Annotated in this window: 103 protein-coding genes and 2 pseudogenes (2 of these 105 running past the window's edge); 50 read left to right on the plus strand and 55 right to left on the minus strand. The window is 67.2% G+C overall.

The annotated features are described in order from the left end of the window. Both AC0QTQ_RS02980 and AC0QTQ_RS02985 read left to right on the plus strand, forming a co-directional pair. On the plus strand, positions 1–674 hold the 3' portion of the coding sequence (locus tag AC0QTQ_RS02980) for a TolC family outer membrane protein (protein ID WP_480258188.1). Its footprint begins 730 nt before the window's first position; the window shows 674 of its 1,404 coding nt (coding positions 731–1,404); its start codon lies beyond the left edge, outside the window; its stop codon occupies positions 672–674. 129 nt (positions 675–803) lie between these two features. Next, entirely contained in the window at positions 804–1,916 is a 1,113-nt protein-coding gene (locus tag AC0QTQ_RS02985; RefSeq protein WP_480258189.1) for a hypothetical protein, read from the plus strand. A gap of 83 nt (positions 1,917–1,999) precedes the next feature. On the opposite strand, the gene AC0QTQ_RS02990 is transcribed toward AC0QTQ_RS02985, so the two are convergent. The 3 genes from AC0QTQ_RS02990 to AC0QTQ_RS03000 form a co-directional block, all read right to left on the minus strand. Beyond that, positions 2,000–2,320 carry a DUF6280 family protein gene (locus AC0QTQ_RS02990; protein WP_113900578.1) on the minus strand — a complete coding sequence of 107 codons (321 nt, stop codon included), beginning with the start codon at positions 2,318–2,320 and terminating at the stop codon, positions 2,000–2,002. A 331-nt stretch (positions 2,321–2,651) separates the two neighbouring features. Next, positions 2,652–3,395, minus strand: coding sequence for a CAF17-like 4Fe-4S cluster assembly/insertion protein YgfZ (ygfZ, locus tag AC0QTQ_RS02995; RefSeq protein WP_480258190.1), 744 nt, complete (start codon positions 3,393–3,395; stop codon positions 2,652–2,654). A gap of 12 nt (positions 3,396–3,407) precedes the next feature. Continuing rightward, positions 3,408–5,108, minus strand: a complete 1,701-nt coding sequence (locus AC0QTQ_RS03000) for an ABC transporter ATP-binding protein (RefSeq protein ID WP_480259187.1) — start codon at positions 5,106–5,108, stop codon at positions 3,408–3,410. Positions 5,109–5,320: 212 nt separating this feature from the next. Between AC0QTQ_RS03000 and AC0QTQ_RS03005 the strand changes: the two genes are divergently transcribed. Continuing rightward, entirely contained in the window at positions 5,321–6,520 is a 1,200-nt protein-coding gene (locus tag AC0QTQ_RS03005) for a pyridoxal-phosphate-dependent aminotransferase family protein (protein ID WP_480258191.1), read from the plus strand. Positions 6,521–6,619: 99 nt separating this feature from the next. Here the strand turns inward: AC0QTQ_RS03005 and copM are convergent, their stop codons facing one another. Next, on the minus strand, positions 6,620–7,024 hold the full coding sequence (gene copM, locus AC0QTQ_RS03010) for a CopM family metallochaperone (RefSeq protein ID WP_245965204.1): 405 nt from the start codon (positions 7,022–7,024) through the stop codon (positions 6,620–6,622). 94 nt (positions 7,025–7,118) lie between these two features. Next, positions 7,119–8,231: a pyridoxal phosphate-dependent aminotransferase gene (locus tag AC0QTQ_RS03015; RefSeq protein WP_480258192.1), complete on the minus strand. Its 1,113-nt coding sequence runs from the start codon at positions 8,229–8,231 to the stop codon at positions 7,119–7,121. A 132-nt stretch (positions 8,232–8,363) separates the two neighbouring features. Between AC0QTQ_RS03015 and AC0QTQ_RS03020 the strand changes: the two genes are divergently transcribed. Further along, positions 8,364–9,146: a crotonase/enoyl-CoA hydratase family protein gene (locus AC0QTQ_RS03020; protein WP_480258193.1), complete on the plus strand. Its 783-nt coding sequence runs from the start codon at positions 8,364–8,366 to the stop codon at positions 9,144–9,146. A gap of 102 nt (positions 9,147–9,248) precedes the next feature. On the opposite strand, the gene AC0QTQ_RS03025 is transcribed toward AC0QTQ_RS03020, so the two are convergent. From AC0QTQ_RS03025 to AC0QTQ_RS03035, 3 genes are all read right to left on the minus strand, one after another. Beyond that, positions 9,249–9,584: a DnaJ family domain-containing protein gene (locus AC0QTQ_RS03025; RefSeq protein WP_480258194.1), complete on the minus strand. Its 336-nt coding sequence runs from the start codon at positions 9,582–9,584 to the stop codon at positions 9,249–9,251. Positions 9,585–9,587: 3 nt separating this feature from the next. Further along, entirely contained in the window at positions 9,588–12,698 is a 3,111-nt protein-coding gene (locus AC0QTQ_RS03030; RefSeq protein ID WP_480258195.1) for a valine--tRNA ligase, read from the minus strand. A gap of 195 nt (positions 12,699–12,893) precedes the next feature. Beyond that, positions 12,894–13,325, minus strand: coding sequence for an Lrp/AsnC family transcriptional regulator (locus tag AC0QTQ_RS03035; RefSeq protein WP_121531715.1), 432 nt, complete (start codon positions 13,323–13,325; stop codon positions 12,894–12,896). Between the two features lie 226 nt (positions 13,326–13,551). On the opposite strand from AC0QTQ_RS03035, the gene AC0QTQ_RS03040 reads away from it, so the two are divergent. Further along, complete coding sequence (locus tag AC0QTQ_RS03040; RefSeq protein WP_480258196.1) at positions 13,552–14,697, plus strand: type III PLP-dependent enzyme; 1,146 nt, start codon at positions 13,552–13,554, stop codon at positions 14,695–14,697. Between the two features lie 151 nt (positions 14,698–14,848). Then, positions 14,849–16,045: a DUF2235 domain-containing protein gene (locus tag AC0QTQ_RS03045; RefSeq protein WP_480258197.1), complete on the plus strand. Its 1,197-nt coding sequence runs from the start codon at positions 14,849–14,851 to the stop codon at positions 16,043–16,045. Here the strand turns inward: AC0QTQ_RS03045 and AC0QTQ_RS03050 are convergent. Both AC0QTQ_RS03050 and metF read right to left on the minus strand, forming a co-directional pair. Beyond that, complete coding sequence (locus tag AC0QTQ_RS03050; protein ID WP_121531720.1) at positions 15,947–16,438, minus strand: PaaI family thioesterase; 492 nt, start codon at positions 16,436–16,438, stop codon at positions 15,947–15,949. The two genes, AC0QTQ_RS03045 and AC0QTQ_RS03050, sit on opposite strands and share 99 nt — an antisense overlap. A 104-nt stretch (positions 16,439–16,542) precedes the next feature. Then, positions 16,543–17,400: a methylenetetrahydrofolate reductase [NAD(P)H] gene (gene metF / locus AC0QTQ_RS03055; protein WP_480258198.1), complete on the minus strand. Its 858-nt coding sequence runs from the start codon at positions 17,398–17,400 to the stop codon at positions 16,543–16,545. Positions 17,401–17,493: 93 nt separating this feature from the next. Here metF and AC0QTQ_RS03060 point away from each other — a divergent pair, with 93 nt between their 5' ends. The 4 genes from AC0QTQ_RS03060 (at position 17,494) to AC0QTQ_RS03075 (ending at position 21,260) form a co-directional block, all read left to right on the plus strand. Next, positions 17,494–18,399 (plus strand): LysR family transcriptional regulator, encoded by a 906-nt coding sequence (locus tag AC0QTQ_RS03060; protein WP_121531724.1) that lies wholly within the window; start codon positions 17,494–17,496, stop codon positions 18,397–18,399. Between the two features lie 78 nt (positions 18,400–18,477). After that, positions 18,478–19,680, plus strand: coding sequence for an MFS transporter (locus AC0QTQ_RS03065; RefSeq protein WP_480258199.1), 1,203 nt, complete (start codon positions 18,478–18,480; stop codon positions 19,678–19,680). Between the two features lie 83 nt (positions 19,681–19,763). Beyond that, a complete protein-coding gene (locus AC0QTQ_RS03070) occupies positions 19,764–20,552 on the plus strand; it encodes an inositol monophosphatase family protein (RefSeq protein WP_121531728.1) in 789 nt (262 codons plus the stop codon). Positions 20,553–20,636: 84 nt separating this feature from the next. After that, positions 20,637–21,260, plus strand: coding sequence for a hypothetical protein (locus AC0QTQ_RS03075; protein WP_480258200.1), 624 nt, complete (start codon positions 20,637–20,639; stop codon positions 21,258–21,260). Positions 21,261–21,263: 3 nt separating this feature from the next. Here AC0QTQ_RS03075 and AC0QTQ_RS03080 read toward each other — a convergent pair whose 3' ends face one another. Then, the gene (locus AC0QTQ_RS03080; RefSeq protein WP_480258201.1) at positions 21,264–21,959 is read right to left on the minus strand and encodes a glutathione binding-like protein; all 696 of its coding nucleotides are present in this window, start codon (positions 21,957–21,959) and stop codon (positions 21,264–21,266) included. Between the two features lie 123 nt (positions 21,960–22,082). Between AC0QTQ_RS03080 and mscL the strand changes: the two genes are divergently transcribed. Continuing rightward, complete coding sequence (gene mscL, locus AC0QTQ_RS03085; protein ID WP_480258202.1) at positions 22,083–22,502, plus strand: large conductance mechanosensitive channel protein MscL; 420 nt, start codon at positions 22,083–22,085, stop codon at positions 22,500–22,502. 54 nt (positions 22,503–22,556) lie between these two features. Here mscL and ald read toward each other — a convergent pair whose 3' ends face one another. Then, a complete protein-coding gene (ald, locus tag AC0QTQ_RS03090; protein ID WP_480258203.1) occupies positions 22,557–23,675 on the minus strand; it encodes an alanine dehydrogenase in 1,119 nt (372 codons plus the stop codon). 147 nt (positions 23,676–23,822) lie between these two features. Here ald and AC0QTQ_RS03095 point away from each other — a divergent pair, with 147 nt between their 5' ends. Beyond that, positions 23,823–24,281 (plus strand): Lrp/AsnC family transcriptional regulator, encoded by a 459-nt coding sequence (locus tag AC0QTQ_RS03095; protein ID WP_113900560.1) that lies wholly within the window; start codon positions 23,823–23,825, stop codon positions 24,279–24,281. Here the strand turns inward: AC0QTQ_RS03095 and AC0QTQ_RS03100 are convergent. Next, positions 24,278–25,726 carry a TrkH family potassium uptake protein gene (locus tag AC0QTQ_RS03100; RefSeq protein WP_480258204.1) on the minus strand — a complete coding sequence of 483 codons (1,449 nt, stop codon included), beginning with the start codon at positions 25,724–25,726 and terminating at the stop codon, positions 24,278–24,280. The two genes, AC0QTQ_RS03095 and AC0QTQ_RS03100, sit on opposite strands and share 4 nt — an antisense overlap. A gap of 173 nt (positions 25,727–25,899) precedes the next feature. Further along, positions 25,900–26,106 carry a 30S ribosomal protein S21 gene (gene rpsU, locus AC0QTQ_RS03105; RefSeq protein WP_011748553.1) on the minus strand — a complete coding sequence of 69 codons (207 nt, stop codon included), beginning with the start codon at positions 26,104–26,106 and terminating at the stop codon, positions 25,900–25,902. A gap of 115 nt (positions 26,107–26,221) precedes the next feature. On the opposite strand from rpsU, the gene AC0QTQ_RS03110 reads away from it, so the two are divergent. The 3 genes from AC0QTQ_RS03110 to AC0QTQ_RS03120 are packed head-to-tail and all read left to right on the plus strand — an operon-like array spanning position 26,222 to position 28,355. Further along, entirely contained in the window at positions 26,222–26,893 is a 672-nt protein-coding gene (locus AC0QTQ_RS03110) for a COQ9 family protein (protein ID WP_480258205.1), read from the plus strand. After that, the gene (locus AC0QTQ_RS03115; RefSeq protein ID WP_480258206.1) at positions 26,890–27,876 is read left to right on the plus strand and encodes an NAD(P)H-quinone oxidoreductase; all 987 of its coding nucleotides are present in this window, start codon (positions 26,890–26,892) and stop codon (positions 27,874–27,876) included. Before AC0QTQ_RS03110 ends, AC0QTQ_RS03115 begins: the two co-directional genes overlap by 4 nt. A gap of 20 nt (positions 27,877–27,896) precedes the next feature. Further along, positions 27,897–28,355 carry a SpoIIAA family protein gene (locus AC0QTQ_RS03120; protein WP_480258207.1) on the plus strand — a complete coding sequence of 153 codons (459 nt, stop codon included), beginning with the start codon at positions 27,897–27,899 and terminating at the stop codon, positions 28,353–28,355. Between the two features lie 84 nt (positions 28,356–28,439). Here the strand turns inward: AC0QTQ_RS03120 and AC0QTQ_RS03125 are convergent, their stop codons facing one another. Then, positions 28,440–29,075 carry a ribonuclease T2 family protein gene (locus AC0QTQ_RS03125; protein ID WP_480258208.1) on the minus strand — a complete coding sequence of 212 codons (636 nt, stop codon included), beginning with the start codon at positions 29,073–29,075 and terminating at the stop codon, positions 28,440–28,442. A 133-nt stretch (positions 29,076–29,208) separates the two neighbouring features. On the opposite strand from AC0QTQ_RS03125, the gene AC0QTQ_RS03130 reads away from it, so the two are divergent. Next, positions 29,209–29,979, plus strand: coding sequence for a DUF1013 domain-containing protein (locus AC0QTQ_RS03130; RefSeq protein WP_480258209.1), 771 nt, complete (start codon positions 29,209–29,211; stop codon positions 29,977–29,979). A gap of 72 nt (positions 29,980–30,051) precedes the next feature. Here the strand turns inward: AC0QTQ_RS03130 and AC0QTQ_RS03135 are convergent, their stop codons facing one another. From AC0QTQ_RS03135 to tldD, 7 genes are all read right to left on the minus strand, one after another. Beyond that, the gene (locus tag AC0QTQ_RS03135) at positions 30,052–30,240 is read right to left on the minus strand and encodes a hypothetical protein (RefSeq protein ID WP_480258211.1); all 189 of its coding nucleotides are present in this window, start codon (positions 30,238–30,240) and stop codon (positions 30,052–30,054) included. A 158-nt stretch (positions 30,241–30,398) separates the two neighbouring features. Next, a complete protein-coding gene (locus tag AC0QTQ_RS03140) occupies positions 30,399–31,877 on the minus strand; it encodes an NAD-dependent succinate-semialdehyde dehydrogenase (protein WP_480258212.1) in 1,479 nt (492 codons plus the stop codon). 149 nt (positions 31,878–32,026) lie between these two features. After that, complete coding sequence (locus AC0QTQ_RS03145) at positions 32,027–33,016, minus strand: P1 family peptidase (RefSeq protein ID WP_480258213.1); 990 nt, start codon at positions 33,014–33,016, stop codon at positions 32,027–32,029. Between the two features lie 26 nt (positions 33,017–33,042). Further along, positions 33,043–34,698 (minus strand): ABC transporter ATP-binding protein, encoded by a 1,656-nt coding sequence (locus AC0QTQ_RS03150; protein WP_480258215.1) that lies wholly within the window; start codon positions 34,696–34,698, stop codon positions 33,043–33,045. Beyond that, a complete protein-coding gene (locus tag AC0QTQ_RS03155; RefSeq protein ID WP_480258216.1) occupies positions 34,695–35,510 on the minus strand; it encodes an ABC transporter permease in 816 nt (271 codons plus the stop codon). The genes AC0QTQ_RS03150 and AC0QTQ_RS03155 overlap by 4 nt, the downstream gene beginning before the upstream one ends. Further along, on the minus strand, positions 35,507–36,451 hold the full coding sequence (locus AC0QTQ_RS03160; RefSeq protein ID WP_480258218.1) for an ABC transporter permease: 945 nt from the start codon (positions 36,449–36,451) through the stop codon (positions 35,507–35,509). The genes AC0QTQ_RS03155 and AC0QTQ_RS03160 overlap by 4 nt, the downstream gene beginning before the upstream one ends. 41 nt (positions 36,452–36,492) lie before the next feature. Next, positions 36,493–37,914, minus strand: coding sequence for a metalloprotease TldD (gene tldD, locus AC0QTQ_RS03165; RefSeq protein WP_480258219.1), 1,422 nt, complete (start codon positions 37,912–37,914; stop codon positions 36,493–36,495). Between the two features lie 159 nt (positions 37,915–38,073). Here tldD and coxB point away from each other — a divergent pair, with 159 nt between their 5' ends. The 10 genes from coxB to AC0QTQ_RS03215 all read left to right on the plus strand — a co-directional run bounded on the left by coxB (position 38,074) and on the right by AC0QTQ_RS03215 (position 46,912). Then, on the plus strand, positions 38,074–38,961 hold the full coding sequence (gene coxB / locus AC0QTQ_RS03170) for a cytochrome c oxidase subunit II (RefSeq protein WP_480258220.1): 888 nt from the start codon (positions 38,074–38,076) through the stop codon (positions 38,959–38,961). 10 nt (positions 38,962–38,971) lie between these two features. Continuing rightward, complete coding sequence (gene cyoE, locus AC0QTQ_RS03175) at positions 38,972–39,910, plus strand: heme o synthase (RefSeq protein WP_480258221.1); 939 nt, start codon at positions 38,972–38,974, stop codon at positions 39,908–39,910. Continuing rightward, positions 39,907–40,095, plus strand: a complete 189-nt coding sequence (locus AC0QTQ_RS03180; RefSeq protein WP_480258222.1) for a hypothetical protein — start codon at positions 39,907–39,909, stop codon at positions 40,093–40,095. Before cyoE ends, AC0QTQ_RS03180 begins: the two co-directional genes overlap by 4 nt. After that, on the plus strand, positions 40,092–40,664 hold the full coding sequence (locus AC0QTQ_RS03185) for a cytochrome c oxidase assembly protein (RefSeq protein ID WP_480258223.1): 573 nt from the start codon (positions 40,092–40,094) through the stop codon (positions 40,662–40,664). The genes AC0QTQ_RS03180 and AC0QTQ_RS03185 overlap by 4 nt, the downstream gene beginning before the upstream one ends. A gap of 13 nt (positions 40,665–40,677) precedes the next feature. Then, on the plus strand, positions 40,678–41,484 hold the full coding sequence (locus AC0QTQ_RS03190) for a cytochrome c oxidase subunit 3 (RefSeq protein ID WP_480258224.1): 807 nt from the start codon (positions 40,678–40,680) through the stop codon (positions 41,482–41,484). A 66-nt stretch (positions 41,485–41,550) separates the two neighbouring features. Beyond that, positions 41,551–42,228 (plus strand): SURF1 family protein, encoded by a 678-nt coding sequence (locus AC0QTQ_RS03195; RefSeq protein ID WP_480258225.1) that lies wholly within the window; start codon positions 41,551–41,553, stop codon positions 42,226–42,228. 10 nt (positions 42,229–42,238) lie between these two features. Then, complete coding sequence (gene thrC, locus AC0QTQ_RS03200) at positions 42,239–43,636, plus strand: threonine synthase (protein ID WP_480258226.1); 1,398 nt, start codon at positions 42,239–42,241, stop codon at positions 43,634–43,636. Beyond that, positions 43,633–44,892 carry a M16 family metallopeptidase gene (locus AC0QTQ_RS03205; RefSeq protein WP_480258227.1) on the plus strand — a complete coding sequence of 420 codons (1,260 nt, stop codon included), beginning with the start codon at positions 43,633–43,635 and terminating at the stop codon, positions 44,890–44,892. The genes thrC and AC0QTQ_RS03205 overlap by 4 nt, the downstream gene beginning before the upstream one ends. Continuing rightward, complete coding sequence (locus AC0QTQ_RS03210; protein WP_121531771.1) at positions 44,892–45,476, plus strand: GNAT family N-acetyltransferase; 585 nt, start codon at positions 44,892–44,894, stop codon at positions 45,474–45,476. The genes AC0QTQ_RS03205 and AC0QTQ_RS03210 overlap by 1 nt, the downstream gene beginning before the upstream one ends. A gap of 38 nt (positions 45,477–45,514) precedes the next feature. After that, a complete protein-coding gene (locus AC0QTQ_RS03215) occupies positions 45,515–46,912 on the plus strand; it encodes an FAD-binding oxidoreductase (RefSeq protein WP_480258229.1) in 1,398 nt (465 codons plus the stop codon). A gap of 4 nt (positions 46,913–46,916) precedes the next feature. On the opposite strand, the gene AC0QTQ_RS03220 is transcribed toward AC0QTQ_RS03215, so the two are convergent. The 3 genes from AC0QTQ_RS03220 to AC0QTQ_RS03230 form a co-directional block, all read right to left on the minus strand. After that, positions 46,917–47,447, minus strand: a complete 531-nt coding sequence (locus AC0QTQ_RS03220) for an adenine phosphoribosyltransferase (RefSeq protein ID WP_121531774.1) — start codon at positions 47,445–47,447, stop codon at positions 46,917–46,919. Next, the gene (locus tag AC0QTQ_RS03225; protein ID WP_480258231.1) at positions 47,444–48,322 is read right to left on the minus strand and encodes an S-methyl-5'-thioadenosine phosphorylase; all 879 of its coding nucleotides are present in this window, start codon (positions 48,320–48,322) and stop codon (positions 47,444–47,446) included. Before AC0QTQ_RS03225 ends, AC0QTQ_RS03220 begins: the two co-directional genes overlap by 4 nt. A gap of 167 nt (positions 48,323–48,489) precedes the next feature. Continuing rightward, positions 48,490–49,089, minus strand: coding sequence for a flavin reductase family protein (locus AC0QTQ_RS03230; protein WP_480258233.1), 600 nt, complete (start codon positions 49,087–49,089; stop codon positions 48,490–48,492). A 76-nt stretch (positions 49,090–49,165) separates the two neighbouring features. Between AC0QTQ_RS03230 and AC0QTQ_RS03235 the strand changes: the two genes are divergently transcribed. Together AC0QTQ_RS03235 and AC0QTQ_RS03240 are read left to right on the plus strand one after the other, a co-directional pair. Further along, a complete protein-coding gene (locus AC0QTQ_RS03235; protein ID WP_480258234.1) occupies positions 49,166–49,651 on the plus strand; it encodes a GNAT family N-acetyltransferase in 486 nt (161 codons plus the stop codon). 48 nt (positions 49,652–49,699) lie between these two features. Then, positions 49,700–50,461, plus strand: a complete 762-nt coding sequence (locus tag AC0QTQ_RS03240; RefSeq protein WP_480258235.1) for an EcsC family protein — start codon at positions 49,700–49,702, stop codon at positions 50,459–50,461. Positions 50,462–50,580: 119 nt separating this feature from the next. Here AC0QTQ_RS03240 and ptsP read toward each other — a convergent pair whose 3' ends face one another. Both ptsP and AC0QTQ_RS03250 read right to left on the minus strand, forming a co-directional pair. Continuing rightward, positions 50,581–52,821: a phosphoenolpyruvate--protein phosphotransferase gene (gene ptsP / locus AC0QTQ_RS03245; RefSeq protein ID WP_480258236.1), complete on the minus strand. Its 2,241-nt coding sequence runs from the start codon at positions 52,819–52,821 to the stop codon at positions 50,581–50,583. Positions 52,822–52,870: 49 nt separating this feature from the next. After that, on the minus strand, positions 52,871–54,133 hold the full coding sequence (locus AC0QTQ_RS03250; protein WP_121531784.1) for an aspartate kinase: 1,263 nt from the start codon (positions 54,131–54,133) through the stop codon (positions 52,871–52,873). A 178-nt stretch (positions 54,134–54,311) separates the two neighbouring features. On the opposite strand from AC0QTQ_RS03250, the gene AC0QTQ_RS03255 reads away from it, so the two are divergent. Further along, a complete protein-coding gene (locus AC0QTQ_RS03255; RefSeq protein WP_480258237.1) occupies positions 54,312–55,856 on the plus strand; it encodes a pyruvate kinase in 1,545 nt (514 codons plus the stop codon). Between the two features lie 175 nt (positions 55,857–56,031). Here AC0QTQ_RS03255 and AC0QTQ_RS03260 read toward each other — a convergent pair whose 3' ends face one another. The 6 genes from AC0QTQ_RS03260 to AC0QTQ_RS03285 form a co-directional block, all read right to left on the minus strand. Beyond that, on the minus strand, positions 56,032–56,676 hold the full coding sequence (locus tag AC0QTQ_RS03260; protein WP_480258238.1) for an SDR family NAD(P)-dependent oxidoreductase: 645 nt from the start codon (positions 56,674–56,676) through the stop codon (positions 56,032–56,034). A 61-nt stretch (positions 56,677–56,737) separates the two neighbouring features. After that, positions 56,738–57,172: a DUF1178 family protein gene (locus AC0QTQ_RS03265; protein ID WP_480258239.1), complete on the minus strand. Its 435-nt coding sequence runs from the start codon at positions 57,170–57,172 to the stop codon at positions 56,738–56,740. A gap of 70 nt (positions 57,173–57,242) precedes the next feature. After that, positions 57,243–57,695 carry an NUDIX hydrolase gene (locus AC0QTQ_RS03270; RefSeq protein ID WP_480258240.1) on the minus strand — a complete coding sequence of 151 codons (453 nt, stop codon included), beginning with the start codon at positions 57,693–57,695 and terminating at the stop codon, positions 57,243–57,245. A 138-nt stretch (positions 57,696–57,833) separates the two neighbouring features. Next, complete coding sequence (locus AC0QTQ_RS03275) at positions 57,834–59,075, minus strand: 3-deoxy-D-manno-octulosonic acid transferase (protein WP_480258241.1); 1,242 nt, start codon at positions 59,073–59,075, stop codon at positions 57,834–57,836. 122 nt (positions 59,076–59,197) lie between these two features. Further along, positions 59,198–62,266 carry an efflux RND transporter permease subunit gene (locus tag AC0QTQ_RS03280; RefSeq protein WP_121531796.1) on the minus strand — a complete coding sequence of 1,023 codons (3,069 nt, stop codon included), beginning with the start codon at positions 62,264–62,266 and terminating at the stop codon, positions 59,198–59,200. 10 nt (positions 62,267–62,276) lie between these two features. Then, positions 62,277–63,392, minus strand: coding sequence for an efflux RND transporter periplasmic adaptor subunit (locus tag AC0QTQ_RS03285; RefSeq protein ID WP_121531798.1), 1,116 nt, complete (start codon positions 63,390–63,392; stop codon positions 62,277–62,279). Positions 63,393–63,712: 320 nt separating this feature from the next. Here AC0QTQ_RS03285 and AC0QTQ_RS03290 point away from each other — a divergent pair, with 320 nt between their 5' ends. The 4 genes from AC0QTQ_RS03290 (at position 63,713) to AC0QTQ_RS03305 (ending at position 65,383) form a co-directional block, all read left to right on the plus strand. After that, on the plus strand, positions 63,713–64,033 hold the full coding sequence (locus AC0QTQ_RS03290) for an antifreeze protein (protein WP_121531800.1): 321 nt from the start codon (positions 63,713–63,715) through the stop codon (positions 64,031–64,033). A 96-nt stretch (positions 64,034–64,129) separates the two neighbouring features. Further along, complete coding sequence (locus AC0QTQ_RS03295) at positions 64,130–64,453, plus strand: hypothetical protein (RefSeq protein ID WP_480258242.1); 324 nt, start codon at positions 64,130–64,132, stop codon at positions 64,451–64,453. A 136-nt stretch (positions 64,454–64,589) separates the two neighbouring features. Then, complete coding sequence (locus AC0QTQ_RS03300) at positions 64,590–64,775, plus strand: hypothetical protein (RefSeq protein WP_121531804.1); 186 nt, start codon at positions 64,590–64,592, stop codon at positions 64,773–64,775. A 116-nt stretch (positions 64,776–64,891) separates the two neighbouring features. Continuing rightward, the gene (locus AC0QTQ_RS03305) at positions 64,892–65,383 is read left to right on the plus strand and encodes a cytochrome b (protein ID WP_183077463.1); all 492 of its coding nucleotides are present in this window, start codon (positions 64,892–64,894) and stop codon (positions 65,381–65,383) included. Positions 65,384–65,453: 70 nt separating this feature from the next. Here the strand turns inward: AC0QTQ_RS03305 and AC0QTQ_RS03310 are convergent, their stop codons facing one another. Further along, on the minus strand, positions 65,454–66,236 hold the full coding sequence (locus tag AC0QTQ_RS03310; protein ID WP_121531808.1) for an alpha/beta fold hydrolase: 783 nt from the start codon (positions 66,234–66,236) through the stop codon (positions 65,454–65,456). A 106-nt stretch (positions 66,237–66,342) separates the two neighbouring features. Between AC0QTQ_RS03310 and AC0QTQ_RS03315 the strand changes: the two genes are divergently transcribed. Further along, complete coding sequence (locus AC0QTQ_RS03315) at positions 66,343–66,714, plus strand: hypothetical protein (protein WP_121531810.1); 372 nt, start codon at positions 66,343–66,345, stop codon at positions 66,712–66,714. Positions 66,715–66,777: 63 nt separating this feature from the next. On the opposite strand, the gene glyA is transcribed toward AC0QTQ_RS03315, so the two are convergent. Next, complete coding sequence (gene glyA, locus AC0QTQ_RS03320; protein ID WP_121531812.1) at positions 66,778–68,070, minus strand: serine hydroxymethyltransferase; 1,293 nt, start codon at positions 68,068–68,070, stop codon at positions 66,778–66,780. A gap of 168 nt (positions 68,071–68,238) precedes the next feature. Between glyA and AC0QTQ_RS03325 the strand changes: the two genes are divergently transcribed. Beyond that, positions 68,239–69,000: an NAD kinase gene (locus AC0QTQ_RS03325; protein WP_480258243.1), complete on the plus strand. Its 762-nt coding sequence runs from the start codon at positions 68,239–68,241 to the stop codon at positions 68,998–69,000. Here AC0QTQ_RS03325 and AC0QTQ_RS03330 read toward each other — a convergent pair. From AC0QTQ_RS03330 to AC0QTQ_RS03345, 4 genes are all read right to left on the minus strand, one after another. Then, complete coding sequence (locus tag AC0QTQ_RS03330) at positions 68,997–70,373, minus strand: sigma-54-dependent transcriptional regulator (protein WP_480258244.1); 1,377 nt, start codon at positions 70,371–70,373, stop codon at positions 68,997–68,999. The two genes, AC0QTQ_RS03325 and AC0QTQ_RS03330, sit on opposite strands and share 4 nt — an antisense overlap. Next, the gene (locus tag AC0QTQ_RS03335; protein WP_480258245.1) at positions 70,370–71,920 is read right to left on the minus strand and encodes an ATP-binding response regulator; all 1,551 of its coding nucleotides are present in this window, start codon (positions 71,918–71,920) and stop codon (positions 70,370–70,372) included. Before AC0QTQ_RS03335 ends, AC0QTQ_RS03330 begins: the two co-directional genes overlap by 4 nt. 140 nt (positions 71,921–72,060) lie before the next feature. Next, entirely contained in the window at positions 72,061–73,953 is a 1,893-nt protein-coding gene (locus tag AC0QTQ_RS03340) for a propionyl-CoA synthetase (protein WP_480258246.1), read from the minus strand. Positions 73,954–74,189: 236 nt separating this feature from the next. Continuing rightward, entirely contained in the window at positions 74,190–76,469 is a 2,280-nt protein-coding gene (locus AC0QTQ_RS03345; protein WP_480258247.1) for an NADP-dependent malic enzyme, read from the minus strand. Between the two features lie 181 nt (positions 76,470–76,650). Here AC0QTQ_RS03345 and AC0QTQ_RS03350 point away from each other — a divergent pair, with 181 nt between their 5' ends. From AC0QTQ_RS03350 to AC0QTQ_RS03370, 5 genes are all read left to right on the plus strand, one after another. After that, entirely contained in the window at positions 76,651–77,043 is a 393-nt protein-coding gene (locus tag AC0QTQ_RS03350; protein ID WP_121531824.1) for a cytidine deaminase, read from the plus strand. Next, entirely contained in the window at positions 77,043–78,362 is a 1,320-nt protein-coding gene (locus AC0QTQ_RS03355; RefSeq protein ID WP_480258248.1) for a thymidine phosphorylase, read from the plus strand. Before AC0QTQ_RS03350 ends, AC0QTQ_RS03355 begins: the two co-directional genes overlap by 1 nt. A 1-nt stretch (position 78,363) precedes the next feature. Then, positions 78,364–79,587 (plus strand): phosphopentomutase, encoded by a 1,224-nt coding sequence (locus AC0QTQ_RS03360; RefSeq protein WP_121531827.1) that lies wholly within the window; start codon positions 78,364–78,366, stop codon positions 79,585–79,587. 8 nt (positions 79,588–79,595) lie between these two features. After that, complete coding sequence (gene upp, locus AC0QTQ_RS03365; RefSeq protein WP_121531829.1) at positions 79,596–80,228, plus strand: uracil phosphoribosyltransferase; 633 nt, start codon at positions 79,596–79,598, stop codon at positions 80,226–80,228. Positions 80,229–80,291: 63 nt separating this feature from the next. Further along, entirely contained in the window at positions 80,292–81,857 is a 1,566-nt protein-coding gene (locus tag AC0QTQ_RS03370) for an SPOR domain-containing protein (RefSeq protein WP_480258249.1), read from the plus strand. A 51-nt stretch (positions 81,858–81,908) separates the two neighbouring features. On the opposite strand, the gene AC0QTQ_RS03375 is transcribed toward AC0QTQ_RS03370, so the two are convergent. Both AC0QTQ_RS03375 and AC0QTQ_RS03380 read right to left on the minus strand, forming a co-directional pair. Continuing rightward, positions 81,909–82,925, minus strand: a complete 1,017-nt coding sequence (locus AC0QTQ_RS03375; RefSeq protein ID WP_480258250.1) for a hypothetical protein — start codon at positions 82,923–82,925, stop codon at positions 81,909–81,911. A gap of 121 nt (positions 82,926–83,046) precedes the next feature. Further along, positions 83,047–84,672, minus strand: a complete 1,626-nt coding sequence (locus tag AC0QTQ_RS03380; RefSeq protein ID WP_480258251.1) for an AMP-binding protein — start codon at positions 84,670–84,672, stop codon at positions 83,047–83,049. Between the two features lie 200 nt (positions 84,673–84,872). On the opposite strand from AC0QTQ_RS03380, the gene AC0QTQ_RS03385 reads away from it, so the two are divergent. Continuing rightward, positions 84,873–85,520 (plus strand): sulfotransferase family 2 domain-containing protein, encoded by a 648-nt coding sequence (locus AC0QTQ_RS03385; protein WP_480258252.1) that lies wholly within the window; start codon positions 84,873–84,875, stop codon positions 85,518–85,520. A gap of 61 nt (positions 85,521–85,581) precedes the next feature. Here AC0QTQ_RS03385 and AC0QTQ_RS03390 read toward each other — a convergent pair whose 3' ends face one another. The 6 genes from AC0QTQ_RS03390 to AC0QTQ_RS03415 form a co-directional block, all read right to left on the minus strand. Then, positions 85,582–87,771 carry a 3-hydroxyacyl-CoA dehydrogenase NAD-binding domain-containing protein gene (locus AC0QTQ_RS03390; protein ID WP_480258253.1) on the minus strand — a complete coding sequence of 730 codons (2,190 nt, stop codon included), beginning with the start codon at positions 87,769–87,771 and terminating at the stop codon, positions 85,582–85,584. Beyond that, complete coding sequence (locus AC0QTQ_RS03395; protein ID WP_121531841.1) at positions 87,764–88,264, minus strand: cupin domain-containing protein; 501 nt, start codon at positions 88,262–88,264, stop codon at positions 87,764–87,766. Before AC0QTQ_RS03395 ends, AC0QTQ_RS03390 begins: the two co-directional genes overlap by 8 nt. Further along, positions 88,264–89,475, minus strand: a complete 1,212-nt coding sequence (locus AC0QTQ_RS03400; RefSeq protein ID WP_480258254.1) for an acetyl-CoA C-acetyltransferase — start codon at positions 89,473–89,475, stop codon at positions 88,264–88,266. The genes AC0QTQ_RS03395 and AC0QTQ_RS03400 overlap by 1 nt, the downstream gene beginning before the upstream one ends. Positions 89,476–89,484: 9 nt before the next feature. Then, a complete protein-coding gene (locus AC0QTQ_RS03405; RefSeq protein WP_480258255.1) occupies positions 89,485–90,111 on the minus strand; it encodes a glutathione S-transferase family protein in 627 nt (208 codons plus the stop codon). Positions 90,112–90,462: 351 nt separating this feature from the next. Next, positions 90,463–90,675, minus strand: a complete 213-nt coding sequence (locus AC0QTQ_RS03410) for a hypothetical protein (protein ID WP_113899791.1) — start codon at positions 90,673–90,675, stop codon at positions 90,463–90,465. After that, positions 90,675–91,121: a GFA family protein gene (locus AC0QTQ_RS03415; RefSeq protein ID WP_480258256.1), complete on the minus strand. Its 447-nt coding sequence runs from the start codon at positions 91,119–91,121 to the stop codon at positions 90,675–90,677. Before AC0QTQ_RS03415 ends, AC0QTQ_RS03410 begins: the two co-directional genes overlap by 1 nt. A 127-nt stretch (positions 91,122–91,248) precedes the next feature. On the opposite strand from AC0QTQ_RS03415, the gene AC0QTQ_RS03420 reads away from it, so the two are divergent. Further along, positions 91,249–91,617: a hypothetical protein gene (locus AC0QTQ_RS03420; RefSeq protein WP_480258257.1), complete on the plus strand. Its 369-nt coding sequence runs from the start codon at positions 91,249–91,251 to the stop codon at positions 91,615–91,617. 508 nt (positions 91,618–92,125) lie between these two features. Here the strand turns inward: AC0QTQ_RS03420 and AC0QTQ_RS03425 are convergent. After that, positions 92,126–92,851, minus strand: a pseudogene (locus tag AC0QTQ_RS03425) (IS3 family transposase); the annotation flags it as partial. A gap of 80 nt (positions 92,852–92,931) precedes the next feature. Between AC0QTQ_RS03425 and AC0QTQ_RS03430 the strand changes: the two are divergent. From AC0QTQ_RS03430 to AC0QTQ_RS03445, 4 genes are all read left to right on the plus strand, one after another. Beyond that, the gene (locus AC0QTQ_RS03430) at positions 92,932–93,336 is read left to right on the plus strand and encodes a transposase (protein WP_480258258.1); all 405 of its coding nucleotides are present in this window, start codon (positions 92,932–92,934) and stop codon (positions 93,334–93,336) included. A 62-nt stretch (positions 93,337–93,398) separates the two neighbouring features. Beyond that, positions 93,399–93,707: an IS66 family insertion sequence element accessory protein TnpB gene (tnpB, locus tag AC0QTQ_RS03435; RefSeq protein WP_480259188.1), complete on the plus strand. Its 309-nt coding sequence runs from the start codon at positions 93,399–93,401 to the stop codon at positions 93,705–93,707. A 1-nt stretch (position 93,708) separates the two neighbouring features. Next, complete coding sequence (locus AC0QTQ_RS03440; protein ID WP_480258259.1) at positions 93,709–94,797, plus strand: AAA family ATPase; 1,089 nt, start codon at positions 93,709–93,711, stop codon at positions 94,795–94,797. Between the two features lie 39 nt (positions 94,798–94,836). Then, positions 94,837–95,094 (plus strand): hypothetical protein, encoded by a 258-nt coding sequence (locus tag AC0QTQ_RS03445; protein WP_480258260.1) that lies wholly within the window; start codon positions 94,837–94,839, stop codon positions 95,092–95,094. Here the strand turns inward: AC0QTQ_RS03445 and AC0QTQ_RS03450 are convergent. Genes AC0QTQ_RS03450 through AC0QTQ_RS03465 form a run of 4 tightly spaced genes read right to left on the minus strand, consistent with a single transcriptional unit; the run spans position 95,042 to position 102,420 of the window. Beyond that, the gene (locus AC0QTQ_RS03450) at positions 95,042–95,782 is read right to left on the minus strand and encodes a M48 family metallopeptidase (RefSeq protein WP_480258261.1); all 741 of its coding nucleotides are present in this window, start codon (positions 95,780–95,782) and stop codon (positions 95,042–95,044) included. The two genes, AC0QTQ_RS03445 and AC0QTQ_RS03450, sit on opposite strands and share 53 nt — an antisense overlap. After that, complete coding sequence (locus AC0QTQ_RS03455) at positions 95,769–98,837, minus strand: type I restriction endonuclease subunit R (protein ID WP_480258262.1); 3,069 nt, start codon at positions 98,835–98,837, stop codon at positions 95,769–95,771. Before AC0QTQ_RS03455 ends, AC0QTQ_RS03450 begins: the two co-directional genes overlap by 14 nt. A gap of 32 nt (positions 98,838–98,869) precedes the next feature. Next, complete coding sequence (locus AC0QTQ_RS03460) at positions 98,870–99,985, minus strand: restriction endonuclease subunit S (protein ID WP_480258263.1); 1,116 nt, start codon at positions 99,983–99,985, stop codon at positions 98,870–98,872. Continuing rightward, a complete protein-coding gene (locus AC0QTQ_RS03465) occupies positions 99,982–102,420 on the minus strand; it encodes a type I restriction-modification system subunit M (protein ID WP_480258264.1) in 2,439 nt (812 codons plus the stop codon). The genes AC0QTQ_RS03460 and AC0QTQ_RS03465 overlap by 4 nt, the downstream gene beginning before the upstream one ends. Positions 102,421–102,866: 446 nt before the next feature. Here AC0QTQ_RS03465 and AC0QTQ_RS03470 point away from each other — a divergent pair, with 446 nt between their 5' ends. The 4 genes from AC0QTQ_RS03470 to AC0QTQ_RS03485 all read left to right on the plus strand — a co-directional run bounded on the left by AC0QTQ_RS03470 (position 102,867) and on the right by AC0QTQ_RS03485 (position 106,084). Further along, positions 102,867–103,121 carry a helix-turn-helix domain-containing protein gene (locus tag AC0QTQ_RS03470; RefSeq protein ID WP_337248720.1) on the plus strand — a complete coding sequence of 85 codons (255 nt, stop codon included), beginning with the start codon at positions 102,867–102,869 and terminating at the stop codon, positions 103,119–103,121. A 192-nt stretch (positions 103,122–103,313) separates the two neighbouring features. Continuing rightward, positions 103,314–104,996, plus strand: coding sequence for an IS66 family transposase (tnpC, locus tag AC0QTQ_RS03475; RefSeq protein ID WP_480258265.1), 1,683 nt, complete (start codon positions 103,314–103,316; stop codon positions 104,994–104,996). Positions 104,997–105,228: 232 nt separating this feature from the next. Next, on the plus strand, positions 105,229–105,750 hold the full coding sequence (locus AC0QTQ_RS03480; protein ID WP_480258266.1) for a hypothetical protein: 522 nt from the start codon (positions 105,229–105,231) through the stop codon (positions 105,748–105,750). A gap of 1 nt (position 105,751) precedes the next feature. Continuing rightward, positions 105,752–106,084, plus strand: a complete 333-nt coding sequence (locus tag AC0QTQ_RS03485) for a hypothetical protein (protein WP_480258267.1) — start codon at positions 105,752–105,754, stop codon at positions 106,082–106,084. 1,310 nt (positions 106,085–107,394) lie between these two features. On the opposite strand, the pseudogene AC0QTQ_RS03490 reads toward AC0QTQ_RS03485, so the two are convergent. From AC0QTQ_RS03490 to AC0QTQ_RS03500, 3 genes and pseudogenes are all read right to left on the minus strand, one after another. Continuing rightward, a pseudogene (locus tag AC0QTQ_RS03490) lies at positions 107,395–107,840 on the minus strand (transposase); the annotation flags it as partial. A gap of 242 nt (positions 107,841–108,082) precedes the next feature. After that, on the minus strand, positions 108,083–109,858 hold the full coding sequence (locus AC0QTQ_RS03495; protein WP_480258268.1) for an acyl-CoA dehydrogenase C-terminal domain-containing protein: 1,776 nt from the start codon (positions 109,856–109,858) through the stop codon (positions 108,083–108,085). A gap of 20 nt (positions 109,859–109,878) precedes the next feature. Further along, positions 109,879–110,184, minus strand: partial view of a MerR family transcriptional regulator gene (locus AC0QTQ_RS03500; protein ID WP_480258269.1) — the 3' portion only. Its footprint extends 99 nt past the window's final position; only the last 306 of its 405 coding nucleotides appear in the window; its start codon lies beyond the right edge, outside the window — the gene reads right to left on this strand; the stop codon is at positions 109,879–109,881.

The following is a 110,184-nucleotide window of genomic DNA, read 5'->3' on the forward strand; positions in this document are numbered from 1 at the left end:
CCGCGCGCGAGACCGCGCTGCGCAATCACCCCTCGATCAAGCAGGCGCAGCACAGCGTCAGCATGGCCGAGCTGGGCGTTTCGGCCGCGGCGGCCGAGCGGCTGCCGACGATCGACGGGTCGGCCGGCTTCACCAAATACGAGGGCAGCAACAAGGGCACGACTGTCGGTGTCGGCCTGACGCAGACGCTCTATGCCGGTGGCAAGCTGTCCTCGGTGCATCGCCAGGCGATCGCGAGCCGCGATCAGGCGAAGGCGGCGCTGAGCGAGGCGGGGGTGGAGATCGCCGATGCGGTGGCCCAGGCCTGGGCGCAGATCGACGTCTATCGCGCGCAGATCACCGCCTATGACGAACAGATCTCGGCGGCGCAGATCGCCTATCAGGGTGTGAAGGAAGAGGCGACGCTGGGCGCGCGCACCACGCTTGACGTGCTTGACGCCGAACAGACGCTGCTCGATGCCCGTGCCTCGCGGATCACTGCCGAGGCCGACCTGCAGGTCGCCTATTATCAGCTTCTGTCGGCCATGGGCCTGCTGACGGTCGACGACCTGAAGCTCGGCATCCCGACCTATGATCCGGCGGCCTATTACAATGCGGTCGAGAGGGCACCTGTCACCAGCGTGCAGGGCAAGAGCCTTGACCGCGTGCTGCAGGCGATTGGCAAGAAGCCCTGATCGACCCCGAAGAAGCGGCCGGGCCGGTGCTGGCCCGGTCATGATCTGCCCCGACCGTCGCGGTCGGGGCTTTCTGTCCTTGTGCGGGGCTGGACAGCGGCCCCGCCCCGTCGCAGGATGGCCAGCGTGATGAATGAGCCCGGAACCCATATCGAGATCGAGGACGTTCTGACGTCGATCCGCCGCCTTGTGTCGCAAGACGCGAGCAGCGTGCGCGGCGCCGTCATGCCGCGTCATGTCGCGGCGCCGGTGGTCGAGAAACCGGCCGTGCCCGTGGCAGAGGAGACCGCCGAAGAGACCGAGGAGGCGCCTTGCCTGGTGCTGACGCCTGCGCTGCGCGTCGAGCCGGGCGAGGGGGCCCCGGAGGGGCCCGTCGCGGCAGAGGAGGTCGAGGCGCCCGTCGTCGCGCTTTCCGACGCGGACATCGTCGCGGAGCTGAGCCGGCTTGAAAGCAGCATTGCCGAGATGGAAGCGGCGGTGGTCGGGCATGATGTCGATTTCGACGCGGGTTTCGGCGGGGAGGACCTGCCCGAGACCGTCGCGCCGGCCGACTCGGAGCCTGAGGCGGTCGTGCCGCCGGCCGAGGCCGTGTCTGCCGAGCCGCTGCCTGCCGAGCCGCGCAACGACACCGAGGAGATCGAGGCCCCCTTCGCAGAAGATGTTTCGCCCGAGGATCTTGATGCGCTGCTGCACGACATGGCCGGAGAGGCCGGTCCGGAATACGAGGACGAGGCCGCGGATCTGATCGACGAGGTCATTGCGGCCGATTTCGTCGAGGCGATCGAACCGCCCGCGGAGGAAGCCGGGCTCGAGGCCGGGGATCCGGTCGGGGACGGGAGCGATCCGGACCTGCACGACGACGCCTGGACCGAAGATCAGGGCGCGATGGACTGGACCGAGGCGGCGATGAGCCTTGCCGCGACGGCGGGGCAGGGGCCGCGGCGGCTCCATCTTTCGGATGCGCTCGAGGAAGACCGCAAACCCGAGATCCTGCGCTCGAGCTATCAGTCGCTCCGTGACGAATATGAGCGCGACGAGGATTTGCCCGGGATCGAGGCGGCGCTCGATGACGAGCCGGTGATGGATGCCGGTCTGATCGACGAGGAGGCGCTGCGCGACCTCGTGGCGCAGCTGATCCGCGAGGAGCTGCGCGGCGTGCTGGGCGAGCGCATCACCCGCAACGTGCGCAAGCTGGTGCGGCGCGAGATCCAGCGCGCGCTGATGGGCGAGGATTTCGAGTGATCCGTCCCGCTTGCGGGCGGCGCCCCTGAAAATGCAAACGGCGCGCCACTGGCGCGCCGTCTGATCCGGAGATCCGCCCGAGCTCAGGCGGCCTCAGCCTCTTCCGCCGCCATGCGACGTTCGCTTTCCTCGCGCGACAGTGCGACCGAGGTGCGCACGCCCTTCGCGACGAATTCCATCAGGCCCTTCACAACGCGCTCGTTCGGGTCGATCCCGGCGCAGGACAGCACTTCGCGACCATCGCGCGAGCGCGCCCAGCGGGCGATCTGTTCCGGGCCATTGCCATATTTCTTGTCATCGGCGATCGCATCGTCGAGAGCAGCGAGAACGACGGCGGCGAACAGCTTGCGCGCCCTCTGTCCCTGCTCATAGTTGAATGCGGAGCCGTCAACGAAATCGCGCATTATTCCGTCCTTTTTTATTGCTCTTGCGTTTGCTGGCGTGCGGGCCATCTAGGGCGCATGAGGGGCGATTCGATATGGCCCGCGAGGAATGCCTGCCATGCACCATGCGCATATGACGCCCTGTCCAACCCTTGGAACTGACCCCTGTTCCATGGCCAGTCGCGCATATATAGGCCCGCTTTGCCACCGATCAAGGCATTTATTGCCGGATTTCAGGCAAACTGCGAAGAAACCGCGGCTTTTCGGCGCGGCGTGACATGGCAGCGCAGGGGGACGGGCCATGATCGGGGAACATGGCTCGCGAAAACGTGAAAACGGCCGCAGCCGAAAGCTAGTCCGCGCTCTCTTCAAGCTGCAACCGGGCGTCGCCGGCGGTCATCGGTGCGCCCGTCCGGTCGAAGCGCAGATGGGCGATTGCCCGGCCGCCGGACTGGGTGAAGAGCGTGCCGACGGCGCGTCCCTCGGTCTCGATCGGGGTGCCGACGGGCGCCGCCCCCGTGATCGCCAGCCGCACGAGGCCCTTGCGCAGCTCGGTCTTGTGCTTCATCCGCGCGGTCACTTCCTGCCCGACGTAACAGCCCTTGCGGAAGTCGACGCCGTGCAGCCGCTCGAACCCCGCCTCGAGGATATAGGTCTCGGGCGTCAGCTCGATGCCGGTTTCGGGGATCAGATGCGCGACCCGGATCGCGTCCCAGTCGCTGCCGTCGTCACCCTCGGTCTCGCCGTAAAGCCGCCAGCCAAGCGCCGGGTCACGCGGGTCGGCGACGGCGCCGGCGGGGGCGGGGCCGGTGCCGCGAAAGACCTTCAGCGCCGAGGGCACGATCGTCACGTCGGCGCGCAGCTTGTACATCGACAGCCGCTTCACCGTCGCCTCGGCGATGCTGCCGTCGATGTCGAGAAGAATGGTCTCGCCCTGCGGCACCAGCAGGAAATCGGCCAGATACTTGCCCTGCGGCGTCAGCAGCGCGGCATAGACCGGCCCGTCCTTCAGGTGGCGCACGTCATTGCTGACGAGGCCCTGCAGGAAATGCTCGCGGTCCGCGCCGGTGATCTCGTAGATCCGTCTGTCGCCCATCGTCCGATCTCCTCACTCGACCAGCTGCATCCGGCACAGCCCGGCATAGGCGCCGCCCATGGCCAGCAGCTCGTCATGCGTGCCCTGTTCCACCACCTGTCCCTCGGCGATCACCACGATCCGGTCGGCGTCGCGCACGGTCGAGAGGCGGTGCGCGATGACCAGCGTCGTGCGCCCCTCGGAGAGGTGCGAGAGCGCCTGTGCCACCTTCGCCTCGGAGGCGGTGTCGAGCGCCGAGGTCGCCTCGTCCAGCAGCAGGATCGGCGCGTCGCGCAAGACCGCGCGGGCGATCGCCACGCGCTGCCGCTGGCCGCCCGAGAGCGCCGAGCCGCGCGGGCCGGCCGGCGTGTCGAGTCCCAGCGGCATCGCGGCGGTGAACTCGGTCACATGCGCGACCTCGAGCGCGCGGGCAAGCGTCGCCTCGCTGACATCGGTGCGGCCCAGAAGCACGTTCTCGCGGATCGTCTCGTCGAAGAGCGCCGCATCCTGCGCCACCATCGAGAACATGTCGCGCAGCGTGCCGAGGTCGAGCGCCGCGACCGGCACGCCGCCGACGCTGACCGTGCCGCTGGTCGGATCGGCCAGACGGGTGAGCAGGTTGAAGACCGTGGTCTTGCCCGCGCCCGAGGGGCCGACGAGGGCGGTGGTCTTGCCCGCCTCGGCGACAAAGCTGAGGCCGCGCAGCACCGGCTTGCCGCCATAGCTCAGATGCACGTTGTCAAGCCGCACCTCGGTCGTTGCCGGGCGCGGGGCGGGCAGGGCGGGCGAGGTGATCGTCGGGGCGATGTCGAAGACGCGGTAGAGCCGTTCGAGGCTTGCCGCTGCCGTCTGCCAGGTGCCGGCAAGCCCGCCCAGCCGGCGCAGCGGCTGGAAGGCCAGCGCCATCGCGGTGAAGAAGGACATGAACTCGCCCACCGTGCGCTCGCCCTCGACGATCTCGGGGCCGCCCAGGACCAGCACGGCGAAGAAGCCGAGCCCGGTCACCACGTCGATGAGCGCGGGGATCATCGATTGCGACACCGCCATCTTCACCATGGCGCGGCGGATGAAGGCCACCAGCGTCTCGAAGCGGCGCATCTGATAGGGTTCCATCCGGTTCAGCTTGACCGCCGAGATCCCGTGGAACACCTCGTCAAGGCGGGTGGCGCGGGCGCTCGCTTGATTGCGCATCTGCCGCGTCTTCTTGCGGATGTAGCGCTGCGCCATGGTGGTGGGCAGCACCAGCAGCGGCGCCCCGATCAGCGCGGCCAGCGTCCAGCGCGGGTCGATCGACAGCGCCACGCCGAACAGCGAGACAAGCGCGATCGCATCGCGGCCGGCGCCGGTGATGAAGGTGGTCCAGACGCCCTGCACCGCAAGGGTATCGCCCTGCACCCGCTCGATCAGCGCGCCGGGCGGGTTTTCCTGGAAGAACGACTGGTCGAGCGTCAGGATGTGCCGCACGAGGTCGACCTGCATGTCCGACGACGAGCGTTGCGACACGTCCGACAGCAGCGCGCGCGAGCCGACCGAGGTGACGGCGCGGATCAGGAACAGGCCGAAGATCGCGCCGCCCACCCACCAGATCATCCCCGACTGGCCCTGCACGAAGACCTTGTCGAAGAGCGGCTCGAGCATCGCGCTGAGCGCGCCGAGGGTCGAGCCCTCGATCACCATCAGCGCCATCGCCACCAGCATCTTGGGCCAGTGCCGGCGCAGATAGCGGTTCCACATCCGGGAAAAGAGCGTGCGGGAACTGTAGGGGGTGTCGGGCCTTGCCACGGAAACCTCGCTGAGGGCGCCGGCGGGCGCGGGGTGAGCCCGATCTAGCGCGAAACCTGCCGCCCGGCAAGTTTGCGGCCGTCGGGGGGCAGGATGGGGGCCGCGGGCGTTGACCCCGTGGGGGCGGTTCAGTACCGAGGAAGGATCAGTTTCAGGAGACACCGATGAGCCTTGCGCAGGGCCGCACCTATCTTGCCATTCCCGGGCCCTCGGCCATGCCCGACCGGGTCCTTGCCGCGATGCACCGCGCCGCGCCGAACATCTACGAGGGCGACATCGTCACGATGACCCGCGGCATCATCGCCGATCTGCGCCGCGTCGCGCTGTCGAGCAGCCATGTGGCGATCTACATCTCGAACGGCCATGGCGTGTGGGAGGCGGCGATCGCCAACCTGTTCTCGCGCGGGGATCGGGCGCTGTCGCTCGCCACCGGGCGGTTCGGCATCAACTGGGCGCTGCATGCGGCCGCCATGGGGGTCGCGGTCGAGACGCTCGATTTCGGCCTGAAGGCGCCGGTCGATCCGGCCCGGGTCGAGGCGGCGCTGCGCGCGGATACGGCGCAAAAGATCAAGGTGGTGCTGCTGACCCATGTCGACACCGCGACCTCGGTGCGCAATGACGTCGCCGCGGTACGCGCGGCGATCGACGCGGCCGGGCATCCGGCGCTTCTGGCCGTCGACTGCATCGCCTCGCTCGGCTGCGACGCGTTCCGCTTTGACGACTGGGGCGTCGATGTGATGGTCGCGGCCAGCCAGAAGGGGCTGATGGTGCCGCCCGGGCTGGGCTTCGTCTGGGTGTCCGACAAGGCGCTTGAGGCGAGCCGGACGAGCGATCTGAAGACCCCCTACTGGGACTGGGCGCCGCGCCTCAACCCCGAGCATTACTATGAGTATTTCGCCGGCACCGCGCCGACGCACCACCTGTTCGGTCTGGTCGAGTCGCTGAAGATGCTGCTCGACGAGGAGGGGCTGGCCCATGTCTGGGCGCGGCACGCGACGCTTGCGCGCGCGGTCTGGGCGGCCTTCGATGCCTGGGGCGAGGGCGGCGAGATCACGATGAACATCGCCGACCCGGCGCAGCGCGGCCATTCGGTGACGGCGGCACGGATCGGCGGCGGCGGCGCGGCGCGGCTGCGCAGCTGGTGCGAGGAAGAGGCGGGGCTCACCCTCGGCATCGGGCTGGGCATGGCCGAGCCCGGCACGCCCGAGGTGGCGAATTACCTGCGCATCGCCCACATGGGCCATGTCAACGCGCATATGACGCTCGGTGCGCTTGGCGTGATGGAGGCGGGGATGATCGCCCTTGGCATTCCGCACGGGGCGGGCGGCGTGGCCGCCGCTGCGGCCGTCTGCGCGCAGGGCTGAGCGCGGGACTAAGGGCAGGCGGCGAGGGGAGGGAACACCCTCGCCGCCTGCGACACGACGCCGGGTCAGGGGAGACCCCGGCGCCGCAAGGCGGAAGGCTCAGGGATTGCCGTGCTTCTCGAGCCACTGCACCATCCAGTCGACCTCGGCCTGCTGGCTGGTGATGATGCCCTCGGCAAGCTTGCGCACGTCGGGATCGTCGCCATAGTCGCGCGCGATCCGCGCCATCTCGATCGCCCCTTCGTGATGCGGGATCATCGCGCGGACGAAGTCGATATCGGCATCGCCGGTATAGGAAACCTCCATCGCCGTGTGCATCTTGCGGTTCGCGGCCAGGAACGCCTCGGTCGAGGGGGCTGCATCGGCGGTCGCGTTGGCGCTGCTCATCTTGTGGCTGTCATGCCCCTCGGCGTCGCCGCTTTCCTGCGCATAGGCGCCAAAGGCGATGGCGAAGGCGATGGGGCTGAGCATCGCGATCCGGCGGGTGCGGTTGATTCTGCTCATCTTCAACTCCTGTTCCCTTGGACAGGAGCCTGCGCCCACGGCGCGCCTGCGGCAAATCACCACTGAGCGAGGGAAACGTGAGTCCCCGTGGCCCTCAACGCGCCGCGCGGGCGCGGGCAAGCGCACCGGGAAGCGCCGCGGCAAAGGCCTCGACCTCGGCCTCGGGGCCGCAGGAGACGCGGATGCAGCGATCAAGCGGCGCCACGCCCGGCATCCGCACGAAGATGCCCGCAGAGGTCAGTTCCGCCAGCACGGCACGGGCGAAGGCGCCGTCGCGGCCGCAGTCGATGGCGACGAAATTCGTGGCCGAGGGCAGGGGCTCGAGCCCGTTTTCCCGCGCGATGGCGCCGATCCGGTCGCGCGAGGCGCCGATCAGCCGGCGCATGTAGGCCAGCCAGGTGGTGTCGGTCAGCGCGGCCAGCGCGCCGGCCTGGCTGATCCGGCTCATGCCGAAGTGATTGCGGATCTTGTCGAAGGCCGCGATCAGCGGCGCCGCGCCGATGGCATAGCCCACCCGCGCGCCGGCCAGCCCATGCGCCTTCGAGAAGGTGCGCATCCGGATCACCCGCGGATCATCGGCGTCGATCGGCGCTTCGGTGCCCTCGGGGGCGAGTTCCACATAGGCCTCGTCGACAATGAGCAGGCTTCCCTCGGGCACGCGCGGCACCATCGCGGCGATCGTCGCGCCGGGGTGGTGCGAGCCCATCGGGTTGTCGGGGTTGGCGATGTAGATCAGCTTCGGCACGATCTGAGCGGCCAGGGCCAGCAGCGCCTCGGGGTCCTCGGCATCGCCTGCATAGGGCACCTTGTGCAGCACGCCGCCAAAGCCCGAGACGTGGAAGTTGAAGGTCGGATAGCCGCCTTCCGAGGTGACGACGGCATCGCCCGGCGCGATCACCAGCCGGCACAGATAGCCGAGCAGACCGTCGATGCCCTCGCCGACCACGATGTTCTCGGGCCGGCAGCCGTGGCGCGCGGCAAGTGCCGCCTTCAGCTCGTAATTCTCCGGGTCGCCGTATTTCCACGCTTCGCCCGCCGCCGCCGCCATCGCGGCGATCGCGCGCGGCGAGGGGCCGAAGCCGTTCTCGTTCGCGCCCAGCCGGGCGGCGAAGGGATGGCCCATGCGGCGCTCCTGCGTTTCCGGCCCGACGAAGGGCACGGTCGAGGGCAGGGTGTCGATCAGCGGGGTGTAGCGAGGTCCGGTCATGATGCGAAATCCCTAGGAGCAAAGCCCGCGTCGGGCAAGGGGGCAGATTTCGTCGCGTCACCCGGACGCGGACCCGCTGCCATGGGCCAAGTCCCGGCATATATTGGCGAAAGGGCAGATCGGGAGGAAAAGATGGCTCGGCTCACCACGGAAATTCTGGGCGGGATCGCCTATGTCACGCTCGCGCGGCCCGAGAAGATGAACGCCGTCGATTTCGAGATGATCGATGCGGTGATCGAGGCGGGCGAGGCGCTCTCGACGCAGCCGGGGTTGCGCGCGGTGGTGCTGGCGGGCGAGGGGCGGGCCTTCTGTGCCGGGCTCGACGTCGCGAATTTCGCCCGCCTCGCGCAGGGCGGGGCCGAGGATCTGATCCTGCCGCGCAGCCATGGCGCGGCGAACCGGTTCCAGCAATTCTCGCTGGTGTGGCGGACGCTGCCGGTGCCGGTGATCGCGGCGCTGCATGGCGTGGCCTTCGGCGCGGGCTTCCAGCTTGCGCTTGGCGCCGACATCCGGGTGGCCGCGCCCGGCACGCGGCTGTCGATCATGGAAATGAAATGGGGCCTTGTCCCCGACATGGGCGGCATGGTGACCTTGCCCGAGCTGACCCGCGCCGATGTGGTGCGGCGCCTGACCTATACCGCCGAGGAGATCGGGGCCGAGCAGGCGCGCGACTGGGGCCTGGTCACCGAGATCGCCGAGGATCCCTTCGCCCGCGCCACCGAACTGGCCGAGACGATCGCGATGCGCAGCCCCTCGGCGATCCGGGCGGCGAAGCGGCTGATCGCCACCGCCTGGGCGGCGCCTGCCGAAACCGTGCTGATGGCCGAAAGCCGCGAGCAGGTGGAACTGATCGGCAAGCCCGACCAGCGCGAGGTGATCGCCGCCAACCTGCAACACCGCGCGCCGGTTTTCTGAACCGCCGGTTTTTCTAGGCACAAAGACTCCCGCCGGAGGCGCCTGCGTTGCGGACGGCGCCTCCGGCGGAAGTCTTTGAACAAGGAAAAGCCGGACGGGAGCTCAGCCCTTCAGGAACTTGCGCCGCGATTCCTCGGCGATCGCCTGTTTCATCATCAGCTCGGAGAGGCGCGCCATCAGGGCGCGGCGCGCCGTCTCGTCGGTCTCTGCGGCCAGCTCGGCGCGAACCGCCTCGACCTGCTTCTTCAGCACGATCTCGTCGGGCAGCACACCCGCCGCCGCCATCATCCGGAAGCCGACCGCCTCGCCGGCGTCGAGAAAGGCCTCTCCGCTGCGGTCTGGGAGGGGCTTGCCCTCCCCCTCGAGGCCCGAGAGCTTGCCCTCGGCCCGCGCCTTGAGCATCCGCCGTTCGGCGAGTTTCTCGAGCCAGCCCGCCATGGCTCAGCCGAGCTCGGCGAGGCGCTTCACCGCGGCGGCGACCTTGGCGGCCTCCTCCTCGCGGGCGGCGAGGTTCTCGCGGGCCTCGTCGATCACCTCCTCGGCCGCGTTCTCGATGAACTTCGGGTTCGAGAGCCGGCCGCGCAGGCCCGCCGCCTCCTTCTCGAGCTTGCCGAGGGTCTTCTCGAGCCGGGCCTTCTCGGCCTTGACGTCGATCACCCCCTCGAGCGGCAGGCCGAAGAGGGCCCCCGCGACCGGGATCGAGATCGCGCCCTTCGGGATCGCGGTCTCGGTCAGGCTGTCGAGGCGGGCGAGCTTGAACACCAGCGCCTCGTTGCGGGCAAGCGCGGTGCGCGCGGCCTCGTCGGCCTCGGCCAGCACCATCGGCAGTTTCAGCCCCACCGGCACGCCCATCTGCGCGCGGCTCGACCGGATCGTCTCGATCAGGTCGATGACCCAGTTCATCTCGCGGTCGGCCTCGGCATCGATCAGCTCGGCGCCATAGATGGGCCAGTCGCCATGCACCAGCATCTTGGCCCGGCCTTCGGCGGGGGCCGTCAGCGCCCAGAGCTCTTCGGTGATGAAGGGCATGATCGGGTGCAGCAGGGTATAGCACTGGTCAAGCACCCACCGCATCGTGGCGCGGGTCTCGGCGGCCTCCTCGGTGTCGAAGAGGGGCTTCGCGAATTCCACGTACCAGTCGCAGACCTTGCCCCAGACGAAGGCGTAAAGCGCCTGCGCCGCGTCGTTGAAGCGGTAGGCGGCAAAGGCCGCATCGACGGTCTCGCGCACCTTCGCGGTCTCGCCGATGATCCAGCGGTTCACCGTGTGCTTGGGCTGCGGCACGCCGGCGGCGGCCGGGCCCTCGAACACGCCGTTCATCTCGGCGAAGCGGGTGGCGTTCCAGATCTTGGTGCCGAAGTTGCGATAGCCCGCGATGCGGTCCTTCGACAGTTTCAGCACGCCGCCAATCGCCGCCATCGAGGTATTGGTGAAGCGCAGCGCGTCGGCGCCGAATTCGTCGATGATCTCGAGCGGGTCGATGACGTTGCCCGCCGTCTTCGACATCTTCTTGCCCTTCTCGTCGCGCACCAGCTGGTGCAGGTAGACGGTGTGGAAGGGCACCTGGTCGACGACGGCCAGTTGCATCATCATCATCCGGGCGACCCAGAAGAACAGGATGTCGAAGCCGGTCACCAGCACATCGGTCGGGAAATAGCGCGAGGTCGTCTCGTCCCAGTTCGGCCAGCCGAGCGTGCCAATGGGCCACAGGCCCGAGCTGAACCAGGTGTCGAGCACGTCCGCGTCGCGCCACACCGGATAGACCAGAACGGTCGGATCCTGGCTGACGTTGTACTCGGCGAGGCTTGCCGCCAGCGTGTCGATAGCCGCCTGCTTGTCGGCCACCTCGACGATGCGCGCATGGCTGAGCGGGATCGGCAGATCGGCGATCTCGTCCTTGAAGGCCGCCGTCACCGCCTCGAAGGCCGGGGCGCAATGATAGACGTCATTGCGGTGCAACATGCCGCCCTCGTTCAGGAGCCGGCCGAGTTCCACCTCGTCGAGCGCACCGTCGCCCTCGTCGTCGCGGAAGCCCGGCGCGCCGAGGTCGAGCCCGTACCACACCGGGATCTGATGGCCCCACCAGAGCTGGCGCGAGATGCACCAGGGCTCGATGTTCTCGAGCCAGTGAAAATAGGTCTTCTCGCCGGCCTCGGGCATGATGACGGTGTCGCCGTTGCGCACCGCATCCAGCGCCTTGCCGACGATCTTCTCGGCGTCGACGAACCACTGATCGGTCAGCATCGGCTCGATCACCACCTTCGAGCGGTCGCCGAAGGGCTGCATGATCGGCTTCGCCTCGACCAGCGGGATCACGTTCGGCTCGCCCTCTTCGCCGGCCTTCGGGTTCGCGACCATCACGGCGAGCCCCTCGGCCGTGACCTGCTCGATCACCGCCTCGCGCGCGGCATAGCGGTCAAGCCCGCGCAGCTCCTCGGGCACGAGGTTGAGCGCGTCGACCTCGGCCTCGGTGAAGGACGCGCCCTTCGAGATCTCCATCGCGCGCTTCGCGGCCTCGGCATAGGACAGCCCGTCGGTGCGCATCTGCGCGCGGGTGTTCATCAGCCGGTAGAGCGGCAGGCCCGCCCGTTTCGCCACCTGATAGTCGTTGAAGTCATGCGCGCCGGTGATCTTCACCGCGCCCGAGCCGAAGGTCGGATCGGGGTAGGGGTCGGCGATGATCGGGATCTGCCGGCGGTGTTCCTTCGGGCCCACCGGGATCTCGCACAGCTTGCCGATCAGCGCGGCATAGCGCTCGTCATTGCCGTTCACCGCGACCGCGCCGTCGCCCAGCATGGTCTCGGGACGGGTGGTGGCGATCGAGATATAGTCGCGCTCTTCCTCGAAGGTGACGTTGCCGTCCTCGTCCTTCTCGCGATAGGTGTAGGTCACCCCGCCCGCGAGCGGATACTTGAAGTGCCACATGTGGCCCGCGACCTCGATGTTCTCGACCTCGAGGTCGGAGATCGCGGTCTCGAAATGGGGATCCCAGTTCACCAGCCGCTTGCCGCGATAGATCAGGCCCTTCCCGTACATCTCGACGAAGACCTTGATCACCGCGTCATGGAAGTTGCCTTCCTCGCCCGCCGGCGCGCCGGGCGCGCCCGACATGGTGAAAGCGTTGCGCGACCAGTCGCAGGACGAGCCGAGGCGCTTGAGCTGATTGATGATGGTCGAGCCGTACTTGCCCTTCCACTCCCAGACCTTCTTCAGGAATTCCTCGCGGCCAAGCTCGACGCGGCCGGGCTGGCCGGTCTTCGCCAGTTCCTTCTCCACCATCATCTGGGTGGCGATGCCGGCATGGTCCTGACCGGGCTGCCACAGCGTGTCGAAGCCGCGCATCCGGTGCCAGCGCACCAGGATGTCCTGCACCGTGTTGTTGAAGGCATGGCCGACGTGCAGCGCGCCGGTGACGTTCGGCGGCGGGATCATGATGCAGAAGGTTTCGGGACGCGAGGCATTGGCCCCCGCCTTGAAGGCGCCGGCCTCTTCCCATTTCGCATAGATCCGAGGCTCGGCCTCGCGCGCGTCGAAGGTCTTTTCCATCGTCATCGGTCTTGTCCTTTCAGGGCTTGACGGCTGTTTAGCGCGCACACCCCGCAAGGAAAAGCCTTTCCGCGCGCCGCAAGGGGGGCGCTGCCCCCCTCACCCCCCGAGGTATTTATGGCAAGATGAAGGGATGAGGGCGCTTTTCATCTTGCCCGAAATACCTCGGGGGTCCGGGGGCGGCGCCCCCGGACGTGCCGCCTAGACCGCGCGGTCGAGTTTTGTCGACAGGTGGATCAGGCTTTCCGAGCTTTTCACCCCCTGCATCTCGCCGATCTGGTCGAGCACCGCGTCAAGCTGCGCGGTCGAGTTCGCCGCCACCTGCAGCAGCAGGTCCACCCGGCCCGAGGTGGTCGAGATCCGCTCGACCTCGGGGATCGCCTTCAGCCGGGTCAGGATCGCGGCCTGGGCGCGCGGCTCGATGGTCAGCAGCACGGTGGTGCGCAGCCGCCCGGCCCGCGCCGCCTCGCCCAGCTTGACGGTATAGCCCGCGATGATGCCCGTCGTCTCCAGCCGCTCGAGCCGCGCCTGGATCGTCGAGCGCGCCACCTTCAGCCGTCGCGCCAGTGTCGCCACCGACATCCGGGCATCGCCCGAGAGCAGGCCGAGGATCGCCGTATCAAGTTCATCCATGGGAGCGCCTGCAAATTGACCGGGTATCTCGTCATTATAACGATGATATGCCGCACATCTACTCTTTTGATCGGTGAAAACGTGCCCCATTTAGCGCAATCTGAAAAGACAGGAAAAGGGCGCCTCATACGCACCTGGCCTGGTTGGTTGAAACGCTGTAAGCGTCTCCCGACCCGTGAAGCCGGGGCAAGAGGTGGCTGCAATTCTGTTGGCGAGGGAGAAGCCGATGGGACTGTCGAAGACTATCTGGGCGAATCCGTCCGAAATCATCCGTCACAAGCAACCCGAGCACCCGGTGCTGGTGTTCTCGCCCGCCGCGTTGCAGGCGAGCGCGCGGCGCTTCCTGCGGGGCTTTCCGGGCATCGTGACCTATGCCGTCAAGTCGAACCCCGACGAGATGGTGATCCAGAACCTCGTGGCCGCCGGTGTGCGCGGTTTCGACGTCGCCTCGCCGTTCGAGATCGACCTCGTCCGTCGTCTCGCCCCGGGGGCGGCGCTGCATTACCACAACCCGGTGCGCGCGCGGGCCGAGATCGCCCATGCTGTGAAGGCCGGGGTGAAGACCTGGTCGGTCGATTCCGTTTCCGAGCTCGAGAAGCTGATCGAGATGGTGCCGGCCGAGGGCGCCGAGATCTCGGTGCGCTTCAAGCTGCCGGTCGCGGGCGCGGCCTACAACTTCGGCGCCAAGTTCGGCGCGACCGCCGAACTGGCGGCCGAGCTGCTGAAACGGGCGGCCGCGGCGGGGTTCCTCCCCTCGCTCACCTTCCATCCGGGCACGCAATGCACCGACCCGATGGCCTGGGACGCCTATATCCGCACCGCGGCCGGGATCTGCGCCGCGGCCGGGGTGAAGGCGGCGCGGCTCAATGTCGGCGGCGGTTTTCCGAGCCATCGTCAGGACGGGCCGGCGCCGGAACTCGAGGCGATCTTCGCGCTCATCGACCGCGTGGCGACCGAGGCCTTCGGCGCCGATCGTCCGGTGCTGGTGTGCGAGCCGGGCCGCGGGCTGGTGGGCGATGCCTTCACCCATATCACCCGGGTGAAGGCGCTGCGCGACGGCACGCATGTGTTCCTGAACGACGGGATCTATGGCGGGCTGGCCGAGCTGCCGCTGATCGGCAACATCGACCGCATCGAGGTGATCGCCCCCGGGGGCGCGCGCCGCAGTGCCGCGCCGGTCGGCCGCACCGTCTTCGGCCCGACCTGCGACTCGGTCGACCGGTTGCCGGGGGAACTGCCGCTGCCGGGCGATCTGGACGAGGGCGATTTCATCCTCTTCCACGGCATGGGCGCCTATTCCTCGGCCACCAACACCCGGTTCAACGGCTTCGGGGCGATGGAAATCGTCACCGCGCTGTCGCTGAAGGGCTGAGACCGCGGCCTGACCCCGCGTCGCGCCCCGCAGCGCACGAGATCGTCAATGACCATTTACCGACCTTGCCCTATCCTCGGGGCAAGGTCTTTTCATGCGAGGGGGAGATGGGCGCGGATTTCACCGCCCGCATCCCGGGAGGCTCCGGGTGATGCGCGGCCTGATCGAGCGGCTGGTCGCCTTTGCGCGCCACCACCTGCACCGGCGACAGCCCGAGGCGCCGCCGCCCGCACCGCGCACGCGCGGGCCGGTCGATCACGTGCTGCTGCTCGACGGCACGCTCGGCGCGCTCGACCCGGCGCGGATCACCTCGATCGGGCTGATCTGGCGGTTCCTGCGCCGGCGCGTGCCGCGCGCCTCGATCTATTACGGCAAGGGATTGCAGTTCCGCGAATGGCGCGACCTGACCGATGTCTGGTTCGGCTGGGGGGTGAATGCGCAGATCCGCCGCGCCTATGGCTGGCTGGCGATGCGCTATCGGCCGGGCGACCGGATCTTCGTCATCGGCTATTCCCGCGGCGCCTTTGCCGCGCGCTCGCTGGCGGGGATGATCGAGCGGGTCGGCCTCTTGCGCCCCGAGGAGGCGACCGAGCGCAACGTCACGCTCGCCTGGCGCCATTACGAGGGGGTGCTGTCGCCCGAGGCCTTCCGTCACGCCCATTGCCATGCCGAGACGGCGATCGAGATGGTTGGCGCCTTCGACACGGTGCGCGCGCTGGGCGTGCAGTTTCCGCTGCTGTGGATGCTGAGCGAGCCGCGCTATCGCTTTCACGACCACCGGCTCGGCCCCTCGGTGTGCCACGGCTTTCACGCGCTTGCGCTGCACGAGACCCGCTCGGTGCTGGAGCCGCTGCTGTGGGCGAGCGAGAACACCGGCGCGGCACGGATCGAGCAGGTCTGGTTTCGCGGCTGCCATGGCGACATCGGCGGGCAGCTGGGCGTTTTCGAGGCGTCGCGGCCGCTGGCCAACATCCCGCTCGTGTGGATGCTCCACCGCGCCGCCGAGCTGGGTCTTGCCCTGCCCGAGGGCTGGGAGGACGAGTTTCCGACCGACCCGCTTGCCCCCTCGGTCGGCAGCTGGAGCAGCTGGGGCAAGCTGTTCTGGCTGCGCGCACCGCGGGTGATCGGTCGCGACCCGTCCGAGAGCGTGCATGACACCGCCTTCATCGCCGGGCGGGAATGGTGGCTGACGATCCGGCCGTGGCTGGCCGAGAAGGGCGCCCGCATCCGCCGGCTCGGGCAGAGGCGCTCAGTGCGCCTCGCCCATGACGAAGCAGGTGGCGGTGCCGACGGCATAGAGCCGGTCGTCGTGCACGCCGCGGATCTCGCCCCGCGCGACCCCGGTTGAGCGGCCCAGATGCTCGAGCCGGCCGATGCCCACTACCTCGGTGCCGATCGGGATCGCACGCAGCATGTTGACCTTGTATTCAAGGGTGGTCTGGAACTGGCCGCGCGGCAGGCCGGTGATGACGGCGCAGGTCAGGCAGGTGTCGAGGATCACCCCGTACCAGCCGCCATGGGTGCCGCCGAAGGCGTTCGAATGGCGGAATTCGGGCGTGCCGCGAACCTCGACAAGGCCCTCCTCGACGGCGCTGATGCGGTAGTTCATCGACTGCGCCAGCGTCGTCGTCGGCACCTCGCCCGCGACCATCTTGCGCATGAATTCGAGCCCGGTCATCGTGCGCAGCGCCTCGAGGGGCAGGAAATCGCCGGGGCCTTCGGCATACATCGGTTCGGTCATGGTCGTCTCTCTCCCTTGTCGGGGGGCAGCCTGCCGTCTCGCATGCGCAGCGAAAAGGGGGCGGGAGGCCCCCTCTGGTCAAAGTTCCGTAACGTCACATTGCCTCAGGCCGCCGCGGCCGCCGGCACCACGCCAAGTGCCGCGCAGACCGCCTGCGTCATCTGCGGCCGGTTCAGCGTGTAGAACTGCAGGTCGCCCACGCCGCCCGCGATCAGCGCCTCGCACAGCGCGATGCACAGATCGGTGGCGTGCTCGCGCTCGCGCCCGGCGGCGATCGCCGCCTCGAAGCCCTCGGCCACATGCGCCGGGATGGCCGCGCCACAGCGGCTGGCAAAGCCTTTCGCGCCCTTCCACGACTGGATCGGCAGGATGCCCGGGATGATCTTCGCGGTGATCCCTTCCTTCACGCAGGCGTCGCGGAAGCGGAAGAAGGTGTCCGCCTCGAAGAAGAACTGGGTGATCGCCGAGGTCGCGCCGGCCTCGGTCTTGCGCTTGAGCCAGCGCACGTCGGCCAGCGCGTCGGTGGCCTCGGGGTGCGGTTCGGGATAGGCGCCGCAGCGGATGGTGAAGCGGCCGTCGGCGGCCAGCGCCTCGATCAGCTCGACCGAGCTCGCGAAGCCCTCGGGATGCGGGGTGAAATGCGTGGCCCCCTTCGGCGGGTCGCCGCGCAGCGCCACGATCTCGGTCACGCCGGCCTCGGCATAGGCGTCGACGATCTCCAACGTCTCGGCCTTGGTCGCGTCGACGCAAGTCAGGTGCGCCGCGACGTTGAGGCCATAGTTCTTGTGGATCGTCGCCACCGCCTCATGCGTCAGCTTGCGGGTGGTGCCGCCGGCGCCATAGGTGACCGAGACGAAGCCCGGTTTCAGCGGGGCGAGCGCCTGCACCGTCTCCCACAGGCGGAACGACGCGTCGAGCGTCTGCGGCGGGAAGAATTCGAAACTGACGGTCGGCGTGGTCATGGCGGCATCCTTGTTTTCCGGCGCCCTTGTGCCCGATTTCGCGATGTGAGACAAATTCATAATACTCAAGAAGGTTATGAGTCTGTCAACAAGATGCACCTGGAACTGAGACATCTGCGCACAGTGCGGGCGATCCATGACGCGGGCGGGCTGGCGCGCGCGGCCGAGATCCTGCACATCACCCAATCGGCGCTGAGCCATCAGGTGAAGGGGCTCGAGGAACAGGCGGGGGTCGAGCTCTTCGTGCGCCGCTCGAAGCCGCTGCGGCTGTCGGCCGCCGGGATGAAGCTCCTGCGTCTGGCCGAGCGCGTGCTGCCCGAGGTCGACGCCGTCGCCGACGAGTTCGAGGCGCTGCGGGCCGGCCGCGCCGGGCGGCTGCACATCGCGATCGAGTGCCACGCCTGTTTCGACTGGCTCTTTCCGGTGCTCGAGGCGTTCCGCCGCGACTGGCCCGAGGTCGACATCGACATCCGCCCGGGGCTCGCCTTCAACGCGCTGCCGGCGCTCGCGCGCGAGGAGGTGGATCTGGTGATTTCCTCGGATCCCGAGAAGATCGCCGGCATCACCTTCAACCCGCTCTTCGACTATTCGCCGACCTTCATCGCCGCCTCGACCAGCCCGCTGGCCGCGAAACCCTATGTCACCGCCGAGGATTTCGCCGATCAGACATTGATCACCTATCCGATCGACCGGGCGCGTTCGGACGTGTTCTCGCTGCTTCTGGGCCCGGCGCGGGTCGAGCCGAAGGCGCATCGGCAGGTCGAGCTGACCGCGGTGATCCTGCTGCTGGTCGCGGCCGGGCGCGGCGTCGCGGTGCTGCCCGACTGGGTGTTGCGCGAGGTGAAGTATCAGCCCGACTACATCACCCGCCCGGTGACCAAGACAGGACTGCGCAAGCGCCTTTACGCCGCCACCCGCGACGAGGACGTGGGCGAGGGCTACATGGCCGATTTCCTGCGTCTGGCGCGGACCGAGCCGGTCAAGTTGCAGCGCGCGTGATGTAACCGTCACAATTCCGGACGTGACGGAATGCCGCGGCGGGGGCTAGATCGGCGGGCAACCCCGAGGGACCGCCCGATGACCGCCATGCCGCAGCCAGCCCGCGCCAACGCGGGCGCGACCGTCTTCCCGATCCTGATCGCGATCTCGCTGTGTCACATGATGAACGATGTGATGCAGTCGATGCTCTCGGCGATCTATCCGATGCTGAAGACGGATTTCGCCCTCGACTACTGGCAGATCGGGCTGATGACGCTGGCCTTCCAGGGCACGGCCTCGCTGCTTCAGCCGGTGATCGGCATCCTCACCGATGCCCGGCCGCAGCCCTGGTCTCTGCCGGTCGCCTCGGTCTCGACCTTCCTCGGCGTGATGGTGCTCGCCTTCGCGCCGAGCTGGCCGCTGCTGATCGTCGGCGCGATGCTGATCGGCTTCGGCTCGGCGATCTTCCACCCCGAGTCGAGCCGGGTGGCGCGGCTCGCCTCGGGCGGGCGTTTCGGGCTCGCGCAATCGGTGTTCCAGGTGGGGGGCAATTTCGGCACGGCCATCGGCCCGCTGCTTGCCGCCTTCATCGTGCTGCCCTTCGGGCGCGGCTCGGTCGCCGTCTTCGGCCTGCTCGCGGTGATCGCCGGCACCATCCTGACCCGGGTCAGCCGCTGGTATGGCGCGCATCTGAAGGCGCGGGCGCGCAAGGCGATGGACAAGACCCTGCCGCTGCCGCGCAACCGCGTGGTGCTGGCGCTGACGGTGCTGGCCTTCCTGACCTTCACCAAGAACATCTACATGGCCTCGATGAGTTCCTATTACACCTTCTACCTCATCGACACCTTCCAGGTGGACACCCGCACCGCGCAGCTGATGCTGTTCCTGTTCCTCGGCGCCGTTGCCGCGGGCACGGTGCTGGGCGGGCCGGTCGCCGACCGCTGGGGGCCGATGGCGGTGATCTGGGTCTCGATCCTCGGCGTGCTTCCCTTCACCCTCGCGCTGCCGCATGTGGGGCTCGTGGCCTCGGGCGTGCTGACAGTGCTGATCGGGCTGATCCTCGCCTCGGCCTTCTCGGCGATCGTGGTCTTTGCGCAAGAGCTGCTGCCCGGCCGCGTCGGCATGGTGGCCGGCATCTTCTTCGGTCTCAGCTTCGGCATGGGCGGCATCGCGGCGGCGGCGCTTGGGGTGCTGGCCGACCATCACGGCATCCGCTTCGTCTATCTGATCTGCTCGGGTCTGCCGGCGCTTGGCGTGCTCACCATCCTGCTGCCGCGACGGCGCGAGTTCCTGCGCGGCTGAATCCGCCCGGACCGGGCCGCAAACCCCTTGGATTCCGGCCTCCGCCCGTGTAAGGCAGCGGCCTGAACCGAAGGAGCGAACCGATGCAAGGCAGCGCCAACCTCAATCTGATGATCAAGGCCGCGCGCAAGGCCGGCCGCTCGCTGGTGAAGGATTTCCGCGAGGTCGAGAACCTGCAGGTCTCGGCCAAGGGGCCGGGCGACTTCGTCAGCCGCGCCGACCGCGAGGCGGAACGGATCATCAAGGAAGAGCTGCGCGGGGCGCGCCCCTCCTATGGCTGGCTCGGCGAGGAGACCGGCGAAGAGGCGGGCGAGGACCCGACCCGGCGCTGGATCGTCGATCCGCTCGACGGCACCACCAACTTCCTGCACGGCCTGCCGCACTGGGCGGTGTCGATCGCGCTCGAGCACAAGGGCGAGATCGTCTCGGCGGTGGTCTTCGACGCCGCGAAGGACGAGCTTTACTGGGCCGAGAAGGGCTCGGGCGCCTTCATGAACGAGATGCGCCTGCGCGTTTCGGGCCGCAACCGGATGATCGAGTCGATCTTCGCCACCGGCGTGCCCTTCGGCGGCCGCTCGACCCTGCCCGCGACGCTGCAGGATCTGGCCCGGCTGATGCCGGTCTGTGCCGGCGTGCGCCGCTTCGGTGCCGCTTCGCTCGACCTCGCCTATGTGGCGGCGGGCAAGTACGAGGGCTATTGGGAGCGCGGCATCAAGGCCTGGGACATGGCCGCGGGCCTGCTGCTGGTGAAGGAAGCCGGCGGTTTCGTCGGCCCGGTGCGCGAGGGCCGCGACATCTTCGAGACTGGCAGCGTGATCGCCGCGAACGGCGAGCTGTTCGAGCCGCTGTGCAAGGTGCTGCGCGCCGAGTAAGGCCGCAGCCGGGCAGCCGTTCACGGCTTGTTCACTCCCTGATGGCATCCTGCCCCCCGATCCACAGATCCGGGGGGCTTCTTGATGGACGACACCTTTCACTGGACTCAGGCCGGGCAGATCCTTGCCCGCCACCCGCGCAAGCCGGCGCGGGCCGCAATCGGCACGGCGCTTGACGCGATCGGGCAGGCCGCGAATGACATCGTCTTTGCCGAGATGGCCGCGATCATCGCCGCGCGACGGGTCGAGGTGCTGGTCGACATGATCGCCGCCTGCCAAGCCGAACGCGCGCTGGGCGAGGTGGTGGCCGAGCTGGACGAGGCGATCGACACGCTCGAGGCGGAACTCGAGCGCGCCCGCACCACGCTGCCGCTGGAACAGGCCTTTCATGCCGATGCGCGCGACGAGGCGCTGGCGCGGATCGTCGCGGCGCAGGCGGGGCTGCGTTCGGCGCTTGTGTCTTCCGCGCTGCCGCAGCCCGTTCCGGGGCTGAGCCGGGCCGAGGCGGTGGCCCTGGCGCGTGCGATGCTGTCCCATCCACCGGACGCGATCGCCGCCGCGGCCCGCGCCGAGGCCGAGGCGCGGCTCGCGGGCCATGCCCTCGCGCCGGCCGACGGGGATGACTACGGCTTCACCCAGCCCGAAGGGCAGAGCGCCTGGCTGGCCGGGCACTGCACCGGGCAGGCCGGGGGCGCGCTTGGCGGCTGAGCCTCAGTCCCGCTTCGGGATCAGCGAGCCGCGCTGCACCGCCGGGCGGGCCAGGAAACGCTCGAGATAGGCCGGCACATGGGCCAGATCGGCCCAGCCGGCCAGATCGGCGGCCTTGTAGAAGTCGCGCAGCGTGCGCAGCCAGGGGGCGATGGCGATATCGGCGATGGAATAGTCGCCCGCCACCCAGTCCCGGCCCGCAAGCCGCCCGTCGAGCACCTTCAGCAGCCGTGCCGCCTCGGCGCGGAAGCGTTCCTTCGGGCGCGGATCCTCGATCTCCTTGCCGGCGAAGGTGTGGAAATAGCCGAGCTGGCCGAGCATCGGGCCAAGCCCGCCCATCTGCCACATCAGCCATTGCAGCACCTCGTAGCGGCGCGCCTGCGGCAGCAGCATCCCGCTCTTCTCGGCCAGATAGATCAGGATCGCGCCGCTTTCGAACAGGCCGAGCGGCTTGCCGTCGGGCCCGTTCGGGTCGAGGATCGCCGGGATCTTGTTGTTCGGTGCCAGCGACAGGAATTCGGGCGTCATCTGGTCGTTGGTGTCGAAGCGCACCAGATGCGGCTCGTAGGCGAGGCCCGTCTCCTCGAGCATGACCGACACCTTCACCCCGTTCGGCGTGGGCAGCGAGTAGAGCTGGATCACCTCGGGGTTTTCGGCGGGCCAGCGGCGGGTGATCGGGAATTGCGCAAGATCGGTCATCGGTACCTCCTGTTTGACGCAAGCCGAGCACATTTTCCCCCCAAGGAAAAGATGCAGCCGCAGCACGGGCATGCTACCCTGCGCCGTCCGCGCCGGCTGGGAAGGCGCTGAGAGGGGCATAACATGTTGCAAGAGTTCAAGAATTTCATCGCTCGCGGGAATGTCGTCGACATGGCCGTGGGTATCATCATCGGTGCGGCCTTCACCGCGATCGTCAATTCCCTGGTGTCGGACCTGATCAACCCGATCATCGGCGTCATCACCGGCGGGCTCGATTTCTCGAACCTGTTCGTCAACCTCGGTGCGGGCGACTATGCCTCGCTCGCCGCGGCGAAAGAGGCGGGCGCGCCGGTCTTCGCCTATGGCTCGTTCATCACCGCGGTCATCAACTTCCTGATCATCGCCTTCGTCGTCTTCCTGCTGGTGAAGCTGGTGAACAAGGTCAAGGACGCCGCCGTGAAGAAGGAAGCCGCCGCCGCGGCCCCGGCCGGCCCGAGCGAGATTGACGTGCTGCTGGAAATCCGCGACGCGCTGAAGAAGTGATCCGGTACCGGCCGGACGAGGAAGGGCCCGGTCCGCGTGACCGGGCCCTTTGCGTTACAGGCCAAGCGCCTCGGCGCCCGAGATCACCGGCAGGCCGAGCGCCACGCCCACCGGCGCGCAGGTCAGCCGTCCGGCATGCACGTTCAGCCCGTCGAGCAGGTGTGCGTCTTCCGAACAGGCCCGCCGCCAGCCCTTGTCGGCCAGTGCCAGCACGAAGGGCAGGGTGGCATTGCCAAGCGCCTGCGTCGCGGTGCGGGCAACGGCGCCCGGCATGTTCGCCACGCAATAGTGCATCACCCCATCGACCTCGTAGATCGGGTCTTCATGCGTCGTCGGGCGCGAGGTCTCGAAACAGCCGCCCTGATCGATCGCGACATCGACGAGCACCGCGCCCGGCTTCATCGTCTTCAGCATCTCCCGCGTCACCAGCTTCGGCGCCGCCGCCCCGGGGATCAGCACCGCGCCGATCACCATGTCGGCGGTCGCAACCAGCTCGGCCGTCGCGGCGCGCTCGGAATATTGCGTCGTCAGGCGGCCCATGAAGACGTCGTCGAGATAGCTCAGCCGCGGGATCGAACGGTCGAGCACGGTGACATGGGCGCCCATGCCGGTGGCGACGCGCGCCGCCGCCGTGCCGACGACGCCGCCGCCGATGATGACGACATTCGCCGGTGCGACGCCCGGCACGCCCCCGAGCAGCACGCCGCGCCCGCCATTCGCCTTCTGCAGCGTCCAGGCGCCGACCTGCGGCGCGAGCCGCCCTGCCACCTCGGACATCGGCGCCAGCAGCGGCAACCCGCCATTGCGGTCGGTCACCGTCTCGTAGGCGATGCAGGTTGCGCCCGCGGCCAGCAGGTCATGCGTCTGTGCCGGGTCCGGCGCGAGATGCAGATAGGTGAAGAGCACCTGCCCCGGGCGCAGCATCGCGCGCTCGCCCGCCTGCGGCTCCTTCACCTTCACGATCATCTCGGCCTGGGCAAAGACCTCGGCTGCCGAGGGCAGGATCCGCGCCCCCGCCGCGACGTAATCCGCATCCGTATAACCGGACCCCGCGCCGGCGCCCGCCTCGATCAGCAGCTCGTGGCCGTGCCCCACCGCCTCGCGCGCTGCGCCGGGGGTGAGGCCCACGCGGAATTCCTGCGGCTTGATCTCCTTCACGCATCCGATCTTCATTCGGTCCTCCTCCGATCCGAAATGCTCCTCCGCTGCCAGCCTGCGCCTGCGCGCGGAAAATTGCATCGAAAAGCGGTTGCGTTTCCGGGCTCCGGGCGCTCATATCTTCGGCCATAGCCCTGTGCGGCCGAAGAAGATTGCGTGACCATGACCCTTGACGCGACGGATCGTCGAATCCTCACCGTCCTGCAAAAGCAGGGGCGGATCTCCAATGCGGAACTCTCCGAGCGGGTGAACCTCTCGGCCTCGGCCTGTCACCGGCGGGTGCAGCGGCTGGAGGAGGAGGGCTATATCCGCGACTATGTTGCGCTGCTCGATGCCCGCAAGCTCGGCCGGCCGACCACCGTCTTCGTCGAGATCACACTGTCCGGGCAGGCCGACGAGGTGCTCGAGGCCTTCGAGCGCGAGGTGAAGAAGATCCCCGACGTGCTCGAATGTCACCTGATGGCGGGCTCGGCCGATTACCTGCTGAAGGTGGTGGCCGAGGATACCGAGGATTTCGCCCGCATCCACCGCGCCAAGCTGGCGCGGCTGCCGGGCGTGCAGGGGATGCAGTCGAGTTTCGCGCTGCGCACGGTGTTCAAGACCACCGCGCTGCCGGTCTAGTCGCGCCAGAACCGCGGCAGGAACAGCACGAAGATCGCCAGCATGCCCAGCCGGCCGAGCAGCATGGCGAGGATCATGATCCAGGTCGCGGTGTCGTTGAAATCGACCATCGTGCCGGTGCGCGCCACCATCGGGCCGAGGCCGAAGCCGATGTTGCCAAGGCAGCCCCAGATCGCGAACAGCGACGAGGTCAGGTCGACCCCCGCCATCGACATCAGCACCGAGAGCGTGCCGAGCGTCAGGATATACCCCGAGACATGCAGCATCAGCGGGCCGAGGGTTTCCTCGTCGAGCGACTTGCCGTCATAGCGCGGCTGCACCACGCGGTGCGGCGAATGCAGCTGCCGGATCGCGGCGCGGATCACCGACAGCACCACCTGCACCCGGAACACCGACAGCGCACCCGAGCTCGACCCGGTGCAGCCGCCGATCAGGCCGAGCAGGAAAGCCACCACCATCGCGAAGGTGCCCCAGGGCTCGACCCCGCTGACGCCGAAGCCGGTGCCGGTCAGGATCGAGGCGAAGTTGAAGGTGGTCTCGCGCACGACCTGCTCGACGGGCAGGCTCTCGCGCCACAGCCGGTAGCCGATCATGATCGCGCTGAAGAGGACGAACCAGCGCAGGAAGGCGCGCACCTGGCTGTCGTGCCACAGCGGGCGCGACTGGCCCTGCACCAGCTGGAAGAAGCGGATGTAGGGCATCGCGCCGAGCAGCATGAAGACCGTGCCGGCATATTGCGCGGGCACCGACCAGACCGCGAAATTCGCGTCATAGGTGCCGAAGCCACCGGTCGCGATCGCCGCCATGGCGTGGATCGAGGCGTCGAAGAGCGGCATCCCGCACAGCACGAAGACCACGGTGCAGATCACCGTCAGCCCGGCATAGACCTCGAGCAGCGAGATCGCGATGTCGCGCGCGCGCGGCAGCACCTTGCCGAAGGTGTCGAAGCCCTCGGTCTGGAAATAGCGCATGCCGCCGATACGCATGACCGGCAGGAAGATCATCGCGACGAAGGCGATGCCGAGCCCGCCCATCCAGTTCAGCATGCCGCGCCACAGCAAGACCGAGCGTGGCAGCTCCTCGAGCCCGGTCAGCACCGTATAGCCGGTGGTGGTGATGCCCGAGACCGCCTCGAAATAGGCGTCGGTCAGGCTGATCGAGGGCTCGCCATGGATGAAGGGCAGGGCGCCGAAGGCCGGCACCACCAGCCAGATTGCCGCGGTCAGCAGATAGGCCTGGCGCAGGGTCAGCGGCTGCGGCTTGTCCGGGCTGGCCGCAAGCGCCAGCAGCGTACCGAAGAGAATCGTCTCGAGCGCCGCCTCGAACACCGCGAAGCCGTTCGGGTCGGCGGCCAGAATATCGACCGCCACTGGCGCAAGCATGGCGACCCCGAGCGCAAGCAGGATCAGGCCGAGATGATGAAAGACGGGTCCGAAATCGGTCATCGTGGTGCCAGCGATGCAGGCGGGCGGTGCGGCAGGCAATTCACGAAATCGTGAGATTGCCCCGGCGGCGTCCCGTGTCCTTGGGGTCAACCTGTTCAAAAGAACCAAAAACCCCCGATGGCAGGGCCACGGGGGTCATCAGTGCGGGCAAGCCCGCCAGCGGTTCCAGTCGCTCAGAGCGCGCCTTCACGCTGCGCCTTTTTCCGCGCCAGTTTCCGGGCACGGCGAACGGCTTCAGCTTTCTCGCGCGCTTTCTTGACGGAGGGTTTCTCGAAATGCTGCTTGAGCTTCATTTCACGAAACACACCCTCGCGCTGAAGTTTCTTCTTCAGAGCACGAAGCGCCTGTTCGACGTTGTTGTCGCGAACGCTGACCTGCATGTGGTGTCACCACCTTCCTAAGTTAGAGTTGCATCAGATTGCAGGAGCGGGCCATATAACAGGGGACCGGAGTTTTGTCCACTCCCCGAAACGGGGCGTGGCGAAGGAATATGCCATGAAAAACGACCATCTCGACGTTGCGCGGATGCGGGCCGACCTGCTTGCCGCGATCGAGCCGCACGTGCCCTTCGACGGCTGGTCCGAGCCCGCCTTCCGGCAGGCGGTGGCGGATGTCGGGGGCGACCCGGCGCTGGCCCGTCTGGTCTGCCCGCGCGGCGCGGTGGATCTCGCCGTGGAGTATCACCGCGCGGCCGACCGGGCGATGGTCGCGGCGCTGGCCGCGGCCGATCTCACGGGGATGAAATTCCGCGACAAGGTCGCCCATGCGGTGACCCTGCGCCTTGGTCTTGTCGATCCGGAACTCGTGCGCCGCGCCGCCTCGTTGTTCGCGCTGCCGCAGCACGGTGCGACCGGCGCCCGGCTGGTGTGGGAGACGGCCGATGCGATCTGGCGCGCCCTTGGCGACGAGAGCGCGGATTACAACTGGTACACCAAGCGGATGACGCTGTCGGGGGTGTTCTCCTCGACCGTGCTGTTCTGGCTTGGCGACGAGAGCGAGGGGCTGGCCGAGACCCGCGCCTTCCTCGACCGCCGCATCGGTGATGTGATGCAGTTCGAGAAGGTGAAGGGCGCGGTCATCCGCCTGCCGGGGCTCAAGGGCCTGCTCGGCGCGATCCGCGCGCCGCAGCCCACCCCGCTGCCCGGCCATGAGGAGCGCGCGCAATGACCCTTCCGCTGCAGATGCAGGCAATCGAGATTTCCGCCCCCGGCGGCCCCGAGGTGCTGAAACCGGTCTCGCGCCCGGTGCCGCTGCCCGGTCCGGGCGAGATCCTGATCGAGGTCGCCTTCGCCGGGGTGAACCGCCCCGATGCGCTGCAACGCGCCGGCGCCTACCGCGCTCCGCCCGGCGCCTCGGACCTGCCCGGGCTCGAATGCGCGGGACGGATCGCGGCGCTTGGCCCCGATGTCTCCGGCTGGCAGGTGGGTGATGCGGTCTGCGCGCTGCTGCCCGGCGGCGGCTATGCCGAATATGCGGTCTGCCCCGCGGCCCATGCGTTGCCGGTGCCCGAGGGTGTCAGCCTGCGCGACGCCGCCTGTCTGCCCGAAACCTGCTTCACCGTCTGGTCAAACGTGGTGATGCGCGGCGGGCTGAAAGCGGGCGAGCGTTTCCTCGTCCACGGTGGGTCCTCGGGCATCGGCACGACGGCGATCCAGATCGCGCGCAACCTTGGCGCCCGGGTCTTCGCCACCGCCGGCTCGGCCGGGAAATGCGCCGCCTGCGAGGCGCTCGGCGCCACCGCGATCAACTACCGCGAGGCCGATTTCGTCGAGGTCCTGCGGGCCGAGGGCGGTGCGAACCTGATCCTCGACATGGTCGGTGGCAGCTATATCCCGCGCGACGTCAAGGCGCTCGCCGATGATGGCCGGCTCGTCTTCATCGCCTTCCTCGAAAGCCCGAAGGCCGAACTCAACTTCGCCCAGGTGATGCTGCGCCGGCTGACGATCACCGGCTCGACCCTGCGCCCGCAATCGGATGCCGCCAAGGCCGCGATCGCGGCCGAGCTGCGCGCGCAGGTCTGGCCGATGGTCGCCGCCGGCCGGCTGCGCCCGATCCACGACAGCACCTTCCCGCTGACCGAGGCCGCTGCTGCCCATGCCCGCATGGAAAGCTCGGCCCATATCGGCAAGATCGTGCTGCAGGTCCGTTGAACCCACCCCACGGAGGCACCATGACCAAGGGATATTTCGAGACGCTGCCGGGCCTGCCCGCCGACGTTCTGGCGATCGAGGCGAAGGGCACGATCGACGCCGAGGCCTATAGCCGCGACCTGATCCCGGCGATCGAGGCGAAGATCGCGGCCGAGGGGCGGCTGAAGCTCCTCTATGTCATCGGGGCGGAGTTCGAGAGCTACACCGCCGGCGCCGCCTGGGAAGACGCGAAGGTCGGGATGATGCACCTGGGCGATTTCGCCCGCATCGCGCTGGTCAGCGATGTCGAGTGGATCCGTCTTGGCGTGAAAGCCTTCGCGCCGATGATCCCGGGTGCGGTCAAGGTCTTCGCCCTTGCCGATCTCGCGGCGGCGAAAGCCTGGATCACGGATGATGGCCATGGCGGGACGGGCAGCCCCGGCATCGCCGCCGATTACACCATCCCGCCGCTCGAGGACCGGATCCCGGAAGAGCCCTGATCCCTTTCTCCTTGCGGAAAATACCTCCGGGGGTGCGGGGGCAGGCAGCCCCCGCGGGCGCCGTTGTCTCCCACGCCCGAAGGCTCAGCGCACCCGCTCCATCAGCGCGTCGCGCAGCGTGCAGTCGCGGATCACATCGGCGCCACAGCGGCGCGGGCGCAGATCCTTCGTCAGGCAGATCCGCGCCTCCTGGATCCGGCCGGCCTTGCAGGTCACGGTGATCTCGTCGCGGGCAAGCCCCGGATTCGCCTCGAGAAACGCCTCCTCGACCACCGCGGCGGGCAGTTTCACGTCCCGGTCGAGGCGGCGGAACACCTCGGGGATGGCGATCGCGCCATAGGCGCGGCGGGCGAGCGCGAAATAGTCGCTGGCGGTCAGCCCCGAACAGCGCCCGTGCTTCTTCCACTGATACCAGGCGGCCCCGTCCGAGCCCATCACGTCCGCCATCGCGGCCGAGGCGCTGCGCGCGGGATCGCGCGCCGTGGTGCGGCAATCGCTCGGATAGCCGCGCTCGTCCTGCGGCCAGAGCCCGTGCAGCACGAAGCTCGCATCCGTCGCCGGGTCGCATTGCACGGCGCCGCGGCCCGCGCCGTCGGTCGCGCACCAGGCGGGCGCCCAGCTCAGCGACAGCACGTAATAGTCGAACTCGCCCGCCCGCTCGCCTTCGGCCAGTGCCGCGCTTGCCCAGAACAGGCAGCCGAGAACCGCCGAAACCCGCATTTTCGCTTCCCCTGTTGCCGTTTCCGCCCTATATAGCAGACCAATTCCCCACCAGAAATGGACCGCGGCCGGGGACCCCCGCGCCGCAGCCGGTTTCTCGGCCCGGGAGAGATATGTGCAAAGGACCGATCAGATGACGACGAACAAGCCCCTGATGGCCAAGGCAACCGCCGTGTGGCTGGTGGACAACACGACGCTGAGCTTCAAGCAGATCGCCGATTTCTGCGGCATGCACGAGCTCGAGGTGCAGGGCATCGCCGACGGGGACGTGGCGGTGGGCGTGAAGGGCTTCGACCCGATCGCGCACAACCAGCTCGACCAGAAGGAAATCGACAAGGGCGAGGCTGACCCGCTCTACAAGCTCCGGCTCAAGTTCAACGCCGCCGCCGTCGGCGAGGACAAGCGCCGCGGCCCGCGCTACACGCCGCTCTCGAAGCGTCAGGACCGTCCGAACGCGATCCTGTGGCTGGTCAAGTTCCACCCCGAGCTGGCCGATGCGCAGATCGCCCGTCTCGTCGGCACGACGAAGCCCACCATCGCCTCGATCCGCGACCGGACGCATTGGAACATCCAGAGCATGACCGCGATCGATCCGGTGGCGCTTGGCCTGTGCCGGCAGTCGGAGCTTGACGGCGAAGTGCAGAAGGCCGCGAAGAAGCGTGCTGCCGAGGGCGTGATGTCGGATGACGAGCGTCGCAAGCTGGTCTCGACCGAGCAGTCGCTGGGCATGACCGAAGAGCCGCGCCTGCCCTCCTCGATCGCGGGGCTCGAGAACTTCTCCCTCGGCACCCCCGAGGAAGAGCGCGAGAATCCGAAGGACTTCTCGGATGCGGACAGCTTCTTCAACCTGCCGCATGGCGAGGACGACGAGGACGAGGACGACGAGCACGATCCGCGTCGCTGATCGTCCGTTCCGGAAATCGCAAAGGGCCGTCCCGTGGGGCGGCCCTTTTTGCGGCGCGAACTGCGGAAGAGCTCAGGCGGGATCGGCCAGCGTGGCGAGGAGCGCGTCGAGATCGGCGCGCGCCCGTTCCGCCTCGGCGGCATCGCGCGGGGCGGCGATCAGTTCGGCCAGACGATAGGCCTCCTGCACATGGCGGAGGTTGCGCCGCGCACGGGGCGCGGCGGGCATCGGGAAGGCGAGGACCGTTGTGTTCTTGCTCAAGGTGCGATTCGTGCCTGACTGACTTCGGGCATAGCCGCCGCGATGCCGTTTTCGCAAGACACATGCGAAAAAACAGGCAACTGCCTTGATCTGCGTCAAATCGCCGCGCAGATTTCGACGTGGGCGAAGCGCCAGGCTCCGCCCACGGTCGCCTCGCCTCAGATCGAGAGGCAGATGTATTTCAGCTCGAGGTAATCCTCGACGCCGTGATGCGAGCCCTCGCGGCCCAGGCCCGACTGCTTGACGCCGCCGAAGGGGGCGACCTCGGTCGAGATGATGCCGGTGTTCACCCCGACGATGCCGTATTCGAGGCCTTCCTGCACGCGGGTGATGCGGCCGATGTCGCGGGCGTAGAAGTAGGAGGCAAGGCCGAAGATCGTGGCGTTGGCCTTCTCGATCACCTCTTCCTCGGTCTCGAACCTGAACAGCGGTGCGACCGGGCCGAAGGTTTCCTCGGTGGCGACCTTCATCTCCTGCGTCACGCCGGTGACGACGGTCGGTTCGAAGAAGGTGCCGCCAAGCGCGTGGCGCTTGCCGCCGGTGACGACGGTGCCGCCGCCCTTGACCACGTCGGCGATGTGATCCTCGACCTTGGCCACGGCCTTGTCCGAGATCAGCGGGCCGGTGGTGATGCCGGCCTCGAGCCCGTCGCCCACGTTCAGTTTGGCAACCGCGGCGGCCAGCTTCTCGGCGAAGGCGTCATAGACGCCGGCCTGCACATAGATGCGGTTCGCGCAGACGCAGGTCTGGCCGTTGTTGCGGAACTTCGACATCATCGCGCCCTCGACCGCGGCGTCGAGATCGGCGTCGTCGAAGACGATGAAGGGCGCGTTGCCGCCAAGCTCCATCGAGCATTTCATCACCTGATCGGCGGCCTGACGCATCAGGATCCGGCCGACCTCGGTCGAGCCGGTGAAGGTCAGCTTGCGCACGGTGTGGTTCTCGCAGAACTCCTTGCCGATGTCCGAGGCCTTCGACGAGGTGATGACCGAGAAGATCCCCTTCGGCAGGCCGGCACGTTCGCCCAGAACCGCCAGCGCCAGCGCCGAAAGCGGGGTCTCGGCGGCCGGACGGGCGACGAAGCCACAGCCCACCGCAAGGGCCGGGCCGCATTTGCGGGTGATCATCGCGTTCGGGAAGTTCCACGGCGTGATCGAGCCGACAACGCCGATCGGCTGCTTGATCACCTGGATGCGCTTGTCGCGCATGTGGCCCGGGATCGTCTCGCCGTAGATGCGCTTGGCCTCCTCGCCGAACCATTCGATGAACGAGGCGCCATAGGCGATCTCGCCCTTCGCCTCGGCAAGCGGCTTGCCCATCTCGGCGGTGAGGATCGCGCCCAGGTCGTCCTGGTTCGCCATCATCAGCTCGAACCACTTGCGCAGCACCTGCGCGCGTTCCTTGGCGGTGCGCGCGGCCCATTCCTTCATCGCGACGCGGGCGGCCTCGATCGCGCGGGCGGTCTCGGCGCGGCCGAGGTCGGGCACGGTGCAGATCACGTCGCCGCGGGCGGGGTTGAGCACCTCGAAGGTGGTGCCGTCATCGGCGTCGACCCATTCGCCGGCCACATAGGCCTTGGTGGCGAGCAGGGTGGGGTCCTTGAGAAGGGATTTGAGATCGGTGGCGGTGTCGAGCATGGGTATCTCCCTGTTTTGGGCGTGGCGGCAAGGAAGCATGCGGGGCCGGCCCTTGTCCATCCGTCGCAGTGGCAACCCGCGCCGGCGCAGGTGACCGATCTGCGCGGTCTGCCTGCCAATATGGTGCATGGGGCCGCGGCGGAAAGGGCTCAGCCGAAGCGCGCGGTCCAGCTCGGCTGCAGGTCGCCCGGCATCGCCGTGGCGGTGTAGACCGCGCGGGCGATGGCGCGGGCAAGGCAGCTTGCCGCGGCATGGCCGAGCAGGAAGGTGTCGGCGACCGGATCGGCGAGCGGTTTCGCACCGGTCGCTGCGGCAAAGACCAGATCGCCGTCGATCGGCGTGTGCGAGGGCACGAGCGCACGCGCCATGCCGTCATGCGCTGCCGTCGCCATCCGTTGCGCCTGTGCCTGGCTCAGCGCCGCATCGGTGGCGACGATGGCGATGGTGGTGGCCTCGCCCATCCGCTTCTTCGGCGCGGGTTCGGCCGCGGCGGGGTAGAGCAGCGCCGGCCCCCGGCCGCCGAATTCGCGCTCGAGCTCCCAGGGCGCTGCCCAGAAATGCGGGCTGTCCTCGACCGTGGCCGAGCCGAGCGCATTGACCGCGACCAGCGCGCCGACGGTCATCCCGTTTTCCAGCACCGCTGAGGCCGAGCCGAGCCCGCCCTTGAGCGTGCCGGTGAGCGCGCCGAAGCCCGCGCCCTCGCTGCCGATGGCGAACTCGGGCCCCGCTGCCTCGAGCGCCGCGCGGCCAAGCGCGGCATAGGGGTTGGTGCCCCAGCCCTTGTCGCCGCCGTTGAGCAGATCGAACAGGATCGCCGCCGGCACGATCGGCACGCGCATCTCGCCGACGGCAAAGCCGCGGCCGCGCGCGCGCAGCCCCTCGGCCACGCCCGAGGCCGAATCGAGCCCGAAGGCCGAGCCGCCCGAGAGCACGATCGCATCGACCTCCTGCACCAGCCGGTCGGGGGCAAGCAGATCGGTCTCGCGGGTGCCGGGGGCGCCGCCCATCACCTGCACGGCGGCGGTGAAGGGGCGGTCCGCCAGCAGCACGGTGCAGCCCGAGCGCAGCCGCCCGCTGTGCGCGTTGCCGACGCGCAGCCCCTCGATGTCGGTGATCAGATTCTTCGGTCCCGGCTGCATGACGCTCTCCTCGCTGCGCTGCAGCATTATGCGCTGGTCGCGGGGGCGGGATCAAGCGTGCTCCACGTTTCGGGCAGCCGCGGCGTCGCGGCAAGCAGCCGGCGGGTGTAGGGATGGCGCGGCGCGGTGAAAAGATCCGCAGTCGGGCCTTCCTCGACGATCCGGCCCGCCTGCATCACCAGGCAGCGCGTGGTGACGGCACGCACCACCGACAGGTCGTGCGAGATGAAGAGGTAGGAGAGCCCGTGGTCCGCCTGCAGCCGGGCGAGAAGTGCCAGCACCTGCGCCCGCACCCGCACATCGAGCGCCGAGACCGCCTCGTCGAGCACGATCAGCCGCGGCCGGATGATCAGCGCGCGGGCGATGGCAAGGCGCTGGCGCTGACCGCCCGAGAACTCGTGGATGTAGCGGTCGCGGTCTTCGGGCGAAAGGCCGACATCGCTCAGCGCGGCATCGATCCGGGTCTCGGCATCCGGTGGGCGACCGGTCAGGTGGAAGGGTTCGGCGATCAGCCGCGCCACCGTCTGCCGCGGATCGAAGGAACCGTAGGGGTCCTGGAACACCACCTGCACCGCGGCGCGCTGCGCGGGCAGCATGCGCGGCGAGACCGGCGCGCCGGCGAGCGTGATGCGCCCGCCCGAAAGCGGGTCGAGGCCGAGGATGGCGCGGGTCAGGGTCGACTTGCCGCACCCCGATTCGCCCACCAGCCCCAGCGATTCCCCGGCGCGCAAGCTGAAGGAGACGCCATCGACGGCGTGCAGCTCGGGCGCCGCGGCGAACAGCGAGGGCCGGGGCAGGCGGTAGCTGCGGCGCGCGTTCTCGACCCGCAGCAGGGCGTCCGCGTCGGGTTTCGAGGCTTTTTGCCAGGAAAAAGCCCCCGCTGCTTTTCCCTGGTCCAAATACGCATCGGACAGCGGGGCAAGGCGCGCGGCGGCCAGAAGGGCGCGGGTATAGGGCCGGGCGGGGGCGCGGAAGAGCGCCTCGGTCGGCCCCTCCTCGACGATCCGGCCGTCCTGCATCACCGCGACGCGCGCGGCCATCTGCGCGGTCACCGCAAGGTCGTGGGTGATGAGCAGAAGCGCCATGCCCTCCTCGCGCACGAGGTCGCGCAGCAGCGCCAGCACCTCGGCCTGGGTGGTGACATCAAGCGCGGTGGTGGGCTCGTCGGCGATCAGCAGTTGCGGGCGCAGCGCGATGGCCAGCGCGATCGCCACGCGCTGGCGCTGGCCACCCGAAAGCTCGTGCGGATACAGGGTCAGCGGAAAGCGCGGTGCGGGCAGGCCGACGCGGTCGAGGCGGTCGCGGGCGATCCGCCGCGCCTCGCTGCGGGCAAGGCCGCGGTGGACGATCAGCGTCTCGGCCACCTGATCGCCGATCGTCATCAGCGGGTTCAGCGCGGTCATCGGCTCCTGGAAGATCATCCCGACGCCGGCGCCGCGCAGCCGGCACAACTCGCGTTCGGCAAGCGTGGTGATCTCGCGCCCGGCCAGGCGGACCGAGCCGGAGGCTTGCGCGCCCTCGGGCAAGAGCCCCATCACCGCCAGCGCCGTCATCGACTTGCCCGAGCCCGATTCGCCGACAAGGCCGAGGATCTCGCCCGCCTGAAGCTGCAGCGAGACGTCGCGCAGCACCTCGGTCGTGCCGATGCTGACGCCGAGGTGCTCGATCGCAAGCAGGCTCATGTCAGCCGCCCCCGCAACCGCGGGTCGAGCGCATCGCGCAGCCCGTCGCCCAGAAGGTTCAGCCCGAGCACGGTGAGCACGATCGCCAGCCCCGGAAACAGCGCCACATGCGGGGCAAGCGCCACCATCGTCTGCGCCTCAGCCAGCATCCGGCCCCAGCTGGCGGTGGGCGGTTGCGCGCCAAGGCCGACATAGCTCAGCCCCGCCTCGGCGAGGATGCCGAGCGAGGCCTGGATCGTCGCCTGCACGATCAGCAGGCTGGCGATATTCGGCAGCACATGTTCGGCCGAGATCCGGGCGCGGCCCTTGCCCGCCACCCGGGCGGCGCGGATGTAGTCGAGCGTCCACAGGCTGAGCGCGGCGCCGCGGGCGGTGCGGGAGAAGACCGGGATGTTGAAGAGCCCGATCGCCAGCGTCGCGTTCAGCGCCGAGGGGCCGAGCGTCGCGGTGATCAGGATCGCGGTGACAAGGGCAGGGAAGGCGAAAATGAGGTCGTTCAGTCGGGCGAGCGTGGCGTCGAGCAGGCTGCCGCGCCTGGCCGCCGCGGCGAGCCCGAGCGGCGTGCCGATGCCTGCGCCGATCGCCACGGCGGCCAGCGCCACGGCCAGCGAGGTGCGCGCCCCCGCCATCAGCATCGACAGGATGTCGCGGCCGAAATGGTCGGTGCCCATCCAATGCGTGGTCGACGGCGGTTGCAGCCGCGCGCCGATCGCCATCGCCGCGGGGTCCCAAGGTGTCCAGACGAGCGACAGCGCGGCAGCGGCGACGGCCAGCCCGCTCAGCCCTGCGCCGATCAGCAGCGCGGGCCTCATGCCGGCCTCCGCAGCCGCGGGTCGACCAGCGCATAGGCAAGGTCGGTGACGAAGCTCACCACGATCACGGCGACGACCAGCAGCATCACCGCGCTTTCGACGACGATCAGATCCCGCTGGGTGATCGCCTGGAAGATCAGCCGGCCGAGCCCGGGCAGGTAGAACACGTTCTCGATGATGATCGCGCCGGCCAGCAGGAAGGAGAACTGCATGCCGAGCACGGTCAGCACCGGGATCAGCGCGTTGCGCAGCGCGTGGCGGGTCAGTGCGGCGCGCCGGCTCAGCCCCTTGGCGCGGGCGGTGCGGATGTAATCCTGCGCCATCGCCTCGATCAGCGCCGAGCGCAGGATGCGGGCGAGGATCGCGGCCTGCGGCAGGGCGAGGGCGAGGGCGGGCAGGATCAGCGCGCGCAGCGCGGCGCCGGGATGGGCCCAGCCCGGGAACCCGCCCGCCGGCAGCAGCTGCCAGCGCAGCGCGAAGAGCGCGACCAGCATCATCGCGAACCAGAAATTCGGCACCGCGATGCCGATCTGTGCGAGCCCGGTGACGGCCAGATCCGCGCCCTTGCCGCGGCGCGCGGCGGCGATCAGCCCGGCGGGCAGGGCGAGCGCCGTCGACAGGATCAGCGCCAGCCCGGCGAGCGGCGCCGACAGTGCCAGACGTTCCGCGATCAGCCCGGCGACCGGGGTCTTGTAGGTATAGCTGATGCCGAAATCGCCGCGCAGCAGCCCCGCGAGCCAGTGCAGATAGCGCCAGACCAGCGGCTCGTTCAGGCCGAGCTGGTCGCGCAGCGCCGCCACCGTGTCGGGGGCGGCATTCATGCCGAGCATGTAGGAGGCCGGATCGCCCGGCACCACCTCGATCGCCGCAAAGATGACGAGGCTCGCCGCCAGAAGCGAGGCCGCGAGCGAGAGGGTGCGAAGGAGAAGGAAGCGCGCCATTGCCGCAAGCTTGCCCGCTGCGCCGCAGCGGTCAAGCCCTGTCAGGCGGCCGAGCCGCCGACGGTGATCCCGCCGATCAGCAGCGAGGGCATGCCGACGCCCACCGGCACCCATTGCCCGGCCTTGCCGCAATTGCCGATGCCCGGGTCGAGCGCCATGTCGTTGCCGACCGCGCGGATCCGGTGCAGCGCGGTCGGCCCGTCGCCGATCAGCGTCGCGCCCTTGACCGCGGCGCCGACAACGCCGTTCTTCACCCGATAGGCCTCGGTGCAGTTGAACACGAACTTGCCGTTGGTGATGTCGACCTGCCCGCCGCCGAAGCCCACGGCATAGATCCCGTCCTTCAGATCGGCGAGGATCGCCTTCGGGTCGGCATCGCCGCCGAGCATGTAGGTGTTCGTCATCCGCGGCATCGGCGCATGGGCAAAGCTCTCGCGCCGGCCGTTGCCGGTGGCGGGCACGCCCATCAGCCGGGCGTTCTGCCGGTCCTGCATGTAGCCCACCAGCACCCCGTCCTCGATCAGCACGTTGCGCCCCGAGGGCGTGCCCTCGTCATCGACGGTGATCGAGCCGCGCCGGTCGGGGAGGGTGCCGTCGTCGAGGATGGTCACCCCCTTCGCCGCCACCTGTTGCCCCATCAGCCCGGCGAAGGCCGAGGATTTCTTGCGGTTGAAATCGCCCTCGAGCCCGTGACCCACGGCCTCGTGGATCAGCACGCCCGGCCAGCCCGGGCCAAGCACCACGTCGAATTGCCCGGCGGGCGCGGGTTCGGCCGACAGGTTCACCAGCGCGATGCGCAGCGCCTCGCGCGCGACGGGCTGCCAGTTCGCCGGCTCGATCAGGCCCGACAGGCCGAAGCGGCCGCCGCCGCCATGCCCGCCCGATTCGCGCCGGCCGTTCTCCTCGACGATGACCGAGATGTTGAGCCGCGCCATCGGCCGGATGTCCTGCACGAGGCCGCCTTCGGGGCGCAGGATGAACACCTCCTGATGTGAGGCCGCCATCGAGGCGGTGACCTGCACCACGCGCCGGTCGAGGCCGCGGGTGAAGGCGTCGATCTCGGCGAGGATGTCGATCTTCGCGCCAAAGCCCGCGTCGGCCATCGGGTCGGCGTCGGTGTAAAGGTGGCGGTTGGTGCCGGCGGGCGGGGGCGCCATCACGCCACCGCCATCGCCCACGGCGAGCCGCGCCGTTTCCGCCGCGCGCTTCAGCGCCGGCTCGGAAATCTCGGTCGAATGGGCATAGCCCGCGACCTCGCCCTTGACCGCGCGCAGCCCGAACCCCTCGGAGGCGTCATAGGAGGCAGTGCGCAGCCGCCCGTCATCGAAGACCAGCGCCTCGGAGCGCTTGCGCTCGAGGAACAGCTCGCCGTCCTCGGCCCCCGCGGTGGCCCCGCGCAGCACCGCAAGTGCGGCGGCCTCGTCGATCTGCGTCTCGAAGGGGGCGAAACGGTCCTCGGTCATGGCGATCCTCTCTGACGGCCCGGTGCGGCGCAGTGTCGCAGCTTTTGCTTGCCGGACCGGGCTGAATGTGTATGCAATACCTACATAACGTCCCGATCGGTGAAGGGAAGCACCGGTTTGGGCGGGGCGGCTGGGGAGAGCCGTCCGAGGGAGGAAAACATGCGACTTGCGAGGCTCTGCCGCCCTTTGGCGGCCGGTTTCCTGCTGGCCTGTGTCAGCGGGCAGGTGATGGCTCAGGACATGATCACCGGGTTGCCGGTGATCGGTCAGCCGCATCTTGGCGGGGTGGGGTTCCAGCCCGCCTCGTCCGAGCTGGCCCAGGATCAGCAGTGGCTTGACCACATGCTGCTGACGATCATCACCGCGATCTGCATCTTCGTCTTCGCGCTGCTGATCTATGTGATGATCCGCTTCAACAGCCGGACGAACCCGGTGCCGAAGCGCTTCACCCACAACACCCCGCTCGAGATCGCCTGGACGCTGGTGCCGATCCTGATCCTCGTGGTGATCGGCTCGTTCTCGCTGCCGATCCTGTGGAAGCAGCAGGAGATCCCGAAGGGCGACATCGTCATCAAGGTGACCGGCAACCAGTGGTTCTGGAGCTATGAATACCCCGACGAGGGGATCAGCTTCGACGCCATGCCGCTGGAAAAGGCCGATCTTGCCGCGAACGGCTATGACCCGGACCAGTATCTGCTCGCCGTCGACAACGCGGTGGTGGTGCCGCAGGGCAAGCGCATCGTGATGCAGCTGACCGGCGCCGACGTGATCCACAGCTGGACGATCCCGGCCTTCGCGGTGAAGCAGGACGCGGTGCCCGGCCGCATCGCGCAGCTGTGGTTCGATACCGAGCGCGAGGGCGTCTATTTCGGCCAGTGTTCCGAGCTCTGCGGGCAGGGCCACGCCTATATGCCGATCGTGGTGAAGGTCGTGCCGGCCGAGATCTATGACCGCTGGCTTGCCCGCGCCAAGGCCGATTTCCCGGCGGGCGAGCGCATCGACGTCACCGCCTGGCACGCCGGGCGGCTGCATGTTGCGGCGAACTGAGGGGGCGGGGATGAGCGACACCTCCTTTTCCGCCACCGCCCCGGGCGAGGCCGGTCTGCGCGATTTCCTCGCGCTGCTGAAGCCGCGGGTGATGTCGCTCGTGGTCTTCACCGCCTTCGTCGGGCTGGTGGTGGCGCCGGTGCCGGTGCATCCCTTCGTCGCGTCGGTGGCGATCCTGTTCATCGCGCTTGGCGGCGGCGCCGCGGGGGCGCTGAACATGTGGTATGACGCCGACATCGATCGGCTGATGCGCCGCACCGAACGTCGCCCGGTCCCTGCGGGCCGGGTCAGCGAGGGCGAGGCGCTCGGCTTCGGGCTGGCGCTTGCGGGCATCTCCTGCGTGATGCTGGCGCTGGCCGCGAATGTCTTCGCGGGGCTGTTCCTGGCCTTCACCATCTTCTTCTACGTCGTCGTCTATACCGTCTGGCTGAAGCGGCGCACGCCGCAGAACATCGTGATCGGTGGCGCCGCCGGGGCCTTCCCGCCGATGATCGGCTGGGCGGTGGCGACGGGCGGGATCTCGGCCGAGAGCCTCTTGATGTTCGCGCTGATCTTCCTGTGGACGCCGCCGCATTTCTGGTCGCTCGCGCTCTTCATGCGCGACGACTATTCCCGCGCCGGGGTGCCGATGCTGACGGTGACGCATGGCCGCCCGGCGACCCGCGGCTGGATCCTCGCCTATACCTTGGCACTGATCCCGGCCTCGCTGGCGCTTGCCTTCAGCACGGTCGGCGGGCCGCTGTGCCTCGCCGTCGCCGTGGTGCTCGACGCGCTGTTCCTGCGCGGCGCGCTGCGGCTGTGGCGGCGCGACGAGGCCGTGGCCGAGGCGGATGGCTTTGCGGCCGAGAAGCGGCTCTTCCGCTTTTCGCTCTTGTGGCTCTTCGGCCATTTCGCCGCGCTTCTGGCCGAGCGCGCGCTGCATCTGACGGGTTGGGGAGGCTGGGCATGACGCTTGCACATGTGCACGATCTGCATCGGCGCCGGCTGGGGCGCAACCTCGGCCTCGGCGCGGCGCTTCTGCTCTTTGTCGCGCTGGTCTTCGGGCTGACGCTGGTCAAGGTCGGGCAGGGCGACCGGATGCACGCGAATGACGCGCCGGGGGCGGCCCGGGCGGTCGCCGGGGGGCAGCCATGAACGGGCGGGCGAACACGCGCCTTGCCGCGCGGCTGGTGCTGGTGATACTCGCCATGGGCGCGGCCGCCTGGGCCGCCGTGCCCTTCTACAGCTGGTTTTGCCGCACCACCGGCTATGGCGGCACCACCAATGTCGCCACCGCCGGCCCCGACGCGGTGCTCGACCAGACCATCGAGGTGCGTTTCGACGCCAATGTCGCGAAGGGCATGCCGTGGAAATTCCGCCCCGCACAGACCAGCATGACGCTGCGCATCGGCGAGACGGGGCTTGCCTTCTTCGAGGCCGAGAACACCTCGGATCGCACCGTCGCCGGCACCGCCGCCTATAACGTCGCCCCCGACACCGCGGGCTATTACTTCGACAAGATCCAGTGCTTCTGCTTCACCGAGCAGGTGCTGGCGCCGGGCGAAAAGGTCGAGATGCCGGTCTCCTTCTATGTCGACCCGGCGATGGTGACCAACCCCGACACCGCCCGCATCCGCTCGATCACGCTGTCCTACACCTTCTTCGAGACCGACCTGCCCGAGCGGCAGGCCGCCGTTCCCGCCGCGCCCACGCCCGTCAACTGACAGGAGCCCCGACATGGCCCACAGCCGCAACCACGATTATCAGATCCTGCCGCCGTCGATCTGGCCGCTGCTGAGCGCGCTCGGCGCCTTCGTCATGCTGTTCGGCGCGGTGCTCTGGATGCAGCACGTCACCCCTTATGCCTTCGTCGCGGGGCTTTTGCTGGTGCTCTACTGCATGATCGGCTGGTGGTCCGACGTGGTGCGCGAGGGCGAGGCGGGCGAGCACACGCCGGTCGTGCGGATCGGGCTGCGCTATGGCTTCATCCTGTTCATCATGTCCGAGGTGATGTTCTTCGTCGTCTGGTTCTGGAACTTCTTCAAGAACGCGATGTATCCGCTCGGCCCCGACTATCCGCTGAAGGACGGCATCTGGCCGCCCGCGGGGACCGAGCTTTTCGACCCCTGGCACCTGCCGCTGATCAACACCGTGATCCTGCTGCTGTCGGGCGTCACCCTGACCTGGGCGCACCACGCGCTGGTGCACGAGAACAACCGCCGCGACGCGATCAATGGGCTGGTGCTGACGGTGATCCTCGGCCTCAGCTTCACCGCGCTGCAGGGCTTTGAATACCTGCACGCACAGCAGGCGATCGGCACCGGCTCGCTCTACTGGGACACCTTCTTCATGGCGACGGGGTTCCATGGCGCCCATGTCATCATCGGCACCATCTTCCTGCTGGTCTGCCTGATCCGGCTGACCCGCGGGCAGATGACGCCCGAACAGCATGTGGGGTTCGAGGCCGCCGCCTGGTACTGGCATTTCGTCGATGTGGTGTGGCTCTTCCTCTTCGCCTCGATCTATATCTGGGGCAGCGCCTGAGCCCACCGGCCGGCGCGACAGCTGACGCGGGGGGCGTTCCCCCGCGTCTTGCGTTCGAGAGGTGTCATGCGTCGTTACGTCTTCCCGCTGCTGCTCGGCCTGATCGGCTGCGCGATCCTGATCTCGCTGGGCGTCTGGCAGGTCGAGCGGCTGCACTGGAAACAGGCGATGCTCGCCGCGATCGAGGCGCGGATCGGCGCCGACCCGCAAGAGCTGCCGCCCGAAGGCACCGACACGCGGGGGCTGAAATACACCCCGGTGCTGCTGATGGGGGCGACGACCGGGACCGAGATCCGGGTGCTCAGCGGCGAGAAGGGCACCGGGCCGGGCTTCGAGGTGATCTCGGCCTTCGAGACCGGCGACGGCCGGCGCGTTCTGCTGGACCGCGGCTTTATCCCCGAGGAGCACGGGCCCGACCCGCGTCCGGCCACGGCGATGATCGTCACCGGCACCCTGCACTGGCCCGAGGAGACCGACGCCTATACCCCCGCGCCGGACGCCAGGACCGGGATCTGGTTCGCCCGCGACGTGCCGGCGATGGCCGCGGCGCTTGGCACCGAGCCGGTTCTGGTCGTCGCGCGCGCGGTTCAGGGCGATGCGCAGGGCGTGGTGCCGCGCCCGCTTGGCACCGAAGGCATCCCGAACGATCACCTCGAATATGCGATCACCTGGTTTTTGCTGGCGATCGTCTGGGCAGGGATGACAGCGTTCCTGTTGTGGCGTATCAGGCGGGGACGGAATTGAAGGGCGAAAGATGCGCTATATCTCCACCCGGGGGCAGGCCCCGGTTCTGAGCTTCGGCGAGGCGATGCTGACGGGCCTTGCACGGGACGGCGGGCTCTATGTGCCGGAAACCGTGCCGGTGATGACCGCGGACGAGATCGCGGCGCTTGCCGGGCTGAGCTACGAGGAGGTCGCCTTCCGGGTGATGCGCCCCTTCACCGGCGACACCTTCACCGAGGCCGAGCTGAAGGGCGCCATCGCGCGCGCCTATGCGGGCTTCGGCCATGCTGCGCGCGCGCCGCTCAAGCAGCTGGCGCCGAACCACTTCCTGCTCGAGCTGTTCCACGGCCCCACCCTCGCGTTCAAGGATTTCGCGATGCAGGTGATCGGCCAGCTGTTCCAGATCGAACTGGCGAAGCAGGGCCGCCGCATCACCATCGTCGGCGCCACCTCGGGCGACACCGGCTCGGCCGCGATCGAGGCCTTCCGCGGTCTCGACAATGTCGATGTCTTCATCCTCTTCCCGCATGGCCGGGTGAGCGAGGTGCAGCGCCGGCAGATGACGACGCCGATTGAGGGCAACGTCCATGCGCTGGCCGTCGATGGCGATTTCGACGATTGCCAGGGCAAGCTGAAGGACATGTTCAACGACTTCGCCTTCCGTGACGAAGTGGGCCTTGCCGGCGTGAACTCGATCAACTTCGCCCGGGTGCTGGCGCAGATCGTCTATTTCTTCACCTCGGCCGTGGCGCTTGGCGCGCCGCACCGCAAGGTCAGCTTCACCGTGCCGACCGGCAATTTCGGCGACATCTTCGCGGGCTTCCTGGCGAAGGAGATGGGCCTGCCAGTCGAGCGGCTGGTGATTGCGACGAACCAGAACGACATTCTCGACCGCTGCCTGAAGGCGGGCGATTACACCAAGCACGGCGTCACCCCCTCGATCAGCCCCTCGATGGACATCGAGGTCAGCTCGAACTTCGAGCGCGCGCTGTTCTGGGCCTATGGCAAGGACGGCGCCGCCATCTCTGCGCTGATGGACGAGCTGAAGACCAGGGGCAGCTTCACCGTCTCGGCCAATGCCATGGCGCATCTGCGCGACACCTATGACAGCGGTTCGGTCGGCGAGGCGCGCACGCTCGAGGTGATCGGCGAGACGCTGAAGGAGACGGGCGAGCTCGTCTGTCCGCACAGCGCCGTGGGCGTGGGCGTCGCGGCCGGGGCGATCGACCGCGATCCGGGCACGCCGATGGTGACCCTCGCCACCGCGCATCCGGCGAAATTCCCCGATGCGGTCGAGGAAGCGACCGGCATCCGTCCGGCGCTGCCGCCGCGCATGGCCGACCTCTTCGAGCGGCCCGAGCGGGTGACCCGCGTGGCGAACGATCTGGCCGCGCTCGAGGCGCTGATCCGCAAGGAGCGGCGCGCATGATCGAGACCACGACGCTGCCGAACGGGCTTCGGATCATCACCGAGCCGATGCCGGGGCTTGCCTCGGTCTCGGTCGGGATCTGGGTGCTGGCCGGCGGCCGCCACGAGCGGCCCGAGCAGAACGGCATCGCCCATTTCCTCGAGCACATGGCCTTCAAGGGCACGAAGACCCGCACCGCGCTGCAGATCGCCGAGGCGATCGAGGATGTGGGCGGCTATATCAACGCCTATACCTCGCGCGAGATGACGGCCTTCTACGCCCGGGTGCTCGGGGCGGATGTGCCGCTTGCGCTCGATGTCATCTCGGACATCGTGCTGAACCCGGTCTTCGACCAGCGCGAGATCGAGGTCGAGCGCAACGTGATCTTGCAGGAGATCGGCCAGACCCTCGACACGCCCGACGACATCATCTTCGACTGGCTGCAGGAAGCCGCCTATCCGGATCAGGCGATCGGCCGCACCATCCTCGGCCCGGCCGAGAAGGTGTCGCATTTCGGCCGCGAGGATCTGTCGCGTTTCGTGGGCGAGCATTACGGCCCCGACCAGATGATCCTGGCCGCCGCGGGCGACGTCGATCACGACGCGATCGTGAAGCAGGCCGCGGCGATCTTCGGTGGCCTGTCGCCGGTGCGCCAGCCGGCGCCGCAGCTGGCCCGCTGGGTCGGCAGCGAACGGCGCGAGCTGCGCGACCTCGAGCAGGTGCATTTCGCCCTCGCCTTCGAGGGGCCGACCTATCGCGACCGCGACCTCTACACAGCGCAGGTCTACACCACCGCCATGGGCGGCGGCATGTCCTCGCGGCTGTTCCAGAAGATCCGCGAGGAGCGGGGGCTGTGCTACTCGATCTTCGCGCAGGCCGGCGCTTATGACGACACCGGGATGATCACCCTCTATGCCGGCACTTCGGAAGAAGAGGTGGCAAGCCTTGCCGCATTGACCATCGACGAGCTGAAGCGCGCGGCCGAGGACATGACCGAGGCCGAGGTGGCGCGGGCGCGCGCGCAGATGAAGGCGGGGATGCTGATGGGGCTTGAAAGCCCGTCGAGCCGGGCCGAGCGCCTGGCGCGCAATCTGGCCGTCTGGGGCCGGGTGCCGCCGCTCGACGAGATCGCGGGTCTGATCGACGCGGTCAGCACCGCCGATGTGCGCCGCTATGGCGAGGAGATGATCACCCGGGACCGCACCGCGCTTGCCCTCTATGGGCCCGCGGCCAGCGCCCCGGATCTTGCGGGGTTGCGCCAGAGGCTCGCCGCCTGATGCTCGTCCGTCGCCGGAAGCCGAAGGTCGAGACGGAACGCATGACGCTCCGCCTGCCGATGCATTCGGACTACCGGGACTGGGCGCTGCTGCGCGAGGAAAGCCGGGCCTTCCTGACGCCGTGGGAGCCCGCCTGGTCGCCCGATCACCTCGGGCGCAAGGCCTTCACCAACCGTGTCTACTGGGCGGCGCGGGCGGAGAGCGCGGGCACGGCACTGCCCTTCTTCCTGATCCGGCGCGAGGACGGGCGCGTCCTTGGCGCGATCACCCTCGACAACATCCGCCGCGGCCCGGCGCAGGCCGGCACCATCGGCTACTGGATCGGCGAGCGCTATGCCCGGCAGGGCTACATGCGCGAGGCGATCCGCGCCGTCGTGCATCACGCCTTCCACGTCCTCGACCTGAGCCGGGTCGAGGCCGCCTGCCTGCCCGAAAATGCCGCCTCGCGCGGGGCGCTGGAAAAATCCGGGTTCAAATACGAGGGCGTGGCGCAGAGCTATCTGCAGATCAACGGCCGCTGGCGCAACCACGTGCTCTATTCCAACCTGCGCACCGACCGGCGAGGGCGCACCGACATCGGCTGAGGCGGCCCCGGCGGGCCCGACAGAAGAAGGAGACCGCGATGCTCACCCCGGCAGATCAGGCATTTCTCGACCGGCTGCGCGCCGAAGGCGTCGAGGTGGGCGAGGCCGAACCGCGTTACCTCGAGGAGCCGCGCGGGCGCTGGCCGGGGCGCGCCGCGGGCGTGGCGCGGCCGCATTCGACGGCCGAGGTGGCGCGGGTGCTGCGCGCGGCCGCGGCGGCGCGGGTGGCGGTGGTGCCCTATGGCGGCGGCACCGGGCTTGTCGGCGGGCAGGTCAAGGGCGAGGGCCCGCTGCCGCTGGTGCTCAGCCTCGAGCGGATGACGGCGCTGCGCGCGATCGACCCGCAAAGCCTTGTGGTCGAGGCGGGGGCGACGCTGCAATCGGTGCAGGAGGCGGCGCAGACGGTGGGGCGGCTCTTCCCGCTGACCATCGCCGCGCAGGGCACGGCGCAGATCGGCGGATGCCTGTCGACCAATGCGGGCGGCGTGCATGTGCTGCGCTATGGCAATGCCCGCGCGCTCTGCCTCGGGATCGAGGCGGTCCTGGCCGACGGCACGGTCTGGAACGGGCTCACCCGGCTCAGGAAGGACAACACAGGCTATGACCTGCGCGACCTGCTGATCGGCGCCGAAGGGACGCTCGGCGTCATCACCGCGGCGGCGCTGCGGCTCTTCGAGCCGCCGGCGGTCGAGGGCCTTGCCTTCTTCGCGCTGCCCTCGCCCGCCGCTGCCGTGGCGCTTCTCGGTCTGGCGCAGGGCCGCTTTGCCGGCTGCGTCTCGGCCTTCGAGCTGATCTCGCGGCAGGGGCTGTCCTTCCTGCGCGAGGTCGGGCCCGAGGTTCACATGCCCTTTGCCGAAGACCCGGACTGGATGGTGCTGATCGAGCTCGGCCTGCCCGCCGGCATGGACGCCGAGGCGGCCTTTGCCGAGCTCTTCGAGGCGGCGGAAGATCTGGTTCTCGATGCGGTGATCGCGCAATCGGGGGCGCAGGCCGCGCAGATGTGGGAGCTGCGCGAGAGCCTGCCGCTTGCCAACCGCCGCATCGGCGCGATCTCGAGCCATGACATCTCGGTGCCGGTGGCCGCGATCCCCGATTTCGTCGCCGAGGCGGGCGCGATGCTCGCCGCCATGGGCGATTTCCGCATCAACTGTTTCGGCCATGTCGGGGACGGCAACCTGCATTACAACGTCTTCCCGGCGCCGGGGCGGAACCGCAGCGAATACGACGCGCAGAAGGATGCGGTGAAGACCGCGGTGCATGACCTCGTGGTGCGCGGCTACAACGGTTCGGTCTCGGCCGAGCATGGCATCGGCCGGCTCAAGGTCGGCGACCTCGAGCGTTACGCCGATCCGGCGAAGCTGACGATGATGCGCGCGATCAAGACGGCGCTTGATCCCTTGGGCATCCTGAACCCCGGCGCGGTGCTGCGCGGCTGAGGGCTCAGGCGCCCTCGAACTCGCACAGCACGCTGATCGGCAGGCCGAGGCTTTCGAGGAGCTTGCGGCCACCGAGTTCCGGCAGGTCGACGATGAAGGAGCAGCCGACGATCTCGCCGCCAAGCCGCTCGATCAGCTGCGTGCCGGCGCGGCAGGTGCCGCCGGTGGCCAGCAGGTCATCGACGATCAGCACCTTCTCGCCGGGCGCGATCGCGTCCTCGTGGATCTCCATGATCGCCTCGCCGTATTCGAGCTTGTAGGCCTGGCTGATCGTCGCACCGGGCAGCTTGCCCTTCTTGCGCACCGGCACGAAGCCCTTCGAGAGCTGATGCGCGATTGCGCCGCCGAGGATGAAGCCGCGCGCCTCGAGCCCCACCACCTTGTCGATCTGCTCGCCGGCCCAGGGGGTCAGCATCTGGTCGACCGCCATGCGGAAGCCCTTCGGATCGGCAAAGAGCGTGGTGACATCGCGAAACAGGATCCCCTCATGCGGGAAGTCGGCGATGGTGCGGATGTAATCCTTGACGGTTTTCATTCTTGGCCTTTCAGGACGCGGCCCATCACGGGCATCAGCTGGGCGACGAGCGCGGGGTCGCGCTTCGCCGGATGGGTCATGATCGCGCTGTCGAGCGCGTGGGTGCAGCCCGCGGCGCAGTCCACGGCGGGGCCGGCGATACGGGCGGGGAGTGCCGCGACGAGGGCGCGCGCCTTGTCGGCATTGGCGATCGCCGTGGCCACCACCTGCGCCACGTCGACGGCGTCATGCTCGGGGTGCCAGCAGTCGTAATCGGTGATCATTGCGATGCAGGCATAGCAGAGCTCGGCCTCGCGGGCGAGCTTGGCCTCGGGCATGCCGGTCATGCCGATCACGTCGGCCCCCCAGCTGCGATAGAGCCGGCTTTCGGCGAGCGTCGAGAATTGCGGCCCCTCCATCGCGACATAGGTGCCGCCCTCGTGCACGGTCAGGCCGAGGTCCCGCGCCGCGCCCGCGCAGAGCGCTGAAAGGCGCGCGCAGGTCGGGTGCGCGAAGGGGACGTGGCCGACGAGCCCCGGCGCGAAGAAGCTTTTCTCGCGCGCGAAGGTGCGGTCGATATACTGGTCGACGATCAGGAAATCGCCGGGGGCATAGGCCTCCTTCAGCGAGCCCACAGCCGAGACCGCGATCAGGTCGGTGACGCCGAGGCTCTTCATCGCGGCGATATTGGCGCGATAGGGCACCGAGGTCGGCGTGTGCACATGGCCGCGGCCGTGGCGCGGCAGGAAGACCATCTCGACCCCGCCGAGCGTGCCGGTCAGCACCGCGTCCGAGGGGGCACCGAAGGGCGTGTCGACCGTGACCCAGGCCGCATTCTCGAGCCCGGCGATCTCGTAGACGCCCGAGCCGCCGATCACCCCGATCTTCCGTTCCATCACCCTCTCCTTGCTGCTGCGCGGCGAAGATTAGGCGCGTGGCGCGGGCAAGAAAAGGGCGGATTGCAGCGGGACCGGCGGGCAAGGGAGGGGGCGCTGCCCCCTCGGCCCCCTGGGCCTCACCCCCGGGATATTTGGGGCAATTGGAAGCGGGAAGCGGTCGTGCCTCAGCCCCCCGGCGGGCGGTCGAGCTCGAAGGTGTCGCGCACCGCGGCGTAATCCTTGTAGCCGAGCCGGCTGAGCCGGTCGGGCGGCAGATAACGGCCGTCGGTCAGACAATCGGGACGGATGTGGATGCCGGTCACCTCGCCATGGATCAGGAAGTTCGACTTGCCGAGCAGCGGGATCACCTGCACCAGCCGGCATTCGAGGGCGGCCGGGGCCTGCGCGACGCGCGGGCAGTCGATGGTCTCGCACTCGGCCTTCTCGAGGCCCGCGACGGTGAATTCGTCCGTTCCCGCGGGCAGCGGAGCCGAGGAGGCGTTCATCGGCCCGATCAGCTCGGAGGAGACGAGGTTGACGCAGAACACCCCGCTTTCGCGGATCTGTGCGAGGCTGTCCTTGGTGTCGCCGCGGTCGGGTTTCGCCGCGGTCGAGGCGAAGACCACCTGCGGCGGGGTATAGGCGACGGCGTTGAAGAAGGAATAGGGGGCGAGATTGTCGCCGAGGCTGCCACGCGTCGCGATCCAGCCGATCGGGCGCGGCGCGACGATCGCGTTGAACGGGTTGTGCGGCAGGCCGTGGCCATCGGCGGGGCGGTAGAACATGGCAGCGGGGGTCCCTTTGATTTGAACCTGACATTATCGCGTGTTAGGCGCGTCTGACGAGGGATTCGGGGGCGCCATGTATCAGCTCGAGGAAGAGACCGAGGCCGACTGGTGGGAAGTCGAGGCGCTTTATGACCTGTGCTTCGCGCCGGGGCGCACGGCGCTGTCCTCCTATCGGCTGCGCGACGGCGTCGAGAAGGTCCATCCGCTGTGCCTGACGCTGCGCGAGGACGGGGTGCTGGCCGCCGTCATCCGCTACTGGCCGGTGAGGGTCGGCGGGCAGCGCGTGCTGCTGCTGGGCCCGGTCGCCGTGCACCCGACCCGGCAGGGCGAGGGGCTCGGGGGCATCCTGATGCACGAAAGCCTGGCCGAGGCGCGCCGGCTCGGCTGGGAGCGGGTGCTGCTGGTCGGCGATCTGCCCTATTACCAGCGCTTCGGCTTCTGGAAGATCGACGGCGTGATCATGCCGCCGCCGACCAACCCCGAGCGCGTCCTGGCGCTTGAATTGCAGCCCGGCGCCTGGGAGGGCGTGCGCGGCCCGGTGGAAAAATTCACCGCCTGATTGGCGCCGGCCCGCCGCGCCCCCATATCGGGCGAAACGGAGGATGCGATGCCGCCTGAGATCCTGTTGCCCGTCACCGATCCGAAGCTCGTGACCGAGCTCGATGCCCTTGCCCGGCGCCACCGTGGTGCCTCGGGCCCGGTGATGCAGGTGCTGGGCTTTCTCGGCGGCTCGGCCGAGGGGCTGGTGAACCGGCTGCCGGCGGGCGTGCGCACGGGGCTCGAGGGCGCGACCGAGCGCGCGCTCGACACCGCGATGACGGCGGCGAGCCGCTCGCGCGGCGTGGTGGCGGACCGGCCCGACTGGGTGAACACGGCGCTTGCCACCGCCATGGGCGCGGCGGGCGGTTTCGGCGGGCTGCCCGGGGCGCTGGCGGAGCTGCCCTTCACCGTGACCATGCTGCTGCGCGCGATCCAGGGCATCGCGGCCGAGCACGGATTCGACCCGGCCTCGGACGAGGTGCGGCTTGAATGCCTGCGTGTCTTCGCCTCGGCCGGGCCGCTCGCGCGTGACGATGGCACCGACATGGGCTTCTTCACCGCCAAGGTGACGATCACCGGCACCGGGCTCTCGGGGCTGATCGCCCGCGTCGCGCCGCGGCTGTCGGTGGTGCTGGGCGAGAAGCTTGCCGCGCAGACGGCGCCGGTGCTGGGCGCGGTGGCGGGCGCCGCCGTCAACTATGCCTTCACCAGCTATTACCAGGAAATCGCCCGGGTGCATTTCGGCCTCAAGCGCCTTGCCCGCGACAGCGGCGAGGACGAGGGGCTGCTGCGCGAGGAACTGGTGGCACGGATCACTGCCAGGCGTTGAAAAAGGCGCCTCCGGCGGGAGCATTTCTACCAGGAAAAGCCCGGGGCTCCGAAGACCGCGAGGGGGCTCTTCTTGGCCCAAATCCTCGTCTTCCCCCACCGCCCAGGCGGCGCGGGGTCTCAGAGCGTGGCGAGATAGGCCATCACCGCGGGGCGCACGCTTTGCGCCCCGGCCTTGCGCGCCTCGAGGATCACGCGGCGCAGCGCGTCGAGATCGGCACGGCGGATCAGGTGCTTGACCGGGCCGATCGAGGCCGGGCGCATGCTGAGCGTGCGGATGCCGAGCGCGGCGAAGGTCAGCGCCTCGACCGGGCGGCCGGCATCCTCGCCGCAGAAGCTGAGCGCGGTATGCGAGACGTCGCAGCGCGCGATGATCCGCTCGATGAAGGTCAGGAAGGCGCTGTCGAGCGTGTCATAGCGGCGCCGCACGCGCTCGTTCTCGCGGTCGGCGGCGAAGAAGAACTGCTTCAGGTCGTTGCCGCCGATCGAGATGAAATCGCAGGCCTCGAAGAAGCTGTCGGGGGCGAAGGCGAGCGAGGGCGTTTCCAGCATCGCGCCGATCTTCAGCTTGGCGGGCACCGGGCGGCCGCGCGCAGCCTCGCGGTCGCGTTCGTGCAAGAGCGCGGCCTTCGCCTCGTGGAACTCGTCGGGGGTGGCGATGAAGGGGAACATCACCGAGAGCGGCCGCCCCTCGGCGGCGCGCAACAGCGCCTGCAGCTGCATCCGCAGCACGCCCGGCTTGTCGAGCCCGACGCGGATCGCGCGCCAGCCCATGGCCGGGTTCGGCTCGTCTTGTGGCTTCATGTAGGGCAGGACCTTGTCCGAGCCGATGTCGAGTGTGCGGAACTGCACGTGCTTGCCATCGGCCGCGTCCATCACCCGCTTGTAGAGCGCGGCGAGTTCCCCGCGCCGCGGCACGCGCGAGCGGATCAGGAACTGCAGCTCGGTGCGGAACAGCCCGACGCCATCGGCGCCCGAGCTCATCAGCGAGGGCAGGTCGGCCATCAGACCGGCGTTCATCATCAGCGAAACGGTCTTGCCCGAGAGGTCGATGGCGGGCAGATCGCGCAGGTCGGCGTAGCGCTTCTGCGCCTCGGCGGCCATCGCGATCTTGTCGCGGAAGGCGGCGGCGACGCTTTCCTCGGGGCGCAGGTGCACGATGCCCTGATCGCCGTCGACAAGGATCTGGTCGCCGTTCAGCGCCTCGGTGGTGATGCGCTTGGCGTGGATCACCAGCGGAATCGCCAGCGCCCGCGCGACGATCGCGGCATGGGAGCCGACCGAACCCTCTTCCAGCACCACGCCTTTCAGCTGCCGGCCATAGTCCAGAAGCTCGGCCGGGCCGATGTTGCGCGCGATCAGGACCGGATTCTCGGGGAGTTCCGCCCCGGTGTCGCGGCCCTGGCCGGTCAGCAGGCGCAGCAGCCGGTTCGACAGGTCGTCGAGGTCATGCAGCCGCTCGCGCAGATAGGGGTCGGGCGATTGCTCGAGCCGGGCGCGGGCGCTCGACTGCTCCTTCTCGACCGCCGCCTCGGCCGACAGGCCAAGCGCGATGTCCTCGCCCATCCGCCGCACCCAGCCCCGGGAATGCGCCAGCATCTTGTAGGCCTCGAGGATCTGGCGCTGGTCCTTGTCCATCGCCACCGAGGCGGTGAGCATCTCGTCGATCTGCGCCTGCAGCGAGGTCACCGCCTCGATCAGGCGCGCCTGCTCGGCTTCGGGATCGTCGCCCACCGGGTTCGTCACCACGACGCGCGGCTCGTGTAGCCAGACCCGGCCCTCGGCCGCGCCCTCCTGCCCGGTGGTGCCGCGGAACATGACGGGGAAACGATGCGTGGCGCCGATGCCGTTGTGCTCGCCGGTGAAGGCGCCCAGCTCGGTCATCTCGGCCAGCACCATCGCCACGACCTCGAGGCCATAGACCTCGTCGTCGGAAAACTCGCGCGCCTCGCGCGACTGCACGACCAGCACGCCGAGCCGTTCGCCCACGCGCTGGATCGGTACGCCGAGGAAGCTCGAATAGATCTCTTCGCCGGTCTCGGGCATGTAGCGGAAACCGGGTTCGGAGGGCGCGTCACCGGTGTTCACCGGCACCCCGGTGCGGGCGACGCGGCCGACGAGACCCTCGCCAAGCCGCATCCGGGTGTGATGCACCGAATCCGGGTTGAGCCCCTCGGTCGCGCACAGCTCGAGCGTTTCCGGGTCGCGGAAGAGATAGATCGAGCACACATGCGTGCCCATCGAATCCGCGATCAGGCTGGTGATGCGGTCGAGCCTGTCCTGCCCCCCGCCCGGGGTGGCAAGCGTATCCCGCAGACGCCGCAACAGGTTGCGGCTGTCGCTCTCGCTGCGATCCGGCATCGACCTCGCGCGCCCCGCTTCTTGTGCTCAGGGGCCTGACCCGGTCAGATCAGGCCGCTTTTTCCAGTCCGAAAGCATCATGGAGGGCCTGCACGGCCAGTTCCATATATTTCCGGTCGATCAGCACCGAAATCTTGATCTCGGAGGTGGTGATGACCTTGATGTTGATGTTTTCCGCAGCGAGTGCGTCGAACATGCGTGCCGCGACACCGGCGTGCGAACGCATGCCGATGCCGACGACCGAGACCTTCGCCACGTCGGTGTCGATGATCAGCTCGTCATAGCGGATCAGATCTGCGGCCTTGGCATCCTCGAGCGCCTTCTGCGCGCGGGCGACCTGATTGATCGGGCAGGAGAAGGTCATGTCGGTGACGGCGCCGCTGTGGTGCTCGTCATAATCCTTTTCCGAGATGTTCTGCACGATCATGTCGACGTTCACGCCGGCTTCGGCCAGCGGCCCGAAGATCGCCGAGGCGACGCCGGGGCGGTCCTCGATGGTGAAGAGCGTGATCTTCGCCTCGTCACGGGAAAAGGCGATACCGGAGACGGCTTTCGATTCCATGATTTCATCCTCACCGCAGACAAGGGTTCCAGAATTTTCATCGGTGTCCTCGAAGGAGGACAGCACCCGCAGGCGCACATTGTAGCGCATCGCCAGCTCGACCGAGCGGGTCTGCAGCACCTTCGCGCCGAGCGAGGCGAGCTCGAGCATCTCCTCGAAGGCGATCTTGTCGAGCTTGCGCGCCTTCGACGAGACGCGCGGGTCGGTGGTGTAGACGCCGTCGACATCGGTGTAGATGTCGCACCGCTCCGCCGCGAAGGCGGCGGCGAAGGCGACGGCGGTGGTGTCCGAGCCGCCGCGACCAAGGGTGGTGATCCGGCCCTCGGGCGACAGGCCCTGGAAGCCCGCGACCACGGCGACCTTCATGCCCTCGGCGAATTTCGCGTCGATATTGGCGCGCGGGATGTCGACGAAGCGCGCCGAGCCATGCGCCGAGGTGGTGTTGATCGGCACCTGCCAGCCCTGCCAGCTGCGCGCCGGCACGCCCATCTCCTGCAGGCGCAGCGCCATCAGACCGGCGGTGACGTTCTCGCCCGAGGCGACGACGGCGTCATATTCGCGCGCGTCATAGAGCGGCGAGGTCTGTTCGACCCAGCCCACGAGCTCGTTGGTCTTGCCCGACATGGCCGAGACGATGACGATGACGTCATAGCCACGCTCGACCTCGCGCTGCACCTTCGCCGCCGCATTCGCGATCCGGTCGAGGTCAGCCACCGAGGTGCCGCCGAATTTCATGACGAGAAGCGGCATGATACCCCCCTGAAACGCCGCGGCCCTCTGCCCCGGACTTTGCGCCCCTGCTAGCGGAAGGGGGCGACGCTTGCAAGAGTGCGCCTGTTCCGCAAGGCGTGATCTGGCCGTCGTGCGGCTGTCACGTGGCCGTCATGTGCCGGGGATAGCCGGAACCGGTCAAGCGAGGAGGGTCGCGATGAGTCTGACTGAGGTTGAAGGGCGCGAACGGCGCGCGCAGGCGCGTGGCCTGTATCGGGCGCTCGAGGTGCTGCGCGCCGACATGGCGCGGCGGTCGGAGACCACGCTCGAGGCCTGGGATGGCAAGATCCTGCGGCCCGAATTCGTGCCTTCGGCGCGCAACCTGGCCGATTATCTCGCGTTGCGGCGCGGCGACCTGGTGCCGTTCCAGGCGCCGCTGTCCTCGCTCGGGCTGTCGTCGCTCGGCCGCTCCGAGGCGCATGTGCGCCCCTCGCTCGATGCGGTGCTGGCATCGCTCGCGCTGATCGGCGGCGAGGGGGTGGCCGAGTATCCGCCGGTCGAGATCTTTGCTGCCGGCCCGGCGCGGCTCGCGGCGCGCCGCGATGCGCTCTTCGGCGCGCGCCGCGGCAATCCGAACACCCGGATCATGGTCACGCTGCCGTCCGAGGCCGCCGAGGATGCGGGGCTCGTGGCCGCGCTGATCGAGGCCGGCGCCGATTGCATGCGGATCAACTGTGCCCATGACGGCCCCGATGCCTGGTCGGCGATGATCGGCCACGTGCGCCGCGCCGCCGCTGCGGCCGGGCGGCCGGTGCCGGTGCAGATGGACCTGCCCGGGCCCAAGCTGCGGGTCGAGGAGGTCGCGCCGGGCAGGACCGAGAAGGGCGCGAAGAAGGAAAAGCTCGAGCCGGGCGAGACCGGGCGGCTGTTCGAGGGCGACCGCTTCGAGGTCGTCGAGACGCTTTCGGCCAAGCCCGACCTGCCGCAGATCACCCTCAGCCATCCGGCGCTGATGGCGGCGATGACCGAGGGCGGCGCGCTCTGGATCAACGACGGCAAGATCCGCGCGAAGATCCTCGAGGTGACCCCTGGCCGGGTGCTGGCCGAGATCACCGGCACGCCGGGCAAGGGCGCGAAGATCAAGGCCGAGAAGGGGGTGAACCTGCCCGGCGTCGATCTGCGGGTGCCGGCACTGACCGAGGAGGACCTCGGCCATCTCGACTTCGTGCTGGGCCACGCCGACATCATCGGCTTTTCCTTCGTGCAGACCGGTGCGGACCTGCGCGCGCTTTTCGCCGCGCTCGCGGCACGCTCGGAGCCCGCGGGCGAACACGCGGGCCCCTCGCTGATGCTGAAGATCGAGACCCCGCTTGCGCTGCGCAACCTGCCCGGCCTGATCGTCGAGGCGGGCGGGCGGATGCCGGTCGGCGTGATGATCGCCCGCGGCGATCTGGCGGTTGAGATCGGCTTCGAGCGGCTTTCCGAGATCCAGGAGGAAATCCTGTGGCTGTGCGAGGCGGCCGAGGTACCGGTGGTCTGGGCGACGCAGGTGCTCGAGACCATGGTCAAGGACGGTCAGGCGAGCCGCGCCGAGATGACCGATGCGGCGATGAGCCAGCGCGCCGAATGCGTGATGCTGAACAAGGGCCCGCATCTCGACGACGCGGTGATCTTCCTGCGCGACGTGCTGATGCGGATGGACCGTCACACCAACAAGAAGTCTCCCCGGCTCGGGGCCCTCGGCCTCTGGCACGATCTTTGACGGTGGGCTGCGGCGCAAGGCGCGCAGGGGGCGCTGCCCCCTCGGCCTTCGGCCGCACCCCCGGGATATTTGAGGCAATTGGAAGCGAAGGACTGCCGCCGTCTTCCAATTGCAGCCAAATATCCCGGGGGTGAATGCGCCAAAGGCGCAGAGGGGGCTGCGCCCCCTTCCTGCCTCAGAACGGGATCGGCGTGCCGTCCCAGGCCTCGAAACAGCCGGTGGTGTCGGGCCCGAGCGCGGCAAAGCGCGCGGCAAGCCCTGCGGCCGAAGCCTCGGCCTCGATCTGCGCCTCGGGGCCGCCCATGGTGGTCTTCACCCAGCCGGGGTGGTAGATGCCGACCGCGATCCCCTCGGGCTTCAGGTCGACCGCAAGATTGCGTCCGAGGTTCAGAGCGGCGGCTTTCGAAGCGCGGTAGATGTAGCTGCCCCCCGGTGCCGTCGCATCCGAGGCCATCGCCGAGGACAGGATCGCGATCTTGCCCTTCGCCGCGCGCAGGTTCGGCAAAAGCGCCTGGATCGTCAGGAAGACGCCGGTGACATTGGTGGCAAAGCCCTGCGCCCAGAGGGGCGCGGCATAGCCGGTCTCGAGCTCCTGGCCCTTGTCGGGATAGATACCGGCGTTGCACACCAGCAGATCGAGCGGCAGCCCGTTCAGCCGCTGTGCCAGTGCCACGGCGCTTTTGGGCGCGGTGACGTCGAGCGGCAGCAGGTCGCCTTCGGGCTGGCGCGCGGTGCCGAATGCGGCGCGGCCCGCGTCGCGATACTGCGCGAGGAGCGCGGCGCCGATGCCGCGGTTCGCGCCGGTGATGAGAATGGTCATGTGCTTCTCTCCCTTGTCCTTTTTCCCCAGAATGCGCCTTGCGGCGGCGGGTGCAAGGGGGTCAGTTCGTCTTGCGCGGCGGCAGGAAGGGCAGGGGCGTCACGGCGATCCCCTCCTCGAGAAGCGCGCGCGCCTCGTCCGGCCGCGCCTCGCCATGGATCGCGCGTTCGGGTTTCTCGCCCGAGTGCATCGCGCGGGCCTCGTCGACGAAATCACGCCCGACGTAGTCCGAGTTCTCCTCGATCACCCGGCGCATCGCGGCCAGCGCCGCCTCGACCTCGCCCTGCGGCGTGCTGAGCGGGTGCTCGGCGGTCTCGGGGGCGGCGTCGCGGCCGGGGCGCAGGGCCGGGGTCATCAGCGCCTTCTCGACCGTGGTCGAGCCGCAGACGGTGCAGGCCACCATCCCCGTCGCGCGCAGCTTCTCGAAGGCCTCGGCCGAGGCGAACCAGCTGTCGAAGCTGTGGTCCTGATCGCATTTGAGCGTGTAGCGGATCATCGGCGGCCTGCGGGAAAGGGGTTTCCCTGAGATAAGCGAAGCGGGGCCGAATGCAAGCCCGCGGCGGCGCTCAGTCCCGCGCCAGCGCGCGCAGCAGCGTCGCAAGCTCGGGCTCGGCCACCGATTTCGCCGCCTTCTTCGCGGTCATCCACTTGCGCCGGCGCTGGCCCTTTTCCGGGAATTTCGCCGCCAGCCGTTCGACCCGGACCGGGTGCACCTCGACGCGCGAGGGCATCGGCGTGCCGGCGACCAGCTCCTTCAGCGCCCCATAGCTGCCAAGCGCCTCGCCGGTCAGATGGCCGACGACGCCGGCCTCTTCCCAGGCCTCGGTCAGCGCCGTCTCGCCGGCCGATTTGCCCGCCATCGGCCAGCCCTTGGGCAGGATCCAGCGCCCCGTGTCGCGCGAGGTGATGAGCAGCACCTCGAGCCGCCCGGCCTTGTGGCGGGTGCAGAGGGCTGCGAACTGGACCGGCACCGCTCCCTGCGCGTCGCGCAGGAGGGCCAGCTTTCTCTCGAATTTCATGGCCTCGCCCGTGGTTGCGGCTGGTGCGCCGCTTTGATCTTCTTGTCAGGAAAAAATAGGGCGAAATGCCGCAGATTTCCATAACAGCCATGTAACGTTCGGACGAAGAATCGCTGAAATTTTCGGGGAATGCCTGTTTCAGCGGCGTTTCGGGGCGTCGATCCGCGCGAGAAGCGCCTTTGCCAGACGGGCGGGGGCACCCTCGGCGGCAAGGGAGGCGAGGGCGCGGCGCGCGGCACGGGCCAGATCGGTCTGCGCCGCGGGGGCAAGCGCGAATCCGGCGGCGAGGCTGTCGGCGTCTTCCACCCGGATCGCGCCCCGGGCGGCATCGAGGGCGGCGAAGGCGTCGGCATGGTTGAAGACCGACGGGCCGTGCAGCAGCGCGCAGCCCTGGGCGGCGGGCTCGAACGGGGTGTGGCCGCCCTTCGGGGCAAGCGTGCCGCCGATGAAGCAGATCCCGGCAGCGGCATACCAGTTCGTCATCTCGCCCATGGTGTCGGCCAGCAGCACCGGCGCGGTGGCGGGGGCGCCGGTCGAGCGGGTGGCGAAGGCAAGGCCGCGGGCGGCGATCAGCCGCGCGATCTCGGGCCCGCGCCGCGGGTGGCGTGGCGCAAGGATCAGGCGGAGTGACGGATTTGTCGTTCGCGCGCGGGCGAAGGCATCAAGGACGATCTCCTCCTCGCCCTCGTGGGTCGAGGCGGCGAGCAGGGTCGCGGCGCGCGGCCAGCCCAGGCTGACATCGGGCTCGGGCAGGCGCACGGCGGTCTTCAGGTTGACGATCGGCAGCGTCGCGCGGGCGGGCAGGCCAAGGGCGCGGAACTCGGCCTCGGAGGCGGGGTCCTGCGCCGAAAGCGCGGTGACCGCGCGCATCAGCCGGGGCCCGAGCCCGGTCTTGCGCCAGCGCCGGGCCGAGCGCGCCGACATCCGCGCGCCGATCGCAAAGACCGGAAGGCCGCGCGCGGCACAGCCCAGCAGCCGGTTCGGCCAGAGTTCGTTCTCGACCACGATCAGCGCCGCGGGGCGGTGGCGGGCGAGAAACCGGGCCAGCGCCCAGCGGGTGTCGAGCGGCGCCGCCCGCACCGTGATCCGCTCGTCCCCCCAGCCAAGCGCCATCGCCCGGGCGGTGACGGTGTTCGTGGTGACCAGAAGCCGCAGCCCGGGCCGCGCGGCAAAGAGTGCGGCAATCAGCGGTTGCGCCGAGATCAGTTCGCCATTCGAGGCGGCATGGAGCCAGATCGCCCCCGGCGCCGAGGGCGCGCCGCCGCCAAGCCGTTCGGCGAGTGCCGCGGCGGGCTCGGCCCCGCGCAGCGCCCGCAGTCCGAGCCGGATCAGCAGCACGGGCAGGGCGAGCGACAGGAGCAGGCGATAGAGGAAGAGCACGGGCAGGTCCGGGGTGAGGTCGCGGCATCAAAGCGGGGCGGGGCGGCGGATGCAAGGGTCCGAAATGCAACTGCCCCCGGACGGGCCGGGGGCAGCGGGTCTTGTGCGGCAGGGCAGGGGGCTCAGCCCGCCGCCAGCCGTTTCTCGCGCGCCTTGCGCATCGCCTCGTCCGAGGGGGCGATGAAGGTGTAGAACATCGGCACCACGAAGAGCGTGAACATCGTGCCGATCAGCAGGCCCGAGAACATCACGATGCCCATGGCCTCGCGCGCGGCGGCGCCGGCGCCCTTGGCGATGACCAGCGGCACGACGGCAAGCGCCATTGCCGCGGTGGTCATCAGGATCGGCCGCAGTCGGGTCTTGGCGGCAAGCACGATCGCCTCGCGCCGGGTGTGGCCGTGCTCCTCGCGCTGCTGGTTCGCGAATTCGACCATCAGGATGCCGTGCTTGGTGATCAGACCGACGAGGGTGATCAGGCCGACCTGACTGTAGATGTTCAGCGTGCCGAGCCCGAGGTTCAGCGGCAGGATCGCCCCGAAGATCGTCAGCGGCACCGACATCAGGATGATGAACGGGTCGCGGAAGCTTTCGAACTGCGCCGCCAGCACCAGATAGATCACCAGCACCGCCGCCCCGAAGGCAAGCGCGATGGTGTTGCCCTGCTTCACCTCGAGCCGCGACTGGCCCGAATAGTCGATGAAGAAGCCCTCGGGCATCACCTCCTGGGCGATCTGCACGATCGTGGCGAGCCCGTCGCCGGTCGACTGGCCGGGCATCGGCAGCGCCGAGATCGTGGCCGAGTTCAGCTGGTTGAACTGCTCGACCGCCGAGGCCATGACGCCGGTCTCGATCTTCACCACCGAGGACAGCGGCACCATCTCGCCGGTCGAGGCGCGGACGAAATACTGGCCGAGCTGCTCGGGGTTCGAGCGGAACGATTTCGGCACCTGGGTGACGATGTCGTAGGAGTTCGAGTCGCGGTCGAACTGCGCCACGGTCGGGCCGCCGACGAGCAGGCCAAGCGTGTTGCCGATCTCGGCGACCGAGACGTTCAGCGTCGCGGCGCGGTCGCGGTCGATCGTCACCCGCACTTCGGGCGAATCGTAGTTGAGCGAGTTCTGCACCATGATGAACTTGCCCGACTTCTGCGCCTTGATCCGGATCTCCTCGGCGACCTCGGAAACGCGGTCGGGCGCGTGGATCGACTGGATCACCACCGAGATCGGCAGCCCGCCGCCGGTGCCCGGCAGGGTGGGCGGCGCGAAGGCAAAGCCCTTGAGCCCGGTCGAGGTGTCGATCGCGGCCTGGATCTGCGTCTGGATCTGCTTCTGGCTACGGTCACGATCGCCCCAGTCCTTCAGCGCCCAGATGTAGATGCCCTGGTTCTTCTGCCCGCCGAAGCCGGCAATCGAGAAATAGGTGCGCAGCTCGGGGATGTCCTTGGTGTCGGTGCCGATCCGGTCGATGTATTTCGCGGTGTAATCCGAGGTCGCATAGCGCGGCCCGGTCACCATCGCGATCACCGCGCCCTGATCCTCCTCCGGCGCAAGCTCGGTCGAGGTGTGGATGAACATGAAGCCCATCACCGAGATCAGCACGACGACGATCATCACCGTCACCGGCCGATAGTCGAGCGAGCCGTTCACCCGCCGCTCGTACCAGCCCGCGAAACGCTCGAACGTGCGGTCGACCCAGGCCTGGAAGCCCGAGGCATGGCCCGATTTCAGGATCCGCCCCGACATCATCGGGGTGATGGTGAGCGCGATGATGCCCGACAGGATCACCGAGCCCGCAAGCGTGAAGGCGAACTCCTTGAAGAGCGCACCAGTCAGCCCGCCGGTGAAGCCGAGCGGCGAGAGCACCGCGGCGAGGGTGATGGTCATCGCGATCACCGGGCCGGTGATCTCCTTCATCCCCTGCACTGCGGCCGGGATCGGCTTCATCCCGTCCTCGATATGGCGGTGGATGTTCTCGACCACCACGATCGCGTCGTCGACGACGAGGCCGATCGCCAGCACCATGGCCAGCAGCGTGAGCAGGTTGATCGAATAGCCAAGCGCCAGCAGCACCGCCATCACGCCGATGAGCGAGAGCGGAATGGTGACGATCGGCATCAGCACCGAGCGCAGCGAGCCGAGGAACAGCAGGATCACCACGACGACGATCGCCACGGCCTCGCCGATGGTCTTGAACACCTCGTCGATCGAGGCCGAGATCTGCTCGGTCGTGTCGTAGACGAGTTCGATCTTCATCCCCTCGGGCAGGGCGTTGTTGATCGCGGGCAGCTCGTCACGCACCGCCTGCGCGGTGTCGAGCGGGTTCGCCGCGGGGGTCGGCGAAAGCCCGATGAAGGTGCCCTGCCGGCCGGCGAAGGTGACGATCTCGCCCGAGTCGTCCGAGGCGAGCTCGACCCGCGCCACGTCGCGCAGCCGCACCACCTTGTCGCCGGTGGCACGGATCGGCAGCGCGCCGAAGGCATCGGGCGACTGCAGCGTCGATTTCAGCGTGATCGACTGGGTGACGTCGATGTTCTCGGTCTTGCCCGGCGCCGACAGGAAGTTCGAGGCCTTGATCGCCGCCAGCACCTCGGAGGCGGTGACGTCGCGGGCCGCGAGCTTGTCGGGGTCGATCCAGACCCGCATCGTGTAGTTCGCGGCGCCGATGATGCTGACCTCGGCGATGCCCGAGATGGTGGACATCCGCGGCTTGATCACACGCTCGAGGTATTCGGTCAGCTGCTCGGGCGTCATGTTGGGGTTGATCGCCGCGAGATACATCAGCGCGAAGGTGCGCCCGGTGCCCTTGACGATCACCGGGTCATCGGCGTCGGAGGGCAGCTTGCCGCGCACCTGCTGCACCTTCGACAGCACTTCGGTCAGCGCGGCATCGGGGTCCGAGCCGAGCTTCATGTTGACCGACACCACCGAGGCCGAGTTGACCGAGGAGGAGGTGACGTAGTCGATGTTCTCGGTCGTCGCCACCGCCTCGGCGATCGGCGCGGTGATGAAGCCCTGGATCAGGTCGGGCGAGGCGCCGGCGTAGGTGGTGGTGATCGTCACCACCGTCTCGTCAACCTTGGGATATTGCCGGACCGGCAGGTTGAAATAGGCCTGGATGCCGAGCAGCAGCATGAAGGCGCCGACCACCGTCGACAGGACGGGGCGTCGGATGAAGATTTCGGTGAAATGCATCGCGCGTCCCTCAGTTGCCGGCGGCCGGAACGGCGGTGCCGTTCTCCTCGGAGATCTTCACGACCGCACCCGAGGTCAGCTTGTTCTGCCCGGCGTCGACGATCTTGTCGCCCGCCTCGACGCCCTTGATGATCTCGATCTTGTCGCCCGCCCGGCGGCCGAGGGTGACGAAGACCTGACGCGCCACGAGCTGCGCCTCGCTGGCGCCCTCGGGCGTTTCCGAACGCACCACGAAGACCGAGTCGCCGTAGAGCGTGGAGGAGACCACCGTCTGCGGCAGGGCGATGATGCCCTCTTCCTCGGGCAGGTTCACCCGCACCCGCAGGAACTGGCCCGGGGTGAGGGTGGTGCCGGCCTCGGGCAGCTCGGCGCGGATGGTGACAAGGCGCGAGTTCGGGTCGATCTTCGGCTCGATGCCGGTGACCGAGCCCTGCAGCACGTCCTCGCCCGATTCCGGGGTGACGGTGACCGACATGCCCGGCTTGACGATGCCCGCCTGCTGTTCGGAGAGGGTGAAGTCGACGCGCATGTGGCGGATGTCCTGCAGCGTCGCATAGACGGTACCCGGGGTGACATACTGGCCCACCTCGATCTGCGGAATGCCGATGGTGCCGGCGAAGGGCGCGGTCAGCTGCTTGGTTTCAAGCACGGCCTTGAGCTTGGCCACGGTCGAGCGGGCAGAGACGGCCTCGGCCTCGGCGCTGTCGAGCGTGGTATTGGCCGAGACGCCGCGGTCGCGCAGCTCGCGCGCGCGGGTCAGCGTGGTTTCGGCCAGATCGAGCGCGGCCTGCGCGGCGGCCAGATCGGCGCGCTCCTGGCGGTCGTCGATCTGCACCAGAAGCTGGCCCTGCTCGACATGGTCGTTGGCCGCAAAGCGGATCTCGCGCACCAGCCCCGAGGCCTCGGTCGCCAGATCGACGCCGCGCGCGGCCGAGGCGGTGCCGATCGCCTCGATCCCCGGCGTCCAGCGCTGCGGCACCGCGTCGGTGACCGACACCGCGACCGGCGCCGGCTTCATCGTTGCGAAGAACTGGGCGATCATCTTCGAGCGGAACAGATTGAAGCCGACGATGCCGCCGCCGACGAGAACAAGTGCGAGAATCGCGATGATGAAACGTTTAATCATTGTCTGTCCCGGTTCGTTTCAAACAGAGAGCCAGCGTGGCACGCTCTGCCGCACTGGCTCCTTCCTGAACTCTAGAGTTCAGAGACTGGAGTGGAAGTCAATTACCCTTGCGCGAGATCTGGCTGCCGTTGCGGAAAAGACAAGAGCGTGCCGCAGAGAACACGGCCGGATTGCGCAAAACGCCCGGTCTTGCCAGAAAGTCTCCCTTTCGCCGGCGTCAGAAAACCGTCATAACCGTCAGGATTTTCCTCAGGTGCCTCCACACGCCGCGCAAGACGGTGGGGCCGGTGTCCGGGGGGCGCAGGCGAGAGAGGGTACCTATGGACTATCAACCGATTTCGCCGGTGTCGCTGGCTCTCCAGGCCACCCGCATCGGCTTCGAGGCGCAGTCGGTGATTGCGATGCGTCTGGCCGGCATGGCGGGTCTCTGGGCGACGCCGCCCTCGGAGTTCACCCTGATGGTCGCGGAAAAGGCGCAAGCCGTCGTCGAGGCCGCCGAGGCGGCGACCGTCGCGGCGCTGAGCGGGCGCGGCCCGGACGCGATGCTCGAGGCGAGCATGGTCGAGATCGGCCGCCACACCTCGGGCAATCTCGAGCGGCTCAGCCGCATGGGCCCGGCCTGGGGCCCGGTGTTCTGGTAAGCGACGCCTCGCCGCGGGCCTGTTCGCCCCGGTCGCATTAACAATCTGTTAACCATACTTCGGGACACTGGCGGGGTTCAGCCCCCGCGAGGACCGATGCGCCTGCCTGTCCTGATCCTGCCCGTGGCCCTGTTTCTTGCCGCCTGCGGTGCGCAGCCAAGCCCGGTCTTCTTCGGCGCCGAGCGGCACGAGCTGGTGCTCGAGGACATCCGCTTCGTCGTCTTCCGCAAGGAGAACCACGCCGAGGTGATCCGTCTGGGCTATCTCTCCCGTGCCGAGCGTGACGCGGTGCCGGCGCTGATGGAGCGCGCGGCGGCGCAGGCGACGGGCTGCACGACGGTCGGGCCGGGGCGGGGGATGTGGGCCTCGCCCTCGCTCATCGGCGACACCGGCGAGGCGACCTTCCAGCTTTCGTGCTGACCCGCCACGGGGCTGCGACAGCACGCCGCGCCCGGACAGGCTGCCCGGGCGTGCCGATCTGACCCAGATCAAGGTTCGCGCCGTACAAATGATGATCTGTGGATGCATGAAACGCGCCTGAACGGAGACCCTTTCCATGATCCGCCTGATGGGCATCATCTATGCGCTTGCCGGCCCGACCCTTGCCGGCGTTCTCATCATCGCCGCGCTGACCATGAACATGTTCGACATGAAGTCGGTGCTGGCCGCAGCGGCGATCGGCTTCGTCGTGGCGATTCCCGCGGCATGGCTGGTGGCCAGGCAGATCGTCGCGAACGCCTGAAAACGCGGCAAACCACCCTGCAACTGAGGTTGCAGGGCGCCGTTAAGCCGGTTTTACGGGCTTGTCGGCTAGAATGCTGCGTGGCAGCACTGCGCTGTCGGAAACCGGAGGTCATCATGCCCGCCCCGCAAGGCTATTCCCGCCTTCACATCGCTCTGCACTGGCTCACCGCCGTGCTCATCATCCCGCAATTCCTGCTCAACGACGCTGTCGGCGAAGCCTTCGACGCCGGCCTCGAAGGCGAGCAGATCACCGCCTCGATCCTCGCGCCGCTGCATGTGGCGACCGGGATCTCGATCCTCGTTCTGGTGCTGTGGCGGATCGCCCTGCGCTTCAAGAACGGCGTGCCCGCGGCCCCGGCGAACGAACCGGCGATCCAGAAGCTCGTGGCAGCCGCCACGCATCTGGGGCTCTACCTCGTGCTGATCCTCACCGTCGCCGCCGGCGCGGTGGCCTGGTTCGGCGGGGTCGAGGATGCGGGCGACCTGCACGGGGCGCTCACCACCGTGCTGCTCGTGCTGATCGGCCTGCATATCGTCGGCGCGCTCTATCAGCAGTTCTTCGCGAAGACCAATATCATCGACCGGATGCGCACCGCGCGTCTCTGAGCGCATCCGTCGACGACAGAAATGGGGCCGCTCCGGGCAACCGGGGCGGCCCTTGTCCTGTCCGCAATCCTCAGCGCGACAGGAAGGCCTCGACCGCAGCCTCGACCTCGCGCGGGCGCTCGGCATGGAGCCAGTGCCCCGCGCCCTCGATGCCCTCGAATTCCGCCTTCGGGAACAGCGCCCGGATCGGCGCGTGATACTCCGGCCGGACATAGGCCGAGTTCTTGCCATAGAGGAACAGCGCCGGTCCGGCGAAGGGATGGGCCGCGGCGGGCAGCGGGTCGGGCCAGGCCAGGATGCCCTCGAGGCTGTTCTTCAGCGCCTCGAGGTTGAACTTCCACCGCACCGGGCCGTCGCGCAGCTCGAGCGATTGCAGCAGGAAGGCGCGTGTCGCGGGGTCCTGCACCCGCTCGCTCAGCCGCCGGTCGGCTTCCGAGCGCGAGGTGATGTCGTCGATCCGGATCGATTGCATCGCGTCGATCAGATAGCCATGCGCGATGCCGTGGTCATAGTTCACCGGCGCCATGTCGGCGACCACGATCCTGTTCACCAGCCCGGGCCGGGTCAGGGCGAGCATCATCGTCGCCTTGCCGCCCATCGAATGGCCCATCACGTCGCAGGCCCGCCCCTGTGCCGAGATCACCCCGGCAAGGTCATTGGCCATCGCCGGATAGGAATGCTCGTCCGACCAGAAACTGTCGCCGTGGTTGCGCATGTCGAGCGCCAGCACGAGCCGTTTTTCGGACAGCCGCTTGGCGACCACGCCCCAGTTGCGGGCGGAGCCGAAAAGGCCGGGGACGATGAGGAGCGGGGGCAGCTCGGTGTCGCTGCCATGGGCGATGACGTTCAGCATGACGCATAGGTAGCGCGGCCCGCGCCGCTCTTCCAGTGGGGGCGTAGCGGGGGAACGTTGCACGGGCGCGCCGGCGCGGCTAGGCTTCGTGTCAGGAGGAGCGTCGATGGATCCGATCACCCTGCGCCAGATGACCGGGCGCGTCTCGCAGCTTCTGGCCGAACGGCTGGGCGCGCGCGGGCGCACGCTGCGCGACCGGCTCAAAAGCCGCTCCCGCGCCTTGCCGCGCAGGGTGCGCCGGGCCGCGGCGCTGCTGGCCGAGGCCGAGGCGCTCGCCGCCTCGCCGCGGATGATGCGGCAAGCCGACATGAGCGAGATCGCCGAAGCCTATGACATCTGCGTCAACTATCTGCGCCCGCTCGGCAGCGGCGCGCGGGTGCAGGGGCTGGCGCGCTCGGCCGCGGCCTCGGTGGTCTTCGGCCTCGTCGTGGTCGGGGCGCTGGTGCTCGCCGTGGGGCGGTTGCGCGGCCTGTTCTGAACGGGGCGCATGAAAAAGGCCCCCGCGCGGGGGGCCTTTCGTTCCTGCGATCCGCCGACGGGATCAGAGCGTCGGGTAGATCGGGAAGCGGGCGAGCAGCGTCGCGACCTTGGCCTTGACGGCTTCCTCGACCTCGACGTTGCCCTCTTCACCATTCGCGGCAAGCCCGTCGACGACCTCGACGATCAGCCGGCCGATCTCGCGGAACTCGGCCTCGCCGAAGCCGCGGGTGGTGCCGGCCGGGGTGCCGAGACGCACGCCCGAGGTCACCGTCGGCTTTTCCGGGTCGAACGGGATGCCGTTCTTGTTGCAGGTGATGTGCGCCCGGCCGAGCGCCTTCTCGGTGGCGTTGCCCTTCACGCCCTTCGGGCGCAGGTCGACCAGCATCACATGGGTGTCGGTGCCACCGGTGACGATGTCGAGGCCGCCCTTCATCAGCTCGTCGGCGAGCGCCTGCGCGTTCAGCACGACCTGCTTGGCGTATTCCTTGAACTCCGGACGCAGCGCCTCGCCGAAGGCCACGGCCTTGCCGGCGATGACATGCATCAGCGGACCACCCTGGATGCCCGGGAAGATCGCGGAGTTCACCTTCTTGGCGATCTCTTCGTTGTTCGTCAGGATCATGCCGCCACGCGGGCCGCGCAGCGTCTTGTGGGTGGTGGTGGTGACCACATCCGCATGCGGGAAGGGCGACGGGTGCTGGCCGCCGGCCACGAGGCCCGCGAAATGCGCCATGTCGACCATCAGCCAGGCGCCGACCTCGTCCGCGATCTTGCGGAACTCGACGAAGTCGATCTGCCGCGGGATGGCCGAGCCACCGGCAACGATCAGCTTCGGCTTGTGCTCGTGGGCAAGGGCGCGGACCTGGTCATAGTCGAGCCGGCTGTCCTGCTTGCGCACGCCATACTGGATCGCGTTGAACCACTTGCCCGACTGGTTCGGGCGCGCGCCGTGGGTCAGGTGACCGCCGGCGTCGAGGCTCATGCCGAGGATGGTGTCGCCGGGTGCGAGCAGCGCGTTGAATACGCCCTGGTTCGCCTGGCTGCCCGAGTTCGGCTGCACGTTGACGAAGGCACAGCCGAAAAGCTGCTTGGCGCGGTCGATCGCCAGGTTTTCCGCCACGTCGACGAACTGGCAGCCGCCGTAATAGCGCTTGCCCGGATAGCCCTCGGCGTACTTGTTCGTCATCACCGAGCCCTGGGCCTCCATCACCGCCTTCGAGACGATGTTTTCCGAGGCGATCAGTTCGATCTCGTCGCGCTGGCGGCCGAGTTCGTCGGTGATCGATTTCCAGATGTCGGGGTCGCGGGAGGAAAGGCTTTCGGTAAAGAAGCCGGCGTCGCGTTGGGCGGTCATGGGCGTCTCCTGAACGGGATGGTCGCGGGTCGTTTATCGCAGAAATCCCGGGGCCGAAAGCGCTCAAAACGACGTCAGGACGTTTTGGCGCGGCATCCGTGCGCCCATTCGCGTCTTGTGTTTCCGATCGTCGCTTGTCACATCAGGACGGAAACCCGGGGGTCGCAGATGAACAGGCCGAACCACATCCATTTCGCCGCGGCAAATGCCGAGGCCGCGCAGGCGGCACTTGGGGAACTGGTGGAGCGCTATGGCCAGGTGCCGCGCTATGCGGCCGATGTGATCGTGGCGCTTGGGGGCGACGGCTTCATGCTGCAGACGCTGCATGCGGGGGCGGGGCTGCCGGTCTATGGTATGAACCGCGGCACCGTCGGCTTCCTGATGAACGACTATTCCCCCGATGACCTGCCGGCGCGGCTCGCCCAGGCCGAGGAAGAGGTGATCAACCCGCTTGCGATGCGGGCGATGACGGTCGACGGGGTGATGCACGAGGGGCTGGCGATCAACGAGGTCTCGCTGCTGCGCGCCGGGCCGCAGGCGGCGAAGCTGCGGATCTCGGTCAATGGCAAGCTGCGGATGGAGGAACTCGTCTGCGACGGGGCGATCGTCTCGACGCCCGCGGGCTCGACCGCCTACAACTATTCCGCGCACGGGCCCATCCTGCCGATCGGCTCGGACGTGCTGGCGCTGACCGGCATCGCCAGTTTCCGGCCGCGGCGCTGGCAGGGCGCGATCCTGCCCTCCTCGGCGATCGTGCGTTTCGACGTGCTCGACCCGGCGAAGCGACCGGTGATGGCGGATGCCGACTCGCGCTCGGTCAAGCCGGTGCTCTGGGTCGAGATCCGCTCCGAGCCGAAGGTCGAGCACCGCATCCTGTTCGACCCCGGCCACGGGCTCGAGGAGCGGCTGATGCGCGAGCAGTTCGCCTAATCCTTCCGCCAGGCATCAAGCTTGCGGTAAAGCGTCGAGGGCGCCACGTCGAGCTCGCGCGCCGCGCGCGGCACCGAACCGTCGTGCCGGGTCAGGCAATCCTCGATCACCAGCCGCTCGATTTCCGCGAGGCTGCGACCGGCGAGCGTGGTCATGTTCAGCCCGGGGCAGGGCGGGGCATGCTCGGCCGGAAAGCGGATCTCCTCGGGCAGCATCTCCTCGGTCAGCTCGTCGCCGTCATGGGTCACGGTCGCGGCGCGCAGCACGTTCATCAGCTCGCGCACGTTGCCGTTCCAGGGCTGGGCGCGCAGCACCGCCTCGGCGGTGGGCGAGAGCCGGGTGAAGGCGCGGCCCTCGAGAATGGCGAAGCGGCGCAGGATTTCCGCCGCGAGCGGGGCGATGTCGTCGGGACGCTGGCGCAGCGGCGGCATCTCGATCGGCACGACGCGCAGCCGGTAATAGAGATCCTCGCGCAACCGCCCGTCGTGCACCGCCTGCAGCGGCGGCTGCGCCGAGGCGGCGATCACCCGCAGGTCGACCCGCTGCGGCCGGGCTGCGCCGAGCGGCTGGATCGTCGCGCTCTGCAGGAAGCGCAGCAGCTTCGGCTGCAGCTCGGGGGCAAGGTCGCAGATCTCGTCGAGGAAGAGCGTGCCGCCATCGGCCAGCGCCGCCGCCCCGGCCTTGTCGGTGACCGCGCCGGGAAAGGCGCCGCGCAGATGGCCGAACAGCTCGGACTCGAAGCGTTCGACCGGGATTGCGCCGCAATCGAGGGTGATGAAGGGGGCCGCCGCGCGCGGCGACAGCGCATGGACCGCCTGCGCGCAGAGCTCCTTGCCGGTGCCGCTTTCGCCGGTGACGAAGACCGGCGCCATCGAGCGCGCGGCCGAGCGGATCCGGGCATAGACCGTGCGCATCGGTCCCGAGGTGCCGATGAAGCCCGCAAGCGGCGCCTCGCGCCCGGGCACCGCCTGCGGCCGCGACAGCTGGGCTGCGGCGCGGGCATTGGCGATCGCCGTCATCAGCCGCAGTTCCGAGACCGGCTTGACGAGGAAGTCATGCGCGCCCGCGCGCATCGCCTTCACCGCGCGCTCGGTTGAGCGGTCGGCGGTGATGACCACCACCGCGGTGCGCGGCTGCAACGCCAGCATCTCGCGCATCAGGTCGATGCCGTCGCCGTCGGGCAGCATCAGGTCAAGCAGCACGACGGGCGGATCGGTCTTGCGAAACAGCGCCAGCCCCTCGGCGGCGGAGGCGGCCGAAAGGGTGACGAAGCCCGAGCTGCGCAGATGCGCGTCATAGATCGCGCGCAGCGTCGGCGTGTCCTCGATCAGCAGGATATCGGCGGCGATCGGCGGCGAGGCGGCTTCGTTCACGGCATCTCTCCTGCGCGATCCTCGCGCGCGTCCAGTTCGCCCTCGGTGAAGGCGATGAGCTGTGCGATCCGCGCGAGAACGGCCCGGCCGAGCAGCGCCGTCGCCTCGGGGCGGCCCTCGCGCAGCCCCGCGCCCAGTGCAGCGGCGCAATCGTAGAGCGACTGTGCCCCAAGCTCGCCCGAGATCGCGGTGAGGATGTGCATCTCGCGCCGGATCGCCGTGCCGTCGCCCTGGGCAAGCGCGTCGCGCAGCCGGGCCTCGATGCCGCGCAGGTCGGCCAGCAGCCGGTGCAGGAGCTCGCGGCTGCCGTCCTCGCCGGCGATGGCGAGCAGACGGCTGAATTGCGCGCTGTCGACGATCAGCAGCCCGTCGATGAAGCCCGGGTCGGCCCCGGCGGGCGGGGCGGGCGGGGATGGGGCGCGCTGCAGGGCGCGTTCGACTGCGGCGGCAAAACGCGGCAGGCTGGTCAGCGGCTTCACCACCACCGCGTCGGCGCCCAGGGCGAGCAGCGCGTCGCGGGTCTCGGGCATTGCATCGGCGGTGCAGGCGAGGATCGGCAGGCGCCGCCGGGTCTCGCCCGACCGCAGCGCGGCGATCACCCCGCGGCCGTCAAGCCCGGGCATCTCGATGTCGATCACCGCAAGGTCATAGTCGCGCGCGGCCAGCAGGGCGAGTGCCTCGCGCCCGTGGTCGGCGGTGATGCAGGTCGCGCCCATGTCGTCGAGCAGGTGGCAGATCACCGCCTGATGCGTGCGGCTGTCATCGGTGACGAGAACGCGCAGCCCGCTCAGGTCGGGCGCTGTCGGTCCCTCCTCGACAAGGAGCGGCAGTGCCGGCAGCATCGGCACGATCAGGGTGACGATGGCGCCGCCTTCGGGGCGGTTGTGCACCTCGATCCGGCCGCCGAGCCGCTCGGCCATGTCGCGGGCGATGGCAAGTCCGAGGCCGTAGCCGGGCATGTTCGGCGTGCTGCCGCGCTGGCCCGGGCGGAACAGCCGGCCGAGCAGCTCGGGCGGGAAGCCGGGCCCGTCGTCGCGCACGCAGACCTGCAGCTGATCCCCGGCGGCGAGGCGGAAGGAGACCTGCACCACCCCCTTGCGCGCATATTTGAAGGCGTTCGACAGCAGGTTCGACACCGCCCGCTCGATCGCCAGCCGATCGAGCACCAGCACCGGCGGCACGTCGGGGGCCAGGGTGAATTGCAGCGAGATGCCGCGCTCGCGGGCGTGGCCCGACCAGCGGATCTCGAGCTCGCGCAGCAGTCGCGCCGTCTGCACCTGCTGCGCGCCGGCGGCCTCGGCCTCCTCGGCGATCAGCACCAGCCCCTCGTCGAGCAGCCGCGCGACGAGGTCGCTGGCCACCCGCACCCGCTCGATCTGGCGCCGGGGGGCATCCGCGAGGCTCTCGCGGCTGACGAGGCGCAGGGAGGCAAGGATATCTGCAACGGCCGCGCGCAGGTCATGTCCAAGCAGGGTGATCTGTGCAAGCTTCAGCTGCGCGGTCAGCGCAGGATCAGGCGGAACGGAAGGCGTATGTTGCGTCTTCATGTCGGAACCCTTCCCCGAAACCCCGGGGTTCGCATCATAAAAACAGAATCCGGAAATAATGTTACGGGGAAAATACGACTTTCCGTCGCGCAACGTGACGGAAGGCGGCGGAGCCCGTCGCGCGGGCTCCGCCGGCACGGTCAGCTGGCGGGGTAGCCGATCGCCTTCAGCGCCGCGGTGATCTCGTCGAGGATCGCCGGGTCGTCGATCGTGGCGGGCATCTTGTAGGGCTCGCCATCGGCGATCTTCACCATCGTGCCGCGCAGGATCTTGCCCGAGCGGGTCTTCGGTAGCCGGTCGACGACGAGCGCGGTCTTGAACGCCGCGACCGGGCCGATCTGGTCGCGCACCAGGGCGACGCATTCGCGCACGATCGCCTTCTCGTCGCGGGTGCAGCCCTTGTTCAGGCACAGGAAGCCGATCGGGGTCTGCCCCTTCAGCTCGTCCGCCGCCCCGATCACCGCGCATTCGGCGACGTCGGGATGCGAGGCGAGCACCTCCTCCATCGCGCCGGTCGAGAGCCGGTGGCCCGCGACGTTGATCACGTCATCGGTGCGCGCCATGATGTAGAGATAGCCGTCCTCGTCCTTGTAGCCCGCGTCGCCGGTCTCGTAATAGCCCGGGAAGTGGCTGAGGTAGCTCTTCTTGAAGCGCTCCTCGGCATTCCACAGCGTCGGCAGCGTGCCCGGAGGCAGCGGCAGCTTGATCGCGATCGCGCCCAGTTCGCCGTCCTTCATCGGGTGACCGCCTTCGTCGAGGATCTGCACGTCATAGCCCGGCATCGCCACCGAGGGCGAACCGAGTTTCGTCGGCAGCAGTTCGATGCCGAGCGGGTTCGCCGCGATCGCCCAGCCGGTCTCGGTCTGCCACCAGTGGTCAATCACCGGCACGCCGAGGTGTTCCTGCGCCCATTTCACCGTGTCCGGGTCGGCGCGTTCGCCGGCCAGGAACAGCGCCTGCATCTCGTGCAGCTTGTAGCGCTTGATCCAGTCACCGTTCGGATCCTCGCGCCGGATCGCGCGCAGCGCGGTGGGCGCGGTGAAGAAGCTCTTGATCCGGTTGTTCTGGATCACCCGCCAGAACACGCCCGGGTGCGGCGTGCCGACGGGCTTGCCCTCGAACACCACGGTGGTCGCGCCGGCGATCAGCGGGCCGTAGCAGATATAGCTGTGGCCGACGACCCAACCCACGTCCGAGGCGGCCCAGAACCGGTCGCCCGCCTCGATGTTGTAGATGTTCTTCATCGTCCAGCTCAGCGCGACGAGATGGCCGCCGGTCGCCCGGATCACGCCCTTCGGCGCGCCGGTGGTGCCCGAGGTGTAGAGGATATAGGCCGGGTGGTTGCCTTCGACCGCCACGCATTCGGCCGGGCGCACGCCATACTGGAAGCCGTGCCAGGAGAAGTCGCGGCCCTCGACCAGCTTCGCCACTTCCTGCTCGCGCTGGAAGATCACGCAGAACTCGGGCTTGTGGGTGGCGATGTCGATCGCCTCGTCGAGGAGGGGCTTGTAGTGCACGACGCGGTTCGGTTCGAGCCCGCAGGACGCGGCGATGATCGCCTTCGGCGTGCAGTCGTCGATGCGCACGGCCAGCTCGTTCGCGGCAAAGCCGCCGAAGACCACCGAATGGATCGCGCCGAGCCGGGCACAGGCCAGCATCGCCTCGAGCGCCTCGGGGATCATCGGCATGTAGATGATGACGCGGTCACCCTTTTCGACGCCGCGCATGCGCAGCGCGCCGGCAAGCGAGGCCACGCGCTTTTGCAGTTCCTTGTAGGTGATGCCCTTGGTCGAATGGGTGATCGGGCTTTCGTGCATGATCGCGATCTGGTCGCCGCGACCGGCCAGCACATGGCGGTCGACCGCGTTCCAGCAGGTGTTGACCATGCCATCCGAGAACCATTCGTAGATCGGGGCCTTCTCGTCGAAGAGCGCCTTCGTGGGGTTTTCGACCCAGTCGATCTGCTCCGCCGCCTGCATCCAGAACCCTTCCGGGTCGGCCTGCCAGGCAGCGTAGACGTCCTTGTATGCCATTGTATGCCTCCTCCAAGCTGGATTTCTTGTTACGGAGGCTAAGAGATTCCTGCAAGATTGTTACCGGGGAATGCGACATTCCGACCGGAAAATTTTGCAGTTCCTCGGCCAATGCTTGCGCAAACTTTTGCAAAGCAGTGGATTTTGTTGATGCTGTAGGATGGGCATAACGCAATTTGCAAAGTTTCTTCGCTTTGCATCCGGCGCGGGGCCGCTGTGCCCCGCGCCGGCCGGGATCAGCCGTAATGTGCGACCGGCGTGCCGGCGAGGGCCGAGATGTTCAGCAGCCCGCGGGTGGTGATCGAGGGCGTCACGATATGCGCCTTGTTGCCCATCCCCATCAGGATCGGCCCGACCTCGAGCCCGCCGGCCTTCGCCTTGAGGATGTTGCGCACCCCCGAGGCGGCGTCGGTATTGCCGAAGATCAGCACGTTCGCCGCGCCCTCGAGCCGGCTCTCGGGCATCAGCCGGTGCCGGATTTCGGGCGAGAGGGCGGCGTCGATGTGCATCTCGCCCTCATAGGCGAAATCGGGCTCTCGCGCGTCGAGCAGCGCCATCGCCGCCCGCATCCGCCGCCCCGAGTCGATGTCGAGGTTGCCGAACTGGCTGTGCGAGCACAGCGCCACCTTCGGCGCCAGCCCGAAGCGGCGCACGTGCCGCGCCGCGCCGATCACCGCGGCGGTGATCTCCTCGGGGGTCGGTTCGTGGTGGACATGGGTGTCGGCGATGAACAGCGGCCCGTCCTCGAGGATCATCAGGCTGAGCGCGCCGACCGGGTGCAGCCCGTCGCGCGCCAGCACCTGACGGATATAGTTCAGGTGCCACAGATATTGCCCGAAGGTGCCGCAGATCATGCTGTCGGCGTCGCCGCGATGGACGGCGATCGCGGCGATCGCGGTGGTGTTGGTGCGCAGGATCGCGCGGGCGAGGTCGGGGGTGACGCCGCGCCGCGCCATCAGCCGGTAATAGGTCTCCCAATAGTCGCGATAGCGCGGGTCGTTGTTCGGGTCGACGACCTCGAAATCGGTGCCCGGGCGCAGCGGCAGGCCGATGCGGTCAAGCCGCGCCTCGATCACCTCGGGGCGGCCGATCAGGATCGGCCGGTCGGTGGTCTCCTCGATCATCGCCTGGGCGGCGCGCAGCACGCGTTCGTCCTCGCCCTCGGCGAAGATGATCCGGCGCGAGGCGGTGGCGGCCGCCTCGAACACCGGGCGCATCAGCAGGGCCGACTTGAACACCGAGCCCTCGAGCGCGCGCTTGTAGGCGGCGAGGTCCTCGATCGGGCGGGTGGCGACGCCGGTCTCCATCGCGGCCTTCGCCACCGCCGAGGAGACGACGCCGATCAGCCGCAGGTCGAAGGGCTTCGGGATCAGGTAGTCGGGACCGAAGGTCATCTTCTCGCCGCGATAGGCCGCTGCCGCCTCGGCCGAGGTGGTGACGCGGGCAAGCGCCGCGATGCCCTCGATGCAGGCAAGCTGCATCTCGTCGTTGATCGTCGTCGCGCCGACGTCGAGCGCGCCGCGGAAGATGAAGGGGAAGCACAGGACGTTGTTGACCTGGTTCGGGAAGTCCGAACGGCCGGTGGCGATGATCGCGTCGGGGGCGACCGAGCGCACCTCGTCGGGCAGGATCTCGGGAGTGGGGTTCGCCAGCGCGAAGATGATCGGGCGCGCTGTCATCTTCGCCACATGTTCGGGCTTCAGCACGCCGGGGCCCGAGAGGCCGAGGAACATGTCGGCGCCGGCGATCACGTCATCGAGCGTGCGCAGGTCGGATTTCTGCGCATAGGCCGCCTTTTGCGGGTTCATGTCCTCGGCGCGGCCCTCGTAGACGAGGCCGTGGATGTCGCACAGCCAGACGTTCTCGCGCTTGACGCCCAGCTTCAGCAGCATGTTCAGGCAGGCGATGCCGGCCGCGCCACCGCCGGTCGAGACGATCTTGATCTCGTCGAAGCGCTTGCCCGAGATCCGCAGCGCGTTGGTCGCCGCCGCGCCCACCACGATCGCGGTGCCGTGCTGGTCGTCGTGGAACACCGGAATGTTCATCCGCTCGCGGCAGATCTTCTCGACGATGAAACAGTCGGGGGCCTTGATGTCCTCGAGGTTGATCGCGCCGAAGGCGGGTTCCATCGCGCAGACGATCTCGGCCAGCTTTTCCGGGTCGGGCTGGTTCAGCTCGATGTCGAAGGCGTCGATGTTGGCAAATTTCTTGAACAGGACCGCCTTGCCCTCCATCACCGGCTTCGCGGCAAGCGGGCCGATGTTGCCAAGGCCCAGCACCGCGGTGCCGTTCGTCACCACGGCGACGAGGTTGCCGCGCGCGGTATAGCGCGCCGCGGTCGTCGGATCGGCCTTGATCTCGAGGCAGGCCTCGGCCACACCCGGCGAATAGGCGCGGCTCAGGTCGCGGCCGTTGGCGAGCGGCTTCGTCGCGCGGATCTCGAGCTTCCCGGGCTTCGGAAATTCGTGGTAGTCGAGCGCGGGATGACGCGCGGGTTCGTGCCGTGACTCGTCCATGAGGGCCTCCCTGAAACTGGTTTAGCTTTAAACTATTTGGCCTGAAGCTGCAAATAGGCCCGTCGGCGCAAGGCCGCAAGGGGGCATCCCGCGCACTGCATGGCGGCTTGCATCGCTTCGGGAGGCGGCGCAAGCTTCGGGCGAGTTGAACCGTTTGGACAAATCACCCCCGGAGGCCCCGATGTCCCTTGTCGAACTGGCGCGCGACGTGCGCGAGAACGCCTATGCGCCCTATTCGCGATTCAAGGTGGGCGCGGCGGTGCGGGGCAAGTCGGGGGCGGTCTATCGCGGGGTGAATGTCGAGAATGTCGCCTATCCCGAGGGCACCTGCGCCGAGGCCGGCGCGATCGCGGCGATGGTCGCGGCGGGCGAGACCGAGCTTGTCGAGGTGGCGGTGATCGCCGACAGCCCGACCCCGGTGCCGCCCTGCGGTGGCTGTCGGCAGAAGCTGGCCGAGTTCGGCCGGGCCGAGACGCCGGTGACGCTCGCCACCACCTCGGGTGCGCGGTTTGACACCACGATCGGCGAATTGCTGCCCGGCCGTTTCGACGCAAGCCACATGGACAAGTGCTGATGGAGGCGCGCTCGATCATCGCCGGCGTGCGCGACGGGCAGGGGCTGACGGCCGAGGCCGCCGCCTGGTTCGCCGCGGGACTGGCCTCGGGGGCAGTGTCGGACGCGCAGGCGGGGGCCTTCGCGATGGCGGTGTTCCTGAAGGGCATCGGCACCGAGGGGCGCGTGGCGCTGACGCGGGCGATGCGCGACTCGGGGCAGGTGCTTGACTGGGATCTGCCCGGGCCGGTGATCGACAAGCATTCGACCGGCGGCATCGGGGATTCCGTTTCGCTGCTGCTTGCGCCGGCACTGGCGGCCTGTGGCGTCTTCGTGCCGATGATCTCGGGGCGCGGGCTCGGTCATACCGGCGGCACGCTCGACAAGATGGAGACGATCCCGGGCTATCGCGCGCTGCCCGGTGTCGAGGCGCTGAAGAAGGTGGTGGCCGAGGTCGGCTGTGCGATCGTCGGCGCCACCGACGAGATCGCGCCCGCCGACAAGCGGCTTTACGGCATCCGCGACATCTCGGGCACGGTCGAGTCGATCGATCTCATCACCGCCTCGATCCTGTCGAAGAAGCTCGCTGCGGGGCTCGACGGGCTGGTCCTCGACGTCAAGGTCGGCTCGGGCGCCTTCATGGCGAAGATGGAGGATGCCGAGGCGCTGGCGCGCAGCCTCGTCGCCACCGCAAACGGGGCGGGCTGCCGCTGTTCGGCGCTGATCACCGACATGAGCCAGAGCCTTGGCCATTCGGCGGGCAATGCGCTCGAGGTGCTCGAGGTGATGGAGACCTTGACCGGATCGGCGGTGAACGAGGCGCTGTGGGACGTGACCGCGGCGCTTGGCGGCGAGGCGCTGGTGCTTGCGGGCAAGGCCGAGACGATGGACGACGGCGCGGCGATGATCGACCATGCGCTCGAGACCGGGCGCGCGGCCGAGGTTTTCGGCAAGATGGTGGCGGCGCTTGGCGGGCCGCTCGATTTCGTCGAGCGCTATCCCGACCGGCTGCCCTCGGCGCCGGTTCTGGTGCCGGTGCCGGCGCCGCGCGCGGGCTTCGTGACGCGGGTCGATGCGCGGGCGCTTGGCGAGGCGGTGGTGCGGCTGGGCGGTGGGCGGCTGGTCGGCACCGACCGGATCATTCCCTCGGTCGGGCTGTCGGGCCTTGCGGTGATCGGCGAGGAGATGGACGCGGGCGAGCCCCTCGCCCTTGTCCATGCGACGACGGCCGACAGGGCCGAGGCGGCGGTGGCGGCAGTGCGCGCGGCCTATGGGCTGAGCGCGGACATGCCCGAGGAGCCGCCGCTGATCCATGGCCGCATCGGCCCGGAGGATGTGTGAGATGACCCGTGCCTTCCTGATCGTGATGGACAGCGTCGGCATCGGCGGCGCACCCGATGCCGCGCGCTTCTTCAACGATGGCGAACCCGATACCGGTGCGAACACCGTGGGTCATATCGCCACGGAATGTGCTGCGGGGCGGGCCGAGGCGGGGCGCTCGGGCCCGCTGAAGGTGCCGCATCTCGATGCGCTCGGGCTGGGCGCCGCGGTGACGCTTGCCTCGGGGCTGTGCCCGCCCGGGCTCGGCGCACCGCCGCGCGGGCTTTGGGGCGCGGCGAGCGAGGTCTCGAAGGGCAAGGACACGCCCTCGGGGCATTGGGAGCTGGCCGGCGTGCCGGTGCCCTGGGACTGGCACTATTTCCCTCAGGTCGAGAACAGCTTTCCGCCCGATCTGGTCGATTTCGTCGCCGCGCAGGCTGGCACCGCGGGGATCCTGGGCAATTGCCACGCCCCCGGCACCGCGATCATCGAGCGGCTCGGCGAGGAGCACATGCGCAGCGGCTGGCCGATCTGCTACACCTCGGCCGACAGCGTGTTCCAGATCGCCGCCCATGAAGAGACCTTCGGTCTTGCCCGTCTTTTGCAGCTGTGTCGTGACATCGCGCCGCGGCTGCATGCGATGAAGGTCGGCCGGGTGATCGCGCGGCCCTTCGTCGGCCGCCCGGGCAATTTCGTGCGAACCCCGAACCGGCGCGATTTCGCGATCGAGCCGCCGGCGCCGACGCTGCTCGACTGGGCCTATGACGCCGGCCGCACCACCCATGCGATCGGCAAGATCGGTGACATCTTCAGCCATCGCGGCATCAGCGCGCTGCACAAGGGCAAGAATGACGCCGATCTGATGGACCACCTGCAGCGGCTGGCGGGCGAGGCCGAGGAGGGCAGCCTGACCTTCGCGAATTTCGTCGAGTTCGACAGCCTCTATGGCCACCGCCGCGATGTTTCGGGCTATGCCCGGGCACTTGAATGGTTCGATGCGCAGGCCGGCCGCTTCCTCGCGCGGCTGCGGCCGGGCGATCTGGCGATCTTCACCGCCGACCACGGCAATGACCCGAGCTGGCACGGCACCGACCACACCCGCGAGCGGGTGCCGGTGCTGGGACACGGTGTCGGCTTGCGGTCGGTGGGGCAGGTGGCCTATTCGGACGTCGGAGCCTCGGTCGCGGCGCATCTCGGTTTGCGCGCCGCGGGACCGGGGCACAGCTTTTTGCAAGAACAAGACTGAGGGATGCCATGGACGAATTCGTGACGGTGGTCGACCACCCGCTGGTGCAGCACAAGCTCACTCTGATGCGCGAGAAGGACACGTCGACCGCGGGTTTCCGCCAGCTGCTGCGCGAGATCAGCCTGCTTCTGGCCTATGAGGTCACCCGCGGGCTCGAGCTGACGACGAAGACGATCGACACGCCGCTGTGCAAGATGGAAGCGCCGATCCTCGAGGGCAAGAAACTCGCGCTGATCTCGATCCTGCGGGCGGGCAATGGCCTGCTCGACGGTATCCTCGAGCTGATCCCGGCGGCGCGCGTGGGCTTTGTCGGCCTCTACCGCGACCCCGAGACGCTGCAGCCGGTGCAGTATTACTGCAAGGTGCCGAACATGCTCGAGGACCGGATGGTGATCGTCGTCGATCCGATGCTGGCCACCGGCAACAGCTCGGTCGCGGCGGTCGATCTGATCAAGGCGCAGGGCGCGAAGAACATCCGTTTCCTGTGCCTGCTCGCGGCCCCCGAGGGCATCGCGCGGATGCGCGAGGCGCATCCCGATGTGCCGATCGTGACCGCCTCGATCGACGAATGCCTCAACGATCACGGCTATATCGTGCCGGGCCTAGGGGATGCGGGCGACCGCATGTTCGGCACAAAATAAGGCCTTTCTCCTTTACTCGCAGACAATCCTGCGTCATTTTCCCTGATAGGTGATTTGGGGGAAATGATGCGGTTTGGCGGGGTTCTGACGACGACGCTTCTGGTGGCGGTGCTTGGGGCTCCGGCGGCATGGGCCGGGCTCGAGACCAACGGGCCGGCCGAATTTCCGCCAGCCTCCTTCTCGGGTCGCCAATATGTCGACAGTGCCGGCTGCGTCTTCGTCCGGGCGGGCTATGGCGGCAGCGTGAACTGGGTGCCGCGGATCGGCCGCGACCGCAAGCAGCTGTGCGGCTACAAGCCGTCGCTGCCGGCGGGGGCGCCGGTCCTCGACGTGGCGAAGAGCGCGCCGGCCCCGGCGCCGACGCCCGCCGCGCCGGCTCCCGCGCCCGCTCCGGCCAGGGTTGCCGCCGCTCCGGCGCCGGTTCCGACCGCTCCGGCCCGGCCGATGCGCGCCGCCTCGCCGTTCGAGCCGACGCCCGGCGTGGGCAAGCCGATGCCCACCATTGCGCTCACCAACACCCCGCCGCGGATCGGCCGTCCGGCAATGCCCGCCCCGGCCCCTGCGCCGGTCGCGATGCCCGCGCCCGCGGTGGCCGCGCCGGCCGCCGGGCCGGTCAAGATGGCTGCGGCCCCTGCGCCCGGCCGCTATGTCTCGCCCTATGCCCTGGGCGGCGACTGGAGCGGCACGGCTGCCCCCGCCCCCGCGGTGACCCCGGCCCCCTATGGGGCGCCGGTGACCATTCTCGCCGCCGAGACTGTGCAGGGCGCCACCACCACCTGTCCGAACCTGTCGCCGGTCGCGCAGCGCTATACGCTGTCGGACGGGCGCAGCGTGGTGCGCTGCGGCCCGCAGACCGAGGACCCGGTGGGCTTCATCAACCGCGCCGCGGTGCCAGGGCTGGTCGTCGCCTCGACCGCGCCGGTTGCCGGGACGAGCCGTGCCATGGCCGCACCGCGCGCCTCGCGCGCGCCGGTGGCGCAACCGATCGCGCCGCTGCCGATGACGCCGCAGCAGGGCTATTCCGCCTCGAGCCCCTATCAGGGCACGCTGGCGCCCGCCCCCGATGCGGTCTATCTGCGCCACCCGGCCGGGCCGACGACCCTTGCCCCGGTGATCGTGGCGACGAAGGTCGGTCCCTCGGGGTACAAGCCCGCCTTCGATGACGGCCGGCTGAACCCCTATCGCGGTCCGCGGGCAAGCACGGGCGATGTGCAGCAGGCGCAGGTCTGGACCAATCAGGTGCCGGCGCAGACGCTGACCGCCACCACCCCCGCCAGCGCGCGGGTGATCGTGTCGACGCCGATGGTGCAGTATCGCGAGGCGGCGCAGCAGCCGCTGGTGCTGCCGGTTTCGGCCCGGCCCTCGACGAAGTCGGTGGCGCCGGTCGCGGCGGCACCGGTCGCCTTGGCCGCGCGCTATGTGCAGGTCGGCACCTTCGGGGTGGCGGGCAATGCCGAGGCCGCGAAGGCGCGGCTGCGCGCCCTTGGCCTGCCGGTGTCGAGCGCGCGGATCACCCGCTCGGGCAAGCCGATGACGATCGTCTATGCCGGCCCGATGCCGGGCGGTGATGCCGGCGCGGCGCTTGGCAGCGTGCGCGCGGCGGGCTTCGGCGACGCGATCCTGCGCTGAGCGATCGTCCTATCGGGATAGGAAAGGCGGCCTTCGGGCCGCCTTTTTCCGTCAGTCGCAGATCCCCTGCAGAGCCACCCATTGCTCGTCGGCCAGCACCGGCTCGGGCGCGGGGCGGCCCTTGAACGGGTCCGCCTCGATCAGGCCGAGCACGCTTTCGCCCGAGGCATCGCGGGCATAGGCCCAGGGCGTCGAGGATACCCCCGCCGCGCCGAAGGCCGCCAGCAGCGCCCCCTCGGGCGGCAGCGGCGGCGGCGTGTCGAGCAGATGCGCACCATAGCCCGAGACCGCATCGCGGGGCAGGTCGCCGGTGACGAGCAGGCTGAAGGCCGCGCGGACCCCCGCCCAGCGGAGGAAATCGAGCAGCGGATCGCGGTCCCCGGCGGCGAGGTTCGCCTCGATCACCGCGCCGGCGGCAACCTCGGGCGTGTCGGGGCCGGCGATGGTGTCGCGGCCAAGCGCGACGATCTTGCCCGGCAGGCGCCGCCCGCCGGTCAGCCCGCGCGGCAGCACCGCGACCTGCGCGGTGTCGGGCAGGCGCTCGGCCAGCGCCGCAAGCGCGGCATCGCCCGCCTTCGAATGACAGGCCGCGGCGCCTGTCGCGCGTTCGAGGTCGACCAGCACGGCGCGGCCGATCTCGGTGCGCTTCGCCATCGGCGCGACGCGGGCGGCCTGTGCGGTCAGCGCGCCGGGCAACCAGACGAGGGCGGCCAGCACCACGACGCCGATCGCGCCCGCGGTCAGTATCCCGCGCAGCCGGCCCGGATGCGGGCGGCGGGCCTCGATCGCGCGGTGCACCTTCTCGATCGCGTCGATCAGGGTCGTGTCCTCGATCTCGAGCTCCTCGCCCGGTTCCTCGGAAGGGGCATAAAGCGCGGGCCGCTTGCCGGGGTTGAGCCGCACCAGCGCCGCGAGCGACCAATGCGCGAGCGCCCGCGCCGAGCGGTCGTCGGCGATCACCAGCGTCGCGTCGCCGAAGGAGACGATCACCGCACGTCGCTGAGCCTCGGGCCCCTCGCGCCAGATGCCGGGGGCTTCGAGCCTCAGAAATTGCTTGAGTGCGGTCATCCGGTCCGGGTCTGCCTTGTTTCGGGCAGGATAGCGAATCGGGGTCCGGGGTCAATCGCAGGGCCGAAAGAAGAGCGGGGGGCCGAAGCCCCCCGTCCTGCGCATCGCGGCGGCGATCCGGTCAATCGAGCAGCTTCGCGACGGCGCGCAGCTCGAATTTCTGGATCTTGCCGGTCGAGGTCTTGGGCAGGTCGGCGAAGACCACGCGCTTCGGCGTCTTGAAGCCGGCCAGACGCTCGCGACAGAAGGCGATGATCTCCTTGTCGGTCGCCGTCGCGCCGTCCTTCAGCTCGACGAAGGCGCAGGGCACCTCGCCCCATTTCTCGTCGGGCTTGGCCACGACCGAGGCGAGCGACACGGCGGGATGCGCCGCGATCACGCCCTCGACCTCGACCGAGGAGACGTTCTCGCCGCCCGAGATGATGATGTCCTTCGCGCGGTCGGTGATCTTGATATAGCCATCGGGGTGCATGAAGGCGATGTCGCCCGAGCGGAACCAGCCGCCCTCGAAGGCCTCCTGCGTCGCCTGCGGGTTCTTGAAATAGCCCTTCATCACCGAGTTGCCGCGCATCACGATCTCGCCCAGATGCACGCCGTCGCGGGCGACCTCGTGGCCGTGGTCATGCACGGTGATGGTTTCCATCATCGGCATCAGCACGCCGGTGCGGGCCTTGATCTCGGCGCGTTCCTCGCCCTCGATGCCCTTCCATTCGGGCTTCCAGGTGCAGACGGTGGCGGGGCCGTAGACCTCGGTCAGGCCATAGACCTGCGTCACGTTGAAGCCCAAGGGCTCGATCGCGGCGAGGGTCGCGGCGGGCGGCGGGGCGCCGGCGGTGAACACCTCGACCACATGGTCGAAGGGGCGGCGGTCGCTGTCCTTGCAGTTGATGATGGTGTTCAGCACGATCGGCGCGCCGGCGAAATGGGTCACGCCCTCGTCGGCGATCGCGTCATAGATCGCCTTCGCGGTGACGTCGCGGCAGCACACCGTGGTGCCGCCCAGCATCGGCATCATCCACGGATGGGTCCAGCTGTTGCAGTGGAACAGCGGCACGATGGTCAGCAGCACCGGATAGAGCTGCATCTGCCACGAGATCGCGTTGCCCATGGTGGCGAGATAGGCGCCGCGGTGATGATAGACCACGCCCTTCGGCTTGCCGGTGGTGCCCGAGGTGTAGTTGAGCGCGATGCTCTCCCACTCGTCCTCCGGCATGATCCAGTCGAACATCGGATCGCCCATGGCGACCAGCTCTTCATATTCGAGGTAATGGCCGCCCGCCGCGAAGCCATGCTCGGGGTCGGCGACCTCGATGATCTGCGGCGGCGTGCCGTGCATCTGCTTCACCGCATCTTCGGCAAGCTTCAGGAACTGCGTGTCGCACAGCACCATCTTCGCGCCGGAATGCTCGAAGATATAGGTGACGGTGTCGACGTCGAGGCGGGTGTTGATCGCGTTCAGGATCGCGCCACAGGCGGGCACGCCGAAATGCGCCTCGACCTGCGGGGCGGTGTTGGGCAGGATCGCCGCCACCACGTCACCCGGGACGATGCCGCGCTCCTTCAGCGCCGAGGCGAGCTGGCTCACCCGGGCGTGGAACTCGACATAGGTGCGGCGGGTGGTGCCGTAAACGAGCGCAGTGCGTTCCGGAAAGACCTCGAGCGCGCGGTTCAGATGCGACAGCGGCGTCAGCGGCACGAAGTTCGCCGCGCATTTGTCGAGCCCTGTTTCGTCTGCAAGCCAACCCATCGGTTCTCCTCCCCGGTCGTCAGATTGTGAAATATTCCGCAAAATTTCCGCGATCATTGGCAACTGTTGCGCGAAAGGGAAGGGGGCGCGGTGCACGTCACGCGAAAGTTTACGTTACGTCATGGTGTGGTTGCGCTAGCAGCCCGCGCGGGGGGCCGGACCCCCTTCTGCCGCCCGCACCAAGGCGCTAGGCTGGGGCCATGATCGTCTCGCCCGGCCGCCGTTTCATCTTCGTCCATATCCCCAAGACCGGGGGCACGGCGCTTGCGCTGGCGCTCGAGGCGCGGGCGATGGCCGATGACATCCTGGTCGGCGACACCCCCAAGGCGCGGCGCCGGCGCGGGCGGCTCGCGGGCGTGCAGACCGCCGGGCGGCTGTGGAAACACGCGACGCTTGCCGAGGGCGTGGGGCTTTACACCGAGGCCGAGGCACGCGACTGGTTCACCTTCACCCTGGTGCGCAACCCCTGGGACCGGATGGTCAGCTATTACGCCTGGCTGCAGGGGCAGAACTTCGCGCATCCGGCGGTCACGCTGGCGCAGACGCTCGATTTCGGGGCCTTCCTCGCCCATCCCTTCACCCGGGCCTCGATCGGTGGCGCGCCCTATGGCAGCTATCTGCGGCTGGCGGACGGCACCGACTGTGCCCGCGCCTTCCTGCGGCTCGAGCATCTCGAGGAGGATGCCGCGCTGCTGGAGGCGCATCTGGGCTTTCGCCTCACGCCGCTCGAACGGGCGAATCCCTCTGACCGCGGACGGGATTGGCGGCCCTATTACGGCGACCGCGAGGCCGAGATCGTGGCGCAGATCTGCGCCGAGGATATCGCGCGCTTCGGCTACAGCTTCTGAGCAACGGAAAACGCCGGGGACCCGAAGGCCCCCGGCGTCTGTCATTGCGGTGCGTTCCGGCTCAGGCGGCCTTCGCCGCGATGCCAGAGCCGTAGCGGCCATAGAAGGTCTCGCCGGTCGCGGCGAGATCGCGCAGCAGCGCCGGCGTCTCGAAGCGGGCGCCGAAGCGGGCGGTGAGATCGTCGCAGATCTCGGCCGCACGCGCCGCGCCGAGGATGTCGAGCCAGCTGAACGGGCCGCCCGACCACGGCGCGAAGCCCCAGCCGAGGATGGCGCCGACGTCACCCTCGCGGATGTCCTCGAGCACGCCCTGCTCGAAGGCGCGCACCGCTTCCAGCACCTGCGCCATCAGCAGACGGTGCTGCACCTCGTGCAGGTCGGGCTGTTCGGCGGCCTCGGGATACTTGGGCGCCAGCCCGTCCCAGAACCCGCCGCGCTTGCCGGCCTCGTCATAGGTGTAGAAGCCCGCCTTGTTCTTGCGGCCAAGACGGCCCTGATCGGCCATCCAGAAGATCACCTCGTCCACGGCCGCGTCCGGATAGGCGTCGCCCATGGCGGCCTTGGTCGCCTTGGCGATCTTGACCCCCAGATCGATCGAGGTCTCGTCGACCAGTTGCAGCGGGCCAAGCGGCATGCCGACAAGCTTCGCCGCGTTCTCGATCAGCGTGGGGCTCACGCCCTCGGCCAGCATCCGGATCCCCTCGTTGATATAGGGGATGATGCAGCGGTTGGCGTAGAAGAAGCGCGCGTCGTTGACGACGATCGGCGTCTTGCGGATCTGGCGCACGAAATCGAGCGCCTTTGCCACCGCGACCGGGCCGGTCTGCTCGCCCTTGATGATCTCGACCAGAAGCATCTTGTCGACCGGCGAGAAGAAGTGGATGCCGATGAACTGCTCGGGGCGCGTGCTGGCCTTCGCCAGCATCGAGATCGGCAGGGTCGAGGTGTTGGTGGCGAAGATCGCGTCCTCGGGGATCACCGCCTCGGCCTGCGCCGTGACGCCGGCCTTGACGGTCGGGTCCTCGAACACCGCCTCGACCACCAGGTCACAGCCCGCCAGGGCGGCGTAATCGGTGGTGGCGGTGATGCGGGCGAGCACCTCGGCCTTCTTCTCCTCGGTCACCTTCTTGCGCGAGATCCCCTTGTCGAGCAGCCCGGTCGAATAGGCCTTGCCGCGCTCGGCCGCCTCGATCGTGCTGTCGATCAGCACCACCTCGATGCCGGCGTTCGCCGAGACATAGGCGATGCCCGCGCCCATCATGCCGGCGCCGAGGATGCCTACCTTCTTCACCGTCTGGTCGGCGACCTTCGGCCGGTTCGCACCCTTCTCGAGCGCTTCCTTGTTGATGAAGAGCGAGCGGATCATCGCCGTCGAGGACGGGTTCATCAGCACGTTGGTGAACCAGCGCGCCTCGATCTTCAGCGCCTGGTCGAAGGGCACGAGCGCGCCTTCATAGACCGCGCTCAGCAGCGCCTTGGCCGCCGGATAGACGCCCATGGTCTTGCCATGCACCATCGCCGAGGCGCCGACGAAGGTCATGAAGCCCGCCGGGTGATAGGGCGCGCCGCCGGGCATCTTGTAGCCCTTCGCGTCCCAGGGCTTCACCAGATCGGCGTCCTTGGCGTTCAGCACCCATTCCTTCGCCGCGGCGACCGGATCCTCGGCCACCTCGTCGATGATGCCGGCCGCGCGGGCCTTCTTCGGATCGCTCAGCTTGCCTTCCAGCAGGAACGGCGCCGCGACCATCGCGCCCATCTTGCGCACGAGGCGGGTGGTGCCGCCCGCGCCCGGGAAGATGCCGACCATGATCTCGGGCAGGCCGATCTTGGCCTTCGGATTGTCGGCGGCGAAGATGCGGTGGGTCGAGAGCGGCAGTTCGAGCCCGATGCCAAGCGCGGTGCCCGGCAGCGCCGCGGCGATCGGCTTGCCCCCCTTCAGCGTCTTCGGGTCCATGCCCGCGCGCTCGATCTTGCGCAGGACCTTGTGCATCTGCATCACGCCCTCGAAGATCGCCTGCGCGCCGCCCTCGCGCATCTGCGCGATGACGTTCAGGTCCATGCCGCCGGCAAAGTCCTTCTTGCCCGAGGTGATGACGACGCCCTTCACGGCCGCGTCGGCCAGGGCCGTGTCGATGAAGCTGTCGAGAAGCGCAAAGCCCTCGAGGCTCATCACGTTCATCGACTTGCCGGGCACGTCCCAGGTGATGACGGCGACGCCGTCGGCACCGAGCTCGTAGGTGAAATCAGCCATTTCTCTCTCCCTTCGGCGCGAGGTCGCGGGGGCCCGCCCAATCGCTGCCGTCCTGATAGGTGAAGCGGGCCTTGCCGCCCGCGATGTGGAGTTGCATGTCGACGTCGGAATAGGTGGCGACCTCTTCGGTGGCCTTCGATCCGACGATCAGGAAGCGCGCGGGCGCATCGGAGCGGTTGACGAAACGGTGGCCGTTCGCCACCCCCGCCTTCCACGCCGCGCATTCGCCCGGGCGCATCACGGTCTCGCCCTCGTCCTCGACGAGGATCAGCTCGCCCTCGAGCACCATGCCGAACTCGTCCTCGTTCAGGTGCCAGTGCCGCAGCGAGGCCACGGCCCCCGGCTCGAGCGTGACGATGTTCACGCCGAACTGGGTCAGCCCGGCGAGATCGCCGAGCCGGATCGAGGAACGCCCCGCCATCTGCCCGGCGTAAGGCGCCGGGTAGAGCGAGCCGGTCTTCACCGGCGCCTTGGCAAGGTCGAGCTTCGGCATCAGACGCGCTCGATGATCGTGGCGGCGCCCATGCCGGACGCGATGCACAGCGTGGCAAGGCCGGTCGACAGGTCGCGCCGCTCGAGCTCGTCGAGTACCGTGCCGATGATGATCGCGCCGGTGGCGCCGAGCGGATGGCCAAGCGCCATCGCGCCGCCGTTGACGTTGACCTTGTCGGGCGAGACGTCGAAGGCCTGCATGAAGCGCAGAACCACCGCCGCGAAGGCCTCGTTCACCTCGAAGAGGTCGATGTCCTTGATCGACATGCCGCTCTCGCGCAGGATCTTCTCGGTCACCGGCACCGGGCCCGTGAGCATGATCGTCGGGTCGGTGCCGATCTTCGCCGTGGCGCGGATGCGCGCGCGCGGCTTCAGCCCGTGGGCGATGCCGAATTCCTTGTTGCCGATCAGCACGGCGCCCGCGCCATCGACGATGCCCGAGGAGTTGCCGGCATGGTGGATGTGGTTGATGTGGTCGAGATGCGGATATTTCAGCATCGCCACCTTGTCGAAGCCCGGCATCACCTCGCCCATGTCCTTGAACGAGGCCTTGAGCTTGCCGAGGTCTTCGAGCGTCGTGCCCGGGCGCATGTATTCGTCACGGTCGAGGATGGTGACGCCGTTCTGATCCTTCACCGGCACGATGGATTTCGCGAAGCGGTTCTCGGCCCAGGCCTCGGCGGCGCGGCGCTGGCTCTCGACGGCCAGCGCGTCGGCCTGCTCGCGGGTGAAGCCGTATTCGGTGGCGATGATGTCGGCCGAGATCCCCTGCGGCACGAAATAGGTCTTCATCGCCAGCGAGGGGTCGACGGCGATCGCGGCACCGTCCGAGCCCATGGCGACGCGGCCCATCATCTCGACGCCGCCGGCGATATAGGCCTGGCCGGCGCCGCCCTTCACCTGGTTCGCGGCGAGGTTCACCGCCTCCATGCCCGAGGCGCAGAAGCGGTTGATCGCAAGGCCCGGGATCGATTCATCGAGATCCGACAGCAGCACGGCAGACCGCGCCAGGCAGCCGCCCTGCTCGCCGACCTGGGTGACGTTGCCCCAGATCACGTCCTCGACGGCATGGCCCTCGAGCCCGTTGCGTTCCTTGACCGCGTTCAAGAGCCGCGCCGACAACGCGACCGAGGTCACCTCGTGCAGGCTGCCGTCCGGGCGGCCCTTGCCGCGCGGCGTGCGGCAGGCGTCATAGATATAGGCTTCGGTCATGGTTCCTCCTCAGGCCCGGTCCGCAGGGTTGCCGGGCATCATCTCGTAGGGGTGTTGCCAGCCGGGCAGGGCCGCGATGCGGTCGAGCCAGGCGGAAATCGCGGGGAAACGGTCGCGCTCGAACCCGAAGGGCTCGGGGTAATAGAGGTAGCCGCAGCAGGCGGTGTCGGCGAGACTGGGGGCATTGCCCGCCATCCAGTCGCGGCCCTCGAGGTGCTGCTCGAGCGTCGTCAGCGCCGCCCGCACCCGGCCCGAGAGCCAGCGGATCGTCTCGGCCGGGCGCTTCTCCTCGGGCAGGAAGTTCATCAGGAAGCGCAGCGTGCCGAATTGCGAACTGCCCTTGTGGTTGTCCCAGAAGAGCCAGCGCAGGATCTCGTCGCGGTCGCCCGTCATCAGCTTGCCGCTGCGCTCGGCGACATGCAGCTGGATCACCGCCGATTGCGTCAGGGTGAGGCCGTCCTCGACGAAGACCGGCACCTCGCCCATCTCGTTCAGCGCCAGGAACTCGGGGCGTCGCGCGCCGCCATGGAAGAAATCGACCCAGACCGGCGCCCAGTCATAGCCCGCAAGGGCCATGGTCAGTGCAGCCTTGTAGGCGTTGCCCGATTCCCCGAAACAATACAGCGTGGCGGTCATCCGATCCCTCCCAAGATCACGGTCATATTGGCAATGAATTGACGTGCGCGTAAGCCCCCGGCCCCGGATGTGGCGCAACGTCACCAGGCCGGGACGCTGCGTCGGGACCGTCGCAGTGAGTATCTAGGCCAAGAAAATGCGCCGGTAAGGCTTTCTTCAACAGCGCCTGCCGCGCTGGCGGTGCGCTACGGGCGGGAGAGCCGATGACCGTCCGGGGAAAAGCCGCCCCGGTCGCGCGTGAATGCCCTCACCGTGGAACTGGACCGATTCCCGTGGCCGGGGCGCACAGCCTGCACCTGGTGCTTTTCCTGGCCCGAATACGCACCTTCCGACCGTGCCGCCGGCGTGCACTCAGGCCTTGCGATCCTCGAGCTCGGCCTTGAACAGCCGCAGCCGCGCCGTCAGGTTCTCGTGATGGGTGACCGAGCCGAAATGCTCGAACAGGAACACCAGCGCCTCGTCGGGGGTCAGCCCCGCCTCGGCGGCAAAACGGTGCAGCACGCGATAGGCGTCATTCGTCAGCGAGACCGGAAAGCGGCGGGTCAGGCGCAGGCGCTTGGGCATCAGTCTTCCTCGGCTTGGTTCGAGACCACCACGGCGAGCCATTTCTCGCGCGTGGTATGTGCCGGCAGGGTGGGCAGCGTATCGAGCCATTCCAGACGCGACTCGATCCCGCCCTGATCCTGCGGGACGAAGGGGAAGTCGGGGTGCAGGCACCCCGCCATGAACTCGTAGGTGTCGCCGGTGCGCATGTAGAGCGGTGTGCCGCAGGCCCGACAGAAACCGCGGCAGGAGATGTTCGAGCTTGCCCATTCCGCGGCCTGTCCCTGCCAGCTCACGCGGTCGTCCTGCACCTGATAGAGCGGCGCGAAGGCGTTGCCGGTCGCGCGCTGGCACATCCGGCAGTGGCAGATCCCGGTGGCGCCCGGGCCTGCGGAAATCGTGAAGCGCACGGCGCCGCACTGGCAGCCGCCGCGGGCCTCTGGGTAATCGCGTGGGGTCGGGTGCATCGGCGCCTCCTGTCGCGGGCTCGTCCGAGCCTAGAGCGCGCCGCGCCCCGAGACCAGCCCCTTGCGGGGGCGGGGGGCAAGGTCCTATGTCAGGCCCAGGGGCCGCGCCGGCCCGGGGAGACAGGCAATGCGCAACGCGGCCCTGGTGCTGGGCATCATCGGCGGGCTGATCGCCCTGATCGTGGGCTTCTTCGGCTATGGCTATACCGAGGTGGTGCGCAGCCATGCCGAGGTCGGGCAGATGTTCGGCGAGGTGCAGAACCCCGAGCTGATCCGGCTGGCGAGCTTCCTCTCGCCGCTTCTGGCGATCGCCGGCGGCGCGATGGCGAAGATCCGTGCGCTCTGGGGCGGGGTGCTGATGCTCGCGGGCGGCGGGCTGATGTATTACGCCTTCGGCTTCGGCGTTTTCACCATGTTCCCGATCGGGTTCTGTCTGGTGGGCGGGCTGCTGGCTTTGGCGGCGGGCAAGCCGGATGAGCCGAAGGCGCATTTTTGAGGTTGGCCGCTTTGCGGACAAAGCGGTCATTTGCACCTGCGGAGTTTATTCAGAGCGGACTGGACAGATCAGCCACAGGTATAGGCCAAGGCCTCCAAAGAATGTGCCTGCAATTCCGATGGCAAAGATGGTCTGCTGCGCTACGCCCAGCGTGTGTAGAGTTACCATTCCCCACGACCAGATGAGAAATGCGACATACATGGCAACCGCCCCGTAGAACCGTGCCTTGTGACCTGTCAGAGCGTAGGCGACCAAGAACGCGGCCAGAAACGGCACCCAAGTTTGAGCTATATGGCTAAGAAAGTGCAGGCTGGGTGGAGCCCCGCCCGGAAATGTCATGCCAATGAACAATCTTAGGGGTGGGTATTTCCAATTCAGGAAGGGATTTATGACGTTCACGATCTGCAACGCGAACCAAACTATCGCACCAGTCACGAATGCAGCGCAGAAAGTAAGAACTCGTCTCATAATCGTTTAGGACGTGACCTGCCCCCCGGTCGTCCCTCGTTCATAACGAGAGTCCTTGGGTTTGATAGTGGTCGGTTTCGGGTTGGGCAAGCGCGTCGGGCGCGGAGCCCTCAGATTGCTCAAGCGCCCGGCGCGCGTCGGACGGGGTCTTGTTGCCCAGCGAGGAATGCGGCCTGACGTTGTTGTAGTCGTAGCGCCAGAGGGCCAGTTTGCGGCGGGCATCGGCCAGGCTGTCGAAGATCTCCTCGTTCAAGCATTCGTCCCGCAGGCTGCCGTTGAAGCTTTCGATGTAGCCGTTCTGCTGCGGCTTACCCGGGTCGATGTAGTGCCATTCGACGCCGTTCTCGTTGGCCCATTTCAGAATGGCCTTGCTGGTGAACTCGGTTCCGTTGTCGCTGACGATGCAAGCGGGCTTGCCGTAAATCCTGACCAGCGCATCGAGTTCCCGCGCCACCCGAGCCCCCGAGATGCTGGTGTCGGCGATCAGCGCCAGGTTCTCGCGGCAGCAATCGTCGTTCACGGCCAGGATGCGGAACTTGCGGCAGGCCCCGAACGTGTCGGACAGAAAGTCCAGAGACCAGCGCTGGTTCGGCCGCAGCGGCACCGGCATCGGGGTTCGACTGCCGCGCGCCCGTTTACGGCCACGTCTGCGTCGCACTGACAGCCCCTCTTCGCGGTAAATCCGGTAGAGTTTCTTCTCGTTCATGATCATGCCCTTGCGCTCCAGCATAATGCCGACACGCCGGTAGCCGAAGCGTAAGCGTTGCATCTGACCCCCTGATTGCCCACTAAACCTGACCACTTCTCGTCCGCTAGTCTGCATCCGAACTACGATCGGAGGCGACAATGGCGGAACGCGAAGTCTGGGGGTTCAAGATCCGGACCTCCCCGTCGGGCAAAAGGATTTGGCCGAGCGAACTCAAACGCGAGGCGACTAGGCGCCTTCGGGAAGATGGCATGTCACCTGGAGATGTCGCCGCCGAGCTAGATGCCCACGAATGCCTGGTGAGAAAGTGGTGGGTCGCTGATCGGCGAGAGCGAGGCGAAAAGATCTCCGTCGATGGGCCAGCTTTCGCGCAGATATCAGTCGAACCGGCTTTCGCGCCGGCGGCGCCCCAAACGACCGCTGCAGGTAATGGCTCAGCCGGCTCTGCTCATCTGTATGTGGGCGGGATCTGCCTACAGTTTCCTTTGTCCATCGACGAAGCAGACCTTCTGAAGCTGATCCGTGTTGCGGGGCAGTGTCAGTGATCGCGCCGTCCAGCAGCTATCGAATCTATCTGGCTACCCACCCTGTCGACTTCCGGAAGGGGATGGATGGCTTGGCGAATTACGTCATGACCAATTTCGAACTCGATCCCTTCTCCGGTGCGTTCTTCGTCTTCCGCTCGAAGGGTCGTGACAAGATCAAGGTCCTGATGTGGGACGGCACTGGCCTCGTGCTGATCTACAAGCGTATCGAAGGCGCGGGCTTCGTTTGGCCCAAACTTTCCGACGGGACGATGACCCTGACGAAGGCACAGTTTGAAGCTCTCTTTGAAGGGATCGATTGGCGCCGCGTCGTCTCGGCCGCCTATCACCACCCCTCCATTTTCAACAAAACAAGCGCGGAGGTCGAGTGAGATGGCGACGATCCCTTTCATTCAGTGCAAGATCTTTCCCGCCGAGCAAACCGCTGACTACCTTGAAAGGCGCTTCATCAAGCACCTACGGCTACTGCGAAGTGGCCTGGTCGGCCAGCCGGCGCATGAAGTCGAACTGCTTGGAGGCGATAATCAGGAACTGCATGAGGTGAGGATAACCCATCTCGAGAAGAGCAGGATCCAGAAACGCGTCAAGAAGCTTATTACACGCCGCCAGGAAGCGTCAGGGATGGGCCATTTGCAGAGGGATGAGCGCGAGCGATTGACCGCCTTGGCAGGCGGCGTTCGGCTTGCGACGGTGAAGACCGAACACCAAGCGGATGAAATCGCGGCGGCACTTCACGACGAAATGCCCTGGATGGGGCCCGCGACCGAACAGATCTGGAAGGCCATGCGCAGGTCGGTGAGAGAAGGCTCCATAGGTCTTCGCCTGCCGCCCATCCTGCTCGATGGCCCTCCCGGGATCGGCAAGAGCTTTTGGGCGCGGCGCCTTGGCCGCCTCTTGACCGTACCCACGACCGTTATCGAGGCAACGAATGAAAATGCTTCATTCGGTGTCGTCGGGTCCCAGCGTGGATGGGGAAGCGCCGGCCCCGGGCGTCTCATTTCCACGATCCTTATGGAACATGTCGGCAATCCGGTCATGGTCGTTGATGAGGTCGAAAAGTCGGGGACTGCAACGTCCACGTCGGGCCGTGCGTTCGGACTGTCGGAGGCGCTGCTACCCCTGTTGGAGCCCTTGACCGCAAGAAGCTGGAGTTGCCCATTCTATCAGGTCAAGTTCGACATGAGCTGGGTCATCTGGGTCCTGACATCCAACAACTACCACGCGTTGCCCGAGCCGCTTCTGAGCAGATGCCCACCGATATCCCTACGAGCGTTAACGACTGACGAACTGGTCATGTTCATCTGGCGCGAAGGGCGCAGGCAGGGCACCAGCGACGTGGCCTTGGACGCCGCGGTCGAAGCTTTCAAGCGTGCGGGCCAGGCAAGCCAACCGAGTCTGAGAACTGCGGCACGGGTGTTGCAGAGGGCAGCTGATCTCGAATGTCACCCCACGTTGCATTGAACCGATTTCACGAGCTCATCGCACAAGGGAGGCGGCTTCGTGACTGAATTCGAGATCATCTTCGTCGTGTTTGGTATCGGCGCATGCATCGTTGGCGCCATCCATGTCACCATCGCCTACCGCTCTTCGATACGAGATGTCGAACCAGATCCGGAACGTGTTCGGCGATTTGTGGAACGGGGAATGGAGCTGCGGCGGCAGGCCCTGGAAAAATCGCGCGCAACCGACCGGCCGAGCGACGACATCACCGAGCCAAAGCCTGCAGATCTTCCCACGCGGCAAGCGGATACTGATTGAGCTCGTCGCGTATGCTGCGCCACTTCGGCATATTGTCATCAAGGACCTTGATGAAACGCTCATCATGGCGCGGCGATATCAGGTGGGCGAGCTCATGCAGCAGTACGTACTCAATCGCCCGAACGGGTTTCTTGGCGAGCTCGAGATTAAGCCAGACGATTTTCTTGTCCGGATTGCAGCTGCCCCATTTCGTTTTCATTGGCCGGATGCCCCAGGTTTCGGTGGCAACGCCTAAGCGCGATGACCAATGCGCGAGCCGTGGGGCCACGTGCTCTCTTAGGCGAGCCTTGTACCAATTCTCCAGCCATCGCCTGCGCACTGCAGGCGTTGTGTCTGCCGGCACCGAATAGCGGAGCCGGTCGCTGCCGATGAGTTCGATCCGGTGGACCTTCTTGTCCCAGTGGATCACATCGAGTCGAAGAGGCCGACCGAAAACGAAGTGTGTCTCGCCGGAGACGTACTGCCGTTGCGTCTGGCGCTCCTGTGCTCGAAAACGGGCCTGTTTGCGACGAACCCAATCCATTCTCGTGAGTACAGCGAGCTTGATGGCATCGAGACTGACGCTCAGCGGGGCGGCAACTCTGACCTGGCCGTCAGGCGGATAGACACCGACATGGAGGTTCTTGATCGCCTTCCAGCGGACCTCGACCGGCGTACCTCCGATGATGTGGTGTTCAGTATTCGCCATGGTTCTTCAGTATCTGCAGTAGCGTATCCACAGTGTCGGGGTCCGAAATCTCAGCTTCTAGGCAGCGTCTGACTTTCTTTTCTTTCATCGTATGACCGCGCCACCCGTGGGGGGCAGTCGCCCGTACAGCCTCGTCGACCCGGCGCGCTAGGACCTCATCTTGTCCCAGGTTGTCGAATAACGCCTTCTGCCCGGGCGACTTCATGCTCTCAGGATAGGTGTTGCCATGCCCGGATTTCGCGGCCCTTACCAGCTCCGCGATCTTCTCCAAATACTCAGCGTACTCGATCGCGCCGCTCCGGCGCTGCGCCACCAGGTCAGTCAGCAGCTCCGACATCTTCTCGTAGAACTTAGGGTTCACGGGTGTCTCGTCGATGATCAGCTTCCTGACGTTGTTCTCGATCGCCTCGGCGACATTCTCACGCTTCCCCTTGGAGGGCGCCGGAAGATCATCCTCGGCTTGTGCCCCTTTGCTCTCGACCAGGTCAATCAGGCTGATGTCATCCAGGTGAGAGATGACCTGAGAGTCGTCGGCCCTGATGTAATTGTCGATCAGGTGGCGCATGGCCGGCTCGTAGAGCTTCATGTCAACGGCATCGCCGCTGTGGAGCCGCACGGCATCGCGGATGCCGATGGCATGCTCGACCTCCTTGCGCATTTCCGCCAGCTCCAGCTCGTTGAAGTCCGATCCGTCCGGTTCGGCGGCGACGTTCGTGTAGGCACGCGCATAGCGCCCCGCCAACTTGTAAAGCGCTTGGCGGCGGCGAGCTTTCTCTTCCGCGTCCGGATCGCTTTCGATGCCTTCGGGGCTGGAGAAATACGCGAAGAGCTCATCATCGCCCTTGGGCTGCTCGACCGCATCGAGAAGCCCCAGCCAGGCATCGCGCGCCGTCCGCAGATCCGTATCGGCCTGCTCGGCACGATCCGTGATCAGGCCTTCGACATCCTCCTTGTCGAAGGCATCGAATGCCTCGGACGTGTAGTCATCAACCGCGCTCTCGATGTTCCGGAACAGATCCTTGTAGTCGACGATATAGCCGAAATCCTTGTCGTCGCCGTCCAGGCGGTTCACTCGGCAGATCGCCTGAAACAGCCCATGATCCCGCATCTGCTTGTCGATGTAGATATAGGTCGCCGTCGGCGCATCGAAGCCGGTCAACAGCCGGCTCACCACGATCAGCAGCTTCATCCGCCCCGGCTCTTTCTTAAACAGCCGCAGCGCCTCCTCCTCGTACTCTTCCTCCGACGTATCGCCCAAAAGATCGGTATAGACCCGGTGGACGCGCTGCTTCTCGGTCTCGCCCATGCCGGTTTCTTCACCGGTAATTTCCGGTGCCGCGCGTTTGTAGGAGGTGACGATCGCGCACTTGTCGGCCAGAATTGACCCGGATTTACGGAAAATCTCGAAGAGCTCGCACGCTTCGGGGATAGAGCCCGCCACGAGCATGGCGTTGCCCATGCCCGCATTCAGACGCGGCTTCATCTCCATGTCCAGGATGATATCGTTGGCGATCTGCTCCAGCCGGTCACGGCTCGAAAGCACACGTTGAAGCGTACCCCATCGTTGCTTGAGCGTCGCCTTCGCGATCGGGGTCAGACCCTTCGTCTTGGCCTCGAACCAGGCGTCGATTTTGTCCGGCGCACTGATCCTCTGGTCGATGTCGCGGGCTTCATAGCGCAGGTCCAGCACCACGCCGTCCTCGACGGCCTCATCAAATCGGTAAGGCTTGCCGATGTAGGGGCCGAAGGTTTCGAGCGAAGTCCCCTTGTCGGACCGCAGCAGGGGCGTGCCGGTAAAGCCGATGAACATGGCCTTGGGCAGCACCTTGCGCATCGCCTTGGCCAGCTTGCCGGACTGGGTGCGGTGTGCCTCGTCGATGAAGACGAAGAACTCTCCCTTGGGCGCACCGATGTTGGCGTTCTGGATATCAGAGATCAGGCTTTCCAGCTCCCCCTCTTCCTTCTTTCCGAACTTGTGGACGAGGGAGCAGATGATCCGATCCGTCGGATCGGCGAGTGCGGCCATCAGGTCGTTGCCCGATCGTGCGCGCCGCACCTTGTCGCCGGTATTGCCGAAAACATCCTCGATCTGGCTGTCCAGTTCCTTGCGGTCGGTGACCACCAGGATGCGGCCGTCCGGGAACGCCTCCCGGATCCAGCGCGCCAGCATCACCATGATCAGGCTCTTGCCCGAGCCCTGGGTCTGCCAGATGATGCCACCCTCGCGCGAGCCGACGCGTTCCTGCGCGGCCTTCACGGCGAAGTACTGGTTGGGGCGGGCGATTTTCTTGATACCCGCGTCGAACAGGGTGAAGTCGTGGATCAGTTCCAGGAAACGATCCGGTGCCATCATCTGGGTCACATCGCGGTCGAGCCGGGCCGAGATCTCGCTCTCTTCCTTCCAGGCCAGCCAATAAGGCTGCGGCGTCTTGATCGAGGCATAGCGCAGCCCCTCGCTGTCATTGCCCGCAAAGGTGATCTGCACCGTCGTGAAGAAGTGCTGGATGAATTCGGGCCGTTGATTGTCGAGCGTCTGGCGGATGCCGGTCCCCACGCCCACGGTCGATTTCTTCAGCTCCACCACGCCAAGCGCGATGCCGTTGACATAGAGCACCAGGTCGGGCCGCTTGTTCCAGGCCTTGGCATCGCGGCCCTTGATCGAGACCTCTTCGGCCACGCCGAGGTCATTGGCGCCCGCATCGCCCCAATCAACGAAGCGCACGGTGACGGGGGCCTCGCCCGGGCCGGGGGCGATGGCCACGCCGTAGCGCAGCATGTCGTAGAATCTCTGGTTGGCCTCGTAGAGCTTGGTGCCCTCCATCTGCGCCTCGCGCGTCAGGCGGGCGATGGCTTGGGTGATGACCTCGGGCGCATAGCCGCGCGCTTCCAGCCAGGGGCGAAGATAGGAGGGCTCGATATTGGCGTTGCCCTCACGCTTTTGCCAGTCACCGAGGTAGCGCCAGCCGAGGCCGCCGGGGGTGCCGGATTTGTCCCCGCAGAGTAGGTCGATGACCCTATCTTGCGCCTTGCGTTCCGCCTCGCCGATCTTGCTCATGGGGGCCTCTCCGTGTCTCGGAAAATACTCGATCAAATAAGGGGGCAGCCCAGCCTGATCCGTCCGGTCAAAAGGTTCTGCATCATGCCCTCCTTCACCTGCCGCGCCTTTTCGAGGCGGGTGTCGAGGGCTTGGATTTCGGCGTCCATGTCGGTCAGGACACCGGCAATTGCTTGCTGTTCTTCAAATTCCTGCGGAACGGAAAATTTCATCTCCCTCAGAAACTTGAAGTGGCGATTGTAACCGGTATTGGGGATTTCTTTGTTTTGCAGTGAGAATGACAGGAACTTCATATCGAAACCCTCCTTGGCGCCAATCGGCTGAGTGCCATCTGCACCCAAAGCGAAATCAAAGTTCACGAATTTCACGCTTCTGGTATGGTCGCCGAAGATAACGATACCTCCCTCGGGCGGGGAAAAGCGACGACTCTCGACGTTGGTGAAGCCCGCAACTGCGCTTTTCCCTTGGTCGATGATTGGAATTTCTCCGTCTGAGGCGTATTCGGAAGTTTGAACCTGACAATGTTTGGCATTGATCCTCTTGAACGCAGTATCAAAAGGCACTTCCACCCACTCCCCCGAGAACCCTGGAAGGCGGCGCTTGGCGGTCAGGAGGTCCTGCATCGCGCCCTGCTTGATGAGCAGCTTCTTGGCGATCAGCCGCTCCAGCCCCTCGATCAGCGAATCCGCATCATCGAGACAGCGCCGAATTATCTCTTGCTCTGCCTTCGGAGGTCGAGCCAAGGGCATGCCTGCAATAAAGTTGCGGTTGAGAGATTGCTGAGCGCCGCCGCTGTTATGCCTGCTGAAATCGGTTGCGCGGAGCAAGTAGTATGCAAAACGCGGATCATTCCCCAAGAAATCGGTGACATAGAGCGCAGTATTGTGCGGCCAGAAGTCTGTCTCGCACCAATGCGCCTGGCCGTACGAAGCGCCGCTGCGCCCCAGCACCATTCCTGGGCCAGATTGGAGTGATGTGTCATGGAAGCCATTCAATCCAGCGGACCCCATAACGGGAACGCTGCCCTCACGCCTTTGTCGCGCGGTAAGATCATGACCTCTCTGGATTGAAACAAACTCGGAAAATGGGACAACATCCCAACCTTCGGGTGCAACATCCGAGTCGGATTGCTTACTACCGTCAGTCATCCAGTGAACCCCATCGCGGCAAGATGCCCCGCCACCGTTTTAGCCAACTCATCAACGTCATCAGAAATCTCTATGAGCGTATGCCCATACCGCTCCGTCAGCACCCGCACCCGGGCGGTCATCTGCTCGGTCCGCGCCTCGATCTCGGCCTCGATCAGATCGGCGATGTCGGTCAGCCATTTGTCATCCACGACCAGGGAGCGGATCTCTTCCTCGGTCAGCTCGGGGTATTTCTTCAGCGTGGCTTCGGTCAGCGCTTCCTCTGCTTCCTTGACCACCTTCTTTGCCGCCGTCTCGGCCGTCATCAGCTTGGCCACCTGTGTCAGCAGCTTGGCCTCTTCCGGCTCGGCCTCGCCGGATTTCTGGCGTGCCTTGACCGAGGCCGCGGTCAGCTTGCCAGCTTCGGTCAGCGCATCGGCCAGCAGGCCGCCCTCGGCCCCGTGTTCCTCGACCAGTTCCTCGATCTCGCGGCTCACCTCCTCTGCCTTGGCCTGCGCGTCATCGACGGCCTGCTGCAATTCCGGGAAGAAGCGCGCGACGATCAGCCGGGGCGGGATGACATCGGCCACGAGGCGCACCTTGTTCACGGTCAGATCGGCCTCTTCCAGCCATTTGACCTTGCCCTTGGCGTCGGTCTCCTTGCGGGCCTCGCGCAGCTCCTTTGCGGCCTCCCAGCCTTCATGGGCGATGATGAAGACATCGTCCTGCATGGTCTCGGCCCAGTAGGACATGAGCCGCTGATACGCCTCGTAACGGTCGATCAGGGGCGCCTCGGCAAAGCGGGTCAGCATGTCGTCGGCCAGGCGCAAGATCAGGTCCTTGGGCTTGTCGCCGACCTTGATGCCATCCATCAGTGGCGCGTTCTGCCCGGCCCAGCCGTCCAAGATCGCATGGACGCTGTCGCGGAAGGCGCCGAATTCGGGGTGGTTGCGGATGGTGGTGCGGACCTCTTCGGGTTCGACCAACGGATCGGAATAGCCCGGGCGCGGGTTGGGACCGAACAGCGTGGCGCGGATGCGGGGCATGACCTCCCAGAACTCGGCCAGCCCGTCGATGTCGCGGTTGGGCACGCCGCCCTTGAGGTGCGCCTCGATGTCTTGCAGGTCCTCGGGGTCGGAGCCGTCGATATAGCGCGGGATGTTCAGGTTGAAGTCGTTGCGCGTGATCTCGGCATAGGGGACGAGACGCGAGTAGCCCGCGATCTCGGCCTGGCGGCGGAAGGCGTCGATGATCTTGTGGATGTCCCGCTCGCGCAGGCGGTTCTTGTTGCCGTCCTTGATGAAGCCGCGCGAGGCGTCGATCATGAAGACCGGGCGCTCGGCCTGGGCCTGGGATTTGTCCAGCACGATGATCGAGGCCGGGATGCCGGTGCCGTAGAAGAGGTTGGCCGGCAGGCCGATGATCGCCTTGATGTAGCCGCGCTTGAGGATCTTTTCGCGTAGCTCGGCTTCCTTGTTGCCGCGGAAGAGCACGCCATGGGGCAGGATGACTGCGCCGGAGCCGGTGGCCTTCATCGAACCCAAGATGTGCAGCAGGAAGGCGAAGTCGCCGTTCTTGTCGGGCGGCATACCGAGGTCAAAGCGGCCATAGCGGGTTTCGCTGGTCAGGCCAGAGCCCCAGGCCTTGGCCGAGAACGGCGGGTTGGCGACGACGAAGTCGAAGGTGAGAAGTTCGGTCTCAGACGCCTTGAACTGGGGCTCGGCGATGACATCGCCCTGGGCGACATCTGCATCCTCGCGCCCATGCATGATCATGTTCATCTTGGCCAGGCCGCGGGTGGTGATGTCGAATTCCTGCCCGTAGATGGTGAGCGCGACGTCGGCGGCGTCAGCGGCCTTCAGGAGCAGCGATCCTGAGCCACAGGTGGGGTCATAAACGGTCTGCTTCGGGCTCGTGGCGCGATTGACCCCCGCAACGGCGGCGACAACACGCGAAACCTCCGCAGGTGTGTAGAACTGGCCCTTGCTCTTGCCGGACTCGGTCGCGAAGTTGCGCATCAGGTATTCATAGGCGTCGCCCAGAATGTCATCGCCATCGGCCCGGTTGCGGCTGAAGTTCAGCTCTTCCCGGCTGAAGATGTTAATGAGCGCGGTCAGCGTCGTGACCATCTTGGCGCCACGGCCGAACTTCTCAGAATCGTTGAAGTAGGCACGGTCGATGACGTTCTTGAGGTCGTTGGCTTCGGCAATCCCGGCGATGGCCGTGTCGATAGCTTCACCAATGTCCTTATTGCCGCGGAGCTTCTTGAGGTCCTCGAATGAGCAGCCCTTGGGCACCTCGATCAGCGCGTCGGGCTTGCCCACGCGGTCAGAGACGTACTTCACGAACAGAAGCGTGAGGATGTAGTCCTTGTAAAGGGAAGCATCCATGCCACCCCGCAGCTGGTCACAGCTGTCCCACAGCGATCTGTAGATATCGCTCTTCTTGATAGCCATCGTGCTCTGCCCTTCGCCAAGTCGCCCGCGTTCTCATCGCGCGACATGGTATAGGCTTAGCGTCTCCCGGCCGCGAGGAACAGAGAGGCCTTGCCAGAGCAAGCCGAGCCGAGACCTTGAGATTGCCGACCCTGAATGGGTCACTGGCCGTCAACGTCAAAAAAAGGTGCAGAAAGAAATTGACGCCAAGCAGGCGTCCGCAAGACTTGCGAAAAAACGAATTAAGGCTTTGCGAAAAATAACTCTGTCCCCGCGCGAAGCGCTTATAAATAACCGGCTCCAGCCGAGATGACAGTTTGCGAAAAACCGCCTATTGCGTCTGCGAAAAATTCCGATTAATCGATCGCTAGTGGCGTTTGAAAAATAGCCGCCAAGCCTGCATGTCAACTTGACTGTTGATCTTCACTATTCAGTGCGTCATCTGCTTATTAAAGTGATTCGCGAAGGTGAAAGGCGCTCCATTGGATTTGGCCATCGATAGAGAAAGACATGCTCGAATCCGATACGAGCTTTCCCTGCGCGGTCTGACCTTCGCTGAGATCGCGAGACGCGCGGAGGTTAGCGTTTCTTCCGTGAGTGCGGTTTCACTTGGAAAAAGTAGATCCGCGCGCATCGAGCTGATCCTGGCGCAGGCCTTGGCCACTCGGCCGGAAGCCCTTTTCCCAGACCGCTACCCAGCTAACAGCGGAGAGGGCACATGAGCTAGAAGTCAAGGGCTCTGGAAGAGTTGAGGCCCCGGGACTGCAATCCCAAGGGCCTCGGAAAATCGCTCGGCGCGACACCTCATCTATCCCCGACACAGCGACAAAAGTCAAGTCACATGCCCGCAGTTCGGCGGGCATGGACGAATTCACTTTGCTTCATGCCTGGGATGGAGAGCACGGTTCTTTGCCGTGCCACAGGACGTGTTCGATACAATTGACCAGTTGGAAAATGACATTCTGGCAGCTCGTGACCTTGATGGCGCTGCGCTGGTTCGGCGTTTGCGCGAACTTTGGGGTGAGGTGATTTCGGAAAACGAAACCCTCAGAGAAGAGGCTTTGAAAGCCAGTACGCTGAATAAGATTCTTAAATCTGAAGTTGCGCGTCTGAAGCGCCAAATAGCAAAATTAACCAAGGCGCAATTCGGCGCGAAAGCCGATCATAACCCAAACAAGGCCACCTATGATCGTAGCTCCTGCGTAGACGATCAAAAAGCCAAGGATGCCGAAAACAACGTTGGCAGTGATAGAGAAAACGGCAAGGCTAACGCCGGTCAACCTGAAGCAAAGGAACCAAAACCGAGGAACCTAAGCGGCCGAGGTGCGAGAGTATGGCCGGAGCACCTTGAAAAGCGACCGATATACATGGGCACCGAAGACAGGAAGTGTCCCTGCGGATGTGGCGGTGGCATCGTTGAAGTTGAAGAGAATGAGACTCTGGAAGTGATCCCCGCGCAATACTACGTGGCGGTGCGTCAGTATCCTAAGTACCGGTGTCGCTTGCATGACAAGATCCTCGGGACGACCTTTGAACCGCGCGTGTTTCCGAAAACCACGATGAGCAACGCGCTCATGGCCAATTCGATCACGATGCGTTTTGGGTGGCAGTTGCCTTGGAACCGGCAGGAGAACATCTTTCTGTCGAAAGGTGTCGAGCTGTCTCGCAGCACCCTGATGCGATGGTCGAACCGTTTGGCAAATGAGGCGCTCTTGCCAATTTATCAACTGATGGAGCATGAGCTCAAGACGAACAGCGAAAGGCTGTTCATGGATGAGACCACCTTACCGATGCTTCAACCCGGCGAAGGGCAAACAAAAACTAGCTACCTCTATGCTCTCCTTCGTGACGACCGGGCATTTGCCGGAAATAAACCGCCAGTGGTGATCTACTATCCGCGAGGCACTCGGGCGATGCACCACATTCATGATATTTTGAGCGGGGTCACGGCCATTCTCCAGACCGATTCATATGCCGGATACGGTCGACTTGGCCGACAGGGCACGCCTGTGGAACAAATCACGCCAGCGAAATGCTGGGCACATGCCCGACGAAATTTCACAGACGAGTACGAATTCAACAAAACGCCAGGTGCAAAAGCGGCCATTCGAATTATTGCAGAGCTCTATAGAGAGGAGGTGAAAATTCGTGGCAAGCCACCTCTGATCCGCGCGGCGCATCGGCGACAATTCTCAGTTCCCATTCTGGATCGCCTAAGGGCATTCTTGATCGCACATGCAGAGCGTCATCTTTCGAAGAGTAAGATGGTGCAAGCGATCCGCTATGTGCTGAGGCAATGGAATGATCTGACGCGATTTGTCGATGATGGGCGGATCGATCTTGACACCAATGCGGTCGAACGCATGTTCAAGCCGACCATTCTGCTGCGGAAAAATGCCTTGTTCCTCGGCAATGATGAGGGTGCCGAAGCATGGGGAATTCACAGTTCGATCATCGAAACCTGTAAGCTCAATGCGGTGAATGCTGAGCCCTATTTGAAGTGGGTCTTCGATCAGATCGCGATGAAACTTCCACGCTCTGCATATGAGAAGTTGCTGCCGTGGAACGTTCCGCCTGAGTTTCGGATCAAGCACTGAGGTTCTAGACTCCGCGACCATGGAAACTTGACGGCCAGAACCGGCTGTCAGAGATAATCCAAGGGGTTGAGTTCCGCGACGGCCTGCGGCAACTTCAAACCGTCGTCTGATCCGCCTGAGTTCAGAATTTGTCGCCGACTAGTCAGACCTGCCTGGGAAGTAGCCCCAGACGTGTCATTGACCAGCCCAGATTGATCACCGCACGATTGCGCTGATTCCACGGAGGATTACTGTGCTCTATCGGCGGATTGTGATCGGAACTGCAACGTTTACCTTCGAAGCTGACATCGCGTTCAAGACGCACCGCAGGTCGGCACTGCGATTTATCGATAAGGTCTCGCGCAGGCTGGAGACTGAATACGCTTCCGGCTTCACGGTCGACGGACAGTGGGTGTCCACGGATGCAATCTTTCTTGACCCAGCTTCCTTAGAACCCGGAAGTCTCAAGGCCGTCGCGCACATCGCTACGATTGTTGGGGTATCAGGGGGCTTGGTCGCAAACTACTCCGAGATCAAAGAGGAGATCCCGCACGTCGTCGAGGATATCACCTCCTCGTCTGTGTTCACCAGCATCGAGAGGTATGTCGCCGAGATCATCGCCGAAGCTCCGCTCAACTGGCCGCCATCAAGGGTCCTCTATCCGGTCCAAACGGCCATCGTGCCCCGGACAACGGACGAACTGTTGCAGGAGTTTAATCTGCAACGGAAGAAGGTTACCGAGCCGCAAAAGCAGAAATTGATCCGCGGGGATTGAGATGGTGCAATTCATCGCCGGCGTCTTGGAGAAGCCCGACGATGCACTTGAGCATATATCGAAAGGGGATGTTCATAATGCCCGCTTCAGCCTGATCATGACCGACAATACCCTTGGGCTCGAGCTCCACCGTTACGCCCAAGGCAAACTGGCCAGCCTGAAGTTCTGGGATCGGATGTGGGAAAATACCCTCACAATGATGCTGTATCTGTTGCGCACGGGCAGAACTTCGACAAGAAAGTCAACCTTGATTCATCCAGTGACTGTGAAGTCTTATTTCGAAACCACTTCTCCAGGAGACAGATTTGCCCCTTTCACTTGCTCTCGTCGATGAACTGATTGCGGCTAGAAGAACCCTTCACGGTGGCCAGGTCGGAGCACCTAGAAGACTTGTTGACGGCAGCCATGAGGGCCAATCACTTAACCGGGCCTGTGTTGTTATGCTCTCATCGGCGCTTCAGGCCTTCGTGGGTGATGTGTTCATGGCCTGCTCCGAAAGGGCGTTCGGTCGAGCGCTTCCGGACGCGGAGAAGAATGATTACCTGGCCACATGGTCCAGATGGGGCAATCCGAGTGACACGAACATCATAACACTATTCCGCAGGCTCGGGGTCCATGACGTGTTTGATGGCCTGTCATGGCAGGGACAGTCAACCAGTGCTTTGAAGACCAACCTGAACAAGATCAATCAGGTGAGGAACCGAATTGCGCACGGCCAGGCGATCACGGTGAACAATAGGCCTCACGCACTAACTCTCGCTGGCATCGTCAGGTGGAGAAATGTTTCCGAGACCTTCGGCGACAGGTTCCAGGCTCATGCGATGGCAAAGATAATCAGGTAGATATCACGGCGGCCCTCGCGAGACGGCGCCGGATTATGACCCCCCGTCATCTTGCGGCGCCTTATTACTGAAGGCGCGACCGTTGATCATGACCTGGGCGCAGAAAAGGTCGTCTTCAGGGGTCGTCAGACCCGCCGCGATCAACTGATCACGCCTTAAATCGAGGTCGTGAAAGACATCCGCTGGCTGGCCCCGTGCCCGCTGATCATCGTTTCGACGCGATCATCTTTATGGTTCGCTGCGACCGTGATCATGCAATGCCGCTCGGTCGTGACCTGATACGTCGTGCCGAAAACCTCCGTAGATACGGCGCTCCTGTCGCTATACATCGCGTCGAAAAAAGGTCCCATCACGCAACCTCCGAGCGGATTTTGATGAACAGATCATTGAGAATGGCCTGGACGTGAGCGGTCACCGGAAACGCGACGGCGTACAGGGTTTCGAAAAGCTTGGATTGCTGCGCGATATGCCGAACGACCGCTTCCGCGAACGCCGCCGTGCAGCACTAGCAGCTGACGACTAGCCGCTATGGGTCGAGGCTGTGTGAAAACTCCAATCTCGAGAATCTAGTGGGAACAGTTTCCTCGGTAGCCCGTCTGCGGCGCCCTGCGCCAGAACGAAATACTGCCGGTGCCCCTTGGGGAGAACGTCGCTTCGGGGTCGACCGTGCTTGACCGAGTTTCCACACAGCCTCGGCCGAAAGAGCCTTTGTGCAATGTTTCATATTGGCGCTATGCGCCAATATAGAGGCCGTGCCTTGCTCAGAACAGAGGTCAAAATGGGGGGTAGTTGTAACGCTTACGCCGAAGCGACGGCGCTTCTCGGCGATCTTGTGCATCTCTTCACGGATTTCCGGGTTGTCGGGCGGCCGTTCATGCCGCACCGTCTTCGGATCGACACCGATCAGGACACAGGCCCGGCGTTGAGAGATCGGATGATCCTTCATCGCCCGCAGCACCGCGTCCCGCCGCGCCATCGGTGTCGTCAGGGTTTTCCCAGCAGATCCTTCAGGACCACATTGTCCAGCATCGTATCCGCCAGCAGGCGTTTCAGCTTCGCGTTCTCGTCCTCGAGCTGCTTCAGCCGTTTGGCGTCCGACAGGTCCATCCCGCCATACTTGCCATTCAGCTTGTAGAAGGTCGCGGGGCTCAACCCGTGCTTCCGGCAAAGCTCGGAGGTCGGCAACCCAGCCTCCTGCTCCTTGATCATCCCGATGATTTGCGCATCGGTGAAACGGCTTTTCCTCATGTCGTCTGCTCCTTCTCAGGTTGGGCAGACTCTACATCACAGCGAGGGAACTTCCGGGCGGCAGGTCAGACGCGCTTCGCAGGTCAATCGGGTCACTGGCATGTTCCTCGTTCAGGATTTCGCGCTCCTGCCAATCTCTAGTCCACAATCCGACCGGCAGCTATGGGCTCGACGCAGTCATTCGCCCCAAAGACCAAACGGCGCCCCTCGGGGCGCCGCTCTCATTTCCAGTCCGGCGGTTCTCAGAACTGCTCGGCCGCGAGGCTCATCACCGGGTCGGCGCCGCTTTCGATGCGGGCGAGGTGCATCGCGCAGGCGGGCAGCTGGCGCGCCATGTAGTAGCGGCCCGTGGCGATCTTGCCCTCGTAGAAGTCCTTGTCCGTGGCGCCGCCGTCGAGCGCGGCATAGGCCGCCTGCGCCATCCGGGTCCACATCAGGCCAAGGCAGACGTGCCCCATCAGGTGCATGAAGTCATAGCTGCCCGACAGTGCCGCGTTCGGGTTCTTCATGCCGTTCTGCATGAAGAACATCCCCGCCGCCTGCAGCTGCTTCGAGGCGGCCTTGAGCGCGTCGGTGAAGGGCTTCATCCGCGCGTCACCGTCATGCGCCTTGCACTCGGCCTTGATCATCTCGAAGAAGGCCATGACGTGCTTGCCGCCGTCCTGCGCGAGCTTGCGACCGACGAGGTCGAGCGCCTGAACGCCGTTCGCACCCTCGTAGATCATCGTGATCCGGGCGTCGCGGGCGAATTGCGACATGCCCCATTCCTCGATGTAGCCGTGGCCGCCATAGACCTGCTGCGCCAGCACCGCGGTCTCGAAGCCCTTGTCGGTGAGGAAGCCCTTGATGACGGGCGTCATCAGCGAGATCAGCCCCTCGGCTTCGGCGTCGCCCGCCTTGTGGGCGCGGTCGATCAGATGCGCGCCCCAGAAGGTGAAGGCGCGGGCGCCCTCGAGGAAAGACTTCTGGTCCATCAGCGAGCGGCGGATGTCGGGATGCACGATCAGCGGATCGGCGGGGCCGGTCGGGTTGGCGATGCCGGTCACGGCGCGGCCCTGCAGCCGGTCCTTGGCGTAGATCACCGCGTTCTGATAGGCGGCCTCGGCCACGGCATAGCCCTGCAGGCCGACGCCGAGACGGGCCTCGTTCATCATCGTGAACATCGCGCGCATGCCCTTGTGCAGGTCGCCGAGCAGCCAGCCGGTCGCGCCGTCATAGTTCATCACGCAGGTCGAGTTGCCGTGGATGCCCATCTTCTCCTCGATCTTGCCGACCGAGACCGCGTTGCGCGCGCCAAGCGAGCCGTCGTCATTGACCAGGAACTTCGGCACGATGAAGAGCGAGATCCCCTTGGTGCCCTCGCCGCCGCCGGGCGCCTTGGCCAGAACCAGGTGGATGATGTTCTCGGCCATGTCATGGTCGCCCGCCGAGATGAAGATCTTCTGGCCGGTGATCTTGTAGGAGCCGTCGTCCTGCGGCTCGGCCTTGGTGCGCATCATGCCCAGATCGGTGCCGCAATGCGGCTCGGTCAGGTTCATCGTGCCGGTCCACTCGCAGGACACCATCTTCGGCAGGTATTTCGCCTTCTGCTCGGCGGTGCCATGGGCGTGGATCGCCGAATAGGCGCCATGCGTCAGGCCCTGATACATGTTGAAGGCCATGTTGGCCGAGACGAACATCTCGCCCACGGCGCAGTTCAGCACATAGGGCATGCCCTGGCCGCCAAAGTCCGGGTCGCAGTCGAGCGCGGTCCAGCCGCCCTCCTTCATCGCCTCGAAGGCGGCCTTGAAACCCTTCGGCGTGTGCACCACGCCGTTTTCAAGCACGCAGCCCTCGCTGTCGCCCACGGCGTTCAGCGGCGCGAGAACCTCGGACGAGACCTTTGCGGCGGCATCGAGCACGGCCTCGGTGAAGTCGCGCTCCATCTCCTCGTAGCCGGGGATCCCCGCTTCCGAGACCTTGAGGACCTCGTGCAGGACGAATTGCATGTCGCGGGTGTTGGCGGTGTAGCTCGGCATCTCTCTCTCCCAAATCTGCCTTACTCTGCGGCGGCCGCCTCCTCCGGATCTTCGCCGGCAAGCTGCTGGTCGCCCCAGGCAATCTGTTCGCTCAGCTCGGCAATCGCCTGACCAAGCTCGTCGCGCTGGCGCTGCATTTCATCAAGCCTCTGACGCGCCAGCTTCAGCGTCTCGGCCAGTTGCGTCTTCTGCTGATCCCCCATGTTGTAGAGGTCGAGCAGCTGACGGATGTCCTCCAGGCTGAACCCGAAACGCTTGCCGCGCAGGATCAGCTTCAGCCGGGCCCGGTCGCGCCGGGTGAACAGCCGCTTCTGGCCTTCGCGGAT

The organism is Paenirhodobacter sp. YD-8 (assembly GCF_056590935.1).

Bases quoted from the DNA above. Each gene is read 5' to 3' on its own strand.
- AC0QTQ_RS03130 (WP_480258209.1), top strand. From the start codon at position 29,209: ATGACGACGAACAAGCCCCTGATGGCCAAGGCAACCGCCGTGTGGCTG.
- AC0QTQ_RS03060 (WP_121531724.1), top strand. From the start codon at position 17,494: ATGCACCTGGAACTGAGACATCTGCGCACAGTGCGGGCGATCCATGAC.
- AC0QTQ_RS03020 (WP_480258193.1), top strand. From the start codon at position 8,364: ATGGCTCGGCTCACCACGGAAATTCTGGGCGGGATCGCCTATGTCACG.
- AC0QTQ_RS03160 (WP_480258218.1), bottom strand. From the start codon at position 36,451: ATGGCGCGCTTCCTTCTCCTTCGCACCCTCTCGCTCGCGGCCTCGCTT.
- AC0QTQ_RS03315 (WP_121531810.1), top strand. From the start codon at position 66,343: ATGGATCCGATCACCCTGCGCCAGATGACCGGGCGCGTCTCGCAGCTT.
- AC0QTQ_RS03355 (WP_480258248.1), top strand. From the start codon at position 77,043: ATGGAGGCGCGCTCGATCATCGCCGGCGTGCGCGACGGGCAGGGGCTG.
- AC0QTQ_RS03235 (WP_480258234.1), top strand. From the start codon at position 49,166: ATGTATCAGCTCGAGGAAGAGACCGAGGCCGACTGGTGGGAAGTCGAG.
- metF (WP_480258198.1), bottom strand. From the start codon at position 17,400: ATGACCACGCCGACCGTCAGTTTCGAATTCTTCCCGCCGCAGACGCTC.
- AC0QTQ_RS03290 (WP_121531800.1), top strand. From the start codon at position 63,713: ATGGACTATCAACCGATTTCGCCGGTGTCGCTGGCTCTCCAGGCCACC.
- AC0QTQ_RS03375 (WP_480258250.1), bottom strand. From the start codon at position 82,925: ATGACCGCACTCAAGCAATTTCTGAGGCTCGAAGCCCCCGGCATCTGG.
- ald (WP_480258203.1), bottom strand. From the start codon at position 23,675: ATGAAGATCGGATGCGTGAAGGAGATCAAGCCGCAGGAATTCCGCGTG.
- cyoE (WP_480258221.1), top strand. From the start codon at position 38,972: ATGAGCGACACCTCCTTTTCCGCCACCGCCCCGGGCGAGGCCGGTCTG.
- AC0QTQ_RS03140 (WP_480258212.1), bottom strand. From the start codon at position 31,877: ATGCTCGACACCGCCACCGATCTCAAATCCCTTCTCAAGGACCCCACC.
- AC0QTQ_RS03460 (WP_480258263.1), bottom strand. From the start codon at position 99,985: ATGACTGACGGTAGTAAGCAATCCGACTCGGATGTTGCACCCGAAGGT.
- AC0QTQ_RS03150 (WP_480258215.1), bottom strand. From the start codon at position 34,698: ATGAGCCTGCTTGCGATCGAGCACCTCGGCGTCAGCATCGGCACGACC.
- AC0QTQ_RS03440 (WP_480258259.1), top strand. From the start codon at position 93,709: ATGGCGACGATCCCTTTCATTCAGTGCAAGATCTTTCCCGCCGAGCAA.
- rpsU (WP_011748553.1), bottom strand. From the start codon at position 26,106: ATGCAGGTCAGCGTTCGCGACAACAACGTCGAACAGGCGCTTCGTGCT.
- AC0QTQ_RS03250 (WP_121531784.1), bottom strand. From the start codon at position 54,133: ATGCCGCTTCTCGTCATGAAATTCGGCGGCACCTCGGTGGCTGACCTC.
- AC0QTQ_RS03415 (WP_480258256.1), bottom strand. From the start codon at position 91,121: ATGCACCCGACCCCACGCGATTACCCAGAGGCCCGCGGCGGCTGCCAG.
- AC0QTQ_RS03285 (WP_121531798.1), bottom strand. From the start codon at position 63,392: ATGATTAAACGTTTCATCATCGCGATTCTCGCACTTGTTCTCGTCGGC.
- AC0QTQ_RS03260 (WP_480258238.1), bottom strand. From the start codon at position 56,676: ATGACCATTCTCATCACCGGCGCGAACCGCGGCATCGGCGCCGCGCTC.
- AC0QTQ_RS03240 (WP_480258235.1), top strand. From the start codon at position 49,700: ATGCCGCCTGAGATCCTGTTGCCCGTCACCGATCCGAAGCTCGTGACC.
- AC0QTQ_RS03390 (WP_480258253.1), bottom strand. From the start codon at position 87,771: ATGGCTGATTTCACCTACGAGCTCGGTGCCGACGGCGTCGCCGTCATC.
- AC0QTQ_RS03405 (WP_480258255.1), bottom strand. From the start codon at position 90,111: ATGACCGCCACGCTGTATTGTTTCGGGGAATCGGGCAACGCCTACAAG.
- AC0QTQ_RS03040 (WP_480258196.1), top strand. From the start codon at position 13,552: ATGGGACTGTCGAAGACTATCTGGGCGAATCCGTCCGAAATCATCCGT.
- AC0QTQ_RS03145 (WP_480258213.1), bottom strand. From the start codon at position 33,016: ATGCAGCCGGGACCGAAGAATCTGATCACCGACATCGAGGGGCTGCGC.
- AC0QTQ_RS03195 (WP_480258225.1), top strand. From the start codon at position 41,551: ATGCGTCGTTACGTCTTCCCGCTGCTGCTCGGCCTGATCGGCTGCGCG.
- ptsP (WP_480258236.1), bottom strand. From the start codon at position 52,821: ATGCCGGATCGCAGCGAGAGCGACAGCCGCAACCTGTTGCGGCGTCTG.
- AC0QTQ_RS03345 (WP_480258247.1), bottom strand. From the start codon at position 76,469: ATGGACGAGTCACGGCACGAACCCGCGCGTCATCCCGCGCTCGACTAC.
- AC0QTQ_RS03030 (WP_480258195.1), bottom strand. From the start codon at position 12,698: ATGACGATGGAAAAGACCTTCGACGCGCGCGAGGCCGAGCCTCGGATC.
- AC0QTQ_RS03120 (WP_480258207.1), top strand. From the start codon at position 27,897: ATGACCAAGGGATATTTCGAGACGCTGCCGGGCCTGCCCGCCGACGTT.
- ygfZ (WP_480258190.1), bottom strand. From the start codon at position 3,395: ATGGGCGACAGACGGATCTACGAGATCACCGGCGCGGACCGCGAGCAT.
- AC0QTQ_RS03335 (WP_480258245.1), bottom strand. From the start codon at position 71,920: ATGAAGACGCAACATACGCCTTCCGTTCCGCCTGATCCTGCGCTGACC.
- AC0QTQ_RS03305 (WP_183077463.1), top strand. From the start codon at position 64,892: ATGCCCGCCCCGCAAGGCTATTCCCGCCTTCACATCGCTCTGCACTGG.
- AC0QTQ_RS03265 (WP_480258239.1), bottom strand. From the start codon at position 57,172: ATGATCCGCTACACGCTCAAATGCGATCAGGACCACAGCTTCGACAGC.
- AC0QTQ_RS03125 (WP_480258208.1), bottom strand. From the start codon at position 29,075: ATGCGGGTTTCGGCGGTTCTCGGCTGCCTGTTCTGGGCAAGCGCGGCA.
- AC0QTQ_RS03280 (WP_121531796.1), bottom strand. From the start codon at position 62,266: ATGCATTTCACCGAAATCTTCATCCGACGCCCCGTCCTGTCGACGGTG.
- AC0QTQ_RS03215 (WP_480258229.1), top strand. From the start codon at position 45,515: ATGCTCACCCCGGCAGATCAGGCATTTCTCGACCGGCTGCGCGCCGAA.
- AC0QTQ_RS03340 (WP_480258246.1), bottom strand. From the start codon at position 73,953: ATGGCATACAAGGACGTCTACGCTGCCTGGCAGGCCGACCCGGAAGGG.
- AC0QTQ_RS03350 (WP_121531824.1), top strand. From the start codon at position 76,651: ATGTCCCTTGTCGAACTGGCGCGCGACGTGCGCGAGAACGCCTATGCG.
- AC0QTQ_RS03385 (WP_480258252.1), top strand. From the start codon at position 84,873: ATGATCGTCTCGCCCGGCCGCCGTTTCATCTTCGTCCATATCCCCAAG.
- AC0QTQ_RS03180 (WP_480258222.1), top strand. From the start codon at position 39,907: ATGACGCTTGCACATGTGCACGATCTGCATCGGCGCCGGCTGGGGCGC.
- AC0QTQ_RS03395 (WP_121531841.1), bottom strand. From the start codon at position 88,264: ATGCCGAAGCTCGACCTTGCCAAGGCGCCGGTGAAGACCGGCTCGCTC.
- AC0QTQ_RS03430 (WP_480258258.1), top strand. From the start codon at position 92,932: ATGGCGGAACGCGAAGTCTGGGGGTTCAAGATCCGGACCTCCCCGTCG.
- coxB (WP_480258220.1), top strand. From the start codon at position 38,074: ATGCGACTTGCGAGGCTCTGCCGCCCTTTGGCGGCCGGTTTCCTGCTG.
- AC0QTQ_RS03190 (WP_480258224.1), top strand. From the start codon at position 40,678: ATGGCCCACAGCCGCAACCACGATTATCAGATCCTGCCGCCGTCGATC.
- AC0QTQ_RS03205 (WP_480258227.1), top strand. From the start codon at position 43,633: ATGATCGAGACCACGACGCTGCCGAACGGGCTTCGGATCATCACCGAG.
- AC0QTQ_RS03360 (WP_121531827.1), top strand. From the start codon at position 78,364: ATGACCCGTGCCTTCCTGATCGTGATGGACAGCGTCGGCATCGGCGGC.
- AC0QTQ_RS03050 (WP_121531720.1), bottom strand. From the start codon at position 16,438: ATGACCGAACCGATGTATGCCGAAGGCCCCGGCGATTTCCTGCCCCTC.
- AC0QTQ_RS03370 (WP_480258249.1), top strand. From the start codon at position 80,292: ATGATGCGGTTTGGCGGGGTTCTGACGACGACGCTTCTGGTGGCGGTG.
- tldD (WP_480258219.1), bottom strand. From the start codon at position 37,914: ATGACCGAGGACCGTTTCGCCCCCTTCGAGACGCAGATCGACGAGGCC.
- mscL (WP_480258202.1), top strand. From the start codon at position 22,083: ATGTTGCAAGAGTTCAAGAATTTCATCGCTCGCGGGAATGTCGTCGAC.
- AC0QTQ_RS03185 (WP_480258223.1), top strand. From the start codon at position 40,092: ATGAACGGGCGGGCGAACACGCGCCTTGCCGCGCGGCTGGTGCTGGTG.
- AC0QTQ_RS03005 (WP_480258191.1), top strand. From the start codon at position 5,321: ATGAGCCTTGCGCAGGGCCGCACCTATCTTGCCATTCCCGGGCCCTCG.
- AC0QTQ_RS03420 (WP_480258257.1), top strand. From the start codon at position 91,249: ATGCGCAACGCGGCCCTGGTGCTGGGCATCATCGGCGGGCTGATCGCC.
- upp (WP_121531829.1), top strand. From the start codon at position 79,596: ATGGACGAATTCGTGACGGTGGTCGACCACCCGCTGGTGCAGCACAAG.
- AC0QTQ_RS03220 (WP_121531774.1), bottom strand. From the start codon at position 47,447: ATGAAAACCGTCAAGGATTACATCCGCACCATCGCCGACTTCCCGCAT.
- AC0QTQ_RS02990 (WP_113900578.1), bottom strand. From the start codon at position 2,320: ATGCGCGATTTCGTTGACGGCTCCGCATTCAACTATGAGCAGGGACAG.
- AC0QTQ_RS03075 (WP_480258200.1), top strand. From the start codon at position 20,637: ATGGACGACACCTTTCACTGGACTCAGGCCGGGCAGATCCTTGCCCGC.
- AC0QTQ_RS03495 (WP_480258268.1), bottom strand. From the start codon at position 109,858: ATGCCGAGCTACACCGCCAACACCCGCGACATGCAATTCGTCCTGCAC.
- AC0QTQ_RS03035 (WP_121531715.1), bottom strand. From the start codon at position 13,325: ATGGATGAACTTGATACGGCGATCCTCGGCCTGCTCTCGGGCGATGCC.
- AC0QTQ_RS03400 (WP_480258254.1), bottom strand. From the start codon at position 89,475: ATGACCGAAGCCTATATCTATGACGCCTGCCGCACGCCGCGCGGCAAG.
- AC0QTQ_RS03300 (WP_121531804.1), top strand. From the start codon at position 64,590: ATGATCCGCCTGATGGGCATCATCTATGCGCTTGCCGGCCCGACCCTT.
- AC0QTQ_RS03015 (WP_480258192.1), bottom strand. From the start codon at position 8,231: ATGACCGGACCTCGCTACACCCCGCTGATCGACACCCTGCCCTCGACC.
- AC0QTQ_RS03325 (WP_480258243.1), top strand. From the start codon at position 68,239: ATGAACAGGCCGAACCACATCCATTTCGCCGCGGCAAATGCCGAGGCC.
- AC0QTQ_RS03155 (WP_480258216.1), bottom strand. From the start codon at position 35,510: ATGAGGCCCGCGCTGCTGATCGGCGCAGGGCTGAGCGGGCTGGCCGTC.
- AC0QTQ_RS03115 (WP_480258206.1), top strand. From the start codon at position 26,890: ATGACCCTTCCGCTGCAGATGCAGGCAATCGAGATTTCCGCCCCCGGC.
- AC0QTQ_RS03065 (WP_480258199.1), top strand. From the start codon at position 18,478: ATGACCGCCATGCCGCAGCCAGCCCGCGCCAACGCGGGCGCGACCGTC.
- AC0QTQ_RS03045 (WP_480258197.1), top strand. From the start codon at position 14,849: ATGCGCGGCCTGATCGAGCGGCTGGTCGCCTTTGCGCGCCACCACCTG.
- AC0QTQ_RS03410 (WP_113899791.1), bottom strand. From the start codon at position 90,675: ATGCCCAAGCGCCTGCGCCTGACCCGCCGCTTTCCGGTCTCGCTGACG.
- AC0QTQ_RS03465 (WP_480258264.1), bottom strand. From the start codon at position 102,420: ATGGCTATCAAGAAGAGCGATATCTACAGATCGCTGTGGGACAGCTGT.
- thrC (WP_480258226.1), top strand. From the start codon at position 42,239: ATGCGCTATATCTCCACCCGGGGGCAGGCCCCGGTTCTGAGCTTCGGC.
- AC0QTQ_RS02985 (WP_480258189.1), top strand. From the start codon at position 804: ATGAATGAGCCCGGAACCCATATCGAGATCGAGGACGTTCTGACGTCG.
- AC0QTQ_RS03095 (WP_113900560.1), top strand. From the start codon at position 23,823: ATGACCCTTGACGCGACGGATCGTCGAATCCTCACCGTCCTGCAAAAG.
- AC0QTQ_RS03070 (WP_121531728.1), top strand. From the start codon at position 19,764: ATGCAAGGCAGCGCCAACCTCAATCTGATGATCAAGGCCGCGCGCAAG.
- AC0QTQ_RS03025 (WP_480258194.1), bottom strand. From the start codon at position 9,584: ATGGCGGGCTGGCTCGAGAAACTCGCCGAACGGCGGATGCTCAAGGCG.
- AC0QTQ_RS03110 (WP_480258205.1), top strand. From the start codon at position 26,222: ATGAAAAACGACCATCTCGACGTTGCGCGGATGCGGGCCGACCTGCTT.
- AC0QTQ_RS03225 (WP_480258231.1), bottom strand. From the start codon at position 48,322: ATGGAACGGAAGATCGGGGTGATCGGCGGCTCGGGCGTCTACGAGATC.
- AC0QTQ_RS03380 (WP_480258251.1), bottom strand. From the start codon at position 84,672: ATGGGTTGGCTTGCAGACGAAACAGGGCTCGACAAATGCGCGGCGAAC.
- AC0QTQ_RS03000 (WP_480259187.1), bottom strand. From the start codon at position 5,108: ATGTGGAACCGCTATCTGCGCCGGCACTGGCCCAAGATGCTGGTGGCG.
- glyA (WP_121531812.1), bottom strand. From the start codon at position 68,070: ATGACCGCCCAACGCGACGCCGGCTTCTTTACCGAAAGCCTTTCCTCC.
- copM (WP_245965204.1), bottom strand. From the start codon at position 7,024: ATGAGCAGAATCAACCGCACCCGCCGGATCGCGATGCTCAGCCCCATC.
- AC0QTQ_RS03310 (WP_121531808.1), bottom strand. From the start codon at position 66,236: ATGCTGAACGTCATCGCCCATGGCAGCGACACCGAGCTGCCCCCGCTC.
- tnpB (WP_480259188.1), top strand. From the start codon at position 93,399: ATGGATGGCTTGGCGAATTACGTCATGACCAATTTCGAACTCGATCCC.
- AC0QTQ_RS03270 (WP_480258240.1), bottom strand. From the start codon at position 57,695: ATGAAATTCGAGAGAAAGCTGGCCCTCCTGCGCGACGCGCAGGGAGCG.
- AC0QTQ_RS03080 (WP_480258201.1), bottom strand. From the start codon at position 21,959: ATGACCGATCTTGCGCAATTCCCGATCACCCGCCGCTGGCCCGCCGAA.
- AC0QTQ_RS03450 (WP_480258261.1), bottom strand. From the start codon at position 95,782: ATGGCGAATACTGAACACCACATCATCGGAGGTACGCCGGTCGAGGTC.
- AC0QTQ_RS03100 (WP_480258204.1), bottom strand. From the start codon at position 25,726: ATGACCGATTTCGGACCCGTCTTTCATCATCTCGGCCTGATCCTGCTT.
- AC0QTQ_RS03255 (WP_480258237.1), top strand. From the start codon at position 54,312: ATGAGTCTGACTGAGGTTGAAGGGCGCGAACGGCGCGCGCAGGCGCGT.
- AC0QTQ_RS03295 (WP_480258242.1), top strand. From the start codon at position 64,130: ATGCGCCTGCCTGTCCTGATCCTGCCCGTGGCCCTGTTTCTTGCCGCC.
- AC0QTQ_RS03210 (WP_121531771.1), top strand. From the start codon at position 44,892: ATGCTCGTCCGTCGCCGGAAGCCGAAGGTCGAGACGGAACGCATGACG.
- AC0QTQ_RS03485 (WP_480258267.1), top strand. From the start codon at position 105,752: ATGGTGCAATTCATCGCCGGCGTCTTGGAGAAGCCCGACGATGCACTT.
- AC0QTQ_RS03455 (WP_480258262.1), bottom strand. From the start codon at position 98,837: ATGAGCAAGATCGGCGAGGCGGAACGCAAGGCGCAAGATAGGGTCATC.
- AC0QTQ_RS03230 (WP_480258233.1), bottom strand. From the start codon at position 49,089: ATGTTCTACCGCCCCGCCGATGGCCACGGCCTGCCGCACAACCCGTTC.